Origin of the sequence: Falsiroseomonas sp. CW058 (assembly GCF_050563535.1) — a bacterium.
In the GTDB taxonomy this organism is placed as follows: Bacteria; Pseudomonadota; Alphaproteobacteria; order Acetobacterales; family Acetobacteraceae; genus Falsiroseomonas.
The window spans coordinates 1-110400 of record NZ_JBNXUO010000006.1; the positions used below are offsets into that span (position 1 = coordinate 1).

Here is a 110400-nt window from a genome sequence, read left to right on the forward strand (position 1 = left end):
GGCGGCGCTGCACGAGGCGGGTTTCGCGCGGCTGGACCTTGGCGCCCTCGGCCGCGACGGGGTGGCCGTGGAGGCGTTGCGCCGCCTGGTCCGGCTGCTGGCCGGGCGGCCCTTCCCGCCGGCCGGGGCTGCCGCGGCGGCGCTGCTGGCGCGGGGGGAGGGGACGCTCGCCGGCGTCCGGCTCCGCCGGGACGGGCTGCTGCTGCGGGAGGCGGCGGCGATCGGGCCGGAGGTGCCGGCCCGCCAAGGCGCGGTCTGGGACGGCAGGTTCCGCCTGGCGGGACCGGGCGACCCGGATTGCCGCATCGGGGCGCTGGGGGCGGAGGCGGCGGGGCTGCCCCGGCCGGGCTGGATGCCGGCGGCGGTCGCGCGGACGCTGCCGGCGGTGCGGCGCAACATGGTGCTGGTGGCGGTGCCCGCGCTGGCCTATCCTGACCCCGAACGGGCGCAGGGCTTCCGCCTCGTCCTCTTGCCGCCGCCCTAGCGGGCCCCGCGGCCGGGGCGGGTTGCGGGGATGCGCCGCGGACTGGTGATGTGGCGTGGCGACGCAGGGACGGAACCGGGACCGTCCGCGCCGCGCATGATCGTTGTCGCCGACGGTGGATGGAAGCCGGCCGGAGGCACCCTATCTTTGCTCTGGCGCGGCCCCCCCGGGTCGCGGGACATGGGAATGCCAAGGTGAACAATTTCGGCCGGAATCTGGCACTCTGGGTCATCGTGGCGCTGCTGCTGGTGGCGCTGTTCAACCTGTTCCAGCCCTCCTCCGGGCCGGGGCGGGCTTCGTCGCAGGTGGCCTATTCCGACTTCCTGAACGAGGTGAATGCCGGCCATGTGCGCGACGTGCGCATCCAGGGCCGCACCGTGACGGGCCAGCTGAGCGACGGGCGCAGCTTCCAGACCTACACGCCCGAGGATCCGACGCTGGTCTCCAAGCTGACCGAGCGCGGGGTGCGGGTGGAGGCGCGGCCGGAGGAGAGCGACGTCAACCCGCTGTTCCACTACCTGCTGTCCTGGTTCCCGATGCTGCTGCTGATCGGCGTCTGGGTGTTCTTCATGCGCCAGATGCAGGGCGGCGGCGGGCGGGCCATGGGCTTCGGCAAGTCCAAGGCGAAGCTGCTGACCGAGAAGCAGGGCCGCGTCACCTTCGACGACGTGGCGGGCATCGAGGAGGCGAAGGGCGAGCTGGAGGAGATCGTGGAGTTCCTGCGCGACCCGCAGAAGTTCCAGCGGCTCGGCGGCAAGATCCCGAAGGGCGTGCTGCTGGTCGGCCCGCCCGGCACCGGCAAGACGCTGCTCGCGCGGTCCATCGCGGGCGAGGCGAACGTGCCCTTCTTCACCATCTCCGGCTCCGACTTCGTCGAGATGTTCGTGGGCGTCGGCGCATCCCGCGTGCGCGACATGTTCGAGCAGGGCAAGAAGAACGCCCCCTGCATCATCTTCATCGACGAGATCGACGCGGTGGGCCGCCACCGCGGTGCCGGCCTCGGCGGCGGCAATGACGAGCGCGAGCAGACGCTGAACCAGATGCTCGTCGAGATGGACGGCTTCGAATCGAACGAGGGCGTCATCATCATCGCGGCCACGAACCGGCCGGACGTGCTGGACCCCGCGCTGCTGCGCCCGGGCCGCTTCGACCGGCAGGTGGTGGTGCCGAACCCGGACGTGAACGGGCGGGAGAAGATCCTGCGCGTCCACATGCGGAAGGTGCCGCTGGCCTCCGACGTGGACCCGAAGGTGATCGCGCGCGGCACGCCCGGCTTCTCGGGCGCCGACCTCGCCAACCTGGTGAACGAGGCGGCGCTGCTGGCCGCGCGCACCGGGCGGCGCACCGTGGGCATGGCCGAGTTCGAGATGGCCAAGGACAAGGTGCTGATGGGCGCCGAGCGCCGCAGCCTGGTGATGAGCGAGGCCGAGAAGCGCATGACCGCCTATCACGAGGCGGGCCACGCGCTGGTGGCGCTGCACGAGCCGGAATGCGACCCGGTCCACAAGGCGACCATCATCCCGCGCGGCCGGGCGCTCGGCCTGGTGATGTCCCTGCCGGAGGGCGACCGCTATTCCAAGCACAAGTCCAAGCTGAAGGCGGAACTCGCCATGGCGATGGGCGGGCGCGTGGCGGAGGAGCTGATCTTCGGCGCCGACAAGGTTTCGAACGGCGCCTCGGGCGACATCAAGATGGCGACCGACCAGGCGCGGCGGATGGTCACGGAATGGGGCATGTCCGACAAGCTCGGCATGATCGCCTACGGGTCGAACGACCAGGAGGTGTTCCTGGGCCATTCGGTGACGCAGTCGAAGAACCTCTCCGAGGAGACGGCGCGGCAGATCGACGCCGAGATCCGCGGCATCATCGACGGCGCCTATGCGCGCGCGACGAAGGTGCTGAGCGAGAACATCGACGAGCTGCACCTGCTGGCCAAGGGCCTGCTGGAGCATGAGACGCTGTCGGGCGACGAGATCAAGCAGGTGATCAAGGGCGAGCCGATCGTGCGGGTGCGTCCGGACGAGCCGGTGAACCAGGGCCGCGGCAGCGTCCCCACCAGCGGCCGCCCGAACCCCCGCCCGAGCGCGGGCCCCTGGAGCGGGGCGCCCGCGCCGGGGACCTGACGACAAGGCGGCCATTCCGGGCTATGCGATGGGGCGGGGGCGAGGAATCGCCCCCGCCCTTTCCACGTCCGGGTTCCGCATCCCATGCCCGATCCCTGGGCCGACACCTGGGTCGAGCCGCTCGGCCTGCTGCATGGCCGGGCCGCCGCCGCCGCCATCGCCGCCGACCTCGCCCTGCCGCTGGCGGGCGGCCCGGCGGCCTTCACGATGGTGCGGCTGATCGGCCGGGCGCCGGGCGGCGCCGCGACGCCGGACGCGCCGGTGCCGCTGGCCGAGGTGCCGGAGCCCTGGCAGCCCGCCGTGCTCGCGCTCGGCGCCGCGCCGCCGCCCTTCGCGGGCCTGCCCGGGGGGCGGCCGCTGGTGATGGGCATCCTGAACGTCACGCCGGACAGCTTTTCCGATGGCGGGCGCCACGCCGACCACGCCGCCGCGGTCGCGGCCGGGCACGCGATGCTGGAAGCGGGGGCGGACCTGCTCGACATCGGGGGGGAGAGCACGCGGCCGGGCGCGGCGCCCGTCCCGCCCGAGGAGGAATGCCGGCGGGTCCTGCCCGCCATCCGCGAACTGGCGAAGGCCGCCACCATCAGCGTCGACACGCGCAACGCCGCCACCATGCTGGCGGCGCTGGAGGCGGGGGCGGAGATCGTCAACGACATCACCGCGCTGCGCCACGACCCCGCGGCCGCACGGGTCCTGGCGCGGTCCGAGGCGAGCGTCATCCTGATGCACATGCTGGGCGACGACCCCCGCACCATGCAGCGCGACCCGCGCTATGCCGACGTGGCGCTGGAGGTGGCGCAGTTCCTCGCCGGGCGCGTCGCCTGGGCCGAGCGGCAGGGCATCCCCCGCGCGCGGCTGGCGGTGGACCCCGGCATCGGCTTCGGCAAGCGGCTGCCGCACAACCTCGCGCTGATCGAGCGGCTGCCGATCCTCGCCGCGCTCGGCTGCCCGGTGGTGTTCGGCGCCAGCCGCAAGCGGTTCATCGGCGAGTTGTCGGGCGTGGAAGCGGCAGCGGACCGCGTGGCCGGCAGCGTCGCCGCGGCGCTGGCGGGCGCCGACCGGGGCGCCGCCATCCTGCGCGTCCATGACGTGGCAGAGACGGTGCAGGCACTGGCCATCCGCGCCGCCGTCCTCGCCGGCGAGGCGGCGGGCGGGGCGGAGGCGGAGTAGCCGGGGCAGGCCACACCCGCGCGGGGATGTCGCGCATCCGTGCCGTTGCGGCTCGGTTTACGGCGCGGCGCCGCTTCGGTAGAGCGTGGGGCAGCTTGGGGACCGGCGCGCCATGACCTCGCAGGCACGAAGACTGTTCGGCACCGACGGCATCCGCGGCAAGGCCAACCTGCCGCCGATGGATGCGGGCACCGCGCTCCGGCTCGGCCAGGCGGCGGGGCGGTTCTTCAACCGCGGCAGCCACCGCCACCGGGTCGTCATCGGCAAGGACACGCGGCTGTCGGGCTACATGCTGGAACCCGCGCTGACCGCGGGCTTCATCGGCGCGGGGATGGACGTGATGATCGTCGGGCCCATCCCGACGCCGGCCATCGCGCTGCTGACGCGCAGCCTGCGGGCCGATCTCGGCGTCATGATCTCGGCCAGCCACAACCCGTTCGAGGACAACGGCATCAAGCTGTTCGGCCCGGACGGCCTGAAGCTGTCGGATGCCGAGGAGGCGGAGATCGAGGCGCTGATGGATGCGCCGCATTTCGCCGAGGGGCTGGCCTCTCCCCAGAAGCTCGGCCGCGCTTCCCGGCTCGAGGATGCGCCGGGCCGCTACATCGAGGCGGCGAAGGCCACCTTCCCCAAGGGCCGCAGCCTGGAAGGGCTGCGCATCGCGGTCGATTGCGCCAACGGCGCGGCGTACCGGGTGGCGCCGACGGTGCTGTGGGAACTGGGGGCGGAGGTGGTGCCGCTCGGCGTCGCGCCGGACGGCTTCAACATCAACCGCGACTGCGGCGCGACGGCGCCGGGGCGGCTGGCGGAGCTGGTGCGGGAACGGCGTGCCGATCTCGGCATCGCGCTGGATGGCGACGCGGACCGCCTGGCGCTGGTGGATGAGCAGGGGCGCATCGTCGACGGCGACCAGATCCTCGCGACCGTGGCCGGCAGCTGGCACCGGCAGGGACGGCTGGCGGGCGGCGGCGTGGTGGCGACCGTGATGTCCAATCTCGGGCTGGAGAAGCACCTGGCGGGGATGGGCCTGGCGCTCCACCGCACCAAGGTCGGCGACCGCTACGTGGCGGAACGCATGCGCGAGAGCGGCTGCAACCTGGGCGGCGAGCAGTCCGGCCACATGATCCTGTCGGATTTCGCGACGACGGGCGACGGGCTGGTGGCGGCGCTGCAGGTCCTCGCCCTGCTGGTCGAGGAGGGGCGCCCCGCGAGCGAGGTCTGCCGCCGCTTCGTGCCCCTGCCGCAGCGGCTGGAGAACATCCGCTACACCGGCGCCTCGCCGCTCGGCGATGCGGAGGTGGAGAAGGCGATCGCGGCGGCGGGGGAGAAGCTCGGCGCCCGCGGCCGCGTGCTGGTCCGCGCGAGCGGGACGGAGCCGCTGATCCGCGTGATGGCGGAGGCCGAGGACGAGGCCGAGATGCGCCGCACGGTGGAGGAACTGTCCGCGCTGATCCGCGCCCGCGCGGCCGCCGCGGCGGTGAAGAGGGGCGCGGCCGATTAGCACCATGGGCAGGGGCCGGGTCCTGGTCTGCGCCGGGTCTGATTCCGGCGGCGGCGCGGGCATCCAGGCGGACATCAAGGCGGTGACCGCCCTCGGCGGCTACGCGGCCACGGCGGTCACCGCGCTGACGGCGCAGGACACGCGCGGCGTGCAGGGGGTGGTGGGCGTCGCGCCGGACTTCATCGCGCTGCAGATCCGCATGGTGCTGGACGACATCGGCGCGGACGCCATCAAGACCGGCATGCTGGCCGATGGCCCGACGATCGGCGCGGTGTGCGACGCGGTCGCGGCGCATGGGGCGGGGGTGCCGCTGGTGGCGGACCCGGTGATGGTCGCGAAGGGCGGCCACAAGCTGCTGGCGGACGAGGCGGTGGCGACGCTGCGGGCGCGGCTGCTGCCGATGGCCGCGGTCGTCACGCCGAACCTGCCGGAGGCCGAGGTGCTGGCCGGCATGCCCATCCCCGACCTGCCGGCGATGGAACGCGCGGCGGCGGCGCTGCTCGGCATGGGCGTGCGCGCCGTGCTGCTGAAGGGCGGCCACCTGGAGGGCGAGGTGCTGACCGACATCCTGGCCACGCCCGGCGGGATCGAGCGGTTCGAGAGCCCGCGCATCGCCACCCGCCACACCCACGGCACCGGCTGCACGCTGGCATCCGCCCTGGCCTGCGGGCTTGCGCAGGGCATGACGCTGCGCGCCGCGGTGGTGCGCGCGCGGGCCTATGTGCGCGCGGCGATCCTGGCGGCGCCGGGGCTGGGGCAGGGGCACGGGCCGCTCGGCCACGGCGTCACGCTCGACCCCGCACGGCTCGCCGCCCTCGCATGAGGAGCTGGCGCTTCGTCACGCTCGACGTCTTCACGGATGTGCGCTTCGGCGGCAATCCGCTGGCGGTCCTGCCGGATGCGCGCGGCTTGTCGGATGCCGAGATGCAGGCGATCGCCGCCGAGTTCAACCTGAGCGAGACCACCTTCGTCCTGCCGCCCGCCGACCCGGCCAACACCGCGCGGGTGCGCATCTTCACCCGCACGCGGGAGATGCCCTTCGCCGGCCATCCGAATGTCGGCACCGGCTTCGTCGTCGCGCAGGGGACTCCCGCCGCGACACTGCGTTTCGAGGAGATCGCGGGTCTGGTGGAGGTGGAGGTCGCGCGAGATGCCGCCGGCGCCGTCACCGGCGCCACCATCGCCGCGCCGCAGCCGCTGAGCCTTGGCGCCGAGCTGCCGGCGGCCGAGATCGCCGCCTGCGCCGGCCTTGCGCCCCGCGACGTGGTGGTGGCGCACCATGCGCCGGTGCCGGCTTCCGTCGGCAATCCCTTCGTGATCGCCGAGGTGACGGGCGAGGCACTGGGCCGCGCCGTGCCCGATGCCGGCGCCTTCCGCGACGTGCTGTCGCGCCGGCCCGCCCTGGCGGGGCGGCTGGCTCTCTATCTCTATGCGCGCGACGGCGCCGCGGTGCGGGCGCGGATGTTCGCGCCCCTCGGCGGCACGGTGGAGGATGCGGCGACGGGCAGCGCGGCGACGCCGCTGGCCGCGCTGCTGCTGCGGCTGTCGGGGGCGGATCGCGGCGCCTGGGACATCGTGCAGGGCGTGGAGATGGGACGGCCGAGCCTGCTGCGGAGCGCGGCGCATCGCGCGGCCGATGGCATCCGCGCCACCGTGGGCGGGGGCTGCGTGCCGGTGATGCACGGGGAGATCACGCTGTGAACGTCTCGACCAGGCCGGCGGCGGTGGCGGCGCCGTCGCTCGCGCATCTGCCGCTGCCGCTGCTGGCCATCCCGATGGGGCTCGGCGGCCTCGGCCTCGCCTGGCGGCAGGCGGCGGCGAGCCTCGGTGCGCCGGCTGCGGTGGGGGAAGCGGTGCTGGCCCTGACCGCGCTGGCCTGGCTGGCGCTGGTGGCGCTGCACGGGCTGCGGGTGCTGCGCTTCCCCGCGGCGGTGCTGGCCGAGGCGCGGCATCCCGTGCGGGCCGCCTTCGTCGCGGCGCCCACCATCGGGCTGATGATCCTCTCGGCCGCGATCCACCCCCATGCGCCGGGCCTCGGCGCGGGGCTGTGGTGCGTGGCGGTGGGGGCGCACCTGCTGATCGCGATGGGGCTGCTGCGGCGCGTGCTGGGCGGCGGCGGGGATGCGGCGATGCTGGCGCCGCCGCTGCTGATCCCCTTCGTCGGCAACATCCTCGCGCCCGTCTTCGGGGTGCGGATGGGCTTCGTCGACATGTCCTGGATGATGTTCGGCGTCGGCTTCCTGTTGTGGCTGGCGGTGCTGCCGCTGCTGCTGCACCGGCTGCTGGCCGGCCCCGCCCTGCCGCCGCCGCTGCGCCCGACGCTGGCCATCCTGCTGGCGCCGCCGGCGGTGGGCGCGCTGGCGCTGGCGCAGCTTCTGGGGACCACCGGCGGTCCGGTGCTGGCGCTGGTCGGGCTGGCGCTGCTGGTGGCGGCGGTGCTGATCTCGCTGGCCGGGGAGTTCGCGAGGCTGGCCTTCACCCTGGCCTGGTGGAGCTTCACCTTCCCCTCCGCCGCCTTCGCCGTGATGCTGATGGCGGAGGGGTTCCCGCCCCTGCTGTGCTGGGCCGCGCTGGCGCTGGCCACCGGGATCACCGGCTGGTGCGCCTGGCGGACCGCGCTGGCGGCGCGCGCGGGGGTGCTGCTGCGGCCGGAGCATTGACGGCGCCGCCGGCGCTTCATCCTCCCGCCGTCGGGGGGAGGGGCGGGACGGGCCGCGGGCGCTACTGGGGCTGGATGTTCGCCGCGCGGACCAGGGCGGCGTAGCGTTCGCCTTCCTCCCGCACGAAGGCGCCCAGCGCCTCGGGGTCCATGCGGGACGGCGTCTGGCCGATGTCGCGGATGCGGCGCTGCAGCTCCTCGCTCGCCATTGCGGCCGACGCGGCCTGTGCCACGCGGGCGACCAAGGCGGGGTCGGTGCGGGCGGGGGCGAAGATCGCCTGCCACACCTCCATCGCGAGGCCCCGCGTCTGCGGCTGTTCGGCGAAGGTCGGCATGTCCGGCAGGAAGGGGTGGCGCTCGGGCGAGGAGACGCCGTAGCCCCGCGCCTTGCCTTCCCGCACCATCGGCGCGGAACTGGTCAGCGTGCTGACGGCGAGGTCGAGCTGCCCGCCCATCACGTCGGTCAGCATCTGCGCGCCCATGCGGTAGGGCACGTGCTCCATCCGGAGGCCGGCGCGCTGCACCAGCAATTCGCCGAACAGGTGCAGCGAGGTGCCGGTGCCGGAACTGCCGAAGTTGAAGGGGTTGGGCTGTGCCCGGCTGGCGGCGACCAGCTCGGCGAAGGTGGCGGGCATGCCGGGCTTGCCGACCAGCAGCAGCGGCAGGGTCGCCACCATGTGCACCGGCACGAAGTCCCGCTGCCCGTCGTAGCGGGTGGTGGAGGGGGTGACGAGCTGCGCGACGACCATCGTGCTCTCCACCCCGAGCAGCAGGGTGGAGCCGTCGGGCGCCGCGCGCGCTGCGCGTTCGGTGGCGATGGTGCCGCCCGCGCCGGTGACGTTCTCCACCACCACCTGCCGCTCCAGCCGCTGCGACAGCTCCGGCGCGATCAGGCGGGCGATCTGGTCGACATTGGTGCCCGGGCCGAAGGGGCAGATCAGGGTGATGGTGCGCGACTGTGCCCGCACGGCGGGCGCGGCTGCGAGGGTTGCGGGCAGCGCGAGCGCGGCACGGCGCGTCAGGGTGGGCATGGCTGGGGCTCCGTCACGGTGGCGGCAGTCAGACATGCAAGTTCCGGGCAAGTCCAGAGCTTGCCGGGGGTGGCCGGCGCCGCTAATCCTCGCGGCGGGCCACGCCCCCCCACCGGGGCGCATCCGCTTCTGGAAGGGAGCACGCGCATGTCGCACCCCACGCCGGACATCCGTCCGGCCAATCCCCGATTCTCCTCCGGCCCCTGCGCCAAGCGTCCCGGCTGGACGCTCGCCGCGCTCGAAGGCGCGCTGCTCGGCCGCAGCCACCGCGCGAAGGACCCCAAGGCGAAGCTCGCCGAGGTGATCGACCGGTCGAAGGCCATCCTCGGCATGCCGAAGGACTGGCGGCTCGGCATCGTCCCGGCCTCCGACACGGGCGCGGTGGAGATGGCGCTGTGGTCCCTGCTCGGCGCCCGCGGCGTCGACATCCTGGCGTGGGAGAGCTTCTCCAAGGACTGGGCCACCGACGTCACGAAGCAGCTGAGGCTGGCCGATGCGCGCGTGCTCTCCGCCCCGTACGGCAGGCTGCCGGACCTGGCGCAGGTGGACCCGGCGCGTGACGTCGTGTTCGTCTGGAACGGCACCACCTCCGGCGTGCGGCTGGCGGATGCCGATTTCATCCGCGACGACCGCGAGGGGCTGGCGATCTGCGACGCGACCTCGGCCGCCTTCGCGATGGACCTGCCCTGGCCGAAGCTCGATGTCGTCACCTGGTCCTGGCAGAAGGTGCTGGGGGGCGAGGCGGCGCACGGGATGCTGGCGCTGAGCCCGCGGGCGGTGGCGCGGCTGGAAGCCCACAAGCCCGCCTGGCCGATGCCGAAGATCTTCCGCATGACCAAGGACGGCAAGCTGAACGAGGGCATCTTCCGGGGCGAGACGATCAACACGCCTTCCATGCTGTGCGTGGAGGATGCGATCGACGGGCTGCGCTGGGCGGAATCGGTCGGCGGCCTGCCGGGGCTGATCCGACGGTCGGAAGCCAACCTTGCCGCCGTCGCGGCCTGGGTGGAGCGCAGCCCCTGGGCCGCCTTCCTGGCGGAGGCGCCGGCCACGCGGTCCTGCACCTCGATCTGCCTCAGGATCGTGGCACCGTGGTTCGCCGCGCTCGATGCCGAAGGGCAGGCGGCGGCGGCGAAGAAGCTGGCGGGGCTGCTGGAGAAGCAGGGCGTGGCGCTGGACGCCGCGGCCTATCGCGACGCGCCGCCGGGCCTGCGCATCTGGGGCGGCGCGACGGTGGAGACGAGCGACATCGAGGCGCTGCTGCCCTGGCTCGACTGGGCCTTCGCGCAGGTCGCAACCGAATTCGACAAGGCGGCCGCGTGATGCCCAGGGTCCTGATCAGCGACAAGCTCTCCCCCGCCGCCATCGCCATCTTCAAGGCGCGCGGCATCGAGACGGATTTCAGGCCCGGCCTGAAGCCCGCGGAACTGCGGGAGATCATCGGCCAGTACGACGGTCTCGCGGTCCGCAGCGCCACCAAGGTGACGCGCGAATTGCTGGATGCGGCGCCGCGGCTGAAGGTGGTGGGGCGCGCCGGGATCGGCGTCGACAACGTGGACGTGTCCTCCGCCACCGCGCGCGGCGTGGTGGTGATGAACACGCCCTTCGGCAACGCCATCACCACGGCCGAGCACGCGATCGCGATGATGTTCGCCCTGGCCCGCCAGATCCCGGAGGCCTCGGCCTCCACCAAGGCGGGGAAGTGGGAGAAGAACCGCTTCATGGGCGTCGAGATGACGGGCAAGACGCTCGGCCTCATCGGCGCGGGCAACATCGGCGGCATCGTGGCGGACCGCGCCAACGGGCTGCGGATGAAGGTCATCGCCTACGACCCGTTCCTGTCGGAGAAGCGCGCGCTCGAGATCGGGGCGGAGAAGGTGGAGCTGGACGCGCTGGTGGCGCGCGCCGACATCATCAGCATCCACGCGCCCTTCACCGAGCAGACCCGGAACATCATGAACCGCGAGCGCATCTTCGCCATGAAGCGCGGCGCGCGGCTGGTGAACTGCGCCCGTGGCGGCCTGGTGGACGAGGCGGCGCTGGCCGAGGCGCTGGCGGCCGGCCACCTGGCGGGCGCCGCGCTCGACGTGTTCGAGACGGAGCCGGCGACCGCAAGCCCGCTCTTCGCGCTGGAGAACGTGGTCTGCACCCCGCATCTGGGTGCCGCCACCGCCGAGGCGCAGGAGAACGTCGCCCTGCAGGTCGCCGAGCAGATGAGCGACTTCCTGCTGACGGGCGCCGTCAGCAACGCCATCAACATGCCCTCCGTCAGCGCGGAGGAGGCGCCGCGCCTCAAGCCCTACATGGAGCTCGCGCGGCTGCTGGGCGCCCTGGCCGGGCAGCTCACCGCGTCCCAGGGGGATGCGGTGAAGGCCATCCGCGTGGAATACGAGGGCGCGGCGGCGGAGCTGAACCGCCGCCCGCTGACCGCCGCGGCGTTGGCTGGCGTGCTGGCGCCGATGATGGGTGCGGTGAACATGGTGAACGCCCCCTCTCTCGCGAAGGAGAGGGGGATCGAGGTGGCGGAGACGGTGCTGGAGCGCAGCGGCGACTACGCGACCCTGCTGCGTGTCACCATCGTGACGGAGGCCTGGACGCGCAGCGTGGCAGGCACGCTGGTGGGCACGGGGAAGCCGCGGCTGGTGGAGATCAAGGGCATCGCGGTGGAGGCGGAATTCGCGCCCCACATGCTCTACGTCACCAACCAGGACAGGCCGGGCTTCATCGGCCGCTTCGGGACGACGCTGGCGGAGGCGGGTGCGAACATCGCGACCTTCCACCTCGGCCGCGACGCGCCGGGGGGCGATGCGATCTGCCTCGTCGGCCTCGACGGCCCACTGCCGGACGGCGTGCTGGCGCAGGTGCGCGCCCTGCCGCTGGTGGTCCGCGCGATCCCGCTGGCGTTCTGATACTGCCCTGCGTTTCCGTTGACACGGAAACGCCTTCGGACGCCAGCGGCCCGCATCCGCGGGCCTCGGCTTCGCCGCAGTTGCGGCGGCCGCCCTTCGGCGGCTCGCCCGGCGTGAAGAACGCCGGGCGCGGCATTCAGCCGCGCCCGCCGCCATCCAGCCGCCGCATCTCCACCCAGGCGGCGCCTGCCGCGTCCCGCACGCGGGGCAGGGCCGGCAGGCGGGACAGGCGGGCGAGCGTGTCGGGGCGGAACATCGGCCCGCCCAGCGCCGCCCCGGCGCGGGCGGGGCTGCCGGCATCGATCGCGGCGGCAGCCTCGCGCAGGGCGACGATCACCGGGCCGGGCGGCGCGTCTGCGGCGATGCCCAGCGCGTCCCGCATGTCGCGCCGGCCGACGCGCATCGCGTGCAGCGCCTCGCCCGACACCTCGTGCCGGTACAGGGGATCGGTCTCGAAGCTGTCGGCGATCACCTCCAGCTGCACGGCCGCGCGCGCCGCCTGCGCCGGGCGGCCAGCGAGGCGCGCCGTGTCGCCCCACCAGGGCCCGGACAATGCGGCCCCCCGCGCCGGGTCGCCGAGGCCGCCAAGGTGTTCCGCCGCCGGGTCGGCGCAGGCCAGCAGGAGCAGCGGCAGGAGGAGAAGGCGCATCGCGGGGCTCCGTCACCGGTTCGGGCGGCAGGGAAGGGACAGGTTCCGCCGGCCAAAGCGTGGCGGGCGGGGCGGGTTCCGCGGGGCCGGGCCGGGCGCCGCCCGCGGCGCCCCGGCGCGGGCCCGCGGGCGGGCGCCATGGCGGCCCTGCGGCGCAGGGGGTTGCGGCATCCGGCCCCCCCTGCCACACACCCGCCGCCCCGCTGCCCGAACGACATGACAGACGATCCCCCGAGCCCCGCGCTTCTCCCCGCCGGCCTGTCCGACCTGCTGCCGCCCGAGGCGGAGCGGGAGGCGATGCTGGTCGAGGTGCTGGCCGAGACCTTCGCCCGCCACGGCTACGAACGGGTGAAGCCCCCGCTGCTGGAATTCGAGGACAGCCTGCTGGCCGGGTCCGGCGCGGCCGTGGCGGACCAGACCTTCCGGCTGATGGACCCGGTCAGCCACCGCATGATGGGGCTGCGCGCCGACACCACGCCGCAGGTCGCCCGCATCGCCGCGACGCGCCTGGCGCGCCTCGCGCGGCCGCTGCGCCTGTCCTATGCGGGGCAGGTGCTGCGGGTCCACGGCACGCAGTTGGCCCCCGCGCGGCAGCTGCCCCAGGCCGGGATCGAGCTGATCGGCATCGACGCGCCCGATGCGGATGCCGAGGTCGCGGCGGTTGCGGCCGAGGCGCTGGCCGCGGTCGGCATCGCGAACCCCACGCTCGACATCACCCTGCCGCGGCTTTCGCCCGCGCTGCTGGATGCCGCGGGGGTGGAGGGCGAGGCGCGCCGCCGCCTGGCGCGCGCGCTGGACCGCAAGGACGCCGCGGCCGTGCAGGCCCGCGTGGCGGAAGCCGGCGCGGCCGCGCATGTGCTGCCGGCGCTGCTCGCGGCCGCGGGGCCGGCCGATGCCGCGCTCGCCGCGCTCGAGGATGCGGCGCTGCCGCCGGCGGCGCGCGCCATCGCGGACAATGCGGCGGCGGTGGTCGCGGTGCTGCGCGCGCGCGCGCCGGCGCTGCGCATCACGCTGGACCCGGTGGAGTTCCGCGGCTTCCGCTACCACACCGGCGTCGCCTTCACGATCTTCGGCGAGGGTTCGACCGGGGAACTGGCGCGTGGCGGGCGCTACCTGTCGGGCGAGGAGCCGGCGACGGGGATGACGCTCTATCCGGACGCGATGCTGCGCGCGGTGGCGCCGGCCGCGCCGCGGCTGCGGGTGTTCCTGCCCGGCGGGGCGGACGCGGCCCGCGCGGCCGCGCTGCGGGCGGCGGGCCACGCCACCGTGGCGCAGCTCTCGCCCGCCGACACGCCCGCCAGCCTGCGCTGCACGCACATCATGGACGCGGCCGGCCGGGCCGTTCCCGTCAAGGAGTAGCACGATGGCCAATGTCGCCGTCATCGGCGCCCAATGGGGCGACGAGGGCAAGGGGAAGGTGGTGGACTGGCTGGCCAGCCGCGCCGACATCGTCGTACGCTTCCAGGGCGGCCACAATGCCGGCCACACGCTGGTGGTGGGCGAGCAGACCTACAAGCTGTCGCTGCTGCCGTCTGGCGTGGTACGCGGCAAGCTCGGCGTCATCGGCAACGGCGTGGTGCTGGACCCCGAGGCGCTGCTGGCGGAGATCGCGCGCGTCAGCGCGCAGGGGCTGTCGGTGACCCCCGCCAACCTCCGCATCGCGGAGAACGTGCCGCTGATCCTTCCCGTCCACCCCGCGCTCGACAAGGCGCGGGAGGCGGCGCGGGGCGAGGCGCGGATCGGCACCACGGGCCGCGGCATCGGCCCCGCCTATGAGGACAAGGTGGCGCGCCGCGCCATCCGCCTGTCCGACCTGGCGGAGCCGGAACTGCTGTCGCGCAAGCTCGACGAGCTGCTGCTGCACCACAACACGCTGCTGCGCGGCCTCGGCGCCGACACCTTCGGCAAGCAGGACCTGCTGGACCGGCTGCTCGCCCTCGCGCCGCGGCTGCTGCCCTTCGCGGAGCCGGTCTGGGAACGCCTGGACGAGGCGCATCACAGCGGCAAGCGCGTGCTGTTCGAGGGCGCGCAGGCGGTGATGCTGGACGTGGACCACGGCACCTATCCCTACGTCACCTCCTCCAACACGGTGGCGGGCAACGCCGCGGCCGGGGCAGGGGTGGGGCCGAAGCAGATCGGCTACGTCCTCGGCATCGCCAAGGCCTACACCACGCGCGTCGGCAGCGGGCCCTTCCCGACGGAGCTGCATGACGAGATCGGCCGCCGGCTCGGCGAACGCGGGCATGAGTTCGGCACCGTCACCGGCCGTCCGCGACGCTGCGGCTGGTTCGACGCCTGCATGGTCCGCCAGGCCGTGAAGGTCGGCGGCGTCGAGGGGCTGGTGCTGACCAAGCTCGACGTGCTGGACGGGCTGCGGACGCTGAAGCTCTGCACCGGCTACCGGATCGACGGGGAGGTGGTGCGCCGCCTGCCGGCCTCGGTCGCCGTGCAGGAACGCGCGGAGCCGGTGTGGGAGGAGATGGAGGGCTGGTCCGGCTCCACCCGCGGCGCGCGCAGCTACGCCGAGCTGCCGGCCGAGGCGGTGAAATACGTCCGCCGGATCGAGGAACTGGTGGAGGCGCCGGTGGTGCTGCTCTCCACCAGCCCGGAGCGCGACGACACCATCGTGCTCCGCGATCCCTTCGCGGGCTGAGGAGGCGGGGCGATGCGCCAGCGCGACGAGTTCCACAACCTGCACGACGAGAGCCAGGGCCTGGCGCGCGAGCTTGCGCCCGGCCTCACCACGCGCATCTTCCCCGGCGAGCACGCGATGCTGTCCGTCGTCACCATCGCGCCAGGCGCGATGGGCACGATCCATGACCACCCGGAGGAGCAATGGGGCGTGCTGCTGGAAGGCAGCGCGCTGCGTATCCAGGGCGGGGAGGAGATCGCGGTGAAGGCCGGCGATTTCTGGCGCACCCCGGGCGGCGTGCCGCACACGATGCGGGCGGGGCCGGAAGGGTGCAAGGTGCTCGACATCTTCGCCCCCCCGCGCGAGGCCTACCGGAAGGCGGGCGTCGGCTTCGGCTGACGCGCCCTCATCCTCGGGATGAATCTCGAGACGAGGGCAGCAGGAGCGTCACCGCCCAGCAGGCCGCGAGCATGAGCGCGCTGGCGGCGAGGGGGGGCGTGATGCCGCCGAGGCCGTAGAGCAGCCCCGACAGCAGCGTGCCCGCGAAGCGCCCCGCGGCGTTGGCCGCGTAGTAGAAGCCGACATCCTCCGCCGCCTTCTCCGACCCTGCATAGGCGAGGACGAGGTAGGAGTGGACCGAGGAGTTCACCGCGAAGGCGAAGCCGAACACCGCGAGGCCGGCGGCCACGACCAGGTCGGGGCGCGTCGGGCCGAAGGCCAGCGCGACGGCGAGTGCGGCGGGGATCAGTGCCAGCGCGAGCGACCAGCGGCGCGCCGCGGGCACCTCCGCGCCCAGGCCGTCGGCGCTTCGTCGCACCAGCGCGGGCGCGGCGGCCTGGACGACGCCGTAGCCGATGGTCCAGAGCGCGAGGAAGCCGCCCACCATCGTGAAGGTCCAGCCCGAGGCGTAGAGGAACACGGGCAGCCCCACCACGAACCACACGTCCCGCGCGCCGAACAGGAACACCCGCGCGGCGGCAAGCAGGTTGACGCCCCTGTTCCTCGCGAAGAACTCCCGCGCCGACCGCGACGCCCTCGCCCTGCCCATCAGCGGCGGCAGGGACAGCACGACCCCCGCCAGGATCGCGGCCAGCGCCGCCGCCATGGCGAGCAGCGCGGCGCGGAAGCCGAGCACCTCCAGCAGCAGGCCGCCCAGGAAGAAGCCCAGGCCCTTCATCGCGTTCTTGCTGCCGGTGAAGAAGGCCACCCACTTGAACAGACGGCCGGAGGCGCCGCCGGCGGTCAGCTTGATCGCGGATTTGCTGGCGGTCTTGGTCAGGTCCTTCGCCACGCCGCAGACGCCCTGCGCCGCGACGACCCAGGCGACCGACAGCGCCGCCGCCCAATCCGGCGAGACCGCCGCCAGCATCAGGAAGCCCGCGATCTGGGTGGCGAGCCCGACCGCCAGCATCCGCGCGATGCCGAAGCGCGTCGCGAGCCAGCCGCCGGCCAGGTTCGCGCCGATCCCCGCGGCCTCGTAGAGCAGGAACAGGAAGGCAAGCGTGAAGGGCGAGTAGCCGAGGCGGAAGAAGTGCAGCAGCACCAGCATTCGCAGCGCGCCGTCGGTCAGCGTGAAGCCCCAATAGGCCGCCGTGACGATGGCGTAGTTGCGGGCGCTCGACGCGTTGCCGACCGCGACGCTCACAGCCCCATGCTTTCCATGTGGCAGGCGAGGTCCACCATGCGGCAGGCATACCCCATCTCGTTGTCGTACCATGCATAGACCTTCAGCAGCGTGCCGTCGGTGACGAGGGTGCTCGGCCCGTCCACGACGGAGCTGCGGGTGTCGCGCGCGTAGTCGGCCGAGACCAGCGGCCGCGTCTCGTAGCCCAGGATGCCGGCGAGCGGGCCCGCCGCTGCGGCGGTGGCGAACAGCGCGTTCACCTCCTCCGCGCTCGTCTCCCGCCGCATCTCGAAGACGCAGTCGGTCAGTGACGCATTCAGCACCGGCGCGCGCACGGCGTGGCCGTTCAGCTTGCCCTTCAGCTCCGGGTAGATCAACGCGATGGCCGTCGCGCTGCCCGTCGTCGTCGGCTGCAGCGACAGCATCGCGGAGCGCGCGCGCCGGAGGTCCTTGTGCGGCGCGTCCACCACGACATTGGTGTTGGTCGGGTCGTGGATGGTGGTGATCTGGCCATGGCGGATGCCGATCGCCTCATGCACTACCTTCACCACCGGGGCGAGGCAGTTGGTGGTGCAGGACGCGGCGGTGACGATCGGGTGCCGAGCGGGGTCGTAGAGGTCGTGGTTCACGCCGACCACGACGTTCAGCACCGTGTCGAACTTCACCGGCGCCGCCACGATCACGCGCTTCGCGCCGCGCTTCAGGTGGCCGCCGATCGTCTCCGGGTCGAGGAACTTGCCGGTGCATTCCAGCACGACGTCCACGCCGAGATCGCCCCAGGGGATCCCGGCCGGGTTCGGGTGCTCGGAGAAGGACAGGCGACGGTCGCCGATGCGGATCGCGTCCCGGCCCTCCGCGGCGATCGGCGCGCGCCAGCGGCCCTGCACGCTGTCGAATTCCAGCAGATGCGCGATGGCCGCGGCGCCGCCCCTGATCTCGTTGAGGTGGACGACCTCCAGCCGGTTGCCGCGGCGTGGGTCGTCCCCCGGCCGTTCCGTCGCGCCCATGGCCGCGCGCAGGGCCAGCCGCCCGATGCGGCCCATACCGCTGATTCCGACCCGCATGCCCACGCTCCTTCTACCGCGCCATCGCGTGCGGATCGGCCAACTCGTCCAACCGCGCCTTCAGCGCCATGCGGTCGAGCGAGGCGAAGGGCAGGCTGTTGAAGATGCCGAGGCGGCGGTGCAGCGCCGCGTAGAGCTCGTTCAGCAGCGTCGCCCGCTCCGCCGCGCTGCCGGTGAACTTCGCAGGGTCCGGCAGCGGCCAGGCGGCGGTGATCACCGTCTCGCCGAAATCGGGGCAGGCTTGGCCCGCCAGCGTGTCGCAGAGCGCGATGACGAAGTCGATGCGCGGGGCGCCCGGACCGGTGAACGCCTCCCACGACTTCGACCGCAGCGCCGAGACGTCGTGGCCAAGCGCCTTGAGCTGGGCCAGCACCTCCGGCAGCGGGCCGCTTTCGGACGGTGCCGAGCCGGCCGAGAAGGCGTGGAAGCGCCCCTCCCCGATGCGGTTCAGGATGGCCTCGCCCATGATCGAACGGGCGGAGTTACGGGTGCAGAGGAACAGCACGTTGAAGGCGGGCTTCTCCATCCGGGCGGTCTCCCCATCGATGTCGAACAGGCGGTGGATGTCGCCGCAGCGCGCGGGGTCGCCGCCGCAGCAGGCCTCGGCGAGGAAGGCGACGAGGTCGCGCAGCCGCGCGACCTGCGCGGCATAGACTAGGCTGCGCCCATGCCGCGTCGGCGCGACCAGGCCGGCCTCCTCCAAGGTGCGGAGGTGGAAGGACAGGGTGGAGGCCGGCACGCCGAGCCGCGTCGCGATCTCCCCCGCCGACAGGCCGGAGGGACCAGCCGCCAGCAGGGCCCGCATCAGGTCGAGCCGGGTGCCCTGACCCAGAGCCATGAATCCGGACGCGATGTCATTGGCCGCCATGGTTCCAGTATGGTCGAAACATGCTGCCGCAGGATGAAGCCTCGGTCACGGATGCTGCCCGGCGCTCGCCACGGATGCCTTGCGAGAGCGGTTCCTGCGGTACGGGCAAGACACGTCCGAAGGTGCGAAGGGGTTGCGCGGGGTCGCCTTCGCCAAGGTCGAGCAGGAGGTCGTCGAATTCGCGGATGGCTGGTCGATGAACACCATCGCCTGCCTGTTCCGTGGTACTCCGCGACCCCGCCGTCGCCCCGTTCGGGCATGAGCGCGCCGACGCCGCCCTCCGATGGCCCGGAGCCCAGGACCGATCCCCGGGCGCGTCCTTAGAGGGAGGTGCCCCCTGGCCTGCTGCGGCGAACCCTGAATGGCCACGCCCGAAACGCCCTGGCGGGCGAGCATGCGGCGTCCCCAAGGCTGCCGCGCAACACGTTGATCGAGCTGATGATCGAGCCATGCCGCCCAATGCGTGCCAACCCTTGAAAAGGTTGGCGTCCCCTAGGGGATTCGAACCCCTGTTACCGCCGTGAGAGGGCGGTGTCCTAGGCCTCTAGACGAAGGGGACCCAGACGCGAGGCCGGGTATCTATCGCCCCTGGCCTCCCGGATCAAGCCGCCCCGGCGGGGTTTTTCGCGCGCGGGCATAACGGCCTTCCCGGCAGGCGTCGCTGCAATGGCGCACCTGGTCCCAGTCCCGCGCCCATTTGCGGCGCCAGGCGAAGGGGCGGCCGCAAGTGGCGCAGGGCTTCTCGGGCAGGCTGGGCTTGCGGTGCGCCATGGCGGGGCTCACTCGCTCGCCCGCAGCTCGCCCACCACGCGGCCGCGCGCCGGGTCCACCAGCAGCACCCTTTCGCCGTCGGGGCGGGCGACGAGCACGGCGATTCGGCCCTCCGCGCCGCCGACCGAGAGGATGCGCGTCCCGGCTGGCTGGCCGAGGTGCTGCAATGCCAGCGGCGACTCGCCGCGGCCGCCGGAACGCTGGACGAGCAGCGCCACCAGCGTCACGGTGCCGGCCACGATCAGCACCCCCATCACGACGACGATCCAAGTGAGCGCCCGCACGACTTCCCCCGATCCCGCGCCCCAGGACACCGCCGAGGCCACCGCGCCGCCGGAGGCGGCGGGCATGCGCGCCGACCGCTTCCTGGCGGATGCGATAGGCGGCCTGTCCCGCTCCCGGGTCAAGGCGTTGATCGAGGAGGGGCACGCCACCCGCGACGGCGTGCCGCTCACCGAACCCGCCGAGGCGGTGCGCGCCGGGGCGCGCTACCTGCTGCGGCTGCCGCGCCCCGCCCCCGCGGCGCCGGCGCCGCAGGCCATCCCGCTGGCCATCCTGTTCGAGGACCGGGACCTGCTGGTCATCGACAAGCCGGCGGGGCTGGTGGTGCATCCCGCGCCGGGCAACCTCGACGGCACGCTGGTCAATGCCGTGCTGGCCCATGCGGGGGAGGAACTGACGGGAATCGGCGGGGAGGCGCGGCCGGGGATCGTACACCGGCTGGACAAGGACACCTCCGGCGTCATGGTGGTGGCGAAGTCCGAGCGGGCGCATGTCGAGCTGTCGGCCGCCTTCGCGGAGCGCGACCTGGATCGCGACTACCTGGCGCTGGTCTGGGGCCTTCCGGCGGCGACGGAAGGCGTGGTGGAGGCCGCGATCGGGCGGCACGCCACCGACCGCAAGCGCATGGCGGTGGTGGGCGCGGGGGGCGCGCGGGGCGGCAAGCCGGCCCTGACGCGCTGGCGGACCGAGCGCGGCTTCGGCACCGCGGCCGCGCTGCTCCGCTGCCGGCTGGGGACGGGCCGGACGCATCAGATCCGCGTGCACCTGGCCCATATCGGCCATCCCGTGGTGGGGGACCCCGTCTATCTCCGCCGCACCCCGGCCGCAGCGCGCAGCCTTCCCGCGCCGGCGCGGGATGCGCTGCTGGCCTTCCCCCGGCAGGCGCTGCATGCGGAAAGCCTTGGATTCGTGCACCCCGTCACGCGGGAGAAGCTGAGCTTCCGGGCGCCTCCGCCGCCCGACATGCAGGCGCTGATCGACATGCTGGCGGCGGGCGCGGGCGGGCATGTTGCTGGACGGTAACCGTACGTAAACCAACCTCGCAGGTCGGTTTTTCTGGACCTTCCGCCTCCGATCCGCTACAAGACGCGTCGTCAGCGCCGTTCGGGTGCCGCTGAACCGTCCTGCGGCTCGCATCGGCCACAAACCCCATGCCAGGGCAGGACCACCGACCGCCGCTCTCCCCGTCGTGACCGGGGCGGGGGCGGCACGGGAGGGCCCGGAAGGCGTTGGCAGACCATCAGGGCCGCATTGGTCCCCGCCGTCACGGGGGGAACCCGGCGGCGCAGGAGGCAGATCCCGCTATGGCTTCCAGCATGTCCATCCCGATCGCCCCGGAGGGCAACCTTTCCCGCTACCTCCAGGAGATCCGCAAGTTCCCGATGCTCACCGCCGAGGAGGAGTATTCCCTCTCGAAGCGGTGGAAGGACGAGGGCGACGAACAGGCCGCCCACAAGCTCGTCACCTCGCATCTCCGCCTCGTCGCCAAGATCGCCATGGGCTACCGCGGCTACGGCCTGCCGGTGGGTGAGCTGATCTCGGAAGGCAATGTCGGCATGATGCAGGCCGTCAAGCGCTTCGACCCCGACCGCGGCTTCCGCCTGGCGACCTACGCCATGTGGTGGATCCGCGCGGCCATCCAGGAATACATCCTGCACAGCTGGTCGCTGGTGAAGATGGGGACAACGGCGGCGCAGAAGAAGCTGTTCTTCAACCTCCGGCGCCTCAAGGGCCAGATGGCCGCGCTCGAGGACGGGGACCTGAAGCCCGAGCAGGTCGAGAAGATCGCGCGCGTGCTGCAGGTGCCCGAGCAGGACGTGGTGAGCATGAACCGCCGCCTCGCCTCGCCGGACAACAGCCTGAACGCGCCGGTCCGCGCCGACTCGGATGGCGAGTGGCAGGACTGGCTGGTGGACGAGTCCGAGAGCCAGGAAAGCGAACTCGCCGAGCGGCAGGACATGACCAACCGCCGCCAGCTTCTGGGCGAGGCGCTGAAGACGCTGAACGACCGGGAACGCCACATCCTGATCGAGCGGCGCCTGAAGGACGAGCCGACCACGCTCGAGGAACTCTCGCAGCAGTACAACATCAGCCGCGAGCGTGTCCGCCAGATCGAGGTCCGCGCCTTCGAGAAGCTGCAGAAGAGCATGAAGACGCAGATCGTCGAGCGGAGGCTCGCGGTCGGCTGATGCGGAGGCTCGCGGTCGGCTGATGCGGAGGCTCGCGGTCGGCTGATGCGGAGGCTCGCGGTGGGCTGACGCGAAGGCCCGCGGGATGAGATGCAGGGACGCCCGGCGGGACCTTCCGCCGGGCGTTCCGCTTTTCCGGGCCGAGCGGGAAGCGGGCAGCCCGCCGCGGCGCCGGGCCGATCACCGCCGCCAATGGGACGCATCCCCGCCGCCGATTGGACGCAAGGCCGCCGCAGCCCCAGTTTCCGGGACGAACCCAAGGGAGCACCGCCATGTCCGCCAGCCCAGAAGCCGCCACAAGGTCCTATGCCGCGCCGGCCGGCACACGAATCGGCCATGTCCACCTGAAGGTGTCCGAGATGGAACGCGCGCTGTCCTTCTGGCGCGACCTGCTCGGCTTCGAGGTGCAGCAGCGCATGGGGCAGCAGGCCGTCTTCCTCTCGGCCGATGGCTACCACCACCATATCGGCCTCAACACCTGGGAGAGCGCGGGCGGCCACCCGCCGGGGCCGGGGACGACCGGCCTCTACCACGTCGCGATCCTCTATCCCGACCGCCGGGCGCTGGCGGGAGTGCTGAAGCGGCTGGCCGAGGCCGGCTACGCGCTGGACGGCGCCTCCGACCACGGCGTGTCCGAGGCGCTGTACCTGCACGACCCGGACGGCAACGGCGTCGAGCTGTACCGCGACCGCGCGCCGGAGGAATGGCCGCGCGACGCGGAGGGCAACCTCGCCATGGTCACGCGCCGGCTGGACCTTCGCGCTTTGCTGGCCGAGGCCGGCTGAACGGCCGGCCCGGCACCCGCGCCCGTCGGGATCAGCCCCCCGGCGCCGGCGCGGTCGCGCCCGGGCCGAGCGGCCGCGTCATCAGCACGCTGTCCACCCACCGCCCGTGCTTCCAGCCCACGGCGGGCAGCAGGCCGGCATGGGCGAAGCCGCAGGCGGCGTGCAGCCCGATGGAGGCGGCGTTGGCGCTGTCGCCGATCACCGCGATCATCAGCCGGAAGTCCAGCGCCTCGCACCGCTCGACCAGCATGGCCAGCAGCGCCCGGCCGGTGCCGCGGCCGCCGGCATCGGGCGCAACATAGATGCTGTTCTCCACCGTGAAGCGGTAGCCCGGCCGCGCACGGTAGCTGCTGGCGTAGGCGTAGCCGAGCAGCCGGCCCGCGGCATCCGTCGCGACGATGTAGGGAAAGCCGCCCGCCAGGATCGCGGCCCGGCGCGCCGCCATCTCCGCGGCGCCGGGCTCCGCGAGTTCGAAGCTGGCCAGGCCGTGGGTGACCCAGTGGCCGTAGATGGCCGCGATGGCGGGGATGTCCTCGTCGCGGGAATCGCGGATCACGGGCGTGTGCATCGCCCGAAGGTCGCAGGCGCGACCCGGCGCGGCAACCGGACATCCCGTCCACTCGTCGAGGAAAGGCGCGGCGCGGCCGGCCGCCGCGGTCACCCGGGCGGGGGTGACGCCGCGCCGCGCCGTTCCGCCAGCAGCGCCGCCACCTGGGCGCGGACCGCCTCGGGCGAGGCGGGCTTGTGCAGCAGGGCGAAGGGGCCGTCCGCCGCGGCGGTGCGGAGCGCATCGCCGATCGCGTCGCCGGCATGTCCGGTCACCAGCACCGCCGGCAGGCCCGGCAGCCGCGACCGTGCCGCGCGCAGCAGCGCCAGCCCGTCCATGCCGCCCGGCATCGACAGGTCGGTCACCAGCACCTCCACCGGGCGGCCGGCATCGATGAGGGCGAGGGCTGCCGCGGCGTCCGGCGCCTCCTCCACCCCGTGCCCGGCATCGGCCAGCGTGGCCGAGAGCACGCTGCGCACGGCCGGCTCGTCGTCCACCAGCAGCACCGCGGCGCCGGCCGGTGCGGCCGCCACCGGCGCGGGCTGCCCCGCGGCGCCCGCATCGGCGGCTTCGGCCGCCTCCGCGGCACGGGGCAGCCAGAGCGAGACGGTGGTGCCCCGGCCGGGTGCGCTGTCGATGGACAGCGCGCCGCCCGACTGCTCGGCGAAGCCGCGCGCCATGGCGAGGCCGAGCCCGGTGCCCTTGCCGCGCGGCTTGGTGGTGAAGAAGGGCTCCGTGACGCGGGCCAGCACCTCGGGCGCCATGCCCTCGCCGTCGTCGACGACGTCGAGGCGCAGGTAGCCGCCCGCGCGAAGCTGCGGCGGCACCCCCGGGCCGGGGGCGGCCGCGGGGACGGCCGAGAGCCGGATGGTCCCGCGCCCGTCGCGCAGCGCGTCGCGCGCGTTGTTCGCCAGGTTCACCAGCACGGCTTCGAGCTGCCCGGCATCGGCCATCATTGCCGGCACATCCGGCGCCACCTCCACCCGCACCGCGACGGTGGGCCCCATCGTGTGGCGCAGCATCTCCGCCAGGCCGTGCAGCAGCGCCTCGGCCTGCACGGGGGCGGCCGTCAGTTCCCCGCGCCGCGCGAAGGCGAGCAGCCGCCCGGTGACCGCGACGCCGCGCTCCGTCGCATCGGCCGCCAGTTCCAGGAAGTGCCGCGCCCCCGCCGGGTCGCGCCCCATGCGCTTCGCCGCGAGCGATACGCCGCCCTGCACGGCCTGCAGCACGTTGTTGAAGTCATGCGCGATGCCGCCGGCGAGGCGGCCGAGCGATTCCATCTTCGCCGCCTGCGCCAGCCGCGCCTCGCTCTCCCGCAATTCGCGCGTGCGCGCCTCCACCAGGCGCTCCAGCTCCTCGCGCGATCGCGCCAGCACGGTCTCGGCGTGCTTGCGCCCGGTGATGTCGACGGAGGCGCCGATCAGGCCGATGACGCGCCCCGTGCCGTCCCGCAACGGGGCCTTGGTGGACAGCCATACGGCGGGCGTGCCGTCGGGCAGGCTGACCTCCTCCTCCACCTGCTCGGTCCTGCCGCCTTCCATGATGCGGCGGTCATTCGCCATCACCGCCGCGGCCTGCTGCGGGTCGTCCAGCACATCGGCGTCGGTGCGGCCGAGGAACGCCTCGGGCGGCTTGCCGATGAGCCGTGCCGTGCCCTCGTTGGCGATCAGGAAGCGGCCGTCGCGGTCCTTGGCGTAGACCACGCCGGGCACCGCCTCGATGAAGGTGCGGAGCAGGGTGGCGGCGCGGTCGCGCTCGGCTTCCGTCGCGCGCCGCGCCTCGACGTCGAGCAGCACGCCGGGGAAGCGCGCGGGCGTGCCGTCCGGCGCGTGGGTGACGCGGCCATTCGCCTCGATCCAGCGATAGGTGCCGTCCTGCCGGCGGACCCGGTACTCGCAGCTGTAGGGGCCGCCGCGCGCGATGGCCTCGTCCAGCGTCCGGCGCACCCGCGCCAGGTCGTCGGGATGGATCGAGGCGACCACCTCCTCGCTGCCGAGGCCCGCATGGCAGCGTTCGGGATCGAGGCCGAAGGACAGCGCGAAGCGGTCGTCGGCGGTGATGCGATCCGCCTGGAGGTCCCAGTCCCATGTGCCGATGATCGCGCCGGCTTCCAGCGCCAGCTGCACCCGTTCCGCGGCCAGGCGCAGCCGCGCCTCGCTCTCGGCCAGCGCCTCCGCCGCGCGGCGCTCGGCGTCGATGTCGGAGATCGCGACCACGGCACCCGTGATGGTGCCGGCGGAATCGCGGATCGGCGCGCCGTTGATGCGGAGCCAGGCGAGGCTGCCGTCGCCCCTGAGGTAATGGAGGACGAGGGAGGGCGCGTCCTCGCCCGCCAGGGCCCGGGCGCCCGGGTAGTCGTGGCTCTCCACCCGGCGGCCATCGGGGTGGTAGCCCTCCCAGTCGCGATAGGCCGCGATGTCCGGCGAGGGCAGGACGGAATGGCGCATGATCTCCTCGACGCGCCGGTTGCCCACCAGCACGCGGCCGGACGGCGCTTCCACCAGCACCACGCCGACCGGCACGTTGTCGAGGATGGCGCGCAGCCGCGCCTCGCTCGCGGCCAGGCGGTCGGCCGCGGCGCGTTCCGTGGTGACGTCGCGGAAGAACACGCTGATGCCGCCGCCCTCGGCGGGAAAGGCCCGGGCGGCGTAGAGCCGGCCGAGGGGGGCGTAGAACTCCTCCGCCTCGGTCGGCGCGCGCTCCTCCATGCAGCGCGTGTAGGCCTTCCAGAACCGTCCGCCGACCGCCTCCGGGAAGGCGTCCCACAGCACCTGGCCGGTGACGTCGCGTCCGCCGGCAATGAGGTCCATCGCGCGGCGGTTCATGAAGGTGACGCGCCAGTCCGGCGCCAGCGCGAAGACGCCGTCGCTCGTCGTCTCCAGCACCCGCGCCAGCTCCGCCTCCCGCGCGCGGAGATCGGCCGAGGCGGCGTGCAGCGCGGCGGCGAGGGTGTTGACCTCGCGCACCGGGCCGGGCGCCGGGCCGGGGCTGCCCCCCGCGCCCGCCGGCGCGGCGGCGATGGCGGCGAGGCGTTCGATCGGGGCTGCGATGCGCCGCGCGAAGGACCAGCCGAGGCCGGTGACGAGGAGGCCGAGCAGGATGGCGAGCAGCACGGCGGCGGCGGCGACGCGCTGCATCAGCCCGTGCAGCGTGGCGTTCGGCGCGCTCGCCAGGACGAGCCAGTCGCCGACCTCGGTGCGGCGCCAGGCGATGACGGCTTCCGATGCGTCGCCGATCGACCCGGCCCAGCTGCCGGCGGGGCCCGTCGCGCGGGCCAGCAGCTCGGGCGGCAGCGGCTGGCCCGCGCCGGTCGTGCTGCGCGGCAGGGCGGCGACCAGGACCCCGTTGCGGTCCGCCACCTCCACCGTCCAGCCCGGGGCGAGCCCCGCGCGCGCCACCGTGTCGCGCACGCGTTCGAGCGGGGTGCTGAGGTTCAGCAGGTAGGCGATCTCGCCATCGCGCCGGACCGGCACGTTCACCATGAACAGCGGCGCGCGGGCGACGGCGCCGGTGATGACGTTCGACACGTCGGGCCGGCCGGTGGCGAGCACGGTGCGGTCGGAGTCGAGGGCGCCGATGCGGGGCAGGGGCGCGCCGCGCGGCAGCCGCGTGTTGACCAGCTGCGTGCCCTCGACGTCGCGCAGGACCACGTTCACGCCGAGCATGTCCCGCACGCCGCGCGCCAGGCCGTCGAAATGGGGAAGGTCCCCGTCCTGGAGGGAGGGCGCGAGGGACAGCACGCCGATCGCGTCCACCAGCCCGCCGAGGTCGCGGTCCAGCGCGGCCGCCGCCGTCGCCGCCGTCTCGCCCGCCATGCGGTGCAGCCGCGCCCTCTCCCCCGTCAGGTAGGTCCAGCCCAGCCCGGCCGCGAGGGCGAGCACGGTGGCGGCCAGCGCCGCGCCGAACAGCGCCAGGTGCCAGAAGATCGGTCGGCCGGGCGGGGGCGGGGCGCGCCCCGGGGCGCGCCCCCGGGCGTTGCGGGCCGCGGCCCTGTCCGCCTGCGGCGTGACGTTGGTCATGGATCGGCGGGGACGGGCCTGGAAGCTGCGGAAACCCATCCCTATAGGCCGGCGGTCCCGCCCCGTATCCCCGGCCGTCGATCACGGGACGGTGATCGCGCCGCCCCCGCGCCGCCCCGCCGCGGCCAACGCCCTTCCGCAGCCGTGCCGGTGCCGATAGGGTCGCCGGGGACACGGGAGAGACGCATGGCCGGCGAGCGCACCATCTCGGCACTTCTGTCGGCGGGCGACGCCGCGCGGCCCGCGATCCGCGCCGTCGAGGGGCGGGCACCGCTGACCCATGGCGCGCTGCGGGACCTTGCGGCGCGCACCGTCGCGGCGCTGAATGGCCGGGGCATCGGCCGCGGCGACCGGGTGGCGATCGTGCTGCCGAACGGGCCGGAGATGGCGGCGGTCTTCGTCGCGGCGGCCTGCGCCGCCACCACCGCGCCGCTGAACCCCGCCTACCGGCAGGAGGAGTTCGAGTTCTACATCGAGGACCTGAAGGCGAAGGCGCTTCTGGTCGCGAAGGGCTGGGACACGCCGGCGCGCGCCGCGGCCGCGAAGCTTGGCGTCGCGGTGATCGAGGTGGCGCCGGACGCGGCGGCGGGCGCGGGCGCCTTCACGCTGGAAGGCGGCGCGGCCGGCGCCGCGGCCCGCCCCGGCGACGCGGCGGAGGACGACGTGGCGCTGGTGCTGCACACCTCCGGCACCACGGCGCGGCCGAAGATCGTGCCGCTGACGCATGGCAACGTCACCGCCTCGGCCCGCAACATCGGGGCGACGCTGGCGCTGGGGCCCGCCGATGCCTGCCTCAACGTCATGCCGCTGTTCCACATCCACGGGCTGATCGCCGCCGTGCTCGCCTCGCTCGGCGCCGGGGCGTCGGTGGTCTGCACGCCGGGCTTCGACGCGCTGCGCTTCTTCCGCTGGATGGAGGAGGAACGGCCGACCTGGTTCACCGCCGTGCCGACCATGCACCAGGCGATCCTGGCGCGCGCCGAGCGCAACCGGGAGGTCATCGAGCGGGTGCGGCTGCGCTTCATCCGCTCCTCCTCCGCCTCGCTGCCCGGGCCGGTGATGGAGCAGATGGAGAAGGTGTTCGGCGCGCCGCTGGTCGAGAGCTACGGCATGACGGAGGCGTCGCACCAGATGTGCTCCAACCCGCTCGCCGGGCCGCGCAAGCCCGGCAAGGTCGGGCTGCCGGCAGGGCCGGAGGTCGCGGTCATGGGCGAGGACGGCGCCATCCTGCCGCGCGGCGCGATCGGCGAGGTGGTGATCCGCGGCCCCAATGTCACGAAGGGCTACGAGGCGAACCCGGAGGCCAACGCCAAGGCCTTCACCGATGGCTGGTTCCGCACCGGCGACCAGGGGATGTTCGACGAGGACGGCTTCCTGATGCTGACGGGACGGCTGAAGGAACTGATCAACCGCGGCGGGGAGAAGGTGAGCCCGCTCGAGGTCGACGGCGTGCTGAGCGGGCATCCGGCGGTGGCGCAGGTGCTGTGCTTCGCGATCCCGCACGCCAGGCTCGGCGAGGAGGTCGGCGCCGCCGTGGTGCTGCGCGAGGGCATGGAACTGACCGAGCGCGAGCTGCGCGACTTCGCGGCGACCCACCTGGCGGATTTCAAGGTGCCGCGCCGGGTGGTCTTCGTGCCCGAGATCCCGAAGGGCGCGACCGGCAAGCTCATGCGCATCGGGCTGGCGGAGAAGCTGGGGATCACGGCATGAGGCTCTGCGTCTTCGGCGCCGGCGCGATCGGCGGGCTGATGGCGGCGAGGCTCGCCGCCAAGGGCGATGCGGAGGTCACGGTCATCGCGCGCGGCCCGCACCTGGAGGCGATGCAGGCGCGCGGCCTGACGCTGCGCAGCGAGGGGCAGGAGATCACGGTGCGGCCCCGCTGCGTCGCGACCGCGGAGGAGGCGGGGGCGCAGGACTACGTCGTCGTCACGCTGAAGGCGCATTCGCTGCCCGGCGCCGCGCGCCAGATGCAGCCGCTGCTCGGGCCGGAGACGGCGGTGGTCTCCGCCGTCAACGGCATCCCCTGGTGGTATTTCCACAGGCTGCCCGGCCCGCACGAGGACCGCCGCGTCGAAAGCGTGGACCCCGGCGGGGTGGTGAGCGAGCTGCTCGCGCCGTCGCGCGCCATCGGCTGCATCGTCTACCCCGCGGCCGAGGTGGCGGCGCCTGGCGTCATCGAGCACACCTACGGCGACCGCTTCACGCTCGGCGAGCCCGACGGCACGCGCACGCCGCGCGTCGCCGCGCTGTCCGAGGCGCTGATCGCCGCCGGCTTCAAGGCGCCGGTGCGCCCGCGCATCCGCGACGAGATCTGGGTGAAGCTGTGGGGCAACCTGGCCTTCAACCCGATCAGCGCGCTGACCACGGCGACGCTCGACGTGCTGACGGCCGACCCGGCGCAGCGCGGCGTCGCGCGCGACATGATGCTGGAGGCGCAGGAGGTCGGGCAGCGGCTGGGCGTGCGCTTCGGCATCGATGTCGACAAGCGCATCGCCGGCGCGGCGGAGGTCGGCGCGCACAGGACCTCGATGCTGCAGGACCTGGAACGCGGCCGGCCGATGGAGATCGACGCGCTGCTCGGCGTGGTGGTGGAGCTGGCGGAGCTGGTGGGGGCGCCGGTGCCCACCTGCCGCACCGTGCTGGCGCTGGTGCGCGCGCGCGGCCGCGCGGCGGGCTGCTACCCCTGACCCTGCTTCAGCGACCCTTCTTCAGCCCGGCGCGAAGACGTTCCGCAGCGTGCCGATGCCCTCGATCGTCACCGCCACCTCGGTGCCCGGCCGCATCGGCAGCGCGCCGAGCGAGGTGCCGCAGGCGATCAGGTCGCCCGGCTCCAGCGTCATCTCCCGCGAGACGAGGGAGACGATGCGTGCGGGCGGAAGGATCATGTCGGCGGCCGGGTAGTCCTGCCGGACGCGGCCATTCAGCGCCACCGTCACCCGCAGCCCCCGCCAGTCGAGCCCCGTGGCGATGGCCGGTCCCACGGGGCCGAAGCCGTCGCAGCCCTTGGCGCGCGCCCATTGCGCGAAGGAGGGATCGGCGTTGAGCGTGTCGAGCGCCGTCACGTCGTTCACGCAGGTCAGGCCGAAGATGGCCGCCGCCGCCTCCTCCTCCGACGCGTCCCTGCAGCGCCGGCCGATCACCAGGCCGAGCTCGCCCTCGTAGATCACGCGGCCCGCATGGCCGGGCGGCATCGGGATGGGGGCGTCGGGCCCGATGACGCTGCGCGGCGACTTGAGGAAGAACAGCGGCGTCTCGGGCCGGGCGAGGCCCTGCTTCGCCGCGGCCTCGTGGAAGTTGTTCCAGAGCCCGATGAAGACGCCCGGCCGCACCGGCGCCAGCAGCGTCGCCTCGGCCAGCGGGAAGGCGGCGCCGGCGGGGCGGGGCGCGGCGAAGAGGTCGCCCTCATGCGGCTGCACGCGCCCGTCCTCGAGCGTGCCGAAGCCTTCCGCGCCGTCGCGGCGGAAGCGGATCCAGAGCGTCATCGGCGGTCTCCCCCCCGGCTCGCCTCGCGCGGCGGCAGCCGTGCGGCGAGTTCCGTCTTCAGCACCTTGCCCGCGCTGTTGCGCGGCAGCTCCGCCACCACGAAGACCCCGCGCGGCACCTTGTAGGGCGCGAGCCGCGCGGCGCAGCGCGCCACCAGCTCTTCCGGCTGCGGCGCGGCGCCGGGGCGCGGCACGACGAAGGCGGCGACCTCCTCGCCCAGCTCCTGCGAGGGCCAGCCCAGCACAGCCGCGTCCGACAGCGCGGGATCGCCGAGCAGCACGGCCTCGACCTCGGCGGGGTAGATGTTGGCGCCGCCGCGGATGATCATGTCCTTGCGGCGGCCCTTCAGGAAGACGAAGCCGGCCTCGTTCACCGAGGCGAGGTCGCCGGGCAGGTACCAGCCGCCGCGGAAGGCTTCCGCATCCGCGTCCGGGTCGCGGAAGAAGCCGCCGCAGACGCCCGGCCCGCGATAGGCGATGCGCCCGACCCCGCCCGCGGGCATGGGGCGGTCCTCGTCGTCGAGGATCGCGACCTCCACGCCGAAGACGGGGCGGCCGACGCTGTCCTCGTGGCGGTCGACGTCGCCGGGCTTCAGCAGCGACACGCCGCCGCCTTCCGTGGAGCCGTAGTATTCGTGGAAGCCGGCGCAGATCCGGTCGCGGATCGCGCGCCGTTCCCACGGGTGCAGCGGCGCGCCGGAGGAGAGCAGCAGGCGCATCCGCCGCAGCGGCTCCAGCGCCCCGTCCGGCAGGTCGAGCAGGCGGCGGAACTGCGTGGGCACGAGGAAGGCGGCGGTGGCGCCGCGCCGCTCCGCCTCCGCCACCAGCTCATGCGGGCGGAAGGGCGGCGGGAACAGCACCACCGTCCCGCCGCTGAACAGCTGCGACATCGCGAAGCTGCGGCCGCCGCCGAAATAGAGCGGCGTCGCCGAGAGGTAGGTCTGGCGGGAGTTGAGGCCGATGTCGATCCAGTGCGTCCAGAACCGCGCCAGCAGCTGCCCATGCGTCAGCACCGGCCCCTTCGGCCGCCCCGTCGTGCCCGAGGAGAGCGAGAGCAGCAGCGGCATCGCCGCGCAACCCGCGCCTTCGGGGAAATCCGTGTCCTCCGGCGCGGCGTCGCAGGCGGCCAGGAAGGCTTCGTCCACGGCCAGGCAGGCATGACCGGGAAGGGCCGGGGCGTCGGGTTCCGCCAGCACCAGCCGCGCGCCGAAATGCCCGGCGACGGCGACCTTCTCCGCCTCCGTCCAGCGCCAGTCCATCGGCAGCAGCACCGCGCCGAGCCGCGCGCCAGCATAGAGCGCGAGGAGATGCTCGATCGAGTCGCGGAGCGCAACGCCCATCACCTCGCCCCGGCGCGCGCCGCAGGCCAGCAGGTGCGCGGCCCAGCGCCGGACGGCGCCGTCCAGCTCGCCGTAGCGCAGCACGCGTTCGCCGGCGAGCACGGCGGCCTGTTCGGGCCGCGCCCGGACATGGTGGGCCAGCGCATCGGCGATGTTCATCGGCGGATCGGTCCCGGTCTGTCGGCGGGCCGCATCCTCGCCCCGGCGCGGGCGAGGCGGCAAGCCTTGGTCCCGCGCGGCGGCTGCGGCACAGTGCCCGGCCGCAAAGGGGAGAGCGCCGCATGTCCGCCGATCGTCGCCTGGCCGAACTCGGGATCGAGCTGCCATCGCCTCCCGCGCCGCTGGCCAACTACGTGCCCTGGCGCATCGGGGGCGGGCTGCTGTTCCTGTCGGGGGTCGGGCCGCGGCGCGCGGATGGCGGCGCCATCACCGGCGTCCTCGGCGCCGGGCTGACGGTGGCGGAGGGATACGAGGCCGCGCGGCTCTGCGGGCTCAACCTGCTGGCCAACATGCGCGGCGCGCTCGGCACGCTCGACCGCGTGGACACCGTGCTGAAGGTGCTGGGCATGGTCCGCGCGACGCCCGATTTCGGCGACCAGCCGGAGGTGATCAACGGCTGCACCGACCTCCTCGTCGAGGTGTTCGGCGATGCGGGGCGCCCCGCGCGTTCGGCGGTCGGCATGGGCAGCCTGCCGCGCGGCATCGCGGTGGAGATCGAGGCGGTGGTGCTGCTGCGCGGCTGATGCGCGGAACCGGGCCGCGGCCCGCGCGCTTCGTTTCGCCGGCGCGGCCCTGGCCGCGATGCGCGGACCCATGCGAGGCTGGCGCCCCGCCGGATGCGCGGCCGAAAGGGAGCGAGGACAGGAATGCAGATCCGTCGCGTCACGACGACGCCCTATGCCGACCAGAAGCCCGGCACCTCCGGCCTTCGCAAGAAGGTCCCCGTCTTCCGCCAGCCGAACTATGTCGAGAACTTCCTGCAGGCCATCCTCCACGCGCTGGGCGAGGCGCGACGGGGCGCGACGCTGGTGCTGGGCGGCGACGGCCGCTTCCTGAACCGCGAGGTCGTGCAGGTCGCGCTGCGCATGGCGGCGGCGAACGGGCTGGGGCGCGTGCTGGTCGGGCGGGACGGGCTGCTGTCCACCCCGGCGGCGTCGAACCTCATCCGCATCAACGGCGCGCTCGGCGGCATCATCCTCTCGGCCAGCCACAATCCCGGCGGGCCGGAAGGGGATTTCGGCATCAAGTTCAACATGGCGCATGGCGGGCCCGCGCCGGAATCCTTCACGGGGGAGGTGTTCCGCCGCGCTTCCGCGATGGCCGAATACCGCGTGCTGGACGCGCCGGACCTCGATCTCGGGCGGGTGGGGGGCACGCGGCTCGGCGCGATGGAGGTGACGGTCCTCGACCCCGTGGCGGACTATGCCGCGATGATGGAGCGGCTGGTCGATTTCGATGCCATCGCTGCGATGTTCCGCCGCGGCTTCCGCATGCGCTTCGACGCGATGAGCGCGGTGACGGGCCCCTATGCGAAGGCCATCCTGGAAGGGCGGCTCGGCGCGCCGGCCGGCACGGTGGCGAATGCCGAGCCGCTGCCCGATTTCGGCGGCCACCACCCCGACCCCAACCCGGTGCATGCGGCGGAGCTGATGGCGCTGATGCAGGGGCCGGGCGCGCCGGATTTCGGCGCGGCGTCGGACGGCGACGGCGACCGCAACATGATCGTCGCGCCCGGCCTGTTCGTGACGCCGAGCGACAGCCTGGCGATCCTGGCGGCGCACGCCCATCGCGCGCCGGGCTATGCCGCCGGGCTGGCGGGGGTGGCGCGGTCGATGCCGACGAGCCGGGCGGTGGACCGCGTGGCGCGGCGCCTCGGCATCGGCTGCCACGAGACGCCGACGGGCTGGAAGTTCTTCGCCAACCTTCTCGACGCCGGGCAGATCACCCTTTGCGGCGAGGAGAGCGCCGGGACGGGGTCCAGCCATGTGCGGGAGAAGGACGGGCTCTGGGCCGTGCTGCTCTGGCTCAACATCATCGCCGCCACCGGCCGGCGGGCCGACCTGCTGGTGCGGGACCACTGGGCGAGCTTCGGGCGCGACTACTACAGCCGCCACGACTACGAGGAGGTGGAGACGGAGCGCGCCGACGCGCTGATGGCCGGGCTGCGCGGCCGGCTCGCGGCGCTGCCGGGCCGGCGCCTGGCGGGGCTGACCGTCGCGGCCTGCGACGACTTCGCCTATGCCGACCCGGTCGATGGATCGGTGACCGCGCACCAGGGCGTGCGCATCACCTTCGCCGAGGATGCGCGCGCCGTCTTCCGCCTGTCCGGCACCGGCACGGCGGGCGCCACGCTGCGCGTCTACCTCGAACGCTACGAGCCGGACGCGTCGCGCCACGACCTGCCCGTGCAGGAGGTGCTGGCGCCGGTCATCGCCGCGGCCGCGGAAGTGGCGGAGATCGCGCGGCACACCGGGCGGGACGCCCCCTCGATCGTCACCTGAGGCGGGCGGTCGTCAGGCGCGGCGGAAGGGCGCCAGGTCGGCGCGGGTCAGGGCGCCGCAGCGGCGGATCAGCGCGACCCAGGCGGCGAACCCCTCGGCGATAGCGGATTCGCGCCAGTTCTCGTTCGGCGCGTGGAAGTCCTCATCGGCCGTGGCGAAGCTGAACATCACCGTGTCGATGCCGAGCAGCCCGCGCACGATGTCGGTCAGCGGCAGCGTCGCGCCCATGCGGACGCGCAGGGGCTTGGTGCCGACGGTGGCCTCCAGCGCGCCTTCCGCGGCCAGCAGCAGCGGGTGGGCCTCCGGCACGGCATAGGCGCGCGTGCCGTCCCGCGTCGGGCGGATCGCCAGTTCGACGCCGGGCGGGCAATGGGCGCGCAGATGCGCGGCCACCGCCTCGACGCAGCGCGCGGGGTCCTGGCCCGGCACCAGGCGCATCGACAGCTTCGCATGCGCCTCCGCCGGGATCACGGTCTTGCCGCCCGCGCCGGTGTAGCCGCCCCACATCCCGTTGGCGTCGAGCGTCGGGCGCAGCCAGAGCCGTTCGAGGAAACCGGGCGTGGACAGGCCGCTCGACGTGCCGATCGAGGCGTCATGCGCGGCGACGTCAAAGGGGATGGCGCCGAGCATCGCGCGGTCCGCATCCGAAGGCGGGGTCGCGCCGTCGGCGAAGCCCGCGACCGCGATGTTGCCCTCCGCATCGTGCAGCGAGGCGACGAGCCGCGCCATCTCGTGCAGGGCGTTGCGGGCGACGCCGCCGTAGCGGCCGGAATGGAGGTCCTTCGCCGCGGTGCGGACCGAGAATTCCATCGCCGTGTTACCGCGGGTCGCGACCGTCATCGTGGGCAGGTCGGCCCGCCAGCGTGCGCCATCGGCCGACAGCACCGCATCCGCCGCCAGCGCGCCGCGATGCGCGCGCAGGATGGCGGGGAGGGAGGCCGAGCCCATCTCCTCCTCGCCCTCCAGCAGCAGCGTGACGTTGACCGGCAGACGGCCTTCCGCGGCGAGGAAGGCGCCGAGCGTTTCCACCGCGAGCAGCATCGGGCCCTTGTCGTCCGACACGCCGCGGGCATGGAGGCGGCCGTTGCGCGCGGTCAGCTCGAAGGGGGGCGAGGCCCAGGCCTCGGCGGGGTCCGGCGGCTGCACGTCGTAATGGCCATAGACCAGCAGCGTCGGCTGCGCCGGCCCCGCCCCGTGCCAATGCGCGGTGACGGCCGGGTGGCCGCCGGCCCCGATCTCCCGCGCGTCGTGGAAGCCGAGCCTGTCGAGCCGCGCGATGAGCCAGCGCCGCGCCGCCGCCATGCCATCCCGGTAGCCCGGGTCGGTGGAGACGGAAGGGCAGGCGACCAGGTCGCGCAGCCGCGTGACGAACCCCTCGCGGTCGGAGAGGAGGTGCGACAGCACGGGGTCGGTCACGGCAGGGCGTCCAACAGGGCGCGGAAGGTCGCGGGCGACTGCTCGCGCCGGCCATCCTCGATATCGGCGATCAGGCGGCCGACGGCGGAAAGCGCGGGGGTGGCGATGCCGAGCTGCGCCGCGAGCTTCGGCACGATGTTCAGCTGCGATGCGGCTTCGGTCTTGCGCTTGCGCACCGCCAGGTCGCGCCAGATGCCGGAATGGGTCTTGGCGCCGACAGCGGTGTAGTCCCGCAGCCATTCGACGATGCGGATGCCATCGGCCTCCGCGCGGCCGGGCGCGAAGGCCATGGGATCGAAGCCGCCGAAGCCGCGCGGCGTCACGCCGCGGGCGATGGCGGTGGCCGTGACTTCCCGCCCGAGCGCGAGCCAGGCGGGCATGCGCGCGGGGTCGGCGAAGTTCTCCGTCATGCTGTCGTGGTTCAGCGCGGTGGCGAACAGCATGGCGCCATAGGCCATCTTGCCCCAGAGATAGGCCCAGACATCGGTGGTCAGCACCGCATCCGGCTCGAACCCGCGCGCCAGGTCGAACATCGCGCGCGTGCGGTCGCGGATGGTGCCGTCGATCTCGCCCACCACCAACGCGCCGCGGTTGCCGTAGAGGATGCGGCCCGGCCCGTGCCAGTCCGCGCCGAAGTTGACGAAGCAGCCCATGGTGCGCTCCGCGCCCACCGCTTCCGCGATCTCGATCTCGTTCAGGCCGTTCTGCGCGGACAGCACGAAGCCGCCGGGCGAGAGATGCGGCGCGAGCATCGGCAGCGCGTCCCGCGTGGCCTGCGCCTTCACCGCGAGGACGATGCGGGAGAAGGTGCCGGTCAGCTCGGCCGGCGTGACGGCAGGCACCACCTGCGTGAACTCCGCCACGGGTCCGAAGATGGACAGGCCGGTGGTGCGGCAGGCCTCGACATGGTCGGCGACGGTGTCCACCAGCAACACGTCATGTCCCGCGCGCGCCCAGTGGGCGCCGAGCGTGCCGCCGATGGCGCCGGCGCCCCAGACCAGGATCGGGTCCGTCATGGCCAGGGCCCTTCCAGCGCCGCGCGGGTTTCCTCGACGCCCGCCTGCCAGATCGCCTGCGTCGCCGCATCCGGCATCTGCCACGGCCCACCGAAGGAGCCGTCGCCGAGCATTTCCCGCACCCGCGCGGGCGGGGATGCCTTCATCAGCGCGGTGTCCACCGCCGGCTTGCGGCCTTCCGGCGCCGGCGCATGGGCAAGCCGCGTCCAGGGGAAGTTCTCGAACCAGTTGCCATGGCTGGCCGACGGGTCGGCCGCCATCGCCGCGGCCCAGGTGCGGGGCGCGTTGTACCAGTTGTGGAACCTGATCGAGAGCTCCGGCCGTTCCGTCATCATCTGCTGCGCCAGCGCGCCGACCGGGGCGTTGCCGCCGTGGCCGTTGACGATGAGGATGCGGCGGAAGCCCGCGCGCGCGACGCTGTCGATCAGGTCACGCGCGACGGCCAGCAGGGTTTCGACCCGCAGGCTGACGCTGCCGGGGAAGGCCGCGAAATAGGGCGCGAGGCCGAAGGGCATCGCCGGGTAGACCGGCACGCCGAGCGGCGCGGCGGCTTCCACCGCCACGCGTTCCGCCAGGATCGCATCGACGCAGAGCGAGAGCTGCGCGTGCTGTTCGGTGCTGCCGAAGGGCAGGACGCATCGGTCGTCGCGGCGGAGGAAGGCCTCGACGTCCATCCAGTTGCTGTCGGTGATCCGCATCGTGTCATGCCGGCCGCGCGGCCCGCCGGGCGGGTGCGCGGCCTCCTGTCCTTTCGCGTCAGCGTGCCGCCGGGGTCACGTCCCAGGCATAGGTTTCCTCGTCGGCGCGGCCCGCGGTCATGGTCACGCGGTCGCGCCGCATCGCCCAGGCGGAGTTGACCGAGGCGAGCGGCAGGGCCACGCGTTCGCGGTTGAACAGGGCGCCGGTCTGCTCCAGCAGCTCGCGGCGCCGGTTGTCGTCCAGCTCGAACTCGGCCGCCTGGATCAGGCGGTCCATCTCCGGGTTGGAGTAGCCGTGCCAGTTGAAGGCGCCGAGCCGGCGCTGCGGGTCGTTGGTGTGGGCGTTGGAGGAGTAGTAGTAGCTCGCCTCCCCCGTCAGCGTGCCCCAGCCGGCCATGATGTTCGACAGCTCGCCGCGCGTGCGGGCGGGGAAGATGACCGCGGCCGGCTGGCCCGCCGCCTGCACCTCGATGCCGATGCGCGCCAGCATCTGCGCCATGGCGGTGCCCACGCCGCGGTCGCCGGGCAGGCGGTCGTTGGTGAAGTTCAGCACCATGCGGAAGCCGTTCGGGTAGCCGGCCTCGGCCAGCAACTGCCGCGCGCGGGGCAGGTTCGGCGTGGTCATCTGCAGGGTGCGGTTGAAGCCGAAGATGTTGGGCGTGACCATCTGGCCCTGCGGCGTGCCGAGCCCCTCCATCGCCACCTCCGCCAGGGCGCGGCGGTCGAGGGCGAGGTCGATCGCCTCCCGCACGCGGGGGTCGCGATAGGGGTTGGAGGCGAGGCGGGAGCCGTCGCGCGCCGTCACCTGCGGCGTCGTCTCGCGGAAGTCGAAGGACAGGTTGAACACATAGACCGTGTCCGCCTTCACGACGCTGAGCGTGCGGTCGCGCTCCAGCGTCGGCACGTCGGCGGCGGGGACGCGGACGATCATGTCCACCTGCCCGGTGCGGAGCTGCGCGACCCGGTTCGCGTCGTTCGGGATTTCCCGCCGGACATGCCGCGCCCAGGCCGGGCGGCCGCCCCAGTGTCCGTCGAAGCGGTCGACCGTGAACTGTTCCCGCGGGGTCCAGGACCCGAAGCGGTAGGGCCCGGTGCCGATGGCGGCGCGGCCGGAATTGAACGCCTCGTTGGAGGTCTCGGGCGTCAGCCCGGCGGTGGCGCGGGCCGAGGTGACGAACAGCCGGATGAAGTCGTTGGGCAGCGTGGGCGAGGGGCCGGAGGTGACGATGTGGATCGTGTGCGGGTCGATCACCCGCACTTCCTGCACGCGGCGGACATAGATTCGGGTCGGGTTCGGGCCGGACAGCGTCTGCATCCGCCGGATGGAGGCGGCCACGTCCTCGGCCGTCATGTCGCTGCCGTCATGGAACTTCACGCCGCGGCGCAGGCGGAATTCCCAGGTGTTCGCGTCCACCGCGCGCCAGGATTCCGCCAGCCCCGGCTCGATCTGCAACTGCGGGCCGGAATGGGTCAGGGTGTCGAAGACATGCTTCAGCGCCTCGGAATGGGTGCCCGTCGCGGTGAAGTGGGGGTCGATGCTCTCCGGCCCCGCGCGCACGCCCATGGTCAGCGTCTGCGCCGCGGCGCCCCCCGAAATCAGGGCGGTCGCGGCGGCCGCGAGGGCGAGGCGGTGGCGGTTCCTGTGCATTCTCGACTCTCCCGGGGGAAGCTTCCTGTCGGGCCATGCTAGGAACGGCTTGCGCCCGCTGTCCATGCCCCGATACTGCGGCCGATGCTCGGCTTCGTCATCCAGCGCCTGATCCAGGCCGCCCTCGTCATGCTGGCCATGTCGGCGCTGGTCTTCGTCGGCGTATACGCGATCGGCAACCCGATCGACGTGCTGATCTCCCCGGACGCCACGCAGGACATCCGGGCGGCGGCGATCCGCCATTACGGGCTCGACCTGCCGCTGTGGGAACAATACCTGGCCTTCCTGGGGCGGCTGCTGCGGGGCGATCTCGGGCGGTCCTTCGTGCTGAACATGCCGGTGACGGACCTCGTCTTCTCCCGCCTGCCGGCGACGCTGGAACTGGCGCTGGCCTCCGTGCTGATCGGCGCCTTCGTCGGCATCCCGCTCGGCATCTTCGCGGGCTACCGGCCGGGCAGCCCGGTGGCGAAGGCGGTGATGGCGGTGTCCGTGCTCGGCTTCTCGGTGCCGACCTTCTGGGTGGGGCTGATCCTGATCCTGACCTTCGCGGTCAATCTCGGCTGGCTGCCGGCGGGCAACCGCGGGCCCACGGTCGAGGTCTTCGGGGTGGGCTGGTCCTTCCTGACGTTGGAAGGGCTGGCCTTCATGGCCTTGCCGGCGCTGAACCTCAGCCTGTTCAAGCTGGCGATGATGATCCGCCTGGCCCGCGCCGGCACGCGGGAGGTGATGCTGGGCGACACGGTGAAGTTCGCCCGCGCGGCGGGGCTCGGGGAATTCACCATCCTGCGCCGCCACGTCCTGCGGCTGATCGCCATTCCGCTGGTCACGGTGTTCGGGCTGGAATTCGGATCGACGCTCGCCTTCGCGGTGGTGACCGAGACGATCTTCTCCTGGCCCGGTGTGGGCAAGCTCATCATCGATTCGATCACCTCGCTCGACCGGCCGGTGATGGTGGGGTACCTGGTGCTGGTGGCCTTCCTGTTCGTGACGATCAACCTGGTGGTGGACCTGTCCTACGCGCTGCTCGATCCCCGCCTGCGGCGCGGCGGGCGGGCGGCATGAGGGCCTTCTGGCGGGAATACCGCGAGAACTGGGTGGCCGTCGTCGCGCTGGCCGTGGTGGTGGTGGTGGTCGGCGCCGCGCTGGGGGCGCCGCTGATCGCGCCGCAGGACCCCTACGACCTCGCCAACCTGGACCTGATGGATGCGCGGCGCGCGCCGGGCTTCGTGGGCTCGGGCGGCTATGTGCACTGGCTGGGGACGGATGCGCAGGGGCGGGACCTGTTCTCGGCCATCCTCTACGGGCTGCGCATCTCGTTGCAGATGGGGGTGGCGGCGGGGGCGGTGGCGCTGGCCATCGGCACCGCGCTCGGCATCCTCGCCGCCCATGCGCGTGGCTGGGTGGAAGGCGCGATCATGCGGGTGGTGGACCTTCAGCTGTCCTTCCCCGCCATCCTGCTGGCGCTGGTGCTGGTCGCGGTGCTGGGGCAGGGCAAGGTGCCGCTGGTGATCGCGCTGGTCACCGCGCAATACGCCTATTTCGCCCGCACCGCCTACGGGGCCGCGACGGCGGAGCGGCAGAAGGACTATGTGGAGGCAGCGCACGCAACGCCGCTGCCGGGGTGGCGGGTGGTGTTCCGCCACATCCTGCCGAACTGCCTGCCGCCGCTGATCGTGGTGGCGACGGTGCAGGTGGCCAACGCCATCGCGCTGGAGGCGACGCTGTCCTTCCTCGGCCTCGGCCTGCCGCCGACCGAACCCTCGCTCGGCATGCTCATCTCGAACGGGTTCCAGTACATGATGAGCGGGCGGACCTGGATCTCCGTCTATCCCGGTATCGCGCTGATCGTGCTGATCGTCGGCATCAACGTGGTGGGCGACCAGCTGCGCGACCAGTTCAACCCGAGGCTCAGCCGATGACCGCGCTGCTGGAGGTGCGTGACCTGCGGACGCATTTCCTCACCCGCGCGGGCGTGGTGAAGGCGGTGGAGGGCGTCACCTTCGCGCTGGACCGGGGCGAGATCCTGGGGCTGGTGGGCGAATCCGGGTCGGGCAAGTCCGTCACCGGCTTCTCGCTGATCGGGCTGGTCGATCCGCCGGGCCGCATCGCCGGCGGCTCCATCCGCTTCGACGGGCAGGAGCTGGTGGGCCTTCCGCCGGCGCGGATGCGCGCCATCCGCGGGCGGCGCATCGCGATGGTGTTCCAGGACCCGGCGGCGACGCTGAACCCGGTGCTGACCATCGGCCGGCAGATGGCGCTGGCGGTGCAGGCGCATGGGCGCACGACCGAAGCCGCGGCGCGGGACCTCGCGGCGCGCACCCTCGCGCGGGTCGGCATCCCCGACGCGGCGGCGCGGCTGGATGCCTATCCGCACGAATTCTCGGGCGGGATGCGCCAGCGCGTGGCGATCGCCACCGCGCTGCTGCACGGGCCGGACCTCATCATCGCGGATGAGCCGACGACCGCGCTCGATGTCAGCATCCAGGCGCAGATCCTGACGGAGATGAAGGCGCTGGCGCGGGAGACGGGGACGGCGCTGATCTGGATCAGCCACGACCTGGCCACCGTCTCCTCCCTCGCCGACCGGGTGATGGTGATGTATGCCGGCCGCATCGTGGAAAGCGGGCCGGTGGCCGCCACGCTGCGCGCGCCGCGCCACCCCTATACGCGCGGCCTGCTCGACAGCCTGCCGGCGATGGCGCGGCCGGGGGAGAGGCTGAACCAGATCCCGGGCACCACGCCGTCGCTGCTGAGCCTGCCATCCGGCTGCCCCTTCCGCCCGCGCTGCCCCCGCGGCGACGCGGCCTGCGCGGCCGACCCGCCGGTGGTCGCGACGCCAGACCGCATGGCGTTGTGCCACCACCCGCTGGACCTCGCCGCATGACCGCGCTGCTGGTCGCCGAGAATGTCAGCAAGCGCTTCTCGCCGCGCATCACGCTGGGCGACCGCATCGCGGGCGCGCTGGGGGCGAAGGTGGACCGGCGTGCGGTTCATGCCGTGAGCGAGGTGTCGCTCGGCGTGCCGCAGGGGCGGACGCTGGGGCTGGTGGGCGAATCGGGCTGCGGGAAGTCCACGCTCGGCCGCATGCTCGCCGGCATCCTGCCGCCGAGCGAGGGGCGCGTGACGCTGCGCGGCGAGGCGCCGATGCAGGGCCGCCACAAGGTGACGACCCGCATCCAGACCGTCTTCCAGGACCCCTACGCCTCGCTGAACCCGCGGCTGCGGATCGGCGAGACGATCGCGGAAGGGCCGGTCGCGCATGGGCTGGTCACGCGGGAGGGCGCGCCGGCGATGGTGGCGGAATGGCTGGCGCGGGTCGGGCTCGACCCCGCCTTCGCCACCCGCTTCCCGCACCAGTTCTCCGGCGGGCAGCGCCAGCGGGTTGCGATCGCGCGCGCGCTGGCGATGCAGCCCGACGTGCTGGTCTGCGACGAGCCGGTGGCCTCGCTCGATGTCAGCATCCAGGCGCAGATCCTGAACCTGTTCCTGGACCTGCGGCAGGCGCTGGGGCTCACCTGCCTGTTCATCTCCCACGACCTGTCCGTGGTGCGGCATGTCAGCGACAGGGTCGCGATCATGTATCTCGGCCGCATCGTGGAGAGCGGGGAGGCCGCGCGGGTCTATGCCGCGCCGCGCCATCCCTACACGCAGGGGCTGCTGGCGAGCGTGCCGAAGCTGGTGCTGGACAGCAATACGGGACTGGATTTCCGCCCCATCGCGGGGGAACTGCCGTCGCCGCTGTCGCCGCCGCCCGGCTGCGCCTTCCACCCGCGCTGCCCGCGGGCGACGGAGGTCTGCCGGGTGGAGCGGCCGCCGCTGACCCCGCGGGAGGACGGGACGCTGGTGGCCTGCCACCACGCATAGCCGGCGGTCGCCTTGCCGTGATCAGCCGGCCCGCAAGCAGGTCGGGCCGGCGGCAGGGCGGCGCGACCGGAGTTCAGAACCCCACCCGGTCCCCGCCCTTCAGCGACAGGATCTCGCGCGCCTCGTCGGGCGTCGCGACCTCCAGCCCGAGTCCCTCGATGATCTGCCGCGCGAGGCGCACCTGCACCGCGTTGCTCTCGGCCAGCTTGCCGGGACCGGCCCAGAGGCTGTCCTCCAGCCCCACGCGCACATTGGCGCCCATCGCGGCGGCCTGGGCGGCGATGGCAAGCTGGCTGCGGCCGGCGCCGAGCACGCTCCAGCGGTAGTTGTCGCCGAACAGGCGGTCCGCGGTGCGCTTCATGTGCATCACGTCCTCGGGGTGGGGGCCGATGCCACCCTGGATGCCGAAGACGGTCTGGATGAACAGCGGCGCCTTCACCAGGCCGCGGTCGAAGAAGTATTTCAGGTTGTAGAGATGCGCGGTGTCGTAGCACTCGAACTCGAAGCGGGTGTCGTTGCCGGCGCAGGTGGTCAGGATGTACTCGATGTCCGCGAAGGAATTGCGGAACACGATGTCCTTGTTCGCCAGGTAGTCGCGTTCCCAGGCGTGCTTCAGGTCCTTGAAGCGGTTCAGCATCCCGAACAGGCCGAAATTCATCGACCCCATGTTGAGCGAGGCGACCTCCGGCCTGAAGGTCGCGGCGGGCGCAACGCGCTGCTGGATGGTCATGGTGGGGGCGCCGCCGGTGGTCAGGTTCACCACGCAGTCGCTGCGCTGCTTGATGACGCGCAGGAAGGGCGCGAAGGCCTCCGGCGTCTGGTCGGGGCGCCCGTCCTCGGGGTTGCGGGCGTGCAGGTGCACGATGGCGGCGCCGGCCTCCGCCGCGCCGATCGCGGCATCCGCGATCTCCTGCGCGGTCACCGGCAGGTGCGGCGACATGCTCGGCGTATGGATCGCGCCGGTGACGGCGCAGGTGATGATGACCTTGCGGTCGAGCTTGCCGGGCATGCGTGGCCTCCCCCCGTTCGTCGCCGCCACGATGGCGGGCGACGGGGAAGGCGGCAAGCCGGGGGCGGAGCGTCAGGTCAGGACGGGCGGTCGAGCGCACGCCAGAGGGAGAGCACCAGGCTGCGCGCCGTCTCCTCGTCGGCCGGCACGCGGAAGCGGCGGCCATCGGTCGCGATCAGCTGCACCTCCGACCCCTGCGCGGAGGTGAGGAGGGATGCGGCGATCAGTTCCTCGGGCAGGGCGGGCGGGGTGGGGGCGTGGGGGGTCATCGGCGCGGTGTCCTCTTGGCGTCCTTCCGTGGTCTTCACGGCTGACGCCAAGAGTGGGCGAATGCGCGTTGCGCAAGGGTGAACAGTGGCGTGATTCAACCGGAGTGTGATGCGAGCCCCAGCACGCCGCGCAGCCGCGCCAGCATGGCCAGCGCGGCATCGCCGAGCTCCTCCTCCGGCCCGGCCACCGCCTCCACCGCGGCCAGCGCGCGGCGGCGCGCCTCCATCTCCGGCAGCAGCCGCGGCAGGGCGGCCAGCGCCTCCTCCGGCGCCATCTCCACCACCACCGCCTGTTCGCGGATCAGCGCCTGCCGCGCGGCGGCGGTCATGGCGGCGAAGGGCTCCTCCGTCGTCAGCATCGCCTGCGAGCGGGCGAGCCGGTTGCGCCGCACGCCGCCGCGGGCCTTGGCCAGCAGGATCATCATGCGGACCACCGCCTCGGCATGGCCGCCTTCGGCGATGCGCGCCAGCGCGGCGCGCACGTCGGGGACATCGGCCAGTTGCTCGGTCGCGGCGTCGCCCGCGGCCTCGGCGCCCGTCGGCGCCACGCCGAAGGCGGCCAGCGTGCCGTAGACGGCGTGGAAGGCGGTTTCCTGCCAGGCGTCGCGCCAGTCCCGCCAGGCGTTGATCGCGCCCTCGACGCCATCCGCCCAGGATCGTTCCAGCGCGAGGAACGGGTTGTCGGCGGCCGCCGGCCTGCGGTCCGCCCGCACGCGTTCGGCCGCGGCGGCGAAGGGCTGCATCAGCGGGTTCAGGTCGCTCGCCAGCGTGCGGCGGAGCCGCAGCGGGTGCAGGCTGCGCCGCGTCTCCGCGCTGCGCTCCGTCGTCACCTGGCGGATTACCGGGCCCGCGAACATGTCGTAGAGCGTCTGGTTCACGGCGGAGATGCGCGCCACCTGGGGGAAGGCCTCGTTCTCCGCCTCGCCCGAGACCGCGCGGATGTCGGCGATGGTGCGGGCGACCAGTTCCACCTGGAATCCGGTGTTGAGGCCGCTGCCCTCGGCCCCCGTGATCCGCATCTCGTAGAGGCCGGGCGCCACCGCCTCGATCATCTCGAGGGTGTTGGCGATCTCGGTGTGTTCCTTGTTCGCCACCTTGCCGCTGACGAAGATGCCGAGATGGCCGATGTCGTCATGCACCAGGTAGACGATGGTCTGGCCCAGCGCCTTGATCTCCGCCTCGTCGCGGTAGACATCGGCGATCCAGCGCAGCGCCTGGCCGGGCGGGGTGATGTTGTCGCCGGCCGAGGCGAAGACGACGATGGGCGAGCGGATGGCGCGCATGTCGAAGGTGGCGCCCTTGCCGGCATTGATCTCGCCGCGCGCGAAGCGGTCGCCGATGAACAGGTTCTCGACGATCCAGCCGATCTCCTCCCGGTTCATCAGGAAGAAGCCGCCCCACCAGCGTTCGAACTCCAGGAACCGCTCGGCCTCGGAATCGGCCTTCTCGTAGACGTTGTAGTATTTGCGGAACCAGGTGTTGCCGGGCGACAGGCTTTCGAAGTTCATCACCAGGTTGGCGCCGTCGAAGCGGCCGTTGCCGAGATCGGCCAGCAGCGTCGCCGGCCAGCCGCCGCCCGCCAGGCCGCCGGTGTAGCGCATCGGGTTGCGCCCGCGCTCGCCGGCCCAGTAGGACAGCGGCGCGCCGTTCAGCACCAGCGGGCCCGTCAGCTCCGGCTCCGACGCGCCGAGCATCATCACCGCCCAGCCGCCCTGGCAGTTGCCGATGACCACGGGCTTCTGCGCCTCGGGGTGCAGTTCGTGGATGCGGCGGAGGAAGACCGCTTCCGCATTGGTGATGTCGAGGATGGTCTGCCCCGGCTCCGGGTCCTTGAAGAAGATCACGAAATAGACCGGGTGGCCGCGCCGCAGCGCGACACCCACCTGGCTGTCCGACTTGAAGCCGCCGATGCCGGCACCGTGGCCCGCGCGCGGGTCGATGATGACGAAGGGGCGCATCCTCGGGTCGGTCGGGCGGGTCCCGGCGGGGGGCTTGATGCGGACCAGGGCGTAGTTGCAGCGGCGCGGCAATTCGCGCCCGTCCACCACCATCTCCCACTCGAAGACAAGCACGGGGGGGCAGCCGTCGCGCTCATGCTCGACGAAGGCATTGCCGGCCCGGCGCATCGTGTCCCAGAACAGGACCGAACGCTGGGTCGCGTCCACCCAGTAGGCGGCGGCGTCCCGCATCAGGCCGAAGGGCCCGCGCGTCAGCATCGACAGGGCGGCGATCGGCGGTTCGGGCAGCTTCGGCGCCAGCGTCTGCGCCTGCCGCGCGGTCACGTCCGCCATGTCCCGCACCTGGTCGAGCACACGGGTCACCGTCTCGGCCCCCTTGGCGAGGAGTTCGCGGCCGGGCGGCGGCGTCAGGGCGTTCATTCCGTCAGGTATCCCGTCGATCTGGCGAGTGCTGCATTGCGGTATATAGCGTGCAGGTCCCACCTGTCCGTTAAGTCGTGGCCATCAGGCCGGATCGGCCCTTCATGCGCCGGCGGGTCCCCCGGCCAGGGCTTCCGTCAGGTGCAGGGCGATCATCGCCTCCTCATCCGTCCGGCGGATCAGGATGCGGGCGGGGCTGCCCGGGGCTGAGACGTCCGGCAGGCCGTCCCGGTTCCGCGCGGGGTCGAGATGCAGGCCGAGGTAGCCCAGCCCCTCGCAAACCGCGGCGCGGATGCCGGCCGAGTTCTCCCCGATGCCGGCGGTGAAGACCAGGGCGTCTATCCCGCCCATCGCGGCCGCGAGTGCCCCGACCTCGCGCCGGACCCGCCAGGTGAAATGGGACAGGGCGGCGGCCGCGCGGGGATCGGCGGAGGCTTCCAGCACCCGCACGTCCTGGCTCAGCCCCGACATCCCCTTCAGCCCCGCGCCGGCATAGAGCAGGCGGGAGAGCTCGGCGGCCGTCATCCCCTCAGCCTCGATCAGGTGCAGCAGCACGCCCGGGTCGATCTGCCCGCTGCGCGTGCCCATCGGAACCCCGTCCAGCGCCGTGAAGCCCATGGAGCTGTCGAGGCTGCGCCCGCCCCGGATGGCGCAGAGGGAGGCGCCGTTGCCGAGATGCGCCACCACCAGCCGCCCCGCCGCCAGGGCCGGGTCCTCCGCCGCGACCAGGCGGGCGATCCATTCGTAGGACAGGCCATGGAAGCCGTAGCGGCGGATGCCGCGGGCGTGGAACTCCGGCGGCAGGGCGTAGGTGTCGGCCTCCCATGGATGGGTGCGGTGGAAGGCGGTGTCGAAGCAGGCAAGCTGCGGCACGCCCGGGAAGCGCGCGGCGCAGGCGCGGATGCCCGCCAGGTTGTGCGGCTGGTGCAGCGGCGCGAGGGGGACCAGCGCCTCCAGCCGCGCCATCATCGCGTCGTCGATCGCCGCCGGCGCGGCGAGGTCCGGCCCGCCATGCACCACGCGATGGCCGATCGCCGCCGGCCGGAGGTCGCCGAGGGCGCCGAGGATCGCGTCGAGCGCCTCCGCATGGTCCCGCGGCGCGCCGCCATCCTGCCAGCCGCGGTCCGCCAGGAGGGCGCCGGCGGCATCGCGGAGGCGGAGATGCGGGACGGCGCCGATCCCCTCCACCTGGCCGCCCATCAGCGCGACCGGCGCCGGCCCCGCCGCGAAGGTCTCGAACTTGATCGAGGAGGAGCCGGCGTTGAGGACGAGCAGCGTGCCCCTCACCGCGCCGCCTTCTCGATGTTCCACAGGATGATGATGCCCGGCATCCCCAGCACGCCCGACAGCTGCGGGCGGTAGGCCACCGGCAGGAACCACTGGCCGAAGGGCAGGTAGGGGACGACGCGGTACGCGCTCTCGTGCAACTGGGTCAGGATGCGCTGCCGCTCCTCGGCGCTCGCGGCGTAGGGGAAGGCGTCGATCAGCGCCTGGTGCCCGGCGTCGCAGGGCCAGCCCGGCCAGGCGCGTTCGCAGCTGGCCTGCATGGGCACGTTGCCCACGGGGTCCGATGCGCCGAGGCCGTTCCAGAAGGTCAGGCCGAAATCCCAGCCGCCTTCCGAGGGATGGCGGCGGTTGGGCCGTCGCGTTGCCATGGTGGCGAAGTCCATCGCCTGCACGTCCACCCGCATCCCCGCCTGCTGCAGCTGCTGCGCCAGCACCAGCGTCGCCGCGTGCATGAAGGGGTTGTCGGTCGGGTCCATGATGACGATGGGGCGGCCGTCATAGCCGCTTTCGCGGATCAGCTGGCGCGCGCGTTCCATGTTGCGCCCGATGCCCTGCGGCACGCCCGCATCGCTCTCCTGCGGCGATCCGCAGACGAAGAAGGCGTGGCAGACCTGGTAGAGCGAGGGGTCCGGGAACATCGCCTGGAGGTAGTCGTTCTGGTCGGCCAGGTAGATCAGCGCCTGCCGCGCCCGCGGGTCGCTGAAGGGCGGGTGCAGGTGGTTCATGCGGATCATGCCCTGGAAGCCGAGGCGGTTGATCCGCTCGATCCGCATCCCCCGCCGCTGGAGCATCGGCAGGAAGTCGGTGCCGGGCGTCTCCACGAAGTCCACCTCGCCCTGGGCGAGGGCCAGCGCCGCGGTCTGGGCGTTCGCGATGTTCAGCCACTCCACCCGGTCCACATGCACGCGCTTGCCGCCCGCGGTGCCGCTGGCCGCCTCGGTGCGCGGCGCATAGGCGGGGTTGCGGCGGTAGACGACGCGGCTGCCCGGGATCCAGCCGGGGCGGTCGAAGACGAAGGGGCCGCTGCCGGTGGTGTCGGTGATGTTGGTGAAGGGGTCGGTCGCGGCGATGCGCGCGGGCATGATCGCCGGCATGTTGCCCGCCGGCTTCGACAGCGCGTCCAGCATCAGCGCATAGGGCCGGCGCAGCCGCCAGGCGAAGCTGCGGCCATCCGCCTCGGCGGCGAGGCTTTCGGTGATGGCCATGATCTGTCGGCCATGCGGGTCGCGCGCCGCCCAGCGGCGGAGCGAGGCGACCGCATCTTCCGCCGTCACCGGCGCGCCGTCGTGGAAGACCAGGCCGGGGCGCAGCGTGAAGCGCCAGGCGAGGCCGTCGGGGGAGGTGGTGAAGGCCTCCACCATCTGCGGCTGCGGGCGCTGCTGCGCGTCGCGGCCGAAGAGCTGGTCGTAGACCATGTGCGCGTGGCTCTGCACCACGCCCGCCGTGGTGTTGACGGGGTCGAGCGTCTGCAGGTCCGCATTCGGCACCACGCGCAGCAGCCGGTTCGCGGGCACGTCCTGCGCCAGCGCCGGCGCGGCCGCGAACAGCAGCGCGGCACCGGCCGCGAGCAGCGATCGCTTCATCGGTTCTCTCCCGTTCATTCCAGCCGGGCGCCTTCGGGCACGCGCATGCCGCGCTGCACCGCCGGGCGCCGGCCCATGCGGGCGAACCATGCCGCAAGATGCGGCGTGTCCGCCAGTTCGCGCCCGGCCCAGCCGTGCTTCTCCACCCAGGGGTAGGCGGCGATGTCGGCGACGGAGAAGTCCGCCCCGGCAAGGTGCGGGTGGCCGGCCAGCCGCGCATCCAGCAGGCGGTAGACGCGGTCCACCAGCGCGGTGCTGTGGGCGCGCGCGGCTTCCGGCTTCTCGGGCGCGAGTTCGGTCCAGTGATGCGCCTGGCCGGTGAAGGGGCCGAGCGAGGTGAGCGCGACCATCAGCCAGGACAGCACCGTCGCGCGCGCATCGCCATCCCGCGGTAGCAGCACGCCGTGGCGTTCGGCCAGGTGCAGCAGGATCGCCCCGCTCTCGAACAGCACCAGCGGCGGCGCGCCGGCGCGGTGCTCCACCAGGATCGGGATCTTGCCGTAGGGGTTCAGCGCCAGGACCTCGGGCGCGAACTGCTCCCGCGCGCGGATGTTCACGCCCCGCACGGCGTAGGAGAGGCCGCATTCCTCCAGCATGATGGAGACGCGCCGGGAATTGGGCGTCGCCCAGCCGTAGAAGGTCAGGCCGCTCACCGCGAGCAGGCGGCGCCGCCGAGCACGCAGAATTTCGCGCAATGCGGATGGTTGAGCGCGACCGGGCGCGCGGCCTCGGCGAGGGTCGCGCCGAGCTCGAAGGCCGGGTCGTAGGGCAGCAGGGTGCAGGCGACCACGGCGGGGCGCGCCGCCCCCCGGCGCTTCACCACCATGCGCGAGGAAGCGCACATCACGCTGTCCGGCGACTTGTGGAGGATGCCCCAGCAGGCTTCCGTGATCTCCGGCACGTCCACCCGCGCATCCATCTCGGGGAACAGCATCAGCGCCACGGGGTCGGCGGCGTCCACCGCGATGCCATGGGCCGCGAACAGCCGCGCGAAGCCCGCGCGCATCGCCGCCTCGTCCTCCCGGCCGAAGCCGGCGCGGCCGGCGACATGCAGGCGGAAGCCCTCGCGCGCCAGCCAGGCCAGGCCGTCGAGCGTCTTCGCGAAGCTGCCTTCTCCGCGTTCCAGGTCGTGATGCGCGGCCTCGTGATGGTCGAGGCTGACGCGCAGGATCAGCCGGTCGGGGCCGAAGCGGTCACGCAGGTCCAGCAAGGCGTGCGCGTGGCGGCGCATCGGCTGCATGGCGTTGGTCAGCACGATCGCCTCCAGCCCGGGCCGGCGCAGGGTGTCGGCCAGCATCGCGGGCAGGGCGGCGTTCATGAAGGGCTCGCCGCCCGTGAAGCCGACCTGTTCCAGCGGCATCCCCGCCGCCGCGGCCTCGTCCAGATAGGCCGCGACCTCGGGCGCCGAGAGATAGGAGAGACTGTCGTTCCGCGGGCTGCTGTCGATGTAGCAGTTGGCGCAGGTGATGTTGCAGAGCGTGCCGGTGTTGAACCACAGCGTCCGCAGCGCGCCGAGCGCCACCACCGCCCGGCGCTCGCCCTTCGCGGTGACCGCGGGATCGCGGAACTTCGCGGGCGCGAGCGGCGGGGCGGCGAGGCTGCGGAGGGACAAGGGCGGCTCCAGTCGCGGCATGGGCGAGGGTGGTCCGCCGCGATGCCGCGGCAGGCTACGCCATGGAAGGTGGGGCGCGGAAGCGCCGCGGGAAGGGCGGCCCCGAGGGGGGAAGGAGGGACCGCCCGGCCGTTCAGGCCGCGCGGGCGGCCCGCTTCTCCATCGCGTTCCGCAGCAGGGCCAGGCTGCGGTACACCCCATGGACCATCTTCGAGTAGGGCAGCGCCACGAAGAAGGCGAGCACGAGGCCGAGATGGATGGCCAGCAGCAGGCCCATCGCCCCGGTGTGGCGCACCGCCAGCAGCAGCAGCCCCGTGGCGGAGATCAGGAACAGCAGGGCGAGGATGGCGTATTCGCCTCCCATCAGGTGCCGCGCGACCGGCCCCGGGTCGGTGACGACCTTCACCCGGATCAGCCCTGCCGTGCCGAGGCAGAGCAGCACGCCGCCCCAGGTGCCGAGCTGTACCGGAAGGCTCCAGAAGGCGTGCGGCGAGGTCCAGCCGAGGAAATGGTGGTAGAAGGCGCCCGTGGTCGTCGCCGCGAAGCACAGGAAGAAGCCGTAGAACATGGCGTGGTGCAGCCAGCGGCGTTCCTTGGAGAAGCCGTCGTCCACGTCGTTGCAGCCATGCCCGCCGCCGTCGAGGTTGCGCAACGTCAGGATGTCCACCGCCGCGTCGCGCGCGGGCGCGAGGCCGACCTGCCGCCCCGCGCCGCCCGCCGTCCCCCGCCAGTAGCGGATTCCCCCCATCGCCAGCGCGACGAGCGCGAAGACGAAGGTGCTGCCCGCCAGCAGGTTCATCAGCCAGAGCGGGATGATGCGGTAGAAGGCGCCCGGCCCGGTCTGCGGCGAGTACAGCACCGAGGGGTCCTGGATCGCCGCGGTGCCGATCAGCACCAGCGCCGTCAGCAGCGCCGCCGCCAGCGTCACCACCGTGCCGTTGCGTTCGAACAGGCGGCCCATGGCGGGCGGCCAGGCGTGTTCCGCGTAGCTCTCCTGCCGGATCTGGGCGAAGGTGGCGGGGATGTTGATCTCGAAGGGATGCGGCGGCGCGAACTGGCAGGCGTGGTAGCAGCCCTTGCAGGAATGGCAGAGATTGGCGAGGTGCGTCAGGTCGCCGGTCGTGAAGTCCCGCCGCGTCGCCATGGCGGGGAAGACGGCGCAATAGCTCTCGCAGTAGCGGCAGGCGTTGCAGACCTCCATCTGCCGCCGCGCGTCGCGGATGGCGTCGGTCTCCTGCTTAGTTTCTTGCATTGAGCGCGGCCCCTTCGCCCGCGAGCCGCCCGAAGACGGTGCCGATGGTCATGCCGAAGCCGGCGAGGTAGCCCTGGCCCAGGATGTTGCCGGACATGATCTCGCCGCTGGCGAAGATGTTGGATGAAGGCTTGCCGTCCGCCATCATCACCCTGGCCTTGTCGTTCACCTTGACGCTGAGGAAGGTGAAGGTGATGCCCGGCCGCAGCGGGTGCAGGTAGTAGGGGGGCGTGTCGATGCGCCGCGCCCAGTGGCTTTTCGGAGGGGTGAGCCCCTCGGTCCGGCAGTCGTCGGGCTCCATCGGCCGGAAGGTGCCGGGGCGGACGGCGGCGTTGTAGCCGGCCACCACGCGTTCCAGCTTCGCGCCATCGATGCCGGCCTGGGCCGCGACCTCGGCGATGGTGTCGCCCCGGTAGGGGGGGAAGACGCTCGGCAGGTAGTTGTGGATGGCCTTGCTGTCGGTGACGGCGAAGGCAACCTGGCCGGGCTGCTGCGCGATCAGCCGGCCCCAGATGGCGTAGCGCTTCGGCCAGACATCCTCGCCCTCGTCGTAGAAACGCTCCACCTCGCGGTTCACCACGACCGCGAAGGGTACGCAGTCCAGCCGCATGGCCAGCCCGCCATCCTCCATCGGCGCGCGGGCGTCGTTGGCCACCGCGTGGAATTGCGTGGGGTCGCCCACCTCCTGCACGCCCTGGGCCAGCAGGTCCTTCAGGACCGTGCCCTGGGCATAGGGGGTGCCGCGGATCTGGAAGTTGTCGGCGGCGTCGCCCCAGTATTTCCGCAGCCAGTCGCGGTTGGCCTGGAAGCCGCCGGCCGAGGCGACGAGCGCCTTGAAGCGGATGCGGTCGGGGAAGCCCTTGTGGGAGACGATCGCCTCCACCGCATGGCCGTCCTGCACCTCGATGTGCTGGACCTCGGTGTCGTAGAGGATGGTGACGCCGAGCCGTTCCGCCGTGCGGTACATCGCGTTCAGCAGCGCCTTGCCGCCGCCGAGGAAGAAGGCGTTGGTGCGCGACAGCGACAGCGTGCCGGAGAGCGAGGGCTGGAAGGTCACGCCGCAGCTGGCCAGGAACTCCGGCGCATGTTCGCTGGCGCGGATCGTCATGCGGGCCAGGTGTTCGTCCGTGCGGCCCGCGGTGACGCGGCGCAGGTCGTCCCAGTACTCCTCCTCGAGGTAGGAGCCGGTCAGCACGCCGGTCGGGCCGTGATGCAGGGCGCGCAGGTTGCGGGTGTGGCGCGAATTGCCGCCCCGCATGGGCTTCGGCGCGTGTTCCGCCACGATGACGCTGGCGCCGAGCCGGCGCGCGGTGATGGCGGCGGACAGCGCGGCGTTGCCGCCGCCCACCACCAGGACGTCGTAGAGCTTGGTCAGGTCTGCCACAGGATCCCCCGTGGCATGATCTATAGGCCGTGGCCGAGCCCTGTCCAGACGCCGCGCCCGCCGCGCCAGCGCCGCTTTCGGTCCGCGGCGCCCGCGCCGTTCCAGTCCGCGGCGCCCGCGCCGTTTCAGTCCGCGGCGCCGGCGCCGATCAGTCCGCGGCACCAGCGCCGACGAAATGCTCCAGCCGCACCACATGCGTGTCGGAGATGAACATCACCCCCGACTGCTTCTCGAAGATGGGTTTCAGGCCGGCGGCGACGCGGCGGATCACCGCTTCCGACCCCACCGCGATGAACATCACCACGCTCGCCTGGTCGTTGTAGAGCAGCTTGCCCTCGTGGAAGCCGTGATGGCCCATGCCGGCCACGTCGCGCAGCAGCGTGTAGCCGGTGGCGCCGGAGCGTTCCAGCAGGTCCCGCACGAAGCCCGTGCGTTCCCCGCGCACGATCACCTCGATCTTCTTGAGAGGGTGGAAGACCAGTTCGTCGGCGGCGTTCATTCGGTGTTGCTCCGGGCTCAGGCGGCGATCAGCCGGGGGGCGGGATGGCGGGCGGCCTCGGCGACCGCGGTCCAGGACCCGTCCCGGCCACGGCGCAGGAAGCGCCCCGTCTCCGGGTCGGCGACCATCAGCGCGACCCAGCCATTGTCGAACAGGGTGCGGAGGATCGCGTGGCGCGCGATCACCTCCTCCACCCGCAGCAGCGGCGCCTGGACCACCGTCATCAGCCGCAGCGGCTCGTGGTACGGCACGCCTTCGGCGGCGGCGACGGATTGCAGGGGCAGGCCCGTCATCAGGTCGCTGGCATTGCCCTGCATCACCCCGAAGCCGCCCACCACGTTGTGCGTCACCTTCGACCCCGCGCCGAAGACGCCGTTGTCGACGGTGGAGAAATAATACTGGGTGTTGATCCATTCCGCGACCACCATCGGCGCGGTCAGGATCACCTCCAGCGAACTGCCCGTGGCATCCGCGCGCCAGTCGTAGGAATGCAGGAAGCACCGGCCTTCGAGGTCCAGCCCCCGCGTGAAGCCGCGGTCGGCGACGATGAAGCCGGCGTTGCGCGCCAGCGCCCATTCCGGCCGCACCTCGGCCCAGTCCGCCGCGCGGGCCTCGACCGCCGCAACCGGGTCGGCGGTCGTGCCGGGCGCCATCCGCGCCAGGCGCTCGGCCGCCGCGGCGCGGCGCGCCGTCGCCAGATCCGCCTTCAGCCGCGCCAGCACCGCCGCATGGGGGGCGGCCGGGGCCTCGTCGGCGATGGCCAGCGCATCGGTGGTGGTGTTGTGCTCCGCCGCGAGGAAGACCGTCTCCGCCGGGATGGCGATGCCGCGGCCGGCCAGCGTGGCGCGCACCCCCGCATCGTTCAGCACCGCCGCCATGATGCGGGCATTCGGGCCGCCCGGGTTGCCCCCGCAGGCGCCGCAGTCCAGCCCCGCCGCGAAGGGGTTGTTCGTCGCGCGCCCGCCATGGCCGCACAGCAGGACCAGCTTCGCGAAACCCTCCGTCAGGCCCATGATCCGCAGCGCGCCTTCGGCGAAGAAGGCCTGTTCGGCGGGGCTCAGGCCGGTCGCCTCCCCCGTCGCGTCGTCGCAGGCCAGCGCAATGCGGTGGGTGGTGCGCGCCGCGGGCGCCGCCCTGTCCGCAAGCCGCGCCACCGTCCGGCCGAAGCCGGCAGGCGCGACGGTGCGCGCGACCATCGCCGCGCCGAAGGCCGCGCCGGTCGCCTCCACGAAGCCGAAGGCGCCGGCCACGCTTTCCTTCAGGGCGCGCAGCCCCGCCTTCGCCCCCTTCAGCCGCGCCAGCCCCGCCAGCCGCGCCGCGCCCGCCGCTTCCTCGCCCGGGGCGGCGACCTCGGGGATGGTGTGCTTGGGCCGCAGCAGCACAGGGCAGGAGGCATGGGCCCGGTCCTCGCCGAAGGGCTGCACCGCGACCGGGGCGCCGAAGAAGCCGGCGAAGCCGAGCGTGGCCCAGGGGCCCGTAGCCTCCAGGTGGCGGCGCAGCACTTCCGACCGCACGTCGATGCAGAAGACCAGCTGCGCCGCCGGCGCCGGCGCCGGCGCCGGCACCCGGGTGGCGAGCGCGCGGGTCAGCCTGCCCCGCCAGGTCTCCTCCCATGCCTCCAGCCAGATGGCGGCCGCATCCGGCGCCGCCGGCGCGGGCGGGGCGGACGGGGCCTCCGCGAACTGCCGCGCGAGGAACAGCCGCACGGCCAGGAAATCGGCCATCGTCACCGGCGCCGCCTTGGCCCAGGGATGCGCGCCTTCCCCCGCCCGCCACTTCACATGCCCCGCCCATCCCGCCAGCGCGGCCAGGTGGCGCGTCAGCAGCACCGTCCTCTCCCGCTCGGCCACGCCCTCCAGCAGCGCCTGCACCGCCTTGAGGGCGTCGTCCGGCAGGGACTGGAGGTCGCCGCGGCGCGGGATGTCCCGGTCATGGCGCGCCACGTCGCGGAAGGCGCGCCAGAAACCGCGATCCCGCCCCGGCATCGGCCAGGCGGCCTGCCCTTCGTCGAGGAAGGCGGCCAGCCAGCGGATCATCACCCGGTTCACCGCCGACGGCGGGGGATCGCCCGCCGGCTGGGCGGGAACCTCCAGCGCGGCGGGGCGGGCGGCCTGCGGCACCCCGGCCCGCGCGGCGGCATCGGCCAGCACCGTGCTGTCGATCCGCCCATCCGACAGCGCCGCCTTCAGCATCGCCGGCGCGGGCCAGGTGCGGCCGCCGAACAGCGCGGCACCGGTGCGGGCCGCCGATTCGAAGCCCTGCTCCTCCAGCCCCTGCAGGGGGTTGGCGGCGATGAAGCTGCGCAGCGGCCAGTAGGGGGTGACGTGGCCGGCCGCGATCTCGATCTGCGCGGCAAGCCGGGCGAGGTCAGGCATGGTGGGCTTCCCTGCGGTCGGTGACGGCGGCGGCGGCCGGCTGCGACAGCGCGACCAGCCAGGCGTAGAGCGCGACGGAGCGGCGGTGCAGCCCCGCCTGCACGGCGATCCAGATGCCGGTGAAGGCGGCTGCGGCCAGGGCGTGCAGCGCCGTGAAGGGCTGCGGCGCGACGAGACCCGGCGTGCCGGCCAGCAGCGCCTCCACCCCCGCGACGAGCGCGCCGTAGAGCGCGCCGGCCACCGCCAGGACCGACGGCGCCAGCAGCAGCATCCGCGCCGGCTGGCCGGCCAGCGCGACCACCGCCTGCGCGGCGGCCAGCGCGGCGAACAGCACCAGCAGCCCCCCCGCGCCGCCATCGAGCTTGCCCGAGGTGAGCGCGAAGCCCGCCCCCGCCGCGATGGCCGCGGCCAGCGCGATGGCCGCGACCGGGGCCGCAGGCCGTGCCTCCGCCCCCGGCCGCCGCGCCTGGGCGAGGCCCGAGCCGGCGCCGAGGAACAGGCTCGCCTTGTACAGCCCGTGCAGCACCAGATGCGCCATGGCGGCGGCGTGGAAGCCGAGCCCGCATTGCAGCAGCATGAAGCCCATCTGCGCGGTGGTGGAGGCGGCGAGGCCGCGCTTCACGTCGCTCTGCACCAGCGCGGCGAGCGCGCCGAACAGCGCGCTGGCCGCGCCCGCCAGGAAGACGAGCGCGAGGATCGCCGGCGCCGCCTCGAAGGCGGGGGCGAAGCGCGCCACCAGCACGCCGCCCGCATTGACCAGCCCCGCATGCATGAAGGCGGAGACCGGCGTCGGCGCCGTCATCGAGGACATGAGCCAGCGGTGGAAGGGGAACAGCCCGCTCTGGATCGCGGCGGCAAGGCCGAGCAGCGCGCAGCCGAGCCCGACCAGCACCCCATCCGCCGCCGCCGCGCCCGCGACCACGCCGGAGATGGAGAGGCTGCCCGTCGCCCACCCCAGCAGCGCGAGGCCCGCGGCAAGCGCCGCCGCGCCGCGCAGGAACCAGGCGCGCGCCAGCGCCGCCGCGGCCGCCGCCTGCCGCCAGCCGCGGACATGGCCGATGAGGTCCGCGAGCAGCCAGCCCATCGCCACCCAGAGCCCAGCGAAGAGCAGCAGGTTGTCCGCCGCCAGCAGCAGCAGCACCGCGGCGGCGAGAGCCGACAGCCGGGGGAAGAAGGCGGCGAAGCGGGCGTCGCCAGCCATGAAGCGGAGCGAGAAGGCATGCACGACCGCGCTCACCAGCAGCACCGCCGCGCCGAGGAACAGCGCCAGAGAGTCGACCCGGAAGGGGCCGGAGGCGACCGGCCCCGCGCCCCAGCGCAGCAGGGCGAGCAGGGCAAGGAGGAGGCAAAGGCCCGCATTGGCCAGGGTCAGCAGGCGCGGCATCGGATCGTCCCGGAGGATCAAGGCGGGCTGCTTCTGCCCTTCTCAGAACAATCCCGAAAGCAGATTTGTCTTATATGTCTTATCTGTTTTGCCGATAAATTGGCGCGCGGTCCGCGATGAACTCGGCCAGTGCCGCGGCCGCCGCCGGGGGGCGGGGGGCGGCAAGGAGGGCGATCTCCACCTCCGGCAGCGAAGGCCAGCCCGCGCCGTCGTCCAGCACCTGCAGCGCCTCCGGCACCATCCTGCGGGGCAGCACCGTCACGCCGAGCCCGGCACGCACCGCCGCGACCGTCCCGGCAAAGGACGGGCTGGTATAGGCGATGTCCCAGGGCAGCCCCGCGGCGTCGAGCGCCGAAACGGCGCGGCGGCGGTAGACGCAGGGTGCGGGGGACAGGACCAGCGGCAGCGGCGTGGGGTCGGCCGGGGCGCGGCCGCCACCCGCCCAGCCCGCGCCGTCCTGCGCGACCCAGACCGGGCGTTCCCGCCACAGCCGCCGCGCGCCGGGATAGGGCTCGGCCGGGTCCTGCTTCACCACGATCAGGTCGAACTCGCCGCGCCCGAAGCCCTCCACCAGGCGCAGCGTCAGGTCGCAGTTGACGTGCAGCCGCACGCGCGGGTGCTTGGCGGCGAAGGCGGCCAGGATCTCCGGCAGGTAGTGGGTGGCGAAATCCTCGGGCGAGCCGAAGCGGACCTCGCCCTCCACATCCACCCCGCGCCCGCGCGCCACCATGCCCTCGGCAAGCGCGATCATCCGCCGTGCATCGCCGAGCAGCGCCTCCCCCTCCCGCGTCAGGCGGACATTGCGCTTGTCGCGTTCGAACAGCGCGCAGCCGAGGATGGCTTCCAGCTTCTGGATCTGCACCGACACGGCCGACTGCGCCCGCCCCACGCGTTCCGCCGTGCGGGAGAAGCTGAGCGTCTCGGCCAGCGCCACGAAGGACCGCAGCAGGGTGGTGTCGAGGTCGGGCATGGCGTGTCGCTATCGCGCCGCGGCGGGCGGCGTCGTGCCCAAGCCGGCCCATTCGGGCAGTTGCGCGTCCTGACGCAGCCGGAGGCGGCGGAAATCCAGCGCGGCGAAGACCTCATCCAGCTCCGGCGGGCCGTCATGCGGCAGCGGCAGGGTGCTTCGCGCCTCCTCGGCAAAGCGGTCGCGGGTCGCGTCGTCCGCCTCGAGGTAGCCGCGCTGCCACCAGCGAAGGATGCGGGGCTTGGCCTCGGCCAGCGCAGGGGCCGCCACGATCAGCCCGGACTTCATGCGGTTGGCGGCGGGAGATGCCGGCAGCAGGTTCCAGAGGTCGTTGCAGGCCCAGGCCGACCAGGGCAGGCAGTGGTCGATGTCGAACGCGCCGGGGCGCAGCGCCTCTCCGGTCCAGACGCATTCCACCCGCTCGCCCCGGGCGAGGCGGGACGCCGCCAGGCCACGGACGAGGGCGGTGTCGCGCGCCGGCTCCAGCCAGCGCAGGGCGTCGAGCACCTCGTCGGAGGCCAGCGTCACGCCCGCCCGCGCGGCGAAGTCGCGCGTCTGCTGCACCCAGGCGGCCAGCAGCATCGGCTCGATCCAGGCGGCCATGCGGCGCAAGGCCTGCCAGACATGCAGCGGAACGCGGAGGCGGCCGAGGTTCCAGAACAGGTCCCCGTCCAGCGCCAGCGTGCCCGCTGCGCGCGGCGGCCGCCGCGCCTCCGCGGGGAAGACCGGCGTGTCGTCCGCGAAGGTCAGGTGACGCGCGGGCATGTCGGCGATGAGCCGGGCGGCGTCGCCGAGCGCCCTCCGCAGGCTTCCCGCCACATCGCCCGTGACGAGGCCGCCCGGGCGAAGGTCGAAGGGCGCGAGCGGGCGGAGCGCGTGGAAGGCGGGCCTGACGAAGGCCAGCCGGACACCGGCGGGCGCCTGCGGCAGCCCGCGTTCGACCAGGGGCTTGTACATCCGCAGCCAGTAGAGCGCGACGAGGCCGAGCGGCAGTTCCACATGCCCCTCCTCCTCCCGCGCGACGTTGGGCGAGGCGTCGGCGATGCGCGCGATGCAGCGGAGCAGCGCAAGCTTGTAGGTGGCGAAGCGTTCCTGCCGCAGGATCACGCCGCGCAGCAGGGGCAGCGCGCCGCCGCCATCGTCGGGCAGGTCGAGGATGACGGTCTGCCAGCGCACGTCGCCGCGGCCCTGCCGGTCCTCCGCCCGTTCCGTCGCGACGCGCAGCGCCAGCCCGTGGTCGAGACCGAGGCGCTCCACCTCCTGCGCGTCCACCGGCCACATCGGCCGGTCCTCAGGCGCGGGGCCGTGGCGCAGGGTCAGCACCATGCGCCCGCCCGGCTTGAGCAGCGTGGCCAGCTTCCGCATGGCCCGCGGCCGGTCCTCGGGCCGCATGTGCTGCCACACCCCGCTCGCCCAGACCAGGTCGAAGCCGAGGCCGAGCCGATGGGTCGCCGACAGCGCCGGCAGCCGGTCGTCGAGCCAGCGGATCAGCGGCGAGGGATGCAGCCGCGCCGCTTCGGCGCGCAGCGCGGGCGCGGGCTCGACCGCCACAACCTCGAAGCCCTGCCCGGCGAACCAAGCGGCATCGCGGCCGCTGCCGGCGCCGACATCCAGCACGAGGCCGGGCGGCTTCGGCAGGAAGGGCATCGCCCCGCGGTGGATCTCCTCGAAGCCGAAGGCCTCGTAGGCGGCCGTGAATTCCCGGAAGCCCCGGTCGTAGGCACCGATCGTGTCGGGCGTCGTCACGCGACCCCCTCGGTGAATTGCAGCGCCGCGAGGCGTGCGTAGAGCCCGCCCTGCCGCACCAGCACGTCATGCGTGCCGGTGGCGACGATGCGACCGGCATCCATCACCAGGATGCGGTCGGCGCGGCGCACGGTGGCCAGGCGGTGCGCCACCACCAGCGTCGTGCGGCCGGCGGCCAGGCGCTCCAGCGCCTGCTGCACCGCCCGTTCGCTCTCGGCATCCAGCGCGCTCGTCGCCTCGTCCAGCAGCAGGATCGGCGGGTCGCGCAGGATGGCGCGCGCGATGGCGATGCGCTGGCGCTGCCCGCCCGACAGCGTGACGCCGCGGGCGCCGAGATGGGTGTCGTAGCCCTGCGGCAGGGCGGCGATGAAGTCGTGCGCGGCGGCGGCCTCGGCGGCGGCGCGGATCGCGGCGTCGTCCGCCTCCGGCCGGCCGTAGCGGATGTTCTCGGCCGCCGTCGCGCCGAAGATCAGCGGCTCCTGCGGGACGAGGCCGATGCGGGCGCGGAGCGCGGCGGGGTCCACGGCGGCGGCATCGACGCCATCCACCAGCACCCGGCCACGCTGCGGGTCGTAGAAGCGCAGAAGCAGCTGGAACAGGCTGGTCTTGCCCGCGCCGGACGGGCCGACGACGGCCACCGTCTCCCCGGGTTCCACCGCGAAGGACACTCCGTCCAGCGCCGGCTGGCCGGGGCGGGTCGGGTAGGCGAAGCGCACGCGGTCGAAGGCGACGCGGCCCTGCGGGGCGGGCAGGGGGAGGGGGTTCGCAGGCGCCTCGACCGCCGGGCGGGCGGCCAGCAGTTCCAGCAGGCGGTCGGCCGCGGCGGCGGCGCGCTGGATCTCGCCCCACAGCTCGCTGACCGTGGCGACCGAGCTGGCCAGCAGCACGGCGTAGAAGACGAAGGCCGACAGCTCGCCCCCCGTCATCCGCCCCGCCACCACGTCGCGCCCGCCGACCCACAGGCTGAAGGTGATCGCCCCGAAGCCGAGCAGGATGACCGCCAGGATCAGCCCGGTGCGGCTGGCCACCCGCCTCAGCGCGGCCGCGACGGAGGCCTCCACCTCGGCGGCGAAGCGGCGCCGGTCGATGGGCTCGTGCGTGAAGGCCTGCACGGTGCGCAACCCGTTCAGCGTCTCCTCCGCCGTCGCGGCGAGGTCGGCCACCCGTTCCTGCGAGGTGCGGGACAGGCGGCGTTCGCGCCGGCCGAAGACCACCAGCGGCACCACCACGAGCGGCACCACCACCAGCATGACGCCGGCGAGCTTGACGGAGGTGGCGACCAGCATCGCCATCGCGCCGAGCCCGGTGACCGCGTTGCGCAGCCCCATCGACACGGCGGAGCCGATCAGCGACTGCAGCAGCGCCACATCCGCCGTCATGCGCGACAGGATGTCGCCGGTGCGCGCCGTCTCGAAATAGGCGGGGGAGAGGGTGAGCACATGGTCGAAGACGCGGCGGCGGATGTCGGCCGCCACGCGCTCGCCCAGCCAGGAGACGAGGTAGTATCGCGCGGAGGTCGCGGCCGCGAGCGCCGCGACGATGCCGAACATCAGCAGGGCGGAGCGGTCGAGCGCCGCCGCGCCGGCCGTGAAGCCCTCGTCGATCAGCCGCGCCAGGCCCTGCCCGATGGCGAGCGTCAGCCCCGCCGCCAGCAGCAGCGCCGCCCCGGCGCCGAGCGCGCGCGGCAGGTAGGGGCGCAGATGCGGCAGCAGCAGCCGCAGCGAGGCGACCGGCGGGCGGGCAGGGGGCGTGTCCACCGCGCCAAGGTGGACGCGCACCCGCCCCCCCGCAAGGCTACTTCAGGAAGTCCGGCTCGATCAGCCGCGGCAGCAGCAGCGCCATGTCCGGCCACAGGATCAGCAGCGCCAGCACCAGGAACATCGGCACGAGCATGATCATCGTGTCCCGCAGCGCGTCCACCATGCGGATGCCCGCCACCGCGCAGGAGATCATCAGGCACAGCCCGTAGGGCGGCGTCACCAGCCCGAAGGCCAGCGACACGATGCTGATCATGGCGAAGTGGATCGGGTGCAGCCCCGCATGTTCCGCCATGGGCTGGAGGATGGTGCCGACGATGATGATGGCGGGGATCGCGTCCAGGAAGCAGCCCACCACCAGGAAGACCCCGGCGATGAAGAAGCCGGTCGCGACCGGCCCCATGTCCCAGGCGATGACGCCGGCCAGCATCGATTCGGGGATCTTGTAGTAGGCCAGCAGCCAGCCGAAGGCGGTCGCCGTGCCGACGCAGAACAGCGTGATGGCCGACAGCCGCCCGGTTTCCGCGAAGGCCAGCCGCAGGCCCTTCAGGTCCATCTCGCGGTAGACGAAGATGGACAGCACGCCGGCATAGAGCACGGCGATGCAGGCCGCTTCCGTCGCGGTGAACCAGCCGAAGATCTTGCCGCCGATGATGATGAAGGGCGTCAGCAGCGCCGGCACCGACACCACCAGGGAGGAGAAGAACTCGCGTAGCGTCGCGCGCTGGTAGGTGGGGTATTTCCGCACCTTCGCATAGGCGTGGACGGTCGCCATCTGCGCGAAGCCGATCAGCAGCCCCGGCAGCACCCCGGCCAGGAACAGCCCGCCGATCGACACCGTCAGCACGCCGCCCCAGACGATCATCAGGATGGATGGCGGGATGATGACGGCGAGCACGGCCGAGACGGCGGTGATCGCGACCGAGAAGCTGTCGTCGTAGCCTTCCTTCCGCTGGGCGTCGATGAAGATCTTGGACTGGCTGGCGGCGTCGGCGGTGGAACTGCCGGAGATGCCGGCGAAGAAGATCGACAGCACGACGTTGATCTGCGCCAGGCTGCCCGGCATGTGCCCGACCAGCGCGCGGGAGAAGCGGACCAGGCGGTCGGTGATGCCGCCGATGTTCATCAGGTTCGCCGCCAGCAGGAAGAAGGGCACGGCGATCAGGATGAAGCTGTTGAAGCCGTTGAACGTCTCCTGCAGGAGGATCATCGGCCAGAGCCGGTCCTCGATGACCAGCGCGGGCAGGCAGGCAAGGCCGAGCGCGACGGCCACCGGCACGCGCAGCACGAGCAGCGAGAAGAAGACGCCGAACAGCAGGGCCGCGGCCTGGCCGGCGGAAAGCGCCGCGCCGGTCACGCGCCGTCCCTCGCGCCGCGGCGCAGGGCCTGGATGTCGTCCCACATCCGCTCGCCCTGGAAGACGATCCAGGTGAAGCCGGCGATCGGCCAGGCGATGTGGATCAGCCACAGCGGCAGTTCGGCCAGTTCGCTGATGCGGAACCAGGCGAAGTCCGTGAACTCGATCCCCCACCACAGGAAGACGGCGCCGAAGGCCAGCACGAAGACGCCGGCCAGGATGTCGGCCGCGGCCTTCGCGCGGCCCTTCAGGCCGGGAAAGAGGTCGACGTTGAAATGCGTTCCCTCCCGCATGCCCACCATCGCGCCGATCATCACCATCCAGACCAGCAGGAAGCGCGACAGTTCCTCGGTCCAGATGTAGCGGGGCAGCAGGTCGGTGAAGCGGGCGAAGATCTGCAGGCTGACCGGCAGGATGATCAGCGCGACGGAGACGACCAGCAGGTGGTCGAGCAGGCGCGCATAGACCTCGGTGATGCGGCGCAGCGTGCCGCGTGCGCCGGCTGGCGCCATGCGAAGTGCTCCTTGGACAGGGAAGGCGGCGGTGGCCCCGCCCTGGACCTCCCCCGCAGGGTGCGGGGGAGGGGGGCGGGGCAGGGGACCGGGCCGCTACGACGTGATGGCGTTGATGCGCGCGTGGATGCCTTCGGCGTCGATCTCCCGCGCATAGGTCGCCATCACGGGCTGCACGGCGGCGTTCATCTGCGCCCGTTCGGTGAAGGCCACGCGGCGCAGGCGCCCGGCCTGTTCCAGCGCGGCCACCTTCTGCTCGTCCTCCGTGCTCTCGGTCTGGCGGCCGAAGACGCCGGCTTCCCGGCCGGCGCGGCGGATCGCCTCCTGCAATTCCCGCGGGAGGCGGGCGAGGGTGGCGGAGGAGAAGCAGAGCGGGCGGATGGTGATGGCGTGCTGCGTCATCAGCAGGTTCGGCCCGACCTCGTAGAAGCGCATCTGCTCGACGCCCGCGGCCTCGTTCTCGCCGGCCTCGATCACGTTGTTCTGGATGGCGTTGTAGACCTCGTTGTAGGCGATGACCTGGGGGGCCATGCCGATGGCCTGGAAGGTGCGGGACCAGATGGGCGCGCCCTGCACGCGCACGCGCAGGCCGCGCAGTTCCGCCATGTTCCGCGCGGGGCGTGAGGAGAAGATGTTGCGGATGCCGCCGCCGGCATAGCCGATCAGCTCCACCCGCGCGCGGCGCGCCACCTCGTCCGCGACCGGCTTGAACAGGTCCTGGTCCAGCACCTGGTTCCAGTGCGCCAGGTCGCGGAACAGGAAGGGCGCGTCGATGAAGGGCGCGGCACGGCTGAAGGTGGACATGTGGGCGGGGCTGACGATGGCGTAGTCCACCGCGCGGCCGGCCGACATGTATTCGAAGAACTGCTTCTCGAGCCCGAGGGAGCTGTTCTTGTGCATCACGAAATTGACCGGGCGGCCGTAGTACTGCTTCACCAGCTCCTCGAAGCGGGTCATGCAGCGGTTGAAGACGTGCTCATCGTTGAACTGGCTCGCGCCGTTCAGCGTGACCGGCGCCTGGGCGCGGACCACATGGGGGGCGGCGAGCAGGCCGGAGGCGGCGCCGATTGCGCCAAGCAAGGCACGACGTTCCATGGGCTGTCTCCCTATCGGTGCCGGCTGTGACCCGGCTTGCGGAAGGAAGGCTAGCCCGGCGCCGCGGCGCTTGGGAACCGCCCAGTTACCCGGTTGCCACCCATTTCATGATGTGGCGCGCGACCAGGCAGGTCTCGCCCGCCCCGTTTACCACCTCGCAGGCGGCCTCGCTGCGGGCGCGGGCCTCGTCCGCAACCTCGACCACGTAGCGCGCGGTCAGCGTCTCGCCGATGAAGACCGGGCGGAGGAAGCGCACGCGGTCGTAGCCGGCCGAGACGGGCACGCCTTCCGCCCCGCCCGCGATGGCGCGGCGCGCGATGGCCGATGCGGTGGCCGAGAGCAGGCCCTGGACCAGCACGCCATGCGCGATGCGCCGGCCGAAGGCGGTGGTCGCGGCATAGGCCTCGTCCAGGTGCAGCGGGTCGTGGTCGCCGGTGATCTCGGCCGTCAGCAGCAGGTCGCGTTCGGTGATGGTCCGGCTGTGGCTCGCATTGTCACCCGCCGCGATGCCGAGCTTCACAGCGCGGCGAGCCTGGCGGAGGCGGGGCGCGGCGGCTTCGCGGTGATGTCGGCGGCAAGGCCCATCCGCGCGTCGCGGAACAGGCGCGGGTCCATCTCCCGCAGGTCCGGCGCCAGGGCGGGGCGGAAGCCCATGCGCGCCGCCACCTCCTCCACCGTCAGGCCGGGCGCGATCTCGGCCAGTTCCGGCCCCGCGCCGCCCAGGCGGAACACCGCCGCCTCGGTGACGTAGAGCACCGGCTGCCCGCGCCGCGCGGCATAGGCGCCGGAGAAGGTCACCTGTTCCACCCGCGGCACCGCCTTCGGCTTGCCGCCCGCCGTCAGCGTGCCGCCGAACACCACGCGCCTCGCGTGCTGGCTGATGTTGATGAAGCCACCGGGGCCGATCAGCTTCGACCCGAAGCGGCTGACATTGACGTTGCCCTCCGCATCGAATTCCGCAAAGGAAAGGAAGGCGAGGTCGAGCCCGCCGCCGTCGTAGAAGTCGAACTGGTAGGGCTGGTCCACCTGCATGTCGGGGTTCATCGCCGCTCCCGCATCGCCGCCCGAGGCCGGGGCGCCGCCGATGTTGCCCTGTTCATTGGTGAGGCAGACGGCGTCGAGGCAGCCTTCCTCCGCCGCCACATTCGCCAGCCCGGTGAAGATGCCGGAGCCGAGGTTGCAGACCGCGCGGGGGAACAGCTCCAGCGCGCCGCGCCGCGCCACCACCTTGCGCGCGTCGAGCGGCAGGACGGGGATGTCACCCAGCGGCACGCGCAGCTCGCCCGCATAGGCGGGGGAATAGGGCGTCAGGTAGGTCTGTTCCTGGTCGGGCACGACGACGACGCAATCCACCAGTATGCCGGGGATCTTCACCATCTTCGGGTGCAGCGTGCCGCGCCGCGCCATGCGCTTGACCTGCACCACCACGATGCCGCCGCAGCGCCGCGTCGCCTGCGCTTCCGACAGCATCTCGAGCGTCACGGCCTCCTGCTCCATCGAGACGTTGCCGTCCTCATCCGCCGTGGTGCCGCGCAGGAAGGCGACGTCGATGTGGTAGGGCTTGTAGAACAGCCATTCCTCGCCGCGGAACTCCACCAGCTCGACCAGGTCCTCCTTCGCGGAGGGGCTCTGCCGGCCGCCCTGCAGGCGCGGGTCGACGAAGCTGTGTAGGCCGGTCCTGGTCAGCAGCCCGGCGCGGCCGGCCGCCATCTCCCGCATCAGCTGGCTCAGTGCGCCCTGCGGCAGGGACCAGGCCTCGATCTCGTCGCGCAGGGCCATGGCGCCCACGGGCGGCGAATTGACGTAGCTGCCCGCGATGTTCCGCCTCAGCAGGCCGCGCTGCGCGAGGTGGCCGAGCCCGCGGTTCCCGCCATCGCCGACGCCCACCGGATGCAGCGCGGTCAGGCCGCGCGGGCTGCCGGTTTCGCGGAAGCGGCGGCCGAGGGCTTCGAGCAGCGCCTCCGGCACCGCATGGCCGCCGCCCGAGCCGCCGATCAGCAGCGTGTCGCCGTCCCGCACCAGGGATGCGGCCTGCGCCGGCGTCACCTTCCGCATCCCGGTGGTTTCCTCCTGCACCTCGCGGCTAGTCTAGCGGCCGGCGGCGCGGGGGGAAGGGGCCCGCCGGCGGCGCGGGGGGAAGTTGCATGGACGGCCAGGTCACGCTGGAGATGCGGTCGGGCGTCGGCGTGCTGACCCTGGACCGGCCGGGCAAGCACAACGCCATCACCGATGCGATGGCGGCGCAGCTGGCGGACCATGCGAGGGCAATCAACGCGGATGACGCGGTCCGCGCGGTGATGCTGCGCGGGGCGGGCAGCCGCGCCTTCTGCGCGGGCATGGACCTGAACGCGATCGAGGCCTACCGGACGCCCTGGGACTTCCGCCACCGCCCCGACTATCCGGGCGCCGTGCGGTCCATCCGCAAGCCCGTGGTGGCGGCGCTGAAGGGCTGGGCGCTCGGCGGCGGGTTCGAGATGGCGCTGGCCGCCGACATCCGCGTGGCCGCGCGCGGCACGCGGATCGGCTTCCCCGAGGTGACGCGCGGCTGGGTGGGCGGCGGCGGCGCCAGCCAGGTGCTGCCGCGGCTGGTCGGCCCGGGCCAGGCCATGCGCCTGCTGCTGACCGGCGAACAGGTGGATGCGGAGGAGGCGCTGCGCCTGCGCCTGGTGGAGCAGGTGGTGGAGGACGGCATGGAGGAGGCCGCGGCCTTCGGCCTGGCGGTCCGCCTGGCGGAGTTGCCGCCGGTGGCGGTGCAGGCGGCGAAGGCCGCGGTGCGGCAGGCGATGGAGATGCCGCTCTCGGCGGGCCTCGCCTATGAGAACGAGATGAACGTGCTGTGCCTGGCCGCGCTGCGCGGGACGTGAGCTAGGCTGCGTCGATCGCGGCGGTGTGCACCATCAGGTCGTTCTCGCCCTTCTGAACCACCTCGCCCCGCTGGTTCAGGAGTTCGAAGCCCAGCGTGACGATGCCGCGGGCCGGGTTGCGCGTGGCGCGCTTCGCCAGCACCGTGATCCGCGCCGCGATGCGGTCCCCCACCAGGATCGGGCCGGTGAACGACCAGCGCCAGTTGAGCGACACGATCGCCGCGAAGCGCACCGGGGCGCGGTTCTTCAGCCCGTCGCAGAGCGCGAGTCCCAGAAGCCCGTGCGCCACGCGGCCGGGGTAGCCGAGGGCGCGGGCATACTCGTCGTCGGTGTGGATGTCGAAGAAATCCCCGGTGAGGCCCGCGAAGCCGAGGATGTGCCCTTCCGTCACGGTGATGCCGCCCGTCTCGAAGGACAGGCCCGGCTCGGCCTGTTCGTAGCGCAGCAGCGCGGGGTCGATCCTCACAGCCGGTGCAGGTGCAGGCCGCCGTCGATGTGGAAGGCATCGCCGGTGGAGAAGGGGATGGCGCCGGTCAGCAGGGCGGCGACGGCGCGGCCCACATCCTCCGCCTCGCCCCAGCGGCGGATCGGGGACAGGCCCTCGGCGATGCGCTGGGCGTAGCGCGCGGCGACGGGCGCGGTCATGTCGGTGCGGATCACGCCGGGGCGGATCTCGAAGACCGGGATGCCGTCATCGGCCAGCCGCAGCGCGAGGCACCGCGCCACCATGCTCGCCGCCGCCTTGCTGGCGCTGTATTCCGTGCGCTCCGGGCTCGCCATCGCGGCGTTGGCCGAGGAGACGATGACGATCCCGCGCGGCCCGCGCCGCGGCGCGTCCTCCGCCAGCATCCGCCGGGCTGCGGCCTGGCTGACGAAGAAGGGCGCGCGGGCGTTGACGTCCATGCAGCGGTCCCAGGACTGCGGCGTCATCTCCAGCAGGTCGCCGCGCGACAGCGCGCCGATGCCGGCGTTGTTCACCACCGCCTCGATCCCGCCGCCCTCCTGCCAGGCCCAGTCCAGCAGCGGTTCGATCGCGCCGAGGTCCGCGAGGTCGGCGAGGCGGTGGGCGAAGCGGCCGCCGGCCGCCTGCACGGCCGCCGCCGTCTCCGCCATGCCGTCCTCCGCCAGGTCGCAGCCCAGCAGGTCGTAGCCGGCGGCGGCGAGCGCCGCGCAGGCCGCGCGGCCGATGCCGCGCCGCGCGCCGGTGACAAGGGCGACCGGCCTCATCCCAACAACTCCCGCGCCATGATGACCCGCTGGATCTGGTTGGTGCCTTCGTAGATCTGCGTGATCTTGGCGTCGCGGTACAGCCGCTCCACCGTCACGCCGCGGATGTAGCCGGACCCGCCATGGATCTGCACCGCATCGGCGGTGCGCGCCACCGCGGCGTCGGAAGCGAAGCACTTCGCCATGCTCGCCTCCAGCGTCGCGCGCGCGCCGGCGTCCATCCGTTCCGCCGCGCAGCGCACCATCAGCCGCGCCGCATGGGCATCCTTCGCCATGTCGGCGATCAGGAAGCGGACCGCCTGCTGTTCCGCGATCGGCCTGCCGAACTGCACGCGGCCCTTCGCATGGGCGATGCTCTCCTCCAGCGCGCGCTGGAGGATGCCGAGGGCGAGGGCGGCGATGCCGATGCGGCCCTTGTCGAGCACCGACATCATCATGTGGAAGCCGCGCCCTTCCGGCCCCAGCAGCGCATCGGCCGGCAGGCGCACGCCGTCGAAGCGCAGCCCCCCGACGGGCGAGGCGCGCTGGCCCATCTTGTGCTCCGCCCGCAGCCGCTCCACCCCCGGTGCGTGCAGGTCCACCAGGAAGATGGACATGCCGCGATGCCCGGCCGCCGGGTCGGTGCGGGCCAGCACGGCGGCGAAATCGGCCAGCGGCGCCATGTGGATCCAGGCCTTCGTGCCGTCCAGCACCCAGCCGCCGCCGTCGCGCCGCGCCGTGCTGCGCAGCGCGGCCAGGTCCGACCCCGCCTCCGTCTCCGTCAGCGCATAGGCGCAGCTGCGGTCGTAGCGCAGGAGCGGCGCGAGGAAGGCGGCGCGCTGCGCCTCCGTGCCGTGCTCCGCCAGCAGCGTCGCCACCAGCTCCACCAGCCCCAGCTGGTCCGCCACGCTGGCATAGCCGCGCGACAGCTCCTCCATCACGATGGCATAGGCGAGGGTACCGGCCTCCGCCCCGCCCATCGCCTCGGGCACGGTGATGCCGAACAGGCCGAGCCTGGCAAGCGCGCGGTAGATGTCGCGCGGGAAGGCCTCGGTCGCGTCCAGCTCCGCCGCGCGGGGCGCGACCTCGTTCTCGGCGAAGCGCCGCGCGGTGTCCCGCAGTGCATCGAGCGGCCCGGCTTCGGCCACGGCGTTCCTCCGGCCTGTCCCGCGCATCCTGCCGCCGCCGCGCCGTCAGCGCCAGACCGCGGGGCGGACGGAAGCGGCGGTGACCAGACCATAGGCGGTGATGCCGAGCGCGACGCCGAGGAACTGCCCCTCCAGCCCGTAAGGCCCGGCCAGCAGCGCCCCGCCCCCCACCGCGACCGCGAATCGCGACAGCGCGGCCGCCACCGGCCAGCCCATCCGCCCCGCGCCCTGGCAGGCGAAATACATCGCCATGCCGAGCCCGAAGCAGCCATAGGCCGGCCCGATGACGCGCAGCGCGCGCGCGGCGATGGCCGCGACCTCGGCATCGGCGGTGAAGGCACGCGCGAAGGGCAGCGGGAAGGCGGTGACCACCAGCCCGACCGCGCCCGCCAGCAGGAAGGCGAGGCCGCCGCCGGTCCAGGCCAGGCGCCGCGCCTCCGCCCAGTCGCCGCCGCCCACCGCGCGGCCGACCAGCGCGGTCAGCGCGGAGCCGATGCCGAAGGCGAGGGGGATCATGATGAATTCCAGCCGCGCGGAGATGCCGTAGGCCGCCACCACCGCCGGTCCCTGCGCCGCAAGCTGCGCGGTCACCATGATGGTCGTCATGTTGGCGATCGCCGCCAGGACGCAGGCGACGAGCCCGACCGAGAGGATGCGCCGGAACATGACGCGCGAGGGGGCGACGCGCAGCACCGGGCGGAAGCCCGCCCCGCCGCGCAGCACGACCAGCCCCATCGCCGCCGCCGCCACCCAGAAGACCGCCGCGAAGGCGGCGCCGATGCCCGCCAGCCCCATGCCGGCGGGCTCGGCCAGCGCCCAGGCCAGCGGCGGATACCCCGCCCAGGCCAGCACCAGCACCCGCGCCGCCAGCGCATGCCGCCCCGCCCCGCGCAGCACGGAGGCGAGCGTGTTGGCGAACCAGGCCGGCAGCGCCCCCGCGCCGAACAGCCAGGCGGCATAGGGCGCCGCCGCGGCCGCGGCCTCCGCCCCGCCCACCCAGCCGAGCACGGCGCGTGGCGCGAGCGCCAGCGGAAGGGCGAAGATCGCCGCCGCGGCCAGCGCGATCAGCGCGGCGTGCAGCACGAGGGCGGAGGCTTCCTCGCGCCGGCCCGCGCCCAGCGCGCGGGCGATGGCGCTGACCACCCCGCCGCCCATGGCGCCCGCCGACATCATCTGCATCAGCAGCGCGAAGGGCAGCACCACCGCCCAGCCCGCCAGCGCCGCCGTGCCCTGCCGCGCGGCCAGCCAGGTCTCGAACAGCTGCGCCGCGACCTGGAGGATGGAGACGAGCGCGGTCGGCGCCGCCAGCGTCAGGATCGCGCGCAGCCTGCTTCGCATCATGCGCCCGCCGCGGCCCCGCCCATGGTGGCGCGACGCCTCATGCTCCGCGGTACAGCGACATGCCCCAGGGCGTGAACTTCACCGGCAGGTGGTAGTGCTGCGCGTCGTCGAAGACGCGGAAGCGGAAGGGCACGACATCGAGGAAGGGCGGCGGCGGGCGGTCCGACCCGGCGAAGAAGGCGCCGACATGCAGCAGGATCTCGTGCAGGCCGGCGCGGACCCCGGCCCCCTGCGCGACCGGGTGGTCCAGCGTGCCGTCCGCGGCGATCCGCCCCTCCGCGATGCGGAGCCGCGCGCCGTCCTCCTCGATGCGGTCGATCTGCACCAGCATCCCGCGCGCGATGCGCCCGTTCGCCACGTCCACCGCATGCACCGAGATGCCGCCGCCCATCGCCACCCCCAGGGGGCAGGGCATCCGCGCCCGCCCCGGTGCCATCCTGCGCCGCGCGCGGGGCGGGCGCCAGGGTGGGCGCGGCTTGACCCGGGCGGGCGCGCTGGCATGGTGCGCGCAACGACACCGCCCGGGGGAAAGACGCCATGCTTCGCCGCCACCTGCTGGCCGCCGCCGCAGCCGCGCTGCCCCTGCGCGCCGCATGTGCGGCCTGGCCCGACCGGCCGATCCGCGTGATCGTGCCCTTCGCGCCGGGCGGCAACGCCGATGTGGTCGCGCGGCTGCTGCAACCGCGGCTGCAGGAACGGCTCGGGCAGCCCGTGGTGATCGAGAACCGCCCCGGCGCGGGCGGCAGCGTGGGGGCGCAGGCGGTGGCCCGCGCGCAGCCCGACGGCTACACGCTGCTCGTCGGCTCCAACGGGCCGCTCAGCGTCAATCCCGTGGTGCAGGCGCGGCTGCCCTACGACGTCGCGCGCGACTTCGCGCCGGTGGGGATGGCGATGCAGGTGCCGCATTGCCTGGCCGTGCAGCCCGGTTCGCCCTTCCGCAGCGTGGCCGACGTGGTGGCCGCGGCCCGGGCCCGGCCGGACACGCTCGGCATCGGCACCGCCGGGGTGGCCAGCGCGACGCATCTCTCGCTCGAGACCTTCAAGGCGACGGCGGGGGCGGCGCTGCTGCACGTCCCCTATCGCGGCGGCGGCGCGGCGGTGCCGGACTTCGTCGCGGGGAACATCCCTATGCTGTTCACCGAATTCTCCACCGCCCTGCCGCTGCACCAGGCCGGGCAGGCGCGCATCCTGGCCGTCGCGTCCTCCACCCGGCTGCGCGCGCTGCCGGAGGTGCCGACCATGGCGGAGCAGGGCGTGCGGGACTTCACCGCGGGGTCCTATGTCGGCGTTCTGGCCACCGCCGGGACGCCCGCCGAGGCGCTGGCCACGCTCGCCGCCGCGCTCGGCGCGATCGTGCAGGAGCCCGACTTCCGCGAGCGCATGGCGGTGATGGGGGGCGAGGCGGCGGGCGGCGCGGTGGCGACGCCGGAGGGCTTCGCGCAGTTCATCGCGGCCGACCTGCAACGGTCCCGCGTCGCGGCGCAGGCGGCGGGCATCCGGCCCGAATAGCGGCGGCTAAGGCTTCGGCCGCGCCCGCAGCTCCTCCAGGATCTCGGCCAGCAGCCGCTCGGACGGCGTCGGGCCCTTGGGCGCGGCCTCCTCCCGCAGGCGGAACCGCGTCAGCGCCTTCAGCAGCCAGAAAATGGCCAGCGCCACGATCAGGAACTTGATGATGGCGTTGATGAACTTGCCAAGGGCCAGCACCGCCGCGCCCCCCTCCCGCGTCGCCTCGAGCGAGGCGCGGCGTTCGCCGGTCAGCACCACGAACAGGTTCGAGAAGTCGATGCCGCCGATCAGCACGCCGATCAGCGGGTTGATCAGGTCCTCGACCAGGCTGGTGACGATGGTGGTGAAGGCCGCGCCGATGACGATGCCGACGGCAAGGTCGATGACGTTGCCGCGCATGATGAAGGCCTTGAACTCGCGCAGCCAGGCGGGTTCGGCGATCGGGATGGTCGGCGGCATGGCGTCCCTCCGGGTGCGGGGGAGGGTAGCGCGGCGGCCGCCCGCCGCGCCAAGCCGAAAATGCGCCGCGGCGGCTACGACACCCCGCACCATCCGGCGATGAGCGCGGCGACCACCGCGACGCCGCGCCGGTAATCCGCGACATCCACCCATTCGTCGCGCCCGCCGTTCTGCGTCAGGTCGCCGCAGAGCGGGCCGAGCCCGACGCAGGGGATGCCCGACTGCACCATCGGGTTGCGGATGTCGGAGGAGGTGTGCAGCGGGTTGATGTGCGGAAGGTGGCCGGTGCCGCGGCGCACCGCCTCGCTCGTCACCTGCCACAGGGGGTGGTCGAGCGCGACCTCCGCCCCCGTCACGCCGGACAGGAAGGCAACCTGCGGCGGGTTGTCGCGCAGGAAGTCGTCGCCCGCCGCCGCCTCGCGCAGCGCGGCTTCCACCTCCGCCCGTACCTCGGCCAGCTTCTCCCCGGGCGGGAAGGCGAGCGCGCAGGACAGTTGCACCGCAGGCGCGACTCGCGCGGCGCGGCCATCACCGAGCGTGCGGATGTCGCCCACCAGCAGGTTGGTGGACCGGCCGATGGCAGCATCCAGCGCCGGGTGGCGAACCCGCACGCCGCGCCGCGCATCGAGCGCGCGCAGCGCCGCCAGCACGACCATCGCCTTGTCGACCGGGTTCACCGCGACATGCGCGAAGGCGGCGTGGCCGGGTTCCTGCGTGTCGGGCAGGCGGCCGGGCACGGTGATGCGGAAGACCAGCTGGCCGGGGGCGAGCGCCTTCACCTCCCGCATGCCGACGCCGGATTCGGCGGGATGGAGATAGACCGCGGCATCGGCCGCGACGCCACCATGCAGCAGCGCATGGACCCCCCGCGCATGGCGCTTCGACGGCGTGCTGGCCAGGATGACGTCGCCCTTCGGCGACAGCCCCGCCGCGCGCAGCACGCGCAGCGCCTCCACCATGGTGGCGACGCCGGCCAGGTCGTCCGCCACGCCCCAGCCATGGATCCTCCCGCCCTCGATCCCGCCGGCCAGCGGGTCGTGCCGCCAGCCGTGGTCGGGCTGGAAGGGTTCGCCATCCGGATGGGCGAAGAAGATCACGCTGCGGCCGCCGCCGGTGCCGCGGAAGCGGGCGAGCACGGCTTCGCGTTCCTCCGCCGCCATCGCGGCCCCGTCGGCGAATTCCTCGCGCAGCGGGACCTCGGCCGGGCGGTAGCGGCGGCGCTCCACCTCGCAGCCGATCGCCTCGCAGGCGGCGGCGATGCGGGCCTGCACCGCGGCCTCGCCCCTCGATTGCAGACGGATCAGCTCCCGCAGGAATGCCACGGCGTCGTCGCCGCCGGCTTCCGCCGCGCGGTCCACGCGCGCTGCCACATCGTCCATGCTTGTCCTCTCCGGCGTTGCGCCGCATCGTCCGGCGGCAGGGGGGATGCGTCAATGACCGGGGGCGGGATGCGGCTGGTGATCGGGGCGAAGTGGTCCTCCACCTGGACCATGCGCGGCTGGCTGGCCTGCCGCCTTTCCGGCCTTCCCTTCGAGGCGGAGACGCTGTTCCTCTCCCGCCCCGACAGCAAGGCGCGGCTCGCGGAGGTCTCGCCCACCGGGCTGATCCCGGTGCTGTTCCATGACGGGCTCGCCATCACCGACACGCTGGCGATCGCGGAATACCTGTGGGAACTGGCGCCGGGCTGCGACATCTGGCCGGCGGAGCGCGGCGCGCGCGCGGCGGCGCGCAGCTCGGCCGCCGAGATGCACGCGCATTTCGCCGAGCTTCGCGCGGCGCTGCCGATGAACCTGGTGAAGCGCTGGCCGATCCGGGACGGCATCCCTTCCAACGCCAAGCTGCTGGGCCGGCCGGGGGTGGAGGGGCAGGTGGCGCGCGTGCAGGAGAGCTGGCGGGGGACACGCGCGCGCTGGGGCGCGGGCGGGCCCTTCCTGTTCGGCGCGCGCTTCGGCTTCGCGGATGCGATGTGGGCGCCGATGGCGAGCCGCTTCCGCACCTATTCCGTGCCCCTCGCGCCCGACGCGCAGGCCTATGCCGATGCGGTGCTCGGGCACCCGCTGGTGCGCGAATGGGTGGAGGGGGCGGAGGCACAGGCGCGCGAGATCGGGTGGGAGGCCTGCGCCGCCTGGCCGTGAGGCGGGGAGGGGCGCGCTACTCGATCCGCGTCGCCTGCGTCACCGGCGGGCCGAGGTTGAGGCTGCCCTCCAGCCGGTAGCCCAGGTTGACATTCGCCCGCCGCACCCAGACCTGCAGCAGGTCGTAGAGCGGCACGCTGCACCCGGCTTCCAGGATCTTCCGCTGCGCGGCGGCCCAGAGCGCCATCTGCCGCGCCTCGTCCGGCTCGGCCCGGGCAGCGTCGATCTCGGCATCGGCGGCGTCGCAATGGGCGAAGTTCAGCGACATGGTCGGCCGCCCCGGCGCGCTGCGGGAATGGTAGAACTGGCCGAGATAACTGTCCGCCACCGGATAGCGCGCGGCGCCGTAGAAGGTTATCTGCGACAGGTCCTGGCGGATGCGCGCGTGGTAGGTCGCGTGTTCCACCACGTCCATCTCCAGCCGGATGCCGGCGCGGCGCAGCTGCGCCTGCACCACCTCCATGATCGGCAGCTGCGCGGAGTTGGAGGAGACGACGGCGCGGATCGCCACCCCGTCGCGGTGTCCGGCCTCGGCCAGCAGGGCGCGGGCGCGGGTCGGGTCGGGGGCGAAGCGCGGCACCTCCTGCGTGGCGCCGAGATAGCCGGGCGGGACCGGGCTGGCCCAGGGCGTGGCGACGTCGAGCCCGACGAAGCGCGCGATGGCGCCGGGGTCGATCGCGTGCTGCACGGCGCGGCGCACGCGCGGGTCGTTCAGCGGGGCGCTGCGGCTGCTGATCAGGATGGTGCGGAACTCGCCCGGGCCGAAGACCTCCACCGCCGTGTTCGGCAGGGCGCGCATCCGCTCCACCCATCGCTGTTCGCGCCGGCCGATGATGAGATCGAGCTCCCCCGCCGTGTAGGCCAGTTCCCGCGTCGCGTCCGAGGTGATGAAGCGCAGGTCGATGGCGCGGATCGCCGGGCGGCCGCGCCAGTGGCCGTCGAAGGCCACCATCCGCGCCTGCCCGCCGGCAGCGCGCTCCATCCGGAAGGGGCCGGTGCCCTGCTGGAAGCCGCCGGCATCGGCCCGGCGGGAGACGATCATGCCGCCATGGTAGTTGGCGAACAGGCCAAGCGCGCCGGCCACCGCTTCCCGCAGCGTCACGCGCACCGTCATCGGGTCCACCAGCTCGACCGCGGCGACCGGCGCGTAGTCGGAGGAGAAGGCGCTGCGCGCAGGGTCCGCGGCGCGGCGGAGCGAGAAGACGACATCCTCCCCCTCCAGCGGGCTGCCGTCGTGGAAGCGCACGCCCTGCCGCAGGCGGAAGGTGTAGGTCAGGCCGTCGGGGGAACGCGTGAAGCCCTCCGCCAGGTCGGGCTCCAGCCGGGCGGGGTCGGCGCTGCCGGGGGGAAAGCGCACCAGCGCGTCATGCGCCCAGGACAGCGGGGCCTTGTCCTGCGTCGCGCTGGCGCGGTGCGGGTCCGTCGTGCCCATGTCCTGCGCGATCAGGCCGACGCGCAGCGTCTGCGCCCCCGCCGCCAGTGGGAACGCCACCAGCGCGGCCGCCGCCATCATCCGCAAGCCCATCGCCTTCGCTCCCGCCCCGACGGCTTGCAGGATGGGGCCAGCCGGGCCACGCTCGCAACCATGGAACGCTATGATCTTGCCGTGCTCGGCGGCGGCATGGTGGGGACCGCGATCGGCTTCGGCTGCGCCGAGCGGGGGGCGCGCGTCGCCGTGCTGGACGAGGGCGACACGGCGCTGCGCGCCTCGCGCGGGAATTTCGGGCTGGTCTGGGCGCAGTCGAAGGGCGACGGGATGTATCCCTATGCCGCCTGGACGCGGCGCAGCGTCGCGCTCTGGCCCGCGCTGGCGGAACGCGCCTCGTCCCTGGCGGGGCGGGACGTGCAGTACCGCGCGGTGGGCGGGCTCAGCTTCTGCCTCGGCGAGCGGGAGATGGAGGCGCGGCGGGACTTCGTGCGCCGCCGCCACAACCAGGGCCACCACACCGTCCGCATCGTGGACCGGCGGGAATTGCTGGAACTGATGCCCGGCTGCCCGCTGGGGCCGGAGGTGACCGGCGCCAGCTACGACCCGACCGACGGGCATGTGGACCCGCTGACCCTGCTGCGCGGCCTGCATGCCGGGCTGCGTGCGGCGGGGGGGGCGCACCTGCCGGGCGCGCCCGTCACCGCCATCGACAAGGTGGGCGGCTTCCACCGCATCCACCGCGCCGACGGCACGGCGCTGCTGGCGGAACGCATCGTCGTGGCGGCCGGCGTCGCCACCACGCGGCTTGCGGCGATGGTCGGGCTCGACGTGCCGGTGCGCCCGGTGCGCGGGCAGAACATCGTCACCGAACGCCTGCCGCCGATCCTGCCCCTGCCGGCCAGCGCGCTGCGCCAGACCGGCGACGGCACAATCCAGATCGGCGTCACGAACGAGGATGACGGCAGCTTCGAGACGCCGACCACCACCGCCGCGCTGGCGCGGATGGCGGCGCAGGCGATCCGCGTGCTGCCGGTGCTGGCGCGGGCGCGGATGGTGCGCGCCTGGGCGGCGCTGCGGCCGATGACGCCGGACGGCTTCCCCGCCTATGCCGAGAGCGCGACGCATCCCGGCTGCTTCGTGGCCGTGTGCCATTCCGGCGTGACCCTCGCCGCCGCCCATGCGGGGCCGCTGGCGGAGGGCATCCTGGCCGGCACCCTGCCGGAGCACGCGGCCGACCTCCATCCCTCCCGTTTCGTCGGAATGACCCATGTTCCAGCGCACTGACCCGCCCGACTGCACCATCCTGTGGGACGGGCGCGAGGTGCCGGCGCGCGCCGGCGAGAGCCTGGCCGCCGCCCTGCTCGCCGCCGGCATCACCGCCTTCCGCGAGACGCCGGTCAGCGGCGCGCCGCGCGGCGCCTTCTGCATGATGGGCGCCTGCTTCGATTGTCTGGTGGTGCTGGAGGGCGAGGAGAACGTGCAAGCCTGCCTGGTGCCGGTGCGCGCCGGGCTGCGCGCCGCGCCGCAGCGCGGCGTGCGGTCGCTGGCGGAGGAGGCGGCGTGACCGCGCCCGACCTGCTGATCCTCGGCGCCGGCCCCGCGGGCATGGCGGCGGTGGCGGAGGCGCGGAGGCTCGGCCTTTCCGTGCTGCTGCTGGACGAGAACGCGTCTCCCGGCGGCCAGGTGCATCGCGCGGTGGAGATCCGCGCGGCGAAGGACGACCAGGACGCGGATGGCCGGCGGCTTGCGGCCGGGCTGCGCGCCGCGGGCGCGGAATGCCGCTTCGGCGCTGTGCTGTGGGCGGTGGAGCCGGGCGGCAAGGTCTTCTGGTCCGAGGGCGGCGAGGCGAGGTCCGCCACCGCCGGGCGCATCCTTCTCTGCGCCGGCGCCACCGAACGGCCGCTGCCGGTCCCCGGCTGGACCCTGCCGGGGGTGATGAGCGTGGGGGCCGCGCAGATCGCGCTGAAGACGGCGGGGCTGAAGCCGCAGGGGAAGGCGTGGATCGCCGGGCAGGGGCCGCTGCTCTGGCTCTATGCCCACCAGGCGATCGCCGCGGGCGGAAGCTTCGCCGGCATCGTCGACCTGTCGCACGGGGTGCCGCCGACGGCGCTGTGGAAGCTGCCGCGGGCGCTGATGGCGCCGGGCTACCTGCTGAAGGGCCTCGCCTGGCAGCGCGCGGTGAAGCGCAGCGGCGTGCCCATCCTGCGCGGCGAGGCGCTGCGTGCCGAGGGCGATGGCCGGCTGGAGCGCATCACGCTCGACGGCGTCGCGCACGAGGCGGACCTGCTGCTGCTGCATGACGGCGTGGTGCCGAACACGCAGGTGACGCGCGCCATCCCCGGCTGCGCGCATGAGTGGGATGCGGCGCAGCTCTGCTGGCGCCCGCGGCTCGACGAATGGGGCAACACCACGGTCGAGGGCGTGATGGTGGCCGGCGATTCGGGCGGGATCGGCGGCGCGCGCGCGGCCGCGCTGTCCGGCCGGATCGCGGCGATCGAGGCGGCGCGCGCGCTGGGCCGCATCGGCGCCGACCGGCGCGACGCGGAGGCGGGGCGGCTCCGGCTCGCCCGCAGCCGGCAGATGGCGCCGCGCGCCTTCCTCGACGCGCTGTTCCCGCCGCTGCCCGCGGCCGCCATCCCGGACGAGACGGTGCTGTGCCGCTGCGAGGAGGTGACGGCGGGCCGGGTGCGGGAGGCCGTGACGCTGGGCTGCCTCGGCGCCAACCAGACCAAGGCCTTCACCCGCGCCGGCATGGGCCCCTGCCAGGGGCGCATCTGCGGCCCCGCGGTGCATGGCGTGATCGCCGCGGCGCGCGGCGTCGACCCCGCGGCGGTGGATCCCTTCCGCACGCGCTTCCCCACCAAGCCGCTGACGTTGGGCGAGCTGGCGGCGCTGGCGAAGTGAACAGGGCGGTCGTCATCGGCGGCGGGCTGCACGGGCTTTCCACCGCGCTGCACCTGGCCCGCACCCCCGGCTGGGCGGTGACGCTGCTGGAGCGGCGGCATGTCGGGCGGCATTCCAGCGGGGTGAATGCGGGCGGCGTGCGCCGGCTCGGCCGCGACCTCGCGGAGATCGCGCTCTCGGCCGTCGCGAACGAGATGTGGCACGCCATGCCGGCCCTCGTCGGCGACGATTGCGGCTTCCAGGCCACCGGCCAGGTGAAGGTGGCGGAGACCGAGGACGACCTGCGGAGGATGGCGCAGCGGGAGGCGCAGGTGCGCGCGCTGGGCTGGACGCATGAGGAACTGGTGGACCGGGCGGAGCTGCGTCGCCTGCTGCCCGCCATCTCGCCGCATGTGCTGGGCGGGCTGGTGACGCGCGACGACGGCGCGGCCGACCCGATGCGCACCGTCATGGCCTTCCGCCGCGCCGCCGAGGCGGCGGGCGTCGCGATCCGCGAAGGGGTGGCCGTCACCGGCCTCGCCGCCACCGCCGCCGGCACCATCCGGATCGGGACCGACCACGGCCCCTTCGAGGCGGAGCGCGTGGCCAACTGCGCCGGCGCCTGGGCGCGCGACCTCGCGGCCCTGGTGGGGGAGGACATCCCCTGCGGCGTCAAGGCGAGCATGATGATCGTGACGGAGCGGATGCCGCGCTTCTGCGAGCCGACCGTCGGCGGCTCCTCCCGCCCGCTGTCCTTCAAGCAGACGGCGACGGGCACGGTGGTGATCGGCGGCGGCCACCAGGGCAGGAACGACCCGGCGGCCGAGACCTCGACCGTGCTGTTCGACAGCCTGGCCCATGCCGCCCGCATCGCGTCCGAGCTGTTCCCCATCATGCGGGGCGCGCGGATCATGCGCAGCTGGGCGGGGATCGAGGCGCGGACGCCCGACCAGATCCCGGTGATGGGCGAAAGCCGGACGCTGCCCGGCCTGTTCCACAGCTTCGGCTTCTCCGGCCACGGCTTCCAGCTGAGCCCGGCCGCCGGCGCCGCCATCGCGGAGCTGATGGCGCGGGGCGCCACCAACCTTCCGGTCGCGCCCTTCAGCCAGGACCGCTTCCGCAGCGCCGCGTGATGGGGCAGGCTGCACGCCGATGACCGCACCCGCCCTCGAGCTGACCGGCCTGCGCACGGAATTCCGCATCGGCGGCACCTGGCACCCGGCCGTGCGCGACCTGTCGCTGACCCTGATGCGCGACGAGACGCTTGCCCTGGTGGGGGAGAGCGGGTGCGGCAAGTCGGTGACCGCGCTGTCCGTCATGGGCCTCGTCCAGCCGCCCTACGGGCGGGTCGCGAAGGGGCGCATCGTGCTCGACGGGCGGGAGCTGTCCGGGCTGGGCGAGAAGGAGCTGGAACGCGTGCGGGGCGACCGCATGGCGATGATCTTCCAGGAACCGATGACCTCGCTGAACCCGGTGATGACGGTGGGCGACCAGGTGGCGGAGGCGCTGCGCATCCACCGCGGGCTCGACCGCGCCGCGGCGATGGAGAAGGCGCGCGCGCTGTTCGAGGAGGTGAAGATCCCCTCCGCCGCGCAGCGCCTGCGGGAGTATCCGCACCAGTTCTCGGGCGGGATGCGCCAGCGGGTGATGATCGCCATCGCGCTGGCCTGCGAACCCGCGGTGCTGCTGGCGGACGAGCCGACGACGGCGCTCGACGTCACGATCCAGGCGCAGGTGCTGGGATTGCTGGCGGACCTGCGCGCGAAGCACGGCATGGCGGTGCTATTCATCACGCACAACCTGGGCGTGGTCGCGCAGATCGCCGACCGGGTGGCGGTGATGTATGCCGGCGAGATCGTGGAGCAGGGGCCGGTCGGCGCCATCTTCGCCGACCCGCGGCACCCCTACACGCGCGCGCTGTTCTCCGCGATCCCGCGGCTGGACGCGGCGGGGCAGGCGCTGTCCGCCATCCCCGGCCGCGTGCCGCCGCTGGACCGGATGCCGCAGGGATGCCGCTTCGCGCCCCGCTGCCCGCTGGCGCGCGCGGGCTGCGAGAGGGAACAGGTGCTGGCCGGCGTCGCGCCTGGCCACGCCGCGCGCTGCCATGTCGCCACCGGGGAGTTCGCCTTGCATGCTTGATCCAGTCGGCCGCGTGGTGATGATCAGCGGCGCCGCGCGCGGCATCGGGCGGGAAGTGCTGCGCCGCCTGCACGGCCATGGCTGGCTGGTCAGCGCCGGCATCCGGTCCTCCACCACGCTGAAGTCCGGGCAGGACATGCTGCTGCACCGCTACGAGGCGGAGGAGGAGGGCAGCGCCGAGGCCTGGGTCGCCGCGACCATGGCGCGGTTCGGCCGGATCGACGCGGTGGTGAACGCCGCGGGCATCAACCCGATGGCGCGGCTGCTCGACGCGGAGGAGACGGCGCATGACGCGATGTGGCGCGTCAACGTGAAGGGGCCGATGCGCGTCATCCGCGCCGCCTGGCCTCACCTGGTCGCCGGGGGGGAGGGCAGGGTGGTCAACATCTCCTCGCTGTCCGGCAAGCGGGTCGCGAACGAGAACCTGGGCTATGCGATGAGCAAGTTCGCCGTCGTCGCGCTGACGCAGGAGGTGCGGCGGCTGGGGTGGGAACACGGCATCCGCGCCACCGCGCTCTGCCCCGGCTTCGTCGCCACCGAGATGACGGCGAAGGCGAAATGGCCGCGCGAGCAGATGACCCGGCCCGAGGACGTGGCCGTGCTGGTCGAGACGGTGCTGCGCCTGCCCAACACCGCGACGGTGGGCGAGCTGAAGGTGAATTGCCGCTTCGAGGCGCTTGCGTGACCGTCACCCGCCTGCTCGACCAGGACCGCCCGGCCATCGCCTTCACCGTGGACGGCGAGGAGATCGGCGCGCGGCAGGGCGACACGCTGCTGACCGCGATCCTGGCCGCCGGGCTCGGCGCCGTGCGGCTCAGCGAATTCGGCGACGGGCCGCGCGCGGGCTTCTGCTGGATGGGCGCCTGCCAGGATTGCTGGGTGGTGGTGGAAGGGCGCGGCCCGCGGCGCGCCTGCACCACGCTGGCCGAGCCGGGCATGGTGGTGGCGCGGCGATGAGGGTGGTGGTGGTCGGCGCCGGCCCCGCCGGGGTCCGCGCCGTGGAACAGCTGGTCCGCGCCGGTCTCGCCCCGGTCTGGATCGAGGAGGCGCCCGATGGCGGCGGCCGCATCTACCAGCGCCCGCCCGCGGGCTTCGCGCGCGGCCACCGCGCGCTCTACGGGGCCGATGCCGGGCGGGCGCGGCGCCTGCATGCGGCGCTCGATGCGCTGAAGGGGCGCGCCGACTGGCGGCCGGAGACGCTGGTCTGGAACATCCGCCCCCATGCCGGGATGCTGCAGGTGCTGACCCGCGGCGCGATCCAGGGCGAGGTGGCGTTCGACGCCGCCATCCTCTGCACCGGCGCGATGGACCGGGTGGTGCCGATCCCCGGCTGGACGATGCCGGGCGTGACCACGCTCGGCGGGTCGCAGATCGCGCTGAAGGCGCAGGGCGTGGCCATCGGGGCGCGGCCGGCGCTGGTCGGCACGGGGCCGCTGCTGTGGCTGGCGGCGCTGCAATACCTGAAGGCCGGCGCGCCGCCCGCGCTGGTGCTGGACACCACGGACTTCGCGACCAAGCTGCGCGCCGCGCCGGGCATGCTGTGGAACGCGCCCACCCTGCTGCGCGGCCTGCGCTACACCGCCGCGCTGAAGCGCAGCGGCGTGCCGGTCGCCGAAGGCGCGACGCCGCTGGCGATCGAGGGGAACGGCACCGTCGCGGCGCTGCGCTGGCGCGACGCGGCGGGGCGGGAGGCGGTGACGGAATGCGATGCCGTCGCCCTCGGCTGGGGGCTGAAGCCCGAGGCGCAGCTCGCCGACCTCGCCGGCGTGCCCTTCGCCTTCGATGCCGTGCAGCGCGGCTGGGTGCCGCGGCGCGACGCGGCCGGCCGCACGCCGGTGGCGGGCATCTACCTGGCCGGCGACGGCGCGGCGATCGGCGGGGCGGAGGTGGCGGAGCTTGCCGGCGCGCGGGCCGCGCTGGCGCTGCTGGCGGATCGCGGCCTGCCGGCCGACCTGGCACTGGTGACGCATCTCGACCGGCGGCTGCGGACCGAGGCGCGGTTCCGCCTGGCGCTGGAACGCGCCTTCCCCTTCCCCGCGCATCTGGCCGCCGCCATGCCGGACGGGACGCTGCTCTGCCGGTGCGAGGCGATCACGGCGGGGGAGTTGCGTGCCGCCGCGCTGTCCCCCGCGCCGGAGATGAACCGCGCCAAGGCGCTGAGCCGCGTCGGCATGGGCCGCTGCCAGGGGCGCGTCTGCGGCCCGCCGGCGGCGGAGGTGCTGGCCGCCGCGCTCGGCGTGCCGGTGGCGCAGGCCGGGCGGCTGCGCGGGCAGCCGCCGGTGAAGCCCATCCCGCTGGTGCAGGGGGCGTGATGCGGGAGGCGGATGTCCTGATCGTCGGCGGCGGCGGCGCGGGCTGTTCCGCGGCGCTGCACCTGGCGCTGCGCGGCGTGCGCGTCACGCTGCTGGAACGCAGGCTGGTCGGCGGCGAGGCGACGGGCGTGAACTATGGCGGCGTCCGCCAGCAGGGACGCGACCCGCGCGGCCTGCCGCTGGCGCGCAAGTCGCGCGAGATCTGGGGGCGGCTGAAGGAACTGACCGGCGGCGACGCCGAATTCGACCCCTGCGGGCACCTCAAGCTTGCCCGCAGCGCGGAGGAGGAGGCGGAGCTGCTGCGCTGGAACGCGCTGGCCGAGGGGCACGGCCTGCGCCCCCGCATGGTCGGCCGCAACGCCATCCGCGCCGAGCACCCCTATTTCAGCGAGGCGATCGTCGCCGGCAGCCTGATGGAGGAGGATGGCTCGGCCAATCCCCGCCTGCTCGGCCCGCTGCTGGCGGGCGCCGCGCGCCGGGCGGGCGCCGAGATCCTGGAGGACTACGCCGTCACCGACCTTGCCCATGACGGGCGGCGCTTCGTCGCGTTGGCGAAGGGCGAGGCCTTCGCCGCGCCCTGGCTGCTGAACTGCGCCGGCTTCTGGGGCGGCGAGATCGCGCGGCGCTTCGGGGAGCCGGTACCGGTCGAGAAGCTGCACCCCAACATGCTGGTGACGGAGCCGCTGCCCTACTTCATCCGCCACAGCCTGGGCGTGGTGGGCGGCGACCTCTACCTCCGGCAGATCCCGCGCGGCAACGTCATCTTCGGCGGCGGGCGCGGCGAGAGCGATGAGGGGATCAGCTGGACCCGCCCGCGCCCCGATGCGGCCTTCGGCGCCATGCAGCGCGCCGTCGCGGTGATCCCGCGCCTGGCGGGCGCCATGGTGATCCGCAGCTGGACGGGCACGGACGGCATGATGCCCGACCACTTCCCGGTGCTTGGCCCGTCCCGCACCACGGCGGGGCTGGTGCACGCCTTCGGCTTCTCGGGCGAGGGGTTCCAGACCGGGCCGGGCGTCGGCGCGGTGCTGGCGGAGCTGGTGATGGACGGGCGCACCGACATCCCGATCGAAGCCTTCGACATCGGCCGCTTCGCGGGGCAGGATGCGGCGACACGGGATTGAACGACGGATGGGGGAAAGCAGGATGAGCGGACTCAAGGCGGCCCTGCTGGGCACGGCGGTGGCGGTTGTCGCGGCGGGTGGCGCGCTGGCGCAGACGGCGCCGACGCTGCGGGTGGGCATGGCGGCGCAGGATGTCGGCCGGCTCGACCCGCATTTCGCGGTCTCCACGATCGACCGCGTGATCGTCGCCTGGATGTTCAACGGGCTGGTGCGTTTCAAGCCCGGCTCCATCGACCCCTCCGAGATCGAGCCCGACCTGGCGGAGCGCTGGGAGACGAGCGCGGACGGCCGGACCTGGACCTTCCACCTGCGCCGCGGCGTGCAGTTCCATGGCGGCTTCGGGGAGCTGACGGCCGATGACGTGGTGGCCAGCCTGCGCAAGGCCGGCACCGCCGCCACCTCCGCCTTCTCGGCCGATTTCCGCGCCTTCCAGACGGTGGAGGCGGTGGACCCCTACACCGTCCGCATCGTGCTGAGCGAGAACGTGCCGAGCCTGCTCGGCCTGCTGACCAACTACTCGGGCGGCTTCATCGTCTCCCGCCGGGCGGTGGAGCAGCGGGGCGCGGAATTCGCGCGCAACCCCGTGGGCACCGGCCCCTTCGCGCTCGACCGCGTGACGCCGAACCAGAGCGCGGAGCTGGCGGCGCATGCCGGGTATTTCCGCGGCGCGCCGCAGCTCGGCCGCGTCAGCTACCGCTTCATCCCGTCCGACGCGTCGCGCGACCTCGCCTTCCAGAACCGCGAGCTGGACGTGAACTACGGCCGCGCGGACCAGACCTGGATCAACCGCACCCGCCAGGTGCCGAACACGGTGGTGGACGTGTTCGAGCCGGGTGAGCTTGCGATCCTCAACCTCAACACGCGCCAGCCGCCCTTCAACGACATCCGCGTGCGCCAGGCGGTGGCGCATGCGATCAACCGGGCGGAGCTGGTGCGCTTCCGCGGCCAGGACGTCGCGCGCGAGGGGCAGAGCCTGGTTCCGCGCGGCTATCTCGGCTTCGCGCAGCAGCAGCTTCCCGCGGCCGACCCGGCGCGCGCCCGCGCCCTGCTGGCCGAGGCGGGGCACCCGAACGGGCTGACCATCCGCATGATCCACACGCAGCTGCCGGAGATGCTGAACATGATGCAGGTGGTGCAGCAGCAGCTGCGCCGGTCCGGCATCACGCTCGACCTCCAGGTGGTGGAGCACGCGACCTTCCACCAGCAGATCCGCCAGGACCTGTCGCCGATGGTCTACTACTCCGCCGCGCGCTTCCCGGTGGCGGACATCTACCTCACGCAGTTCTGGCACGGCCGGTCGCGCGTGCAGACGCCGACGGCGGTGACCAACTTCTCCCATTGCGACCAGGCGGACGCACAGATCGACCGCGCGCGAGTCAGCACCGACATCAACGAACAGCGCCGGCTCTGGGCCGAGGCGCAGCAGATCCTGGTGCAGAATGTCTGCGGCGTGCCGCTGATCGAGACGCTGCTGGTCTTCGCGCGGCGGGACAACGTGGACTACGGCTATGAGCTGAAGGGCTCGATGAGCCTCGGCCCGATGATCACCGAACGCACGCGGATCAGGTAGGTGGCGGGCTTCGTCGCGCGCCGCATCCTGGCCGCCGTGCCGACGCTGCTGGCGGTGCTGACGCTCGTCTTCGTCATCGTCCGCATCGTCCCCGGCGACCCGGCGCTGGTGATCCTGGGCGACCAGGCGACGCCGGAGGCGGCGGCGGCGCTGCGCGGGCGGCTCGGCCTCGACCGGCCGCTGTGGGAACAGTACGTGTCCTTCATCGGCTCCGCGCTGGTGGGGGATTTCGGCAATTCGCTGGTGACCAGCCGGCCGATCCTGGCGGAGGTCGCGGCTGTGCTGCCGCACACCATCGACCTGACGCTGGCCGCGATGGTGTTCGGCATCGTCGTCGGCGTGCCGGTCGGCATCTGGGCGGCGCTGCACCGCAACGGCGTGATCGACGTGGCGGCGCGCATCCTGTCGCTGATCGGGCTGTCCTTCCCGGTCTTCGTCTCCGGCATCTTCCTGCTGCTGGCCTTCGCGCTGCACTGGCGGGTCTTCCCGGTGATCGGCAGCGCCAACCTGGATGACTACGGCGACCGGCTGCACAAGCTGATCCTGCCGGCCATCACGCTCGGCCTCGTCATGGCCGCCTACATCACGCGGGTGACGCGCAGCGCCATGCTGCAATCCCTGGGCGAGGACTACATCCGCACCGCCCGCGCCAAGGGCGTGCCCTGGCGGCGCGTGGTCTGGGTGCACGGGCTGCGGAACGCGTCGATCCCGATCGTCACAGTGGTTGGGCTCTATGTCGGCATCCTGATCGGCAATTCGGTGCTGACCGAGATCGTCTTCAACCGCCCCGGCCTCGGCAAGATCATCGTCGGCGCGCTGAACCAGCGCGACTACACGATGCTGCAGGGGCTGATGGTGATCTACTGCTTCCTGATCGTGGTGGTTAACATCGTCACGGACCTGCTCTACGGCGTCATCGACCCGCGGGTGAAGGCGGAATGAGTGGCGCCTCGGACATCGTGGCCCCGCCCGCGCCGTCCTCGCTGAAGCGCGCGCTCGGCAAGGCGCGAAGCAATCCCACCACGATGATCGGCGTGCTGATCTGCGCCGTCATCGTCCTCTCCGCCGTGCTCGCGCCCTGGATCGCGCCCTACGACCCGGCGGACCAGGACATCCTGAACCGGCTGCAGCCTCCCGGCGCCGAATACTGGCTCGGCACCGACCAGTTCGGGCGCGACATCCTGTCGCGCCTGATGTGGGGGGGGCAGATCTCGCTCACCGTCTCCATCGGCGCGATCTTCGCGGCGATGGTGATCGGCGGCGCGATAGGGCTGGTGTCCGGCTATGTCGGCGGGCGGTTCGACCTGCTGGTGATGCAGGTGATGGACGTGCTGCTGTCCTTCCCCTCGCTCATCCTCGGGCTGATCGTGGTGGCGCTGCTGGGGCCGGACCTGGTGAACCTGGTGGTCGCCATCGCGCTGACCGCCATCGCGCCCTTCGCGCGGGTGGCGCGCGCGCCGACCATGGCGCTGAAGGAACGCGCCTTCGTGGAAGCCGGCCGCGCGCTGGGCTTCAGCCACGCGCGCATCCTGTTCCGCCACATCCTGCCCAACATCCTGTCGGAGGTGATGGTGATGGGCACGCTGTGGCTGGCCACCGCCGTCCGGGTCGAGGCGTCGCTGTCCTTCATCGGGCTCGGCGTGAAGCCGCCCACGCCGACCTGGGGCGGCATGACCCGCGACGGGTTCGAGAACATCCTCGACGCCCCCTGGCTCGCGGTCTTCCCGGGCGTCGCGATCCTGCTGCTGGTGCTGGGCCTCAACATGGTGGGCGACGGGCTGCGCGACGCCACGGACCCGAAGCTCCGCAATGAGTGACCCCGTCCTGACCGTCGAGGGGCTGCGCAAGCACTTCGTCACCCGCAAGGGCTTCCCGAAGCCGCGCACCGTCACCGTGCGCGCGGTGGAGGACGTGTCCTTCCGCATCCACCCGGGAGAGGCTTTCGGGCTGGTCGGCGAATCGGGCTGCGGCAAGTCCACCGCCGCCCGCGCCCTGCTGCGCCTGATCGAGCCCGATGCCGGCCTCATCCGCTGGAAGGGCCAGGACGTGATGGCGGCGCGCGGGGCGGAGCTGAAGGCGTTGCGGCGGCGCATGCAGATCGTCTTCCAGGACCCCTATTCCTCGCTCGACCCGCGGCAGTCCATCGGCTCCGCGCTGATGGAGCCGATGCGCGTCCACGGCATCGCCGAGGGCGCGGAGGCCCGTCGCCGCGCCGGCGCGCTGCTGGAGGAGGTGGGGCTGCCGCCCGCCGCGCTCGACCGCTTCCCGCACGAGTTCAGCGGCGGCCAGCGCCAGCGCATCGGCATCGCCCGCGCGCTGACCGTGGAGCCGGAGCTGATCGTGGCGGACGAGCCCGTCAGCGCGCTCGACGTCTCGGTCCAGGCGCAGGTGCTGCTGCTGATGCAGGAACTGCGCCGGCGCCGCGGCCTGGCCTTCCTGTTCGTCAGCCACGACCTGTCGGTGATCCGCTGGTTCTGCGACCGGGTTGCGGTGATGTATCTCGGTCGCATCGTGGAGGAGGGGCCGGCGGCGCGCGTGCTGGCCGACCCGATGCACCCCTATGCGCAGATGCTGCGCGACGCCTCGCCCCTGCCGGACCCGTCCCGCCGCGGCGTGCTGCCGCGAATCCTGGGCGAGATCCCCTCCGCCGCGAACCCGCCGCCGGGCTGTCCCTTCCACCCCCGCTGCGTCCACGCCATGCCCCGATGCTCGCAGGTCATGCCGCGCTGGACGGCCGCCGCGGGCGAAGGGCAGGGCGGGGTCGCCTGCCACCTGCACGGATGATGTTCCCCACCCTCTTCTCCCCGATCACGCTGGCGGGCCAGCGCCTTCGCAACCGCATCGGCTTCGCCGCCATGTCCACCCGCTTCCCGGCGGGCGGCCGCGCGACGGACCAGCTGGTGACGCATCTCGCCGCCCGCGCCGCCGGCGGGGCCGCGGTGGTGGTGACGGAGGCGCTCTGCGCCGCGCCCTCGGCGACGCTGCCGGTGCGCATCCACGCCTATGACGACGCCGCCCTGCCGGGGCTGGAGAAGGTGGCCGCTGCCGTCACCCGCCACGGCGCCATCGCCATCGGGCAGCTCTGGCACGGCGGCAGCGCGCATCACGGGCCGCGCGGGCTGGATTCCGTCGGTGCCTCCCCGGTGCCGGACGCCATGTCCTGGACCGTGCCGCGCACGCTGTCCTCCGCCGAGGTGGCGGAACTGGTGCAGGACTACGCCGCCAGCGCGCACCGGCTGCAGCGCGCCGGCTTCGGCGGGGCCGAGGTCTCGGCCGCGCATGGCTTCCTGCCGCTGCAGTTCCTCTCGCCCGTCACCAACCGGCGAGAGGACGCGTGGGGCGGCGACGTGGGCGGCCGCAGCCGCTTCGTGCGGGAGATCATCCGCGCCATCCGGGACCGCTGCGGCCCGGGCTTCATCATCGGCCTGAAGATGCCGGCGGACGACTTCGTGCCGGGCTCGATCGACGTGGCGGAGGCCGCACGGCTCACCGCCGCCATCGTCGCCGATGTGCCGCCGGACTGGCTCTGCCTCAGCCAGGGCAGCCATGGCTGGTCCCTGCACCGCCACGCGCCCGACATGCACGATCCCGTCGCGCCCTATCGCGACATGTGGCGCGCGCTGCGCGCGGCGGCGGGGCCCGTCGCGCTGGCCGCCATCGGCCGCATCGGCGGCCCGCGCATGGCGGAGGAGGTTCTGGCGGCGGGCGACGCCGACCTGGTGATGATGGCGCGCCCGCTGCTGGCCGACCCCTTCTGGCCGGAGAAGGCGGAAGCGGGGCGGGTGGCGGGGATCACGCCCTGCATCCACTGCAACGCCTGTTGGGGCGAGATCCACCGCAACGTGCAGGTCGGCTGCTCCGTCAACCCGCATGTTGGCACGCCGCGCGACCTTTCGCCCGCCGTGCCCCGCGCCATCCACGGCAGGCGCGTGGTCGTGGTGGGGGCGGGCGTCGCCGGGCTGAAGGCCGCGACGGCCGCGGCGGAACGCGGCCACCGCGTGACGCTGCTGGGTGCTGCCGTCGAACCGGGCGGCGCGGCCGCGCTGCATGCCCGCCTGCCCGGCGCGGCCGATGTGGGGCGCGCCGTCGCCCATTTCGCGCGCCGCGCCCGCGAAGCGGGGGTGGAACTGCGGCTCGGCGCCGCGGTGGATGCCGCGGGCGTGCTGGCGCTCGGGCCGGATGCCGTGGTGCTGGCGACCGGCGCCGCCATGGCGCCCCCCGCTGGCTTCGCCGATGCCGATGGCACGGCGCGGGACATCCGCAGCGCCTGCGCCGCGCTGCTGGCCGACCCCGGGGCGGGCGGGCCACTGGCCGTGCTGGTCGACCTCGACGCGACGCCCGCGACCTACGACGCCGCCGAATTGCTGGCCGCCCGCTTCGGCCGGGTGGTGCTGGCGACCCCGCGGGAGGTGATCGCGCGCGACAGCCCGGTGATCGTCGCGCAGGGCATCCACCGGCGGCTGACCGGCCTCGGCGTCGAGGTCCTGACCTGCCGCGAGGCGGTGGCGCTGCGCGGCGGCAGGCTGGTGCTGCGCCATGTGTTGACCGGCGCGGAGGAGGCGATCGCGGATGTCACGCTCCTCGCCTGGTCCGGTCCGCGCGTGCCGCGCGATGCGCTGGCCGCGCCGCTCCGTGCCGCCGGCATCCCGGTGCGCGCGGTCGGGGACGCGCTGGCGCCGCGGCTGATGCTGTCGGCCGTGCGGGAGGGGCAGGCGGCGGGCGAGGCGATCTGAACGCCGCTACGCCGCGACCTCGCGCGCGACCAAGTGGCGCGCGGCATCCGGCACGCCGTCGCGCACCACCAGTTCCACGATGCGGTCGGGGCGGCTGAGCCCGCGCCGGTGCCGCCAGGCCGCATGGTCGGTCGGCAGCAGCGGCGCGAAGGTGGAAAGCCCGCGGCGTGCCGGCACATGGAGGGTCGAGCCGGAGTTGAAGGGCGCGATCTCCACCCGCGCCGCATGCGCGCCCACCAGGCCCAGCGTGTCGAAGACCAGCACCTCCCGCTCCGTGCCGCGCCGCCGCTCCGCCTCCAGCAGCAGGTCGACGCGCGGCCTGTCCACCCAGAAGAACACGCGGGCGTTCAGGATGCGCAGCCAGTCGGCCGGCGAGAGCCCGTCCTCCAGGCAGGCGGCCAGCTTCCGCTCATCCAGCGGCGCGTTGTTGGTGACCAGCGCCTCGCCATGCAGGGGATGCGACAGCCGCGTGTTGCCAGCGCGACGGCGCGTGGTCAGCGCGATCCGCCGCTCCTCCTCCACCTCGAACAGCGCCAGCAGCGCGGCGGTGGAGAGCAGGCCCATGCGTTCGATCAGCGGCCAGGATCGCGGCGAGGTCACATGGTACAGCCGCGGGTGCAGCCGGGCCAGTTCCTCGGGTGTCAATCCACCCGTGCCCCCGAGATCTCGACCGCCCGCCGCCACTTCTCCAGCTCGGCCCGGTGGAAGGCCGCGGTCGTCGCGGGGTCGGCGCCGGAGATGGTGGCGCCCTGGTCCAGCAGCCGGTCGCGCAGGGCCGGGCGGTTGAGCGAGGTCCGCATCTCCGCCGCCATGCGCTCCACGACCGGGGCCGGCGTGCCGGCGGGGGCGAAGATGATGATCCAGGCCGCGGCGTCGAAGCCCGGCACCGTCTCGGACACCGCCGGCACGTCGGGCAGCTTCGGCGACCTCTCGCGCGAGGTGACGGCGATGGCGCGCAGCTGCCCGCCCGCCAGCAGCCCGGGCAGCGAGGGCAGGCCCTCCACCGCGACCTGCACCTCCCCCCGCATCACCGCCTGCACCGCTTCCGTCCCGCCGCGGAAGGGGACATGGACCATGTCGATCCCCGTCGCCGCGCGCACCAGCTCGATCGCCAGGTGGCTTGTCGCGCCGTTGCCGGAGGAGCCGTAGTTGAGCTGGCCCGGCCGCGCGCGGGCCGCCGCCACCAGGTCGGGCAGGCTGCGGACGGGGCCGTTCGGGTTCACCACCATGACCTGCGGGAAGGAGACGAGGTGGCTGACCGCCACGAAGTCCCGCACCGCGTCATAGGGCAGGGTGCGGAACAGGAAGGGGTTGATCCCCATCGTGCCGGGCGAGCCGACGAGGAAGGTCGTGCCGTCGGGCCGTGCCCGCGCCGCGGCCTCGGTGCCGATGTTGCCCGATGCGCCGGTGCGGTTCTCGACGAAGAACTGCTGGCCCAGCCGCTCCGACATGTCCCCCGCGACCAGCCGCGCGACGACATCGGTGGCGGAGCCGGCGGTGAAGGGGTTGATCAGGCGCACCGGGCGGTCGGGCCAGGGTGCCTGCGCGCGGGCGGCGGCGGGCAGGGCGAGCGCGGCGCCCAGCAGCGTGCGGCGGCGGATCATCGATGGGTCTCCCGGTCGGCTGGTCGGGAAGCACGCGGCGGCGACGCGCTGCTGTCAAGCGCCCATGGCTTGGCAGGCGCCGCGGGGGACGCGATGCTCGGCGCATGGAGCAGACCGAAGTCCTCGTTGCCGGCGCCGGCGCCGCCGGCATGGTGGCGGCGCTTGCCGCGGCGCATCGCGGCGCGCGCGTCGTGCTGCTGGAACGCGACGCGGCGGAGCCTTCGACCTTCGCCACCTCCGGCGGGCTGTTCGCCGCGCCCGGCACGCGCTGGCAGCGCGCGGCGGGGGTGGAGGACAGCCCGGCGCTGTTCGCCGACGACCTGCGCGCCAAGACCGGAGGCACGGTGGACGAAGGCGTGCTGGCCATCGTCGCCACCCATGCGGCGCGGCTGGCGGACTTCCTGGCGGACGGGGTCGGCATCCCGCTGCATCTCTACCAGCGCAGCGCCTGGCCCGGCCATTCGGCGGCGCGGCTGCATGCGACGCCGGGCGAGAGCGGCGCCGAGTTCAACGCGCTGCTGCGCGCGGCCGTCGCGGCCCATCCGGCCATCTCGCTGCGCGACGGCGCCGCGCTGGCCGGGCTGGAGCCCAACGTCGCCGAGGTGTCGGAAGCCGGCGCGCGCCGGCGGATCGCGGCGCGCGGCATCGTGCTGGCGACCGGCGGGCATGGCGGCGATGCCGCGCTGCTCGCGCGAGTCTGCCCGCCGGCGTCGCATGCCGTGCATGTGGGGGGAAAGCTGTCGGACGGCACCGCGGTGCGGCTGGCGGAGCCGCTCGGCGCGGCGCTGGCCTGCATGGATGCCTATCAGGGCCAGCCGCATGTCTCGCCGCATCTGGTGGATGGCGTGCGGCCGCGGCTCGGCGCGGCGCTGCCGGCGCTCGGGGCGGTCATGGTGAACCGGCAGGGCCGGCGCTTCGCGACGGAGGACATGGGGCCATCGGAACTCGCGGGCTTCCTGCTCTCCCAGCCCGGCGGCCGCGCGGTGGAGATCTGGGATGCGGCGGCGCAGGACGCCGCGATGGCGGGCGGCCCCTTCCGGCGCGCCGTGGAACTCGGCGCGGTGCGGCGCTTCGACGACGTGGCGGCGCTGGCCGCCGCCTTCGCCCTGCCCGCGGCGACGCTCGCCGCCACGCTGGCCGAGGCCGCGGCCTGCGCCCGTGGCGAGGCGGCAGACCCCTTCGGCCGCCGCGCCTGGCGCGCGCCGCTCTCGCCCCCCTTCCACGCGGCGGAGGTGACGGGCGCGCTGGCGCATACCCAGGGCGGGCTGGCGGTGGACGACCGGGCGCGGGTGCGCCGGGCGGGGGGCGGCGTGCTGCCCTGGCTGTTCGCGGCGGGCGGGGCGGCCTGCGGCATCTCGGGCCGCGGCGCCTCGGGCTACCTGCCCGGCAACGGGCTGTCGCAGAGCTTCGTGCTGGGGATGGTGGCGGGCGAGGCGGCGGCGGCGTTGCGTTAGGGGCGAGCGGCGCGGCCTTCACCGGCCGCCCCCCCCGGCGCGTCAGCAGTTCGGGCAGGTCATCAGCGGGAAGCCGTGCTCCTCGCACATCGCGACGCCGCTGCCCTGCACCGGCAGGTTGCGCGGCGGCGGCGTGGTGGCGGGGGCGCCGTTCAGGTTCACCTTGGCATCGCCCAGCGCCCGGTTCAGCAGGCGGAGATAGGCGACGATGTCCGTCGGTTCCCATCCCGTCCGCTTCGAGAAGAAGTCCACCGTCGGCAGGAACTGCGCCTTGGTCCCGAGATTCTTCACTGTCAGGTGGCTGTCAGACCCGCCGGCGCGCAGCGCGCGGATCACGGTGGTGGAGCAGTTCTTCTTGATGCTGTGGTACGACGCCTTCTCGACCGCGTAGCCGGTCCACCACCGCCCGATCGCGTCGGTGTTCAGCACGCCGTTGGCGATCTCGCACACCATGTCGGCCTGCCGGCCTTCCGCCTGCACGTCCTGCAGGTAGCTGGTGTGGCAGCGGTGCCGGACCTTGTAGATGTTGGTGGTGCCGATGACCTTGCCGAGGAAGGCGGCAAGCTTCGGGTTCTTCGACTTGTCCACCATGTATTGCCGGTTCTCGCTTTCCGGCCACCATGAGATGTAGGCACCACCTTCCACCTGGATCGCGGAATGGCCCCAGGCGGCCCCTTCGCCGCCCCGGACATGGTTCCAGTTGTAGACCCAGACCTTCCCCATCGGACGCCCCCGCTTCCGGCCCTGTCGCGCGATGATGCGCGGGGTCAATAAACCACGGGTTGCCCGGGCGGGGGAGGGGTGGGCCACCCTGTCGCGGGACGGCCGTATGGGATATGCGGCCGCGAACCTTCCCGGACCCCCCGCCCCCGATGATCCGCCTCGACAACATCAGCAAGAGCAACGGCCGCCAGATCCTGTTCGTGGAGGCGTCCGCCGCCTTGCAGCGCGGCGAGAAGACCGGCCTGGTCGGGCCGAACGGCGCCGGCAAGACCACGCTGTTCCGCATGATCACCGGCGAGGAGCCGCCCGAGGAGGGGCAGGTCATCGTGGAGCGCGGCACCACCATCGGCTTCTTCAGCCAGGATGTGGGGGAGATGGCCGGCCGCAGCGCGGCGGCGGAGGTGATGGACGGGGCGGGCGACGTCAGCACCGTCGCCGCGGAACTGCGCGAGCTGGAGGCCGCCATGGCCGATCCTGCCCGCGCCGACGACCTCGACGCCGTCATCGAGCGCTTCGGGGAGGTGCAGGCCCGCTTCGAGGAGCTCGGCGGCTATGCGCTGGAGGGGCGCGCGCGGGAGGTGCTGGCCGGGCTCGGCTTCAGCCAGGAGATGATGGACGGCGATGTCGGCGCGCTGTCGGGCGGGTGGAAGATGCGCGTCGCGCTGGCGCGCATCCTGCTGATGCGCCCCGACGTGATGCTGCTGGACGAGCCGAGCAACCACCTCGACCTCGAAAGCCTCATCTGGCTCGAGAACTTCCTGCGCGGCTATGACGGCGCGCTGCTGATGACCTCGCACGACCGCGCCTTCATGAACCGCATCGTCGGCAAGGTGATCGAGATCGATGGCGGCGCGCTGACCAGCTATTCGGGCGACTACGACTTCTACGAGCAGCAGCGCGCCCTGGCCGAGAAGCAGCAGCAGGCGCAGTTCGAGCGCCAGCAGGCGATGCTGGCCAAGGAGATCAACTTCATCGAGCGCTTCAAGGCCCGCGCCTCCCACGCGGCGCAGGTGCAGAGCCGGGTGAAGAAGCTTGAGAAGATCGACCGCGTGGAGCCGCCGCGGCGCCGCCAGAGCGTGTCCTTCGACTTCCCCCCCGCCCCGCGGTCCGGCGACGACGTGGCGACGCTGCGCGGCGTGACCAAGCGCTACGGCGCGCGGGTGATCCACCAGGGGCTCGACCTGCTGGTGCGCCGGCGGGAGAGGATCTGCGTGCTCGGCATCAACGGCGCGGGGAAGTCCACGCTGCTGAAGCTGGTCACCGGCGCGACGGCGCCCGATGCGGGGACGGTGACGCTCGGCGGCAGTGTCAGGCTCGGCTACTTCGCGCAGCACGCCATGGAACTGCTCGACGGCGACCGCACCGTGTTCGAGGCGCTGGAGGATGCGTTCCCCCGCGCCGGGCAGGGCTCGCTCCGCGCGCTGGCGGGCTGCTTCGGCTTCCCGGGCGACGACGTGGAAAAGCGGTGCCGCGTGCTGTCGGGCGGCGAGAAGGCGCGGCTGGTGATGGCGCGGATGCTGTTCGACCCGCCCAACTTCCTCGTGCTGGACGAGCCGACGAACCACCTGGACATGGCGACGAAGGAGATGCTGGTGGCGGCGCTGGCGGCCTATGAGGGGACGATGCTGTTCGTCTCCCACGACCGCCACTTCCTGGCCGCGCTGTCGAACCGCGTGCTGGAACTGACGCCCGAGGGCCTGCACCAGTACGACGGGGGCTACACCGAATACGTCGCCCGCACCGGGCAGGAGGCGCCGGGCCTGCGGAACTGAGGCCGCCCTCTCAGCGTCGGCGCCCGGCCGCCCTGCGCGCCGGCGCCGCCGCCTCCTCAGGCGCCTCCGCCGGGGCGTCGAGGTCCAGCCGGTCCAGGCTGGCGCGCCAGGTGGTGGCCCAGCCCCGCGCCGCGCCGCCGCGGCAGCGCAGCAGGTCGAGCTGCCAGCGCGGGTCGCCCAGCGCCCCCGCGCCCGCCCCCTGGCTCGGCAGGGCGGAGACGCGCCAGGAGGTCAGCGCCGTCCCCGCCGCCGGCGCATCGCCGTCCGGCCGCAGCAGCAGGCCGAGCGCGCCGCCCGTCCCGGCAGCCAGCTGCAGGCGCCGCGCCGCCGCGGTGTCGATGTCGCGCAGCATCAGCAGCGCGCCCCCGATGGTGGGGCAGCGCAGCGCCTCCTCCATCGCCCAGAGCGCATCGGCCCCCTGCGCCGCCCGCACCAGGACGAGCTGCGCGGGCGGGAGGCCGAAGCGGCCAAGGCCGGACGGCCAGGCTTCCGCTTCCGGCGCGATCCACAGCACCGGGCCGGCGGTGCGGCCCAGCACCATCGCGCAGAAGCCGGCGGCCGCCCCCGGGTCGCCGGCCAGCACCTCATGCAGCCCGGCACGGGCCAGCCCGCCACCCGGCAGGGCGGGGTCGATCCCGGCGGCCAGCGGCACCGCCTCCTGCCCGGCACCGGGCCGCCCGCCACGCGCGGCGCGGGCGCGCAGCGCGGCCAGCAGCGCCTGGCGGTCGAGGGGCGGGCCGTGCGGCGGCCCGTCTGGGCCAGGGGGGAGGGGGGCCGGGGTCATCGCGTGTTCGCAATACGTTCCGGCATGGCCGCCCCCCGCGTCAAGCGGCGCAACCGCCGCCCAGACCTGTCCTGCCCGCGCTGGCGGGGGCGCCCGATCCCTGCATCCCCCGCCGCGCCGCCACGGCATGATCCACTTTCGTGGATCATGCCGTGGCTCTTGTCCGGGCGGCTGATTCACCGCTTCGGCAATTCCGCCTCCGCGGATCTGGCGCTATTCCGTCGCGACCGTGTCGGCCATGCGCGCGCGCCGCCTGCCCATCGGCTTCTCCGGCCCCGTCGTCGTGTCGCGTGCCGTCTGGTGTTCCATCTCGGCATTCAGCTCGCCGCCCAGCAGCACGACGGCGGAGGAGATCCAGATCCAGGTCATGAAGCCCACCACCGCGCCGAGCGAGCCGTAGGTCTCGTTGTAGCTGCCGAAATTCTCGACATACCAGGAGAAGCCGAGCGAGGCCGCGAGCCACAGCAGCGCCGCCACCGCGCTGCCCCAGGTCACCCAGCGCCACCGCGCCTTCGCGCGGCTCGGCCCCCAGCGGTAGAGGCAGGCCAGCACCAGCGCGACGCCGAGCAGCAGCAGCGGCCAGCGCGACAGCTTCAGCAGCCATTCCAGCCGGCCGCCCAGCCCGACGAAGTTCAGCACGACCGGCAGCACGACCACGGCGGCGAGGGCGAGGACGGCGAAGACGATGCCGCCGAGCGTGAACAGCAGCGTCACCAGGGTCAGCCGCACGAAGCTGCGCTTCTCCTTCTCCTCGTAGACGACGTTCAGCGCGTCGAACACGGCCTTGGTGGCCTGGTTCGCGCTCCACAGCGAGAGCGCGAGGCCGAGCAGCGCGCCGAAGCCCAGTGCCGTTTCGGGATTGGAGGCGAGGCGTTTCACCTGTTCCTCGATCAGCTCCATCCCCCCGCCGGGCACGATGCCGGACAGCGCCGCCAGGTGCTGCCCGATCGTCGCGCGGTCCGCCACCAGGCCGTAAAGGGAGACCAGCGCCGCGATCGCGGGGAAGAGCGCGAGCAGCACGTAGAAGGTGACGCCCGCGGCCTCGGTCAGCAGCCGGTCCTCGCTGGCCTGCCACAGCGTGCGCTTCAGGATGCTCCACCACCCCCGCGCCGGGATGTCGCTGGGCTGCGCTGCGTCATGCCCCTTCCCGTCCGGCAGGGCGGCCGCGGGGTCGTGTCCGCCCGGATGGGCGGCGTCGTGCCGGTGCCCGCGGGGCGGGGCGGCAGGCTTCCCTCCGCCTGCTCTCGCCGCCGCGCCGCGCCGCGAGGATCGGCCGGAGCCGAAGGCGAGCAGCGCGGCCATCGCCGCGGCTGCGACCTGCCAGGGGGGGGGGCGTCGTCGGGTCTCCTGCATGGGGGTCTCCTGATGGCGTGATGCGGGCTTCGTGCAGCCGCAACGCGGCGGCGGCGCGCGGGTGCCATCGGGCCGGGAACCTTCCGACACCCGACCGCGCTGTTCCGGCGGGTGCCGCCGGAGGAGCGGGGGATGGATGGCGAAGGCCGCGCCGCGCTGCCGTGGCTGATGCTGGAGTGGCTCGGCGGGCCGGTGCGCCGCGGCGCGCTGGTGGTGCTGTCGACGGGCGCCATCGCGGCGGGCGTGGTGATGGAGGCGCTGCACCCCGCGAACTGGCGCCGCCGCACGCTGCGCCAGGAACTCCGCCGCTCGCTCCGGCAGTCGGTGGCCGGGGGGTTCGGGACCGTCGTCGTCACCGCCGCGCTGGTCGGCTTCGGCATGGTCCACCAGGCGGTGTCCTGGCTGGCCTATGCGGGGCAGGAAGGGCTGACCGGGCGCATCCTGGTGACGGTGCTGGTGCGGGAAGTCGCGCCGGTGCTGGTCGGGCTCATCCTGCTCGGCCGCAGCGGCACCGTCACGGTGGTCGAGTTCGGCGAGACCAAGGCCTCCGGCCAGCTCGGCGTGCTGGAGGTGCAGGGCCTCGACCCCTTCACCCTGCTGGTGCTGCCGCGCGTGGTCGCGATGGCGGTCGCGGGCTTCACGCTCGGCGTCATCTTCCTCGCGGTCGCGGTGGGGGTGGGGTTCCTGACCGGGCAGCTGCTCGGCGCCACCCAGGCCTCCTTCGCGGAATTGCTGTCGAACCTGCTGACCGCGACCGCGGTGGCCGATTTCGTGCTGTTCGCGGTGAAGCTGGTGCTGGCGGGCGGGCTGGTCGCGGTGGTCTGCGCCATCACCGGCATGTCCTCCACGCGCGCCGAGACGCCGTCCCACCTGCTGCCGCGCGGCTTCGTGCGGGGGCTCCTCGCCATCCTCGGCAGCAGCGCCGCCCTCAGCGTCGCCACCGCATGACCGCGGTGCTGGACATCCGCGCGGCCCGGCCGAAGGAGGAGGAGAGCCCCCTCGGCTCCGGGCTCGACCTGCGGCTCGACCCCGGGGAGCTGGCGGTGGTGCGGGCGGAGGATGCGGGGCTGGCGCGCGCGCTCGCGCTGCTCTGCGCCGGGCTGGTGCCGCTCGACGGCGGGGCGGTGCGGTTCCAGGGGCAGGACTGGTCGCAGCTCGGCCGCCGCGCGGCGGAGGCGCTGCGCGCCCGCATCGGCCTCGCCCCCGGCGATGGCGGCTGGCTGCCGCACCTGACCGTGGAGGAGGGCATCCTGCTGCCCCGCCTGCACCACGACCCGACGCCGGAAGCCGATCTCTGCCGGGAGGCGGATGCGCTCTGCCGCCTGTTCGGGCTCGACGGCCTGCCCTCGGCCCGCCCGGCCGAGATGTCGCGCGGCGACCTTGCGCGCGCCGCCTGCGCGCGCGCCTTCCTCGGCCAGCCCGCGCTGGTGATCCTGGAAAGCCCGCTGGACCGGGAGATGGCGGATGCGCTCGCCGACCCCGTGCTGGCGGCGCTGGCGCCGGCGCGCGGCCGCGGCGCCGCGGCGATCTGGTCCACCCGGTCGCGCCGCGCCTGGGAGGAGCCGGGCTTCCCGGCCACGCAGTGGTTCACGCTGGAGGAGGGCGCGCTGCGCGCCGAGCCGCCATGACGAAGGAGGACCGGGTCCGGCTGCGCCACACCGACCGCTGGGTGGGGGCGCTGGTGATCGTGGCGGTGGCGCTGTTCCTCGGCGCGCTGTTCCAGCGCGGGGTGATCCGCGAATGGTTCAACCGCGGCTCCACCCTCATCGTGCTGCTGCCGGAGGAGGGGGTGGCGGGCCTGGCCGTGGGGGCGGAGGCGGAGGTGCTGGGCATCCGCGCCGGCACGGTGCGCCGCATCCTGGTGGACCCGGAACGCCGCATCCGCGCCGAGCTGCGCATCGAGGACCAGGCCAAGCCCTTCATCCGCGCCGATTCCACCGCCGTGGTCCGGCGCCGCTTCGGCGTGGCGGGCCCCGCCTATCTCGACATCCAGCGGGGCGAGGGGCCGCCGCTGCTGTGGGACTACGCCGTCATCGAGGCGACCAGCGAACGCGCACCGACCGAGACGGTGGGCGCGCTGCTGGACGAACTGCAGAAGCGCGTCTTCCCCATCCTCGACGAGCTGCGCGCCGGCACCGCCGCCTTCGCCGCCGCGACGCAGCGGCTGGAACGCGGGGAGGGCACGGTCGGGCGGCTGCTGACGGACGACACGCTGGCGCGCGAGGCGGAAGCCGCGGCGGCCCGCGCCGCCGCCCTGATCGAGACGGTGCAGGGCGCGGCGCGCGATGTGCAGCGGCTGACCACGGCGCTGTCGGGCGGCAACCGGCCGCGCGGACGCGCGGCGCCGCCCGGCACCCTGCCGTCCCTGCTGGCGCGCGCGGACCGGGCCATGGCCTCCGTCGAGCAGGCGACCCGGGACCTGGCGCGCGCCACCCCCGCCCTGCCGCGCGCCGCGCGCAATGTCGAGGAATCGACGGACCCGCTGCCCGCCGTGGTCGTCCAGGCCCAGGAGACGGCGCGGGAGCTGGAGCTGCTGCTGACGCAGCTGCGTGGCCACTGGCTGCTGGGCGGCGCCAGCGCGCCCCCGCCGCCGCGCGCGGTGCCGCGCCCGGCGGTGGAGCGGGTGCGGCCATGAGGTGGCTTGCCGCGCTGCTGCTGCTGGCCGCCTGCGGCGGCCGCGCCGCGCCCGAGGCGGTCGCGCCGCGGGACGAGGTGCTGGAACGCGCGGCGGAAGCGGCGCAGGGCGCGCTCGACCTCGACCAGCCGGAAGCCGCCGCGCGGCTCTATGCCCGCGCCCTCACGCGCGCGCGGGAACGCGACGATCCCGCCGCGATCGATTCGATGGCCTTCGGCCAGGCCACTGCCGCGCTGGCCCATGGCGATGCCTCCGGCGCGCTGGCGGTCGCGCAGGAGGTGCGGGCCGCACTGGCGCGCCGCGGCCGCGGGGCCTCGGCGGGGCTGCTGCTGGCCGAGGCGACGGCGCAGTTCCGCCTCGGCCGGCTGGACGAGGCGCAGCGGCTCGGCCGCGTCGTTGCGGCGCGGGGCGAGGCGCCGGACGCCCAGCGCCGCGCCTGGTTCCTGCTGGGCCTCGTCGCCGGCGCGCGGGGCGACGCCGCCGGCGTCGCGACCGCGCGCGCCGCGCTGGGCGAGGCCGCGCAGCCCGCCTTCCGCGCCGACATCGTGGAGCTGGAGGCCGTCTCCGCCCTGCTGCGCGGCGATGCCGGCTTCGCCGCCGCGCGGGCCGAGACAGCGGCGGGGCTGCGCCAGGCCGCCATCGACTATCGCGGCCTGTCGCGGGCGCTGGCCCTGCAGGGCGCGGCGCTGGCGCGGCTGGGCGAGGCGGACCGCGCGGCGGACCTGCTGCTGCGCGCCGGCCGTTCCGCCGCCGAACGGGGCGAGCGGCCCGACGCCCGGCTGTGGCTGGCCGAGGCCGCGCGGCTCGGCGCCGGGCGGCCGGACCTCCAGGCCGCCATCCGCCAGGTCCGCCTCTCGGACGATTAGGGGTCGGTGCCGTGCAGCCACGCGGCGGCTGCCGCGTTGCGCCGCGCATGGACGACGACATGCTCGACTGCCTCGTGATCGGCGGCGGCCCGGCCGGGCTGACCGCCGCGCTCTACCTCGCCCGCTTCCGCCGCCGCGTGGCGGTGGTGGATGGCGGGGAGCCACGCGCCGCCTGGATCCCCACCAGCCACAACATCGCCTTCTTCGCCGACGGCATCCCGGGGCCGGAGATCCTGGCACGCCAGCGCGCCAGCCTCGAACCCTACGGGCTGCGCGTGACGCAGGCGCGCATCGCCGCGCTGCGGCGGGACGGGGAGGGGTTCTTGGCCGAGCCGGAGCAGGGCGCGCCGATCCGCGCGCGGCATGTGCTGCTGGCCACCGGCGCGGTGGATGTGGAGCCCGACCTGCCCGACCTGCCGGATGCCGTCCGCCGCGGCCTGGTGCGCTACTGCCCGGTCTGCGACGGCTTCGAGAGTCGCGGGCAGCGCATCGCGGTGATCGGCCATGGCGCGCGCGGCGCGGGGGAGGCCGCCTTCATCGCGCGGACCTATTCGGACGACGTGACGCTGCTGACGCTGGGCCAGCCGATGGACCTGGACGAGCCGACGCGCGCGAGGCTGGAAGGGCTGCGCGTGCGGATCGTGGAGCAGCCGGTGGTCGGGCTCGACGAGCAGGACGGGCGGATCGCGGCGGTCCGCGTCGGCGGGCAGGAGATGCGCTTCGACATCCTCTACTCCGCGCTCGGCCTGCGCTACCGCACGGACCTCGCCCGGCAACTCGGCGCCGAGCATGACGAGGCCGGGGCGCTGCGCGTGGATGCGGGGATGCAGACGACGGTGAAGGGGCTCTACGCCGCGGGCGACATCGTGGCGGGGCTCGACCAGATCGTGGTGGGCATGGGCCACGCCGCCATCGCCGCGACGCGCATCCACAACCGATGCGGACTGCCGACCGAGGACGAGGGCTAGCCGCCCCATCCGCGGAGGCGGAATGGCCGGAGCGGCGGTCAACCGCCCCGGATCACCGCGCGGATGGCGAAGGCGGACTGGATGCGCGCCACGCCGGGCATGCGCGACAGCGCCTCCTTGTGGATGCGTTCGTAATCCGCGGCGTCGCGCGCCTCGACCCGCAGCAGGTAGTCGGCGATGCCGGTCATCAGGTAGCACTCCCGCACCTCCGGGCATTTCCGCACCGCCTCCTCGAAGCGGCGAAGGTGGTCGTCGGTCTGCCGCTCCAGCGTGATCTGCACGATCACCACGACGAGGTCGCGCGGCGGCGGGTCGTCCACCACGACGGTGTAGCCCCGGATGGTGCCGTCCCGTTCCAGCAGGCGCAGCCGGCGCAGGCAGGCCGAGGGCGAGAGGCCCACGGCCGCGGCCAGCGCCGCATTGGGCATCCGCCCGTCCTGGCGGAGGTGGCGGATGATCGCGCGGTCGATGTCGTCCATGCGTCGATCCTGCCATTTCCTCGCAGATCATGCGAATGCCACGCTCCGTCAGGCATGACCTGCGCCGCTTCCGCGTGAAATTCGCACATCCGGCCGCCTATCCTCATGCCGGTTCCAACCCGGGGAGGCAGCGATGCGCGTGGTGGTGCTCGGCAGCGGCGTGGTCGGCGTGACCAGCGCCTGGTACCTGGCCCGCGCGGGCCACCAGGTGACCGTGCTGGACCGCCAGCCGGCGCCGGGGATGGAGACGAGTTTCGCGAATGCCGGCCAGGTCTCGCCCGGCTATTCCGCCCCCTGGGCCGGCCCCGGCATCCCGGTGAAGGCGCTGAAGTGGCTGATGATGCGCCACCGCCCGCTGGTGCTGTGGCCGCGGCTGGAAGGCGGGCTCTATGCGTGGCTTGCGAAGATGCTGGCCAACTGCACGGACACCGCCTACGGCGTGAACAAGTCCCGCATGGTGCGGCTGGCCGAGTATTCGCGCGACTGCCTGCGCGACCTGCGCGACGAGACGGGCATCGCCTACGACCAGCGCATGAAGGGCACGCTGCAGTTGTTCCGCACGCAGAAGCAGCTGGACGGCATCGGCGCCGACACGCGCGTGCTGGAAGCCTTCGGCGTGCCGCACGCGCTGCTCGACCCCGCCGGCTGCGTCGCGGCGGAACCGGCGCTCGGCCTCGTGCCCGGCCGGTTCGTGGGCGGCCTGCGGCTGCCGGGGGACGAGACGGGGGACGCGCATCTGTTCACCCAGCGCCTGGCCGGGTTGGCCGCCGCCATCGGCGTGGAGTTCCGCCAGGGCGTCACCGTGCGGGCGCTGGCCACGGAAGCCGGCGCGGTCACCGGCGTGGTGACCGACCGGGGCGTGGTGACGGCCGACCGCTACGTGGTCGCGATGGGCAGCTACACGCCCGCGCTCCTGCGCCCGCTTCGCGTGCATGTGCCGGTCTATCCCGTGAAGGGCTATTCGCTGACGCTGCCGGTGGAGGACGAGGCCGGCGCGCCGGTCTCCACGGTGATGGACGAGACCTTCAAGGTCGCGATCACCCGGCTTGGCGACCGCATCCGCGTCGGCGGCACGGCGGAACTGGCCGGCTTCTCGCTCCGGCTCCGCCGGCCGCGGCGGGAGACGCTGGCGCACAGCGTGACGGACCTGTTCCCGCGCGGCGGCGACGTGGCGAAGGCGAGCTTCTGGACCGGGCTCCGCCCGATGACGCCGGACGGCACGCCGGTGGTCGGCCCGACGCGCTACGCGAACCTGTTCCTCAACACCGGGCATGGCACGCTGGGCTGGACCATGGCCTGCGGGTCGGGGCGGCTGCTGGCGGATCTCGTCACCGGCCGCGCGCCCGACATCGCGCATGACGACCTGGCCATCGGGCGCTACGCGGCCGCGTAGCGCAAGGCGGGGCGTTCAGCCGCGGGGCAGGGCGCCGAGATGGCGGTCCACGAAGTCCAGCCGGTCCTGGCCCCAGAAGATCTCCCCACCGATCACGTAGCTCGGCGCGCCGAAGACGCCGCGCGCCAGCGCCGCCTCGCTGTCCGCCCGGCGCAGCGCCGCCCAGCGCGGCTGTTCCGCCAGGGCCAGCAGCGCCGGCGCGTCGAGCCCGGCTTCCGCCGCCAGGCGGGCGAGCGTCGCGCGGTTGCCGGGGTCCTGCTCCTCCTCCCACAGCGCCTTGAGGATGCGGTGGGCGAGGGTGGTGGCCGCCGCGTCGCCCGCCGTCTCCCGCGCCGCGATGACGCAGGCGGCGGCGAAGGCCTCGTCGAAGGGATAATGGCGCGGCGCCAGCACGAGCGGCCGGCCGAGCAGGTCGCGCCAGCGCCGCAATTCCTGCATGCGGTAGGCCTGGCGCTGCGGGCTGCGCTTCGGCAGCGGCAGCCCGCCGGAAGCGGGGAAGATCGTGCCGCCGAAATCGCAGGGATGCACGCGCAGCACCGCGCCGTGCCGCGCCGCGATCGCCTCGATCCGCGCGGCGCCGAGATGCGTCCACGGGCTGTTCAGCGAGATGAAGCAGTCGATCCGCATGGCTCAGCTCCGCAACGGGATCACGCGGTCGAGGCGGCAGCGCACCGCCTCGCCAGGGGCGAAGGCATGCACGGCGGCGGGGGTGACGACGAAGATGGTGCCGGCCGGCGTCTCGATCTCGTATTCGCGGGTCTGGCCGAGGAAGGCGGCGCGGCCGATCCGGCCGGGCAGCCCCTCGCCATCGGGCGCGAGCGTGACCGCTTCCGGCCGCACCGCCAACTGCGCGGGGCCGGGCGGGTGGTCGCGCATCGCGGTCGCCAGCTCCACGCCGCCGAGCGCGACGCGGCCGGGGCCCAGCACCTCGCCGGCCAGCACATTCGCCTCTCCCATGAAGTCGGCGATGAAGGCGTCGGCGGGGTCCTCGTAGAGCGCGTTCGGCGTGCCCATCTGCGCGATCCGCCCCGCCCGCATCACGCAGACCAGGTCGGACACCGCCAGCGCCTCCTGCTGGTCATGGGTGACGTAGACGACGGAAAGGCCGAGCCTGCGCTGCAGGTCCCGGATGTCCTCCCGCACGCGGCGGCGCAGCCGGGCGTCGAGGTTCGACAGAGGCTCGTCGAACAGCAGGACCTGCGGGCGCAGCACCAGCGCGCGCGCCACCGCCACCCGCTGCTGCTGCCCGCCCGAGAGTTCGGACGGCAGTCGCTGGCCGAGCCCTTCGAGGCCGAGGGTCTTCAGCATGGCCAGCGCCTCGGCTTCCGCCGAGGCCTTGCGCGCGCCGCCCACCAGCAGGCCGTAGGACACGTTCTCCAGCACGTTCATGTGCGGGAACAGCGCATAGGACTGGAACACCATCGCGATCCGGCGTTCGGCGGCGGCAAGCGCGGTGACGTCGCGGCCCTCGATCTCGATGCGGCCCGCGCTCGGCAGTTCCAGGCCGGCGACCAGGCGCAGCGTGGTGGTCTTGCCGCAGCCCGAGGGGCCGAGCAGCGTCACCAGCGCGCCGCGCGGCAGCGCGAAGGACACCTCGTCCACCGCGCGGACGGCGCCGAAGGCCTTGGTGACGCCGTCGAAGCGGATCGCAGCATCCGTCATGTCCGTCAGGCCCCCGCCCGCATCGGCGCCGCCGGGCGCCGGCCGATCTGCGCGCGGCCGACCAGCTTCTCGATCGCCAGCACGACGGCCAGCATGATGACGATCAGCACCGTGGAATAGGCGATAGCCAGCGCCATCTCCCCCGCCTCCACGCGGCCGACGATGTAGACGGTGGCCAGGTTGTGCCGGGCCGAGACGAGGAAGATCACCGCCGAGACGGCGGTCATCGCATGGACGAAGCTGAAGGCCAGCGCGGTGACGATGGCCGGGCGCAGCAGCGGCAGCACGACCCGCCGCAGCGTGGCCAGCGCCCCGCCGCCCATCGTCGCCGACGCCTCGTCGAGCGAGCGGTCGATCTGCGCGAGCGCGGCAAGCCCGCCGCGCACGCCGATCGGCAGGTTGCGGAAGACGAAGCAGATGACAAGGATCAGCGCCGTCCCGGTCAGCTCCACCGGCGGCACGTTGAACGCCATCACGTAGGACACGCCGACCACGGTGCCGGGGATGGCGAAGGACAGCATCGTCATGAATTCCAGCGTCCGGCGCCCCGTGAAGCTCTGCCGCGCGATCAGCCAGGCCATGAGGATGCCGAGCCCCGCGGTCAGCGGCGCGGACAGCGCCGCGACCCCGATCGTGGTGAACAGGCTGTCCCAGGCCGAGCCGCGGAAGGCAGGGCCGCCCTGCCATTCCACCTCGAACGCCGTCAGGATGTGGCGCCAGGTGAAGCTGAGGTCGCCGCGGCCGATGTCGTGCACGAAGCCGCCCACCAGGATGATGCCGTAGACCGCCAGCGTGAAGGTCATCCACGGCCAGACCACCAGCGCGCAGGACAGCTTCAGCCCCTTCGGCAGCGGGGCGTGGACGCCGCTGTCGCCCTTGCCGGTCACGGTGGTGTAGCGCCGCCGGCCCAGCCACCAGGCCTGCAGCGCGAAGGCGCCGAAGGTCAGCGCCAGCAGCAGCAGCGCCAGCGCCGCGGCGCGGCCGGGGTCGTGCCGCGCGCCGGCGATGGCGAAGAAGATGCGGGTGGACAGCACGTCGAAGTCGCCGCCCAGCACCAGCGGGTTGCCGAAATCGGCCAGGCTCTCCACGAAGCCCAGCAGGAAGGCGGCCGCCAGCGCCGGCTTCAGCAGCGGCCAGGTGACGGACCGGAACACCTTGAAGCGCCGCGCCCCCATGGTGGAGGCCGCTTCCTCGAGGCTCGGCGAGATGGCGCGCAGCGCGCCGTCCAGCAGCATGAAGGCGATCGGCGCCTGCGCCAGCACCTGCGCCAGCAGAACGCCCGGCAGGCCGTAGATCCAGCGGCTGCGCGGGATGTCGAACCAGGTCCACAGCCAGCCCGTGACGATGCCGGTGCGCCCGAACAGCACGATCAGCGCCATCGCCACCACGAAGGGCGGCGTGATCAGCGGCAGGATCGTCATGGCGCGGAACAGCGCCCCGCCGCGCTGCCCGCCGCGCGCCGCCATCAGCGCGAAGGCGAGGCCGAGCAGGGTGGAGAGCAGGCCGGTCAGCGTCGCCAGCAGCAGCGTGTTCCACACCACCCCGCAGCCCTGGTGGGTGGACAGGCAGGCGAGGCTCCAGGCCTCGGGCGCGGTGACGCGCGCGGCCAGCGCATCGGGGGCGAAGCGGTCGCCGTCATAGATGGCGGCGCCGAGGATGGTCAGCAGCGGCGCGAAGACGAACACCGCCAGCAGGAAGGCCCCGCCGGTGACGAGGAAGGCGATGAAGGCATCCGCCCCGAAGCTGCCGCGGGCCGCCAGCCCGGCGGAAAGCAGGCCGATGCCGCCCGCCAGCACCATCAGCGCCCCCCAGCCGAGCGCGGGCTGCGGCGCGGGCGCGCCGAGAACGGGCGCCAGCCATGACCAGTTCAGCCCGCGCAGCCCGACCGCGTAGCCAGACAGGAGGACCCAGGCGACGATGCCGAAGCCGCAGAGCGCCAGCAGCGTCCCGGCCGCGCGCCCGCGCAGCAGCGGCGGCGCGGCCAGGGCCAGCAGCGCGGCGACCGGCCAGAGCCACCACCGCGCGCCGCCCGCCAGCAGCAGGATGAGCGGCGAGGCCGCGCCGCCCGGCCAGGCCGACAGGTCGGCAAGGCCGCCCTCCAGCCCGTGCCAGGGGGCGAG

Annotated in this window: 99 protein-coding genes, 1 tRNA gene and 1 pseudogene (1 of these 101 only partly in view); 48 read left to right on the top strand and 53 right to left on the bottom strand. The window is 73.6% G+C overall.

The genetic code is table 11. The features are described 5' to 3' along the window. From ACK8OX_RS06875 to ACK8OX_RS06905, 7 genes and pseudogenes are all read left to right on the top strand, one after another. A pseudogene (locus tag ACK8OX_RS06875) lies at nucleotides 1–484 on the top strand (hypothetical protein); the annotation flags it as partial. Nucleotides 485–678: 194 nt separating this feature from the next. Further along, on the top strand, nucleotides 679–2607 hold the full coding sequence (gene ftsH / locus ACK8OX_RS06880) for an ATP-dependent zinc metalloprotease FtsH (protein ID WP_430663208.1): 1929 nt from the start codon (nucleotides 679–681) through the stop codon (nucleotides 2605–2607). 84 nt (nucleotides 2608–2691) lie between these two features. Beyond that, nucleotides 2692–3777, top strand: a complete 1086-nt coding sequence (folP, locus tag ACK8OX_RS06885; RefSeq protein ID WP_430663209.1) for a dihydropteroate synthase — start codon at nucleotides 2692–2694, stop codon at nucleotides 3775–3777. Between the two features lie 112 nt (nucleotides 3778–3889). Continuing rightward, the gene (gene glmM / locus ACK8OX_RS06890) at nucleotides 3890–5278 is read left to right on the top strand and encodes a phosphoglucosamine mutase (RefSeq protein WP_430663210.1); all 1389 of its coding nucleotides are present in this window, start codon (nucleotides 3890–3892) and stop codon (nucleotides 5276–5278) included. Between the two features lie 4 nt (nucleotides 5279–5282). Beyond that, nucleotides 5283–6101: a bifunctional hydroxymethylpyrimidine kinase/phosphomethylpyrimidine kinase gene (gene thiD, locus ACK8OX_RS06895; RefSeq protein WP_430663211.1), complete on the top strand. Its 819-nt coding sequence runs from the start codon at nucleotides 5283–5285 to the stop codon at nucleotides 6099–6101. Then, entirely contained in the window at nucleotides 6098–6979 is an 882-nt protein-coding gene (locus tag ACK8OX_RS06900) for a PhzF family phenazine biosynthesis protein (RefSeq protein ID WP_430663212.1), read from the top strand. Before thiD ends, ACK8OX_RS06900 begins: the two co-directional genes overlap by 4 nt. Next, nucleotides 6976–7938 (top strand): hypothetical protein, encoded by a 963-nt coding sequence (locus ACK8OX_RS06905; protein ID WP_430663213.1) that lies wholly within the window; start codon nucleotides 6976–6978, stop codon nucleotides 7936–7938. The genes ACK8OX_RS06900 and ACK8OX_RS06905 overlap by 4 nt, the downstream gene beginning before the upstream one ends. A 61-nt stretch (nucleotides 7939–7999) precedes the next feature. Here ACK8OX_RS06905 and ACK8OX_RS06910 read toward each other — a convergent pair whose 3' ends face one another. Further along, entirely contained in the window at nucleotides 8000–8968 is a 969-nt protein-coding gene (locus ACK8OX_RS06910) for a Bug family tripartite tricarboxylate transporter substrate binding protein (RefSeq protein ID WP_430663214.1), read from the bottom strand. Between the two features lie 147 nt (nucleotides 8969–9115). On the opposite strand from ACK8OX_RS06910, the gene ACK8OX_RS06915 reads away from it, so the two are divergent. Both ACK8OX_RS06915 and serA read left to right on the top strand, forming a co-directional pair. After that, entirely contained in the window at nucleotides 9116–10291 is a 1176-nt protein-coding gene (locus tag ACK8OX_RS06915; protein ID WP_430663215.1) for a phosphoserine transaminase, read from the top strand. Beyond that, the gene (serA, locus tag ACK8OX_RS06920) at nucleotides 10291–11877 is read left to right on the top strand and encodes a phosphoglycerate dehydrogenase (protein ID WP_430663216.1); all 1587 of its coding nucleotides are present in this window, start codon (nucleotides 10291–10293) and stop codon (nucleotides 11875–11877) included. Before ACK8OX_RS06915 ends, serA begins: the two co-directional genes overlap by 1 nt. A 136-nt stretch (nucleotides 11878–12013) precedes the next feature. On the opposite strand, the gene ACK8OX_RS06925 is transcribed toward serA, so the two are convergent. Next, entirely contained in the window at nucleotides 12014–12526 is a 513-nt protein-coding gene (locus ACK8OX_RS06925; protein ID WP_430663217.1) for a hypothetical protein, read from the bottom strand. A gap of 216 nt (nucleotides 12527–12742) precedes the next feature. Here ACK8OX_RS06925 and ACK8OX_RS06930 point away from each other — a divergent pair, with 216 nt between their 5' ends. From ACK8OX_RS06930 to ACK8OX_RS06940, 3 genes are read left to right on the top strand one after another with little or no spacing between them, the layout of a single operon-like run. After that, nucleotides 12743–13885: an ATP phosphoribosyltransferase regulatory subunit gene (locus ACK8OX_RS06930; protein ID WP_430663218.1), complete on the top strand. Its 1143-nt coding sequence runs from the start codon at nucleotides 12743–12745 to the stop codon at nucleotides 13883–13885. A gap of 4 nt (nucleotides 13886–13889) precedes the next feature. Further along, nucleotides 13890–15179, top strand: a complete 1290-nt coding sequence (locus tag ACK8OX_RS06935) for an adenylosuccinate synthase (RefSeq protein ID WP_430663219.1) — start codon at nucleotides 13890–13892, stop codon at nucleotides 15177–15179. A 12-nt stretch (nucleotides 15180–15191) separates the two neighbouring features. Next, nucleotides 15192–15557 carry a cupin domain-containing protein gene (locus ACK8OX_RS06940; RefSeq protein ID WP_430663220.1) on the top strand — a complete coding sequence of 122 codons (366 nt, stop codon included), beginning with the start codon at nucleotides 15192–15194 and terminating at the stop codon, nucleotides 15555–15557. A gap of 7 nt (nucleotides 15558–15564) precedes the next feature. Here the strand turns inward: ACK8OX_RS06940 and arsJ are convergent, their stop codons facing one another. From arsJ to ACK8OX_RS06970, 6 genes are all read right to left on the bottom strand, one after another. Beyond that, nucleotides 15565–16803 (bottom strand): organoarsenical effux MFS transporter ArsJ, encoded by a 1239-nt coding sequence (gene arsJ, locus ACK8OX_RS06945; protein ID WP_430663221.1) that lies wholly within the window; start codon nucleotides 16801–16803, stop codon nucleotides 15565–15567. Beyond that, nucleotides 16800–17846 carry an ArsJ-associated glyceraldehyde-3-phosphate dehydrogenase gene (locus ACK8OX_RS06950; RefSeq protein WP_430663222.1) on the bottom strand — a complete coding sequence of 349 codons (1047 nt, stop codon included), beginning with the start codon at nucleotides 17844–17846 and terminating at the stop codon, nucleotides 16800–16802. Before ACK8OX_RS06950 ends, arsJ begins: the two co-directional genes overlap by 4 nt. A gap of 13 nt (nucleotides 17847–17859) precedes the next feature. Next, on the bottom strand, nucleotides 17860–18714 hold the full coding sequence (locus tag ACK8OX_RS06955) for a metalloregulator ArsR/SmtB family transcription factor (protein ID WP_430663223.1): 855 nt from the start codon (nucleotides 18712–18714) through the stop codon (nucleotides 17860–17862). A 483-nt stretch (nucleotides 18715–19197) separates the two neighbouring features. Then, nucleotides 19198–19273 (bottom strand) — tRNA-Glu (locus tag ACK8OX_RS06960). Nucleotides 19274–19293: 20 nt separating this feature from the next. Beyond that, the gene (locus ACK8OX_RS06965) at nucleotides 19294–19485 is read right to left on the bottom strand and encodes a DUF2256 domain-containing protein (RefSeq protein ID WP_430663224.1); all 192 of its coding nucleotides are present in this window, start codon (nucleotides 19483–19485) and stop codon (nucleotides 19294–19296) included. An 8-nt stretch (nucleotides 19486–19493) separates the two neighbouring features. Then, entirely contained in the window at nucleotides 19494–19835 is a 342-nt protein-coding gene (locus ACK8OX_RS06970) for a DUF6476 family protein (protein WP_430663225.1), read from the bottom strand. Between ACK8OX_RS06970 and ACK8OX_RS06975 the strand changes: the two genes are divergently transcribed. The 3 genes from ACK8OX_RS06975 to ACK8OX_RS06985 all read left to right on the top strand — a co-directional run bounded on the left by ACK8OX_RS06975 (nucleotide 19834) and on the right by ACK8OX_RS06985 (nucleotide 22741). Further along, on the top strand, nucleotides 19834–20790 hold the full coding sequence (locus ACK8OX_RS06975) for an RluA family pseudouridine synthase (protein WP_430663226.1): 957 nt from the start codon (nucleotides 19834–19836) through the stop codon (nucleotides 20788–20790). The two genes, ACK8OX_RS06970 and ACK8OX_RS06975, sit on opposite strands and share 2 nt — an antisense overlap. Before the next feature lie 281 nt (nucleotides 20791–21071). Next, the gene (gene rpoH / locus ACK8OX_RS06980; protein ID WP_430663227.1) at nucleotides 21072–21956 is read left to right on the top strand and encodes an RNA polymerase sigma factor RpoH; all 885 of its coding nucleotides are present in this window, start codon (nucleotides 21072–21074) and stop codon (nucleotides 21954–21956) included. A 272-nt stretch (nucleotides 21957–22228) separates the two neighbouring features. Then, nucleotides 22229–22741 (top strand): VOC family protein, encoded by a 513-nt coding sequence (locus ACK8OX_RS06985; RefSeq protein ID WP_430663228.1) that lies wholly within the window; start codon nucleotides 22229–22231, stop codon nucleotides 22739–22741. Between the two features lie 31 nt (nucleotides 22742–22772). Here ACK8OX_RS06985 and ACK8OX_RS06990 read toward each other — a convergent pair whose 3' ends face one another. Together ACK8OX_RS06990 and ACK8OX_RS06995 are read right to left on the bottom strand one after the other, a co-directional pair. Beyond that, nucleotides 22773–23297 (bottom strand): N-acetyltransferase family protein, encoded by a 525-nt coding sequence (locus tag ACK8OX_RS06990; RefSeq protein ID WP_430663229.1) that lies wholly within the window; start codon nucleotides 23295–23297, stop codon nucleotides 22773–22775. A gap of 101 nt (nucleotides 23298–23398) precedes the next feature. Continuing rightward, on the bottom strand, nucleotides 23399–27307 hold the full coding sequence (locus tag ACK8OX_RS06995) for a PAS domain-containing protein (RefSeq protein WP_430663230.1): 3909 nt from the start codon (nucleotides 27305–27307) through the stop codon (nucleotides 23399–23401). Between the two features lie 186 nt (nucleotides 27308–27493). Here ACK8OX_RS06995 and ACK8OX_RS07000 point away from each other — a divergent pair, with 186 nt between their 5' ends. Together ACK8OX_RS07000 and ACK8OX_RS07005 are read left to right on the top strand one after the other, a co-directional pair. Beyond that, nucleotides 27494–29017: an acyl--CoA ligase gene (locus tag ACK8OX_RS07000; RefSeq protein WP_430663231.1), complete on the top strand. Its 1524-nt coding sequence runs from the start codon at nucleotides 27494–27496 to the stop codon at nucleotides 29015–29017. Continuing rightward, complete coding sequence (locus ACK8OX_RS07005; RefSeq protein ID WP_430663232.1) at nucleotides 29014–29994, top strand: 2-dehydropantoate 2-reductase; 981 nt, start codon at nucleotides 29014–29016, stop codon at nucleotides 29992–29994. The genes ACK8OX_RS07000 and ACK8OX_RS07005 overlap by 4 nt, the downstream gene beginning before the upstream one ends. 21 nt (nucleotides 29995–30015) lie before the next feature. Here ACK8OX_RS07005 and ACK8OX_RS07010 read toward each other — a convergent pair whose 3' ends face one another. Together ACK8OX_RS07010 and ACK8OX_RS07015 are read right to left on the bottom strand one after the other, a co-directional pair. Then, nucleotides 30016–30789 (bottom strand): fumarylacetoacetate hydrolase family protein, encoded by a 774-nt coding sequence (locus tag ACK8OX_RS07010; RefSeq protein WP_430663233.1) that lies wholly within the window; start codon nucleotides 30787–30789, stop codon nucleotides 30016–30018. Continuing rightward, complete coding sequence (locus tag ACK8OX_RS07015) at nucleotides 30786–32288, bottom strand: class I adenylate-forming enzyme family protein (protein ID WP_430663234.1); 1503 nt, start codon at nucleotides 32286–32288, stop codon at nucleotides 30786–30788. The genes ACK8OX_RS07010 and ACK8OX_RS07015 overlap by 4 nt, the downstream gene beginning before the upstream one ends. A gap of 122 nt (nucleotides 32289–32410) precedes the next feature. On the opposite strand from ACK8OX_RS07015, the gene ACK8OX_RS07020 reads away from it, so the two are divergent. Then, nucleotides 32411–32872, top strand: a complete 462-nt coding sequence (locus tag ACK8OX_RS07020) for a RidA family protein (protein WP_430663235.1) — start codon at nucleotides 32411–32413, stop codon at nucleotides 32870–32872. A gap of 123 nt (nucleotides 32873–32995) precedes the next feature. Next, nucleotides 32996–34630, top strand: a complete 1635-nt coding sequence (locus tag ACK8OX_RS07025; RefSeq protein ID WP_430663236.1) for an alpha-D-glucose phosphate-specific phosphoglucomutase — start codon at nucleotides 32996–32998, stop codon at nucleotides 34628–34630. A gap of 12 nt (nucleotides 34631–34642) precedes the next feature. Here the strand turns inward: ACK8OX_RS07025 and ACK8OX_RS07030 are convergent, their stop codons facing one another. Genes ACK8OX_RS07030 through ACK8OX_RS07045 form a run of 4 tightly spaced genes read right to left on the bottom strand, consistent with a single transcriptional unit; the run spans nucleotide 34643 to nucleotide 39408 of the window. Next, nucleotides 34643–36046 carry a M20/M25/M40 family metallo-hydrolase gene (locus ACK8OX_RS07030; protein ID WP_430663237.1) on the bottom strand — a complete coding sequence of 468 codons (1404 nt, stop codon included), beginning with the start codon at nucleotides 36044–36046 and terminating at the stop codon, nucleotides 34643–34645. Continuing rightward, complete coding sequence (locus tag ACK8OX_RS07035) at nucleotides 36043–37062, bottom strand: ketopantoate reductase family protein (protein WP_430663238.1); 1020 nt, start codon at nucleotides 37060–37062, stop codon at nucleotides 36043–36045. The genes ACK8OX_RS07030 and ACK8OX_RS07035 overlap by 4 nt, the downstream gene beginning before the upstream one ends. Beyond that, the gene (locus ACK8OX_RS07040) at nucleotides 37059–37760 is read right to left on the bottom strand and encodes a creatininase family protein (RefSeq protein ID WP_430663239.1); all 702 of its coding nucleotides are present in this window, start codon (nucleotides 37758–37760) and stop codon (nucleotides 37059–37061) included. Before ACK8OX_RS07040 ends, ACK8OX_RS07035 begins: the two co-directional genes overlap by 4 nt. 58 nt (nucleotides 37761–37818) lie before the next feature. Next, nucleotides 37819–39408 carry an ABC transporter substrate-binding protein gene (locus tag ACK8OX_RS07045; RefSeq protein WP_430663240.1) on the bottom strand — a complete coding sequence of 530 codons (1590 nt, stop codon included), beginning with the start codon at nucleotides 39406–39408 and terminating at the stop codon, nucleotides 37819–37821. An 84-nt stretch (nucleotides 39409–39492) separates the two neighbouring features. Here ACK8OX_RS07045 and ACK8OX_RS07050 point away from each other — a divergent pair, with 84 nt between their 5' ends. Genes ACK8OX_RS07050 through ACK8OX_RS07065 form a run of 4 tightly spaced genes read left to right on the top strand, consistent with a single transcriptional unit; the run spans nucleotide 39493 to nucleotide 43272 of the window. Next, nucleotides 39493–40470, top strand: a complete 978-nt coding sequence (locus ACK8OX_RS07050; RefSeq protein ID WP_430663241.1) for an ABC transporter permease — start codon at nucleotides 39493–39495, stop codon at nucleotides 40468–40470. Next, the gene (locus ACK8OX_RS07055) at nucleotides 40467–41327 is read left to right on the top strand and encodes an ABC transporter permease (protein WP_430663242.1); all 861 of its coding nucleotides are present in this window, start codon (nucleotides 40467–40469) and stop codon (nucleotides 41325–41327) included. Before ACK8OX_RS07050 ends, ACK8OX_RS07055 begins: the two co-directional genes overlap by 4 nt. Further along, nucleotides 41324–42292: an ABC transporter ATP-binding protein gene (locus ACK8OX_RS07060; RefSeq protein ID WP_430663243.1), complete on the top strand. Its 969-nt coding sequence runs from the start codon at nucleotides 41324–41326 to the stop codon at nucleotides 42290–42292. The genes ACK8OX_RS07055 and ACK8OX_RS07060 overlap by 4 nt, the downstream gene beginning before the upstream one ends. Then, nucleotides 42289–43272, top strand: coding sequence for an ABC transporter ATP-binding protein (locus tag ACK8OX_RS07065; RefSeq protein ID WP_430663244.1), 984 nt, complete (start codon nucleotides 42289–42291; stop codon nucleotides 43270–43272). The genes ACK8OX_RS07060 and ACK8OX_RS07065 overlap by 4 nt, the downstream gene beginning before the upstream one ends. A gap of 73 nt (nucleotides 43273–43345) precedes the next feature. Here the strand turns inward: ACK8OX_RS07065 and ACK8OX_RS07070 are convergent, their stop codons facing one another. The 20 genes from ACK8OX_RS07070 to ACK8OX_RS07165 form a co-directional block, all read right to left on the bottom strand. Beyond that, the gene (locus tag ACK8OX_RS07070) at nucleotides 43346–44281 is read right to left on the bottom strand and encodes a 3-keto-5-aminohexanoate cleavage protein (RefSeq protein WP_430663245.1); all 936 of its coding nucleotides are present in this window, start codon (nucleotides 44279–44281) and stop codon (nucleotides 43346–43348) included. Nucleotides 44282–44358: 77 nt separating this feature from the next. After that, complete coding sequence (locus tag ACK8OX_RS07075) at nucleotides 44359–44550, bottom strand: hypothetical protein (RefSeq protein WP_430663246.1); 192 nt, start codon at nucleotides 44548–44550, stop codon at nucleotides 44359–44361. 95 nt (nucleotides 44551–44645) lie between these two features. Next, nucleotides 44646–46928 (bottom strand): DUF3141 domain-containing protein, encoded by a 2283-nt coding sequence (locus ACK8OX_RS07080; RefSeq protein WP_430663247.1) that lies wholly within the window; start codon nucleotides 46926–46928, stop codon nucleotides 44646–44648. A gap of 102 nt (nucleotides 46929–47030) precedes the next feature. Continuing rightward, the gene (locus tag ACK8OX_RS07085; protein ID WP_430663248.1) at nucleotides 47031–48215 is read right to left on the bottom strand and encodes an acetate/propionate family kinase; all 1185 of its coding nucleotides are present in this window, start codon (nucleotides 48213–48215) and stop codon (nucleotides 47031–47033) included. Then, nucleotides 48212–49798 (bottom strand): ABC transporter substrate-binding protein, encoded by a 1587-nt coding sequence (locus ACK8OX_RS07090; protein ID WP_430663249.1) that lies wholly within the window; start codon nucleotides 49796–49798, stop codon nucleotides 48212–48214. The genes ACK8OX_RS07085 and ACK8OX_RS07090 overlap by 4 nt, the downstream gene beginning before the upstream one ends. Before the next feature lie 14 nt (nucleotides 49799–49812). After that, nucleotides 49813–50451 carry a glutathione S-transferase family protein gene (locus ACK8OX_RS07095; RefSeq protein ID WP_430663250.1) on the bottom strand — a complete coding sequence of 213 codons (639 nt, stop codon included), beginning with the start codon at nucleotides 50449–50451 and terminating at the stop codon, nucleotides 49813–49815. Then, entirely contained in the window at nucleotides 50448–51410 is a 963-nt protein-coding gene (locus ACK8OX_RS07100; protein WP_430663251.1) for a radical SAM protein, read from the bottom strand. The genes ACK8OX_RS07095 and ACK8OX_RS07100 overlap by 4 nt, the downstream gene beginning before the upstream one ends. A 133-nt stretch (nucleotides 51411–51543) precedes the next feature. After that, nucleotides 51544–52662 carry a tricarballylate utilization 4Fe-4S protein TcuB gene (gene tcuB / locus ACK8OX_RS07105; protein WP_430663252.1) on the bottom strand — a complete coding sequence of 373 codons (1119 nt, stop codon included), beginning with the start codon at nucleotides 52660–52662 and terminating at the stop codon, nucleotides 51544–51546. After that, on the bottom strand, nucleotides 52649–54046 hold the full coding sequence (gene tcuA, locus ACK8OX_RS07110) for an FAD-dependent tricarballylate dehydrogenase TcuA (protein WP_430663253.1): 1398 nt from the start codon (nucleotides 54044–54046) through the stop codon (nucleotides 52649–52651). The genes tcuB and tcuA overlap by 14 nt, the downstream gene beginning before the upstream one ends. A gap of 148 nt (nucleotides 54047–54194) precedes the next feature. Beyond that, nucleotides 54195–54545 (bottom strand): DUF190 domain-containing protein, encoded by a 351-nt coding sequence (locus ACK8OX_RS07115; protein WP_430663254.1) that lies wholly within the window; start codon nucleotides 54543–54545, stop codon nucleotides 54195–54197. 17 nt (nucleotides 54546–54562) lie between these two features. Beyond that, nucleotides 54563–56920: a DUF2309 domain-containing protein gene (locus ACK8OX_RS07120; RefSeq protein WP_430663255.1), complete on the bottom strand. Its 2358-nt coding sequence runs from the start codon at nucleotides 56918–56920 to the stop codon at nucleotides 54563–54565. Further along, nucleotides 56913–58304, bottom strand: a complete 1392-nt coding sequence (locus ACK8OX_RS07125; RefSeq protein ID WP_430663256.1) for a proton-conducting transporter membrane subunit — start codon at nucleotides 58302–58304, stop codon at nucleotides 56913–56915. Before ACK8OX_RS07125 ends, ACK8OX_RS07120 begins: the two co-directional genes overlap by 8 nt. A 79-nt stretch (nucleotides 58305–58383) precedes the next feature. Beyond that, entirely contained in the window at nucleotides 58384–59274 is an 891-nt protein-coding gene (locus tag ACK8OX_RS07130) for a LysR family transcriptional regulator (protein ID WP_430663257.1), read from the bottom strand. Nucleotides 59275–59283: 9 nt separating this feature from the next. Next, the gene (locus ACK8OX_RS07135; protein ID WP_430663258.1) at nucleotides 59284–61017 is read right to left on the bottom strand and encodes a methyltransferase; all 1734 of its coding nucleotides are present in this window, start codon (nucleotides 61015–61017) and stop codon (nucleotides 59284–59286) included. Beyond that, entirely contained in the window at nucleotides 61014–62774 is a 1761-nt protein-coding gene (locus ACK8OX_RS07140) for an ABC transporter transmembrane domain-containing protein (RefSeq protein WP_430663259.1), read from the bottom strand. Before ACK8OX_RS07140 ends, ACK8OX_RS07135 begins: the two co-directional genes overlap by 4 nt. 37 nt (nucleotides 62775–62811) lie before the next feature. Continuing rightward, entirely contained in the window at nucleotides 62812–64131 is a 1320-nt protein-coding gene (locus ACK8OX_RS07145) for a TRAP transporter large permease (protein WP_430663260.1), read from the bottom strand. Then, nucleotides 64128–64643 (bottom strand): TRAP transporter small permease, encoded by a 516-nt coding sequence (locus tag ACK8OX_RS07150; RefSeq protein ID WP_430663261.1) that lies wholly within the window; start codon nucleotides 64641–64643, stop codon nucleotides 64128–64130. Before ACK8OX_RS07150 ends, ACK8OX_RS07145 begins: the two co-directional genes overlap by 4 nt. Nucleotides 64644–64739: 96 nt before the next feature. Continuing rightward, on the bottom strand, nucleotides 64740–65738 hold the full coding sequence (locus tag ACK8OX_RS07155; protein WP_430663262.1) for a TRAP transporter substrate-binding protein: 999 nt from the start codon (nucleotides 65736–65738) through the stop codon (nucleotides 64740–64742). Nucleotides 65739–65823: 85 nt separating this feature from the next. Further along, nucleotides 65824–66258 (bottom strand): MaoC/PaaZ C-terminal domain-containing protein, encoded by a 435-nt coding sequence (locus ACK8OX_RS07160; protein ID WP_430663263.1) that lies wholly within the window; start codon nucleotides 66256–66258, stop codon nucleotides 65824–65826. After that, on the bottom strand, nucleotides 66255–67814 hold the full coding sequence (locus ACK8OX_RS07165; protein WP_430663264.1) for an acyl CoA:acetate/3-ketoacid CoA transferase: 1560 nt from the start codon (nucleotides 67812–67814) through the stop codon (nucleotides 66255–66257). Before ACK8OX_RS07165 ends, ACK8OX_RS07160 begins: the two co-directional genes overlap by 4 nt. 68 nt (nucleotides 67815–67882) lie before the next feature. Here ACK8OX_RS07165 and ACK8OX_RS07170 point away from each other — a divergent pair, with 68 nt between their 5' ends. After that, on the top strand, nucleotides 67883–68602 hold the full coding sequence (locus ACK8OX_RS07170; protein ID WP_430663265.1) for an enoyl-CoA hydratase/isomerase family protein: 720 nt from the start codon (nucleotides 67883–67885) through the stop codon (nucleotides 68600–68602). Nucleotide 68603: 1 nt separating this feature from the next. On the opposite strand, the gene ACK8OX_RS07175 is transcribed toward ACK8OX_RS07170, so the two are convergent. From ACK8OX_RS07175 to ACK8OX_RS07195, 5 genes are read right to left on the bottom strand one after another with little or no spacing between them, the layout of a single operon-like run. Then, nucleotides 68604–69068, bottom strand: coding sequence for a MaoC/PaaZ C-terminal domain-containing protein (locus tag ACK8OX_RS07175; RefSeq protein ID WP_430663266.1), 465 nt, complete (start codon nucleotides 69066–69068; stop codon nucleotides 68604–68606). Next, entirely contained in the window at nucleotides 69065–69829 is a 765-nt protein-coding gene (locus ACK8OX_RS07180) for a 3-ketoacyl-ACP reductase (RefSeq protein ID WP_430663268.1), read from the bottom strand. Before ACK8OX_RS07180 ends, ACK8OX_RS07175 begins: the two co-directional genes overlap by 4 nt. After that, nucleotides 69826–70956 (bottom strand): acyl-CoA dehydrogenase family protein, encoded by a 1131-nt coding sequence (locus ACK8OX_RS07185; RefSeq protein WP_430663269.1) that lies wholly within the window; start codon nucleotides 70954–70956, stop codon nucleotides 69826–69828. The genes ACK8OX_RS07180 and ACK8OX_RS07185 overlap by 4 nt, the downstream gene beginning before the upstream one ends. Before the next feature lie 45 nt (nucleotides 70957–71001). Then, complete coding sequence (locus ACK8OX_RS07190; RefSeq protein ID WP_430663270.1) at nucleotides 71002–72297, bottom strand: MATE family efflux transporter; 1296 nt, start codon at nucleotides 72295–72297, stop codon at nucleotides 71002–71004. Between the two features lie 37 nt (nucleotides 72298–72334). Next, the gene (locus ACK8OX_RS07195; protein ID WP_430663271.1) at nucleotides 72335–72712 is read right to left on the bottom strand and encodes a hydroxyisourate hydrolase; all 378 of its coding nucleotides are present in this window, start codon (nucleotides 72710–72712) and stop codon (nucleotides 72335–72337) included. Between the two features lie 122 nt (nucleotides 72713–72834). Between ACK8OX_RS07195 and ACK8OX_RS07200 the strand changes: the two genes are divergently transcribed. Beyond that, nucleotides 72835–73806 (top strand): Bug family tripartite tricarboxylate transporter substrate binding protein, encoded by a 972-nt coding sequence (locus tag ACK8OX_RS07200; RefSeq protein ID WP_430663272.1) that lies wholly within the window; start codon nucleotides 72835–72837, stop codon nucleotides 73804–73806. A gap of 6 nt (nucleotides 73807–73812) precedes the next feature. Here the strand turns inward: ACK8OX_RS07200 and mscL are convergent, their stop codons facing one another. Continuing rightward, nucleotides 73813–74262: a large conductance mechanosensitive channel protein MscL gene (gene mscL, locus ACK8OX_RS07205; RefSeq protein WP_430663273.1), complete on the bottom strand. Its 450-nt coding sequence runs from the start codon at nucleotides 74260–74262 to the stop codon at nucleotides 73813–73815. Nucleotides 74263–74336: 74 nt separating this feature from the next. Further along, a complete protein-coding gene (locus ACK8OX_RS07210; RefSeq protein ID WP_430663274.1) occupies nucleotides 74337–75641 on the bottom strand; it encodes a M20 family metallopeptidase in 1305 nt (434 codons plus the stop codon). Nucleotides 75642–75695: 54 nt separating this feature from the next. Here ACK8OX_RS07210 and ACK8OX_RS07215 point away from each other — a divergent pair, with 54 nt between their 5' ends. Beyond that, on the top strand, nucleotides 75696–76397 hold the full coding sequence (locus ACK8OX_RS07215; protein WP_430663275.1) for a glutathione S-transferase N-terminal domain-containing protein: 702 nt from the start codon (nucleotides 75696–75698) through the stop codon (nucleotides 76395–76397). A gap of 16 nt (nucleotides 76398–76413) precedes the next feature. On the opposite strand, the gene ACK8OX_RS07220 is transcribed toward ACK8OX_RS07215, so the two are convergent. Next, nucleotides 76414–77922, bottom strand: coding sequence for an ABC transporter substrate-binding protein (locus ACK8OX_RS07220; protein WP_430663277.1), 1509 nt, complete (start codon nucleotides 77920–77922; stop codon nucleotides 76414–76416). Between the two features lie 60 nt (nucleotides 77923–77982). On the opposite strand from ACK8OX_RS07220, the gene ACK8OX_RS07225 reads away from it, so the two are divergent. Genes ACK8OX_RS07225 through ACK8OX_RS07290 form a run of 14 tightly spaced genes read left to right on the top strand, consistent with a single transcriptional unit; the run spans nucleotide 77983 to nucleotide 92587 of the window. Beyond that, a complete protein-coding gene (locus ACK8OX_RS07225; protein ID WP_430663278.1) occupies nucleotides 77983–79110 on the top strand; it encodes an NAD(P)/FAD-dependent oxidoreductase in 1128 nt (375 codons plus the stop codon). Continuing rightward, the gene (locus ACK8OX_RS07230) at nucleotides 79094–79390 is read left to right on the top strand and encodes a (2Fe-2S)-binding protein (RefSeq protein ID WP_430663280.1); all 297 of its coding nucleotides are present in this window, start codon (nucleotides 79094–79096) and stop codon (nucleotides 79388–79390) included. Before ACK8OX_RS07225 ends, ACK8OX_RS07230 begins: the two co-directional genes overlap by 17 nt. Beyond that, nucleotides 79273–80730 (top strand): FAD-dependent oxidoreductase, encoded by a 1458-nt coding sequence (locus tag ACK8OX_RS07235; RefSeq protein ID WP_430663281.1) that lies wholly within the window; start codon nucleotides 79273–79275, stop codon nucleotides 80728–80730. Before ACK8OX_RS07230 ends, ACK8OX_RS07235 begins: the two co-directional genes overlap by 118 nt. Continuing rightward, nucleotides 80727–81842 carry an NAD(P)/FAD-dependent oxidoreductase gene (locus ACK8OX_RS07240; protein ID WP_430663283.1) on the top strand — a complete coding sequence of 372 codons (1116 nt, stop codon included), beginning with the start codon at nucleotides 80727–80729 and terminating at the stop codon, nucleotides 81840–81842. Before ACK8OX_RS07235 ends, ACK8OX_RS07240 begins: the two co-directional genes overlap by 4 nt. A gap of 19 nt (nucleotides 81843–81861) precedes the next feature. After that, nucleotides 81862–82848 carry an ABC transporter ATP-binding protein gene (locus tag ACK8OX_RS07245; RefSeq protein ID WP_430663285.1) on the top strand — a complete coding sequence of 329 codons (987 nt, stop codon included), beginning with the start codon at nucleotides 81862–81864 and terminating at the stop codon, nucleotides 82846–82848. Continuing rightward, nucleotides 82841–83533 carry an SDR family NAD(P)-dependent oxidoreductase gene (locus ACK8OX_RS07250; protein ID WP_430663286.1) on the top strand — a complete coding sequence of 231 codons (693 nt, stop codon included), beginning with the start codon at nucleotides 82841–82843 and terminating at the stop codon, nucleotides 83531–83533. The genes ACK8OX_RS07245 and ACK8OX_RS07250 overlap by 8 nt, the downstream gene beginning before the upstream one ends. Beyond that, entirely contained in the window at nucleotides 83530–83805 is a 276-nt protein-coding gene (locus ACK8OX_RS07255) for a (2Fe-2S)-binding protein (protein WP_430663287.1), read from the top strand. Before ACK8OX_RS07250 ends, ACK8OX_RS07255 begins: the two co-directional genes overlap by 4 nt. Next, nucleotides 83802–85160, top strand: a complete 1359-nt coding sequence (locus tag ACK8OX_RS07260; RefSeq protein ID WP_430663288.1) for an FAD-dependent oxidoreductase — start codon at nucleotides 83802–83804, stop codon at nucleotides 85158–85160. The genes ACK8OX_RS07255 and ACK8OX_RS07260 overlap by 4 nt, the downstream gene beginning before the upstream one ends. After that, nucleotides 85160–86284, top strand: coding sequence for an NAD(P)/FAD-dependent oxidoreductase (locus ACK8OX_RS07265; protein WP_430663289.1), 1125 nt, complete (start codon nucleotides 85160–85162; stop codon nucleotides 86282–86284). Before ACK8OX_RS07260 ends, ACK8OX_RS07265 begins: the two co-directional genes overlap by 1 nt. A gap of 22 nt (nucleotides 86285–86306) precedes the next feature. Further along, the gene (locus ACK8OX_RS07270) at nucleotides 86307–87854 is read left to right on the top strand and encodes an ABC transporter substrate-binding protein (RefSeq protein ID WP_430663290.1); all 1548 of its coding nucleotides are present in this window, start codon (nucleotides 86307–86309) and stop codon (nucleotides 87852–87854) included. Beyond that, entirely contained in the window at nucleotides 87855–88796 is a 942-nt protein-coding gene (locus tag ACK8OX_RS07275) for an ABC transporter permease (RefSeq protein WP_430663291.1), read from the top strand. Further along, a complete protein-coding gene (locus tag ACK8OX_RS07280) occupies nucleotides 88793–89671 on the top strand; it encodes an ABC transporter permease (protein WP_430663292.1) in 879 nt (292 codons plus the stop codon). Before ACK8OX_RS07275 ends, ACK8OX_RS07280 begins: the two co-directional genes overlap by 4 nt. Further along, a complete protein-coding gene (locus ACK8OX_RS07285) occupies nucleotides 89664–90638 on the top strand; it encodes an ABC transporter ATP-binding protein (RefSeq protein ID WP_430663293.1) in 975 nt (324 codons plus the stop codon). The genes ACK8OX_RS07280 and ACK8OX_RS07285 overlap by 8 nt, the downstream gene beginning before the upstream one ends. Next, complete coding sequence (locus ACK8OX_RS07290) at nucleotides 90635–92587, top strand: FAD-dependent oxidoreductase (RefSeq protein ID WP_430663294.1); 1953 nt, start codon at nucleotides 90635–90637, stop codon at nucleotides 92585–92587. Before ACK8OX_RS07285 ends, ACK8OX_RS07290 begins: the two co-directional genes overlap by 4 nt. Before the next feature lie 6 nt (nucleotides 92588–92593). Here the strand turns inward: ACK8OX_RS07290 and ACK8OX_RS07295 are convergent, their stop codons facing one another. Beyond that, a complete protein-coding gene (locus ACK8OX_RS07295) occupies nucleotides 92594–93232 on the bottom strand; it encodes a DUF7002 family protein (protein WP_430663295.1) in 639 nt (212 codons plus the stop codon). Beyond that, nucleotides 93229–94191, bottom strand: coding sequence for a Bug family tripartite tricarboxylate transporter substrate binding protein (locus ACK8OX_RS07300; protein WP_430663297.1), 963 nt, complete (start codon nucleotides 94189–94191; stop codon nucleotides 93229–93231). Before ACK8OX_RS07300 ends, ACK8OX_RS07295 begins: the two co-directional genes overlap by 4 nt. Before the next feature lie 104 nt (nucleotides 94192–94295). On the opposite strand from ACK8OX_RS07300, the gene ACK8OX_RS07305 reads away from it, so the two are divergent. After that, complete coding sequence (locus tag ACK8OX_RS07305; RefSeq protein WP_430663298.1) at nucleotides 94296–95645, top strand: FAD-dependent oxidoreductase; 1350 nt, start codon at nucleotides 94296–94298, stop codon at nucleotides 95643–95645. Nucleotides 95646–95687: 42 nt separating this feature from the next. Here the strand turns inward: ACK8OX_RS07305 and ACK8OX_RS07310 are convergent, their stop codons facing one another. After that, a complete protein-coding gene (locus tag ACK8OX_RS07310) occupies nucleotides 95688–96368 on the bottom strand; it encodes a hypothetical protein (RefSeq protein ID WP_430663299.1) in 681 nt (226 codons plus the stop codon). 149 nt (nucleotides 96369–96517) lie between these two features. Here ACK8OX_RS07310 and ACK8OX_RS07315 point away from each other — a divergent pair, with 149 nt between their 5' ends. Beyond that, a complete protein-coding gene (locus tag ACK8OX_RS07315; RefSeq protein WP_430663300.1) occupies nucleotides 96518–98140 on the top strand; it encodes an ABC-F family ATP-binding cassette domain-containing protein in 1623 nt (540 codons plus the stop codon). Nucleotides 98141–98150: 10 nt separating this feature from the next. On the opposite strand, the gene ACK8OX_RS07320 is transcribed toward ACK8OX_RS07315, so the two are convergent. Together ACK8OX_RS07320 and ACK8OX_RS07325 are read right to left on the bottom strand one after the other, a co-directional pair. After that, the gene (locus tag ACK8OX_RS07320) at nucleotides 98151–98924 is read right to left on the bottom strand and encodes an ImuA family protein (protein ID WP_430663301.1); all 774 of its coding nucleotides are present in this window, start codon (nucleotides 98922–98924) and stop codon (nucleotides 98151–98153) included. 213 nt (nucleotides 98925–99137) lie between these two features. Next, a complete protein-coding gene (locus ACK8OX_RS07325; protein WP_430663302.1) occupies nucleotides 99138–100277 on the bottom strand; it encodes a YihY/virulence factor BrkB family protein in 1140 nt (379 codons plus the stop codon). 132 nt (nucleotides 100278–100409) lie between these two features. Here ACK8OX_RS07325 and ACK8OX_RS07330 point away from each other — a divergent pair, with 132 nt between their 5' ends. The 5 genes from ACK8OX_RS07330 to ACK8OX_RS07350 are packed head-to-tail and all read left to right on the top strand — an operon-like array spanning nucleotide 100410 to nucleotide 104746. After that, complete coding sequence (locus ACK8OX_RS07330; RefSeq protein WP_430663304.1) at nucleotides 100410–101225, top strand: MlaE family ABC transporter permease; 816 nt, start codon at nucleotides 100410–100412, stop codon at nucleotides 101223–101225. Then, nucleotides 101222–101905, top strand: coding sequence for an ATP-binding cassette domain-containing protein (locus tag ACK8OX_RS07335; protein ID WP_430663305.1), 684 nt, complete (start codon nucleotides 101222–101224; stop codon nucleotides 101903–101905). Before ACK8OX_RS07330 ends, ACK8OX_RS07335 begins: the two co-directional genes overlap by 4 nt. Beyond that, nucleotides 101902–102912, top strand: a complete 1011-nt coding sequence (locus ACK8OX_RS07340; protein ID WP_430663306.1) for an MlaD family protein — start codon at nucleotides 101902–101904, stop codon at nucleotides 102910–102912. Before ACK8OX_RS07335 ends, ACK8OX_RS07340 begins: the two co-directional genes overlap by 4 nt. Then, nucleotides 102909–103778, top strand: a complete 870-nt coding sequence (locus tag ACK8OX_RS07345) for a hypothetical protein (protein WP_430663307.1) — start codon at nucleotides 102909–102911, stop codon at nucleotides 103776–103778. Before ACK8OX_RS07340 ends, ACK8OX_RS07345 begins: the two co-directional genes overlap by 4 nt. Before the next feature lie 47 nt (nucleotides 103779–103825). Further along, nucleotides 103826–104746, top strand: coding sequence for an NAD(P)/FAD-dependent oxidoreductase (locus tag ACK8OX_RS07350; RefSeq protein WP_430663308.1), 921 nt, complete (start codon nucleotides 103826–103828; stop codon nucleotides 104744–104746). Nucleotides 104747–104784: 38 nt separating this feature from the next. Here ACK8OX_RS07350 and ACK8OX_RS07355 read toward each other — a convergent pair whose 3' ends face one another. Further along, nucleotides 104785–105225 carry an Lrp/AsnC family transcriptional regulator gene (locus tag ACK8OX_RS07355; RefSeq protein ID WP_430663309.1) on the bottom strand — a complete coding sequence of 147 codons (441 nt, stop codon included), beginning with the start codon at nucleotides 105223–105225 and terminating at the stop codon, nucleotides 104785–104787. A gap of 133 nt (nucleotides 105226–105358) precedes the next feature. Here ACK8OX_RS07355 and ACK8OX_RS07360 point away from each other — a divergent pair, with 133 nt between their 5' ends. Next, the gene (locus ACK8OX_RS07360) at nucleotides 105359–106618 is read left to right on the top strand and encodes a D-amino acid dehydrogenase (protein WP_430663310.1); all 1260 of its coding nucleotides are present in this window, start codon (nucleotides 105359–105361) and stop codon (nucleotides 106616–106618) included. A gap of 15 nt (nucleotides 106619–106633) precedes the next feature. Here the strand turns inward: ACK8OX_RS07360 and ACK8OX_RS07365 are convergent, their stop codons facing one another. The 3 genes in view from ACK8OX_RS07365 to ACK8OX_RS07375 are tightly spaced (at most 5 nt apart) and all read right to left on the bottom strand, a layout consistent with a single transcriptional unit that may run on beyond the window. After that, the gene (locus ACK8OX_RS07365) at nucleotides 106634–107245 is read right to left on the bottom strand and encodes a 2-hydroxychromene-2-carboxylate isomerase (RefSeq protein ID WP_430663311.1); all 612 of its coding nucleotides are present in this window, start codon (nucleotides 107243–107245) and stop codon (nucleotides 106634–106636) included. A gap of 3 nt (nucleotides 107246–107248) precedes the next feature. Beyond that, entirely contained in the window at nucleotides 107249–108280 is a 1032-nt protein-coding gene (locus tag ACK8OX_RS07370) for an ABC transporter ATP-binding protein (RefSeq protein ID WP_430663313.1), read from the bottom strand. 5 nt (nucleotides 108281–108285) lie between these two features. Beyond that, nucleotides 108286–110400, bottom strand: the 3' portion of a protein-coding gene (locus ACK8OX_RS07375; protein ID WP_430663314.1) for an ABC transporter permease. The gene runs 57 nt beyond the window's last position; only the last 2115 of its 2172 coding nucleotides appear in the window; its start codon lies beyond the right edge, outside the window; its stop codon occupies nucleotides 108286–108288.

What these genes read in the sequence shown, in the direction of transcription:
- folP (WP_430663209.1), top strand. Translation starts at nt 2,692, where the DNA reads ATGCCCGATCCCTGGGCCGACACCTGGGTCGAGCCGCTCGGCCTGCTG.
- glmM (WP_430663210.1), top strand. Translation starts at nt 3,890, where the DNA reads ATGACCTCGCAGGCACGAAGACTGTTCGGCACCGACGGCATCCGCGGC.
- thiD (WP_430663211.1), top strand. Translation starts at nt 5,283, where the DNA reads ATGGGCAGGGGCCGGGTCCTGGTCTGCGCCGGGTCTGATTCCGGCGGC.
- ACK8OX_RS06900 (WP_430663212.1), top strand. Translation starts at nt 6,098, where the DNA reads ATGAGGAGCTGGCGCTTCGTCACGCTCGACGTCTTCACGGATGTGCGC.
- ACK8OX_RS06910 (WP_430663214.1), bottom strand. Translation starts at nt 8,968, where the DNA reads ATGCCCACCCTGACGCGCCGTGCCGCGCTCGCGCTGCCCGCAACCCTC.
- ACK8OX_RS06915 (WP_430663215.1), top strand. Translation starts at nt 9,116, where the DNA reads ATGTCGCACCCCACGCCGGACATCCGTCCGGCCAATCCCCGATTCTCC.
- serA (WP_430663216.1), top strand. Translation starts at nt 10,291, where the DNA reads ATGCCCAGGGTCCTGATCAGCGACAAGCTCTCCCCCGCCGCCATCGCC.
- ACK8OX_RS06925 (WP_430663217.1), bottom strand. Translation starts at nt 12,526, where the DNA reads ATGCGCCTTCTCCTCCTGCCGCTGCTCCTGCTGGCCTGCGCCGACCCG.
- ACK8OX_RS06930 (WP_430663218.1), top strand. Translation starts at nt 12,743, where the DNA reads ATGACAGACGATCCCCCGAGCCCCGCGCTTCTCCCCGCCGGCCTGTCC.
- ACK8OX_RS06935 (WP_430663219.1), top strand. Translation starts at nt 13,890, where the DNA reads ATGGCCAATGTCGCCGTCATCGGCGCCCAATGGGGCGACGAGGGCAAG.
- ACK8OX_RS06940 (WP_430663220.1), top strand. Translation starts at nt 15,192, where the DNA reads ATGCGCCAGCGCGACGAGTTCCACAACCTGCACGACGAGAGCCAGGGC.
- ACK8OX_RS06950 (WP_430663222.1), bottom strand. Translation starts at nt 17,846, where the DNA reads ATGCGGGTCGGAATCAGCGGTATGGGCCGCATCGGGCGGCTGGCCCTG.
- ACK8OX_RS06955 (WP_430663223.1), bottom strand. Translation starts at nt 18,714, where the DNA reads ATGGCGGCCAATGACATCGCGTCCGGATTCATGGCTCTGGGTCAGGGC.
- ACK8OX_RS06965 (WP_430663224.1), bottom strand. Translation starts at nt 19,485, where the DNA reads ATGGCGCACCGCAAGCCCAGCCTGCCCGAGAAGCCCTGCGCCACTTGC.
- ACK8OX_RS06975 (WP_430663226.1), top strand. Translation starts at nt 19,834, where the DNA reads ATGCGCGCCGACCGCTTCCTGGCGGATGCGATAGGCGGCCTGTCCCGC.
- ACK8OX_RS06970 (WP_430663225.1), bottom strand. Translation starts at nt 19,835, where the DNA reads ATGCCCGCCGCCTCCGGCGGCGCGGTGGCCTCGGCGGTGTCCTGGGGC.
- rpoH (WP_430663227.1), top strand. Translation starts at nt 21,072, where the DNA reads ATGGCTTCCAGCATGTCCATCCCGATCGCCCCGGAGGGCAACCTTTCC.
- ACK8OX_RS06985 (WP_430663228.1), top strand. Translation starts at nt 22,229, where the DNA reads ATGTCCGCCAGCCCAGAAGCCGCCACAAGGTCCTATGCCGCGCCGGCC.
- ACK8OX_RS06995 (WP_430663230.1), bottom strand. Translation starts at nt 27,307, where the DNA reads ATGACCAACGTCACGCCGCAGGCGGACAGGGCCGCGGCCCGCAACGCC.
- ACK8OX_RS07000 (WP_430663231.1), top strand. Translation starts at nt 27,494, where the DNA reads ATGGCCGGCGAGCGCACCATCTCGGCACTTCTGTCGGCGGGCGACGCC.
- ACK8OX_RS07005 (WP_430663232.1), top strand. Translation starts at nt 29,014, where the DNA reads ATGAGGCTCTGCGTCTTCGGCGCCGGCGCGATCGGCGGGCTGATGGCG.
- ACK8OX_RS07010 (WP_430663233.1), bottom strand. Translation starts at nt 30,789, where the DNA reads ATGACGCTCTGGATCCGCTTCCGCCGCGACGGCGCGGAAGGCTTCGGC.
- ACK8OX_RS07015 (WP_430663234.1), bottom strand. Translation starts at nt 32,288, where the DNA reads ATGAACATCGCCGATGCGCTGGCCCACCATGTCCGGGCGCGGCCCGAA.
- ACK8OX_RS07020 (WP_430663235.1), top strand. Translation starts at nt 32,411, where the DNA reads ATGTCCGCCGATCGTCGCCTGGCCGAACTCGGGATCGAGCTGCCATCG.
- ACK8OX_RS07025 (WP_430663236.1), top strand. Translation starts at nt 32,996, where the DNA reads ATGCAGATCCGTCGCGTCACGACGACGCCCTATGCCGACCAGAAGCCC.
- ACK8OX_RS07035 (WP_430663238.1), bottom strand. Translation starts at nt 37,062, where the DNA reads ATGACGGACCCGATCCTGGTCTGGGGCGCCGGCGCCATCGGCGGCACG.
- ACK8OX_RS07040 (WP_430663239.1), bottom strand. Translation starts at nt 37,760, where the DNA reads ATGCGGATCACCGACAGCAACTGGATGGACGTCGAGGCCTTCCTCCGC.
- ACK8OX_RS07045 (WP_430663240.1), bottom strand. Translation starts at nt 39,408, where the DNA reads ATGCACAGGAACCGCCACCGCCTCGCCCTCGCGGCCGCCGCGACCGCC.
- ACK8OX_RS07050 (WP_430663241.1), top strand. Translation starts at nt 39,493, where the DNA reads ATGCTCGGCTTCGTCATCCAGCGCCTGATCCAGGCCGCCCTCGTCATG.
- ACK8OX_RS07055 (WP_430663242.1), top strand. Translation starts at nt 40,467, where the DNA reads ATGAGGGCCTTCTGGCGGGAATACCGCGAGAACTGGGTGGCCGTCGTC.
- ACK8OX_RS07060 (WP_430663243.1), top strand. Translation starts at nt 41,324, where the DNA reads ATGACCGCGCTGCTGGAGGTGCGTGACCTGCGGACGCATTTCCTCACC.
- ACK8OX_RS07065 (WP_430663244.1), top strand. Translation starts at nt 42,289, where the DNA reads ATGACCGCGCTGCTGGTCGCCGAGAATGTCAGCAAGCGCTTCTCGCCG.
- ACK8OX_RS07070 (WP_430663245.1), bottom strand. Translation starts at nt 44,281, where the DNA reads ATGCCCGGCAAGCTCGACCGCAAGGTCATCATCACCTGCGCCGTCACC.
- ACK8OX_RS07075 (WP_430663246.1), bottom strand. Translation starts at nt 44,550, where the DNA reads ATGACCCCCCACGCCCCCACCCCGCCCGCCCTGCCCGAGGAACTGATC.
- ACK8OX_RS07080 (WP_430663247.1), bottom strand. Translation starts at nt 46,928, where the DNA reads ATGAACGCCCTGACGCCGCCGCCCGGCCGCGAACTCCTCGCCAAGGGG.
- ACK8OX_RS07090 (WP_430663249.1), bottom strand. Translation starts at nt 49,798, where the DNA reads ATGAAGCGATCGCTGCTCGCGGCCGGTGCCGCGCTGCTGTTCGCGGCC.
- tcuB (WP_430663252.1), bottom strand. Translation starts at nt 52,662, where the DNA reads ATGCAAGAAACTAAGCAGGAGACCGACGCCATCCGCGACGCGCGGCGG.
- ACK8OX_RS07115 (WP_430663254.1), bottom strand. Translation starts at nt 54,545, where the DNA reads ATGAACGCCGCCGACGAACTGGTCTTCCACCCTCTCAAGAAGATCGAG.
- ACK8OX_RS07120 (WP_430663255.1), bottom strand. Translation starts at nt 56,920, where the DNA reads ATGCCTGACCTCGCCCGGCTTGCCGCGCAGATCGAGATCGCGGCCGGC.
- ACK8OX_RS07125 (WP_430663256.1), bottom strand. Translation starts at nt 58,304, where the DNA reads ATGCCGCGCCTGCTGACCCTGGCCAATGCGGGCCTTTGCCTCCTCCTT.
- ACK8OX_RS07130 (WP_430663257.1), bottom strand. Translation starts at nt 59,274, where the DNA reads ATGCCCGACCTCGACACCACCCTGCTGCGGTCCTTCGTGGCGCTGGCC.
- ACK8OX_RS07150 (WP_430663261.1), bottom strand. Translation starts at nt 64,643, where the DNA reads ATGGCGCCAGCCGGCGCACGCGGCACGCTGCGCCGCATCACCGAGGTC.
- ACK8OX_RS07155 (WP_430663262.1), bottom strand. Translation starts at nt 65,738, where the DNA reads ATGGAACGTCGTGCCTTGCTTGGCGCAATCGGCGCCGCCTCCGGCCTG.
- ACK8OX_RS07170 (WP_430663265.1), top strand. Translation starts at nt 67,883, where the DNA reads ATGGACGGCCAGGTCACGCTGGAGATGCGGTCGGGCGTCGGCGTGCTG.
- ACK8OX_RS07180 (WP_430663268.1), bottom strand. Translation starts at nt 69,829, where the DNA reads ATGAGGCCGGTCGCCCTTGTCACCGGCGCGCGGCGCGGCATCGGCCGC.
- ACK8OX_RS07190 (WP_430663270.1), bottom strand. Translation starts at nt 72,297, where the DNA reads ATGATGCGAAGCAGGCTGCGCGCGATCCTGACGCTGGCGGCGCCGACC.
- ACK8OX_RS07195 (WP_430663271.1), bottom strand. Translation starts at nt 72,712, where the DNA reads ATGCCCTGCCCCCTGGGGGTGGCGATGGGCGGCGGCATCTCGGTGCAT.
- ACK8OX_RS07200 (WP_430663272.1), top strand. Translation starts at nt 72,835, where the DNA reads ATGCTTCGCCGCCACCTGCTGGCCGCCGCCGCAGCCGCGCTGCCCCTG.
- mscL (WP_430663273.1), bottom strand. Translation starts at nt 74,262, where the DNA reads ATGCCGCCGACCATCCCGATCGCCGAACCCGCCTGGCTGCGCGAGTTC.
- ACK8OX_RS07210 (WP_430663274.1), bottom strand. Translation starts at nt 75,641, where the DNA reads ATGGACGATGTGGCAGCGCGCGTGGACCGCGCGGCGGAAGCCGGCGGC.
- ACK8OX_RS07215 (WP_430663275.1), top strand. Translation starts at nt 75,696, where the DNA reads ATGACCGGGGGCGGGATGCGGCTGGTGATCGGGGCGAAGTGGTCCTCC.
- ACK8OX_RS07220 (WP_430663277.1), bottom strand. Translation starts at nt 77,922, where the DNA reads ATGGGCTTGCGGATGATGGCGGCGGCCGCGCTGGTGGCGTTCCCACTG.
- ACK8OX_RS07225 (WP_430663278.1), top strand. Translation starts at nt 77,983, where the DNA reads ATGGAACGCTATGATCTTGCCGTGCTCGGCGGCGGCATGGTGGGGACC.
- ACK8OX_RS07230 (WP_430663280.1), top strand. Translation starts at nt 79,094, where the DNA reads ATGTTCCAGCGCACTGACCCGCCCGACTGCACCATCCTGTGGGACGGG.
- ACK8OX_RS07245 (WP_430663285.1), top strand. Translation starts at nt 81,862, where the DNA reads ATGACCGCACCCGCCCTCGAGCTGACCGGCCTGCGCACGGAATTCCGC.
- ACK8OX_RS07250 (WP_430663286.1), top strand. Translation starts at nt 82,841, where the DNA reads ATGCTTGATCCAGTCGGCCGCGTGGTGATGATCAGCGGCGCCGCGCGC.
- ACK8OX_RS07260 (WP_430663288.1), top strand. Translation starts at nt 83,802, where the DNA reads ATGAGGGTGGTGGTGGTCGGCGCCGGCCCCGCCGGGGTCCGCGCCGTG.
- ACK8OX_RS07265 (WP_430663289.1), top strand. Translation starts at nt 85,160, where the DNA reads ATGCGGGAGGCGGATGTCCTGATCGTCGGCGGCGGCGGCGCGGGCTGT.
- ACK8OX_RS07270 (WP_430663290.1), top strand. Translation starts at nt 86,307, where the DNA reads ATGAGCGGACTCAAGGCGGCCCTGCTGGGCACGGCGGTGGCGGTTGTC.
- ACK8OX_RS07280 (WP_430663292.1), top strand. Translation starts at nt 88,793, where the DNA reads ATGAGTGGCGCCTCGGACATCGTGGCCCCGCCCGCGCCGTCCTCGCTG.
- ACK8OX_RS07285 (WP_430663293.1), top strand. Translation starts at nt 89,664, where the DNA reads ATGAGTGACCCCGTCCTGACCGTCGAGGGGCTGCGCAAGCACTTCGTC.
- ACK8OX_RS07290 (WP_430663294.1), top strand. Translation starts at nt 90,635, where the DNA reads ATGATGTTCCCCACCCTCTTCTCCCCGATCACGCTGGCGGGCCAGCGC.
- ACK8OX_RS07300 (WP_430663297.1), bottom strand. Translation starts at nt 94,191, where the DNA reads ATGATCCGCCGCCGCACGCTGCTGGGCGCCGCGCTCGCCCTGCCCGCC.
- ACK8OX_RS07305 (WP_430663298.1), top strand. Translation starts at nt 94,296, where the DNA reads ATGGAGCAGACCGAAGTCCTCGTTGCCGGCGCCGGCGCCGCCGGCATG.
- ACK8OX_RS07310 (WP_430663299.1), bottom strand. Translation starts at nt 96,368, where the DNA reads ATGGGGAAGGTCTGGGTCTACAACTGGAACCATGTCCGGGGCGGCGAA.
- ACK8OX_RS07315 (WP_430663300.1), top strand. Translation starts at nt 96,518, where the DNA reads ATGATCCGCCTCGACAACATCAGCAAGAGCAACGGCCGCCAGATCCTG.
- ACK8OX_RS07320 (WP_430663301.1), bottom strand. Translation starts at nt 98,924, where the DNA reads ATGACCCCGGCCCCCCTCCCCCCTGGCCCAGACGGGCCGCCGCACGGC.
- ACK8OX_RS07325 (WP_430663302.1), bottom strand. Translation starts at nt 100,277, where the DNA reads ATGCAGGAGACCCGACGACGCCCCCCCCCCTGGCAGGTCGCAGCCGCG.
- ACK8OX_RS07330 (WP_430663304.1), top strand. Translation starts at nt 100,410, where the DNA reads ATGGATGGCGAAGGCCGCGCCGCGCTGCCGTGGCTGATGCTGGAGTGG.
- ACK8OX_RS07335 (WP_430663305.1), top strand. Translation starts at nt 101,222, where the DNA reads ATGACCGCGGTGCTGGACATCCGCGCGGCCCGGCCGAAGGAGGAGGAG.
- ACK8OX_RS07340 (WP_430663306.1), top strand. Translation starts at nt 101,902, where the DNA reads ATGACGAAGGAGGACCGGGTCCGGCTGCGCCACACCGACCGCTGGGTG.
- ACK8OX_RS07345 (WP_430663307.1), top strand. Translation starts at nt 102,909, where the DNA reads ATGAGGTGGCTTGCCGCGCTGCTGCTGCTGGCCGCCTGCGGCGGCCGC.
- ACK8OX_RS07350 (WP_430663308.1), top strand. Translation starts at nt 103,826, where the DNA reads ATGGACGACGACATGCTCGACTGCCTCGTGATCGGCGGCGGCCCGGCC.
- ACK8OX_RS07355 (WP_430663309.1), bottom strand. Translation starts at nt 105,225, where the DNA reads ATGGACGACATCGACCGCGCGATCATCCGCCACCTCCGCCAGGACGGG.
- ACK8OX_RS07360 (WP_430663310.1), top strand. Translation starts at nt 105,359, where the DNA reads ATGCGCGTGGTGGTGCTCGGCAGCGGCGTGGTCGGCGTGACCAGCGCC.
- ACK8OX_RS07365 (WP_430663311.1), bottom strand. Translation starts at nt 107,245, where the DNA reads ATGCGGATCGACTGCTTCATCTCGCTGAACAGCCCGTGGACGCATCTC.
- ACK8OX_RS07370 (WP_430663313.1), bottom strand. Translation starts at nt 108,280, where the DNA reads ATGACGGATGCTGCGATCCGCTTCGACGGCGTCACCAAGGCCTTCGGC.